A 96,571-nucleotide genomic window follows, 5' to 3' on the forward strand; every position below is an offset into this window, starting at 1 on the left:
TTCAGAAAAAATGTTACAATTTAATAACTAAAAAATAAAAAGTATGCCTTAAAATAATAAAGAAAGGGAAGAATTCCTTTTAAGGCATACTATTTTTATGAATAAGATAATTTTAAAGATTGGAGTGATTCATATTTATAAGAAAAAAGATATTATATTGACAGGATTTGCTTTATTTGCAATGTTATTTGGAGCAGGAAATCTAATATTTCCTCCTATGGTAGGATATGTAGTAGGAGATAAATGGATGTCAGCTATGGCAGGATTTTTTATAACTGGAATAGGATTTCCTCTTCTTGCTATATTGTCATCAGTGCTAGCTGGAAAAGAATTAGATGATTTTGCTGATAAAGTATCACCTCTATTTAGTAAAATATTTAATATTATTTTAATTTTAGCTATTGGGCCTTTTCTTGCTATACCTAGAACAGGGGCTACAGCTTTTGAATTAATGCTTCTTCCTCATATAAGCAATGAAAATCTATATAAGTATGGATTTTTAGCTTGTTATTTTATAATTGTATTTTTATTTTCTATAAAAGCTAATGCAGTAATAGAAAGAATTGGAAAAATTCTTACTCCAATATTATTAATAATATTGGCAGTTATAATTATAAAAGGAATATTTTTTCCAATAGGAGAACTATCAGTTAAAAATGTTAATAATACATTTAGATATGGATTTTATAATGGATATCAAACAATGGATACTCTTGCAGCTATAATATTTTCAAGTATAATTTTGAAAGCTATTAGAAATGGCAGAAATCTTACTGAAAAACAGGAGATGAAATTTTTAAGTAATTCAAGTATGATAGCCGTTTGTGGACTCTCAGTTGTATATGGAGGACTTTTGTATATAGGGGCTACCTCCTATGGAGTATTACATAGTAGAGGAACAACTCAGCTTCTTACAGATATAGTAAATAAATTATTAGGAAAGGGAGGGAATTTAGCTTTAGGAATATGTGTAGCAGGGGCTTGTTTGACAACAGCAATAGGGCTTACAGCTACAGTGGGAGATTACTTTAGTAACTCTTTAAAGATTTCATATGGGAAGATAGTTACTGCGACAGTCTTATTGAGCTATATTTTTGCTGGATTTGGAGTGGATACAATAGTGAAAATATCATCTCCGATACTTACATTTCTTTATCCAATAGCAATAGTTTTGATATTACTTAATTGCTTCAAAAAATATATTTCATCAAATGAAATTTATCTTGGTGCTGTAATAGGAGCAGGAATAGTAGGTTTTTTTGAAATGACTCAAACTCTTGGATTAAATCTTCAATTCTTGAATAAAGTATATGTAAAGTTACCATTACAAACTTTTGGACTTGCATGGATAATGCCAAGTTTAATATTTGCTGCTGTTTTTAGTATTATCTTTAAAAAGAAGTAATAAAGTTCATTTTTCGTACTGTTTTCAAGTAATTTTGTTTATAAAGGAAATTAAGTTGTATGTTTTCTAAATGTATTATAAGATATGGTATAAACCTTTTAAGTAAAAGGAGTGGAAGTATGGATTATAAAATTTTAGTATGTGGGATTTTGTTATTGATAAGCCTTCTTTCAATAAGAGTAACAAAAAAAGTACAGATTCCCTTACTTATAATGTTCCTTTTTATAGGAATGGCAGCAGGATCAGAAGGAATTGGAAAAATAGAGTTTGATGATGCAAGGCTGACTCAGAATATAGGGAATTTTGCATTATTATTTATACTTTTTGCAGGAGCTTTAGAAACAAAAAAATCAGATGCCATGATGGCACTTTACCCCAGTGGAATATTAGCAACAGCAGGAGTTTTTCTTACAGCAGTATTGGCAGCTTTTGCAGCATATATGATAACAGATTTTACTCTAAAAGAGGCTTTTCTTTTTGGAGCAATAGTATCATCAACAGATGCAGCAGCTGTTATATCTATGCTAGGAGGTTCTAATCTGAAAAAAAGGATAAGGACAGTTATAGAGATAGAATCAGGAAGTAATGACCCCATGGCATATGCTCTTATCCTTTTTGTTTTATCAATGTTTCAGGCTGGAGATTCAAATATTTTTATGAGTATTTTATTTCTTATTCAGCAGATAATAGTTGGAGCACTTATGGGAGTGTTATTTGGAAAAATAACTCTTCCTATGGGAAGAATACTTCGTATTGAAAGAGAAGAATTTCTTACTATACACATGATTGCTGTACTGTTTATATGTTTTTCAGCAACTAATCTTATTGGAGGAAATGGATTTCTTGCAATATATCTTATGGGAATAATAGTAGGAAATGAGAGATTTGATTTTAGAATGAATACTATCAGAAATATGAGAGTAGCTTCATGGCTGATGCAGATAACAATGTTTATTATTCTAGGACTTCTTGTATTTCCCAGCCAGTTAAAAATGGTTATGATAACAGGAAGTGTTCTTGCAATAATGATAACAATTGTAGCAAGAACAATAGTTGTATTTTCTTTGATGGCACCATTTAAATATAGTAAAAAAGAAAAATTCTTTATGTCATGGGCTGGACTAAAAGGTGCTGTACCAATTATATTTTCTACAACAGCTATTACAGCTGGAATAGATAATTCACAAGGAATATTCAATATGGTATTTTACTTAGTTGTATTCTCAGTATTAATACAGGGAATGACATTGAAACCTCTTGCAAAATATTTAGGACTTGTAGAAGAAACTGTAGATGACAAAGCCAATGAGATAGATTTGGAGGAATTGGAAGAACTTTCTATTAAAAAACTTTATCTTGATAAATATTCAGAATATGTGAATAAAAAAATAAAAGATCTTCAGCTGCCCAAAAATATGCATATTATTTCTATAAGACGTGGTGATGAAGATATAATTCCAAAAGGAGATGTAATATTAAAAGCTGGAGATAAGATATTATTTTCAACTAAATAATAAATAAAAAACTGACTGACAATTAAATTTATATGTTAAGTCAGTTTTTTTATATAAAATTATAAAAAAAGAAGAAATTTTAAAGTATTTTAGAATAATTATATAAGTAAGTATTTTATAAAAAGCAAAAGGAGGGGTAAAAATGGAATTTAAAAATAAATATATTTATACCCAGCAGATGTTTAGAGAATTCATAAAATATTATAAATATAGATATCTTCATATAGGCATAATATTTCTTATTATAAGTACTATATTTTGTTTATTTATAGCTAATAAATTTGGTTTAGTAAATATAAAATTTGTTTTTTCTATGATTGGAATGGTTGTTCTTCTTTTATTGGTAAATTTTCTTTATACTTTAGAAAGTGAGATTTTATATAAGAATTCATTAGAGGAAGAAGGTATTTTGGAAACAGAAGTGGAATTTACTAATAAAATAGTTGTAAAAATAGGTAAGAATAAAAAATATTTTGATTATGAAGATATAACTTCAATTTATAATTTAAAGGGTATATGTATCTTAACTATTGGAAAAACTAATGGTATCATTTTGAAAAAGAATGGATTTTATTTGGGTGATTATGCAGATTTTTTACATTTTATAAAATCAAAATGTAATAAAGTAAAAAAATTAGGATTAATCTTACAAGAATATTAAAAGAAGCGGTTTTAACCGCTTCTTTTAAATTTAAACTTTTAATAATTCATTTCTACGTTTAAAAGCTTTGTCAACTGCAGAATAAGGAAGTTTAAATTTTCCATCATGTGGTTTTAAACATTGTATATCAAGAACCCATGTATTATTTTTTAATAACTCTACTTCAAAATCCTCCAGATTATCAAAACTAGTATGTGAAGAAGTATCACTACCAATATTTTTTTCACTGCTGGTTATGGTTTCAATAATGCTTCCTTTTTCATTGTAAAAATGATAACCATATCCATATACCTTTCCCCAACTGTTCATTATTATAAAAGAAGCAATTAGAGGGATTTCAGAAAAATAATAAATTTTTTCTTTATCTTTTTTTAAAATAATAACGGCATTTTCATATATTTGCAGTATAGAGTTATTTTTTCCATTGTAAGATTTTTTTAAAAATCCTTTTTCTATCTTTTTTTCATTAGAAGAATTAAATAATATTTCTATTAAACTATCTTTTGGATAAGTCTTATTTTCAAAGATTTTAGACATAAATTTTGAAATTAAGAAAATAATTATTAATGTTATAATACCCAAAATTACCACTAAAAAATATGCTTTCTCCCTATTCATCTTTCCCCCTTGAAACTTACAATTTATTGATGTATATAATAAAATATATCATATACTTAATTTGATTACAAGAAATCTTTCTTTCCATTTTGTCATAGAATAGTTGCATTATGTTGAAGAAAAATAAAAAAGGCATAATCTATATTTGGATTATACCTTTAAATTTATTTAAATATTATAATAAAGGTTTTCTGTTGGGAATACTTGATCACAAGTAAGGTCAACACCTAGTTTTCTTAAAGTCTGTTCATCATTTCTACTAAGAATATTAGTGCTGTGAGCCTGAGTTCCTTTTAACATATGTATTTTATCCATGGCTACTTGAGCCATTGGATTAGTTGCTGCTGAAATACTTAAAGCTATTAGTATTTCTTCACAATCAAGAGCTATATTTTTGCTTTTAAATGTTTTAGATTTTAAATTGATAATAGGTTCAAGTATAACTGGAGATATAAGAAGTATTTCATCATTTATATTTGCAAAATGCTTAATGGCATTAAGAACAGCTGCAGAAGCAGCATCCATTAAAGCTGATTTTTTTCCAGTAACAATAGTTCCATCAGATAGTTCTAAAGCAATAGCAGAGCAAATACCATTTTTATCATTATGTTCAGTTTTTAACTTAGCTAATCTTTCTCTAGCCACTGATACTACTTTTCTATCTTCTTCTTTTAAGTTTAAAGATTCCATTATCATTTGTGTTCTCTGGAAAGTTTCTTTATCTACATAACCTTTCTTATATTCACAACCAGTTTTAAAATATCTTCTTATTATTTCTTGCTTAGAGGCTTCTTTTACAACATTATCATCTATTATTCCATAACCTACCCTGTTTACTCCCATATCAGTAGGAGATTTGTACATAGATTCCTTTCCTGTTATTTTTTCTATTATTCTTTTTAATAAAGGAAAAGCTTCAATATCACGATTATAGTTTATAGCAGTTTCTCCATAAGCCTCTAGATGGAAAGGATCAATCATATTTACATCTTTAAGATCTACAGTAGCTGCTTCATATGCAATATTCAATGGGTGCTTAAGAGGGACATTCCATACAGGAAAAGTTTCAAATTTTGAATATCCTGCAAAAGTTCCTCTTTTGTATTCATGATATAGTTGGCTTAAACAAGTGGCAAGTTTTCCACTTCCAGGACCAGGGGCAGTTATAACAACTATTGGTTTAGTTGTCTCTATATAAGGATTTTTTCCATAACCTTCATCACTGACAATTGTATCTATATCTGTAGGATAACCTTTAGTTGATCTATGCTTGTATACTTTGATGCCTCGACGCTCTAGTTTATTTATAAATAGAGTTGTAGCAGGCTGATCATCATATCTTGTTATAACGACACTATTTACTGCTAACTGATATTCTCTAAGATCATCTATCAATCTGAATACATCCATATCATAAGTGATTCCAAAGTCTCCTCTGATCTTATTTCTTTCTATATCTCCAGAATATACACAGATAACAATTTCTACTTTTTCTTTTAATTTGTGTAGCAGCTTTATTTTAGCATTTTCATCGAAACCAGGAAGAACTCTTTTGGCATGAAGGTCAAATAAGAGTTTTCCACCAAATTCAAGGTATAATTTATCGAAATTATTTACTCTTTCAAGAATGTATTTTGATTGTTCTTCAAGATATTTATTATGATCAAATCCTATCTTCATTCATCTCTCCTTTAAAATTATAAAAAATAAAAAATTAATTATTTTAATTTAAACGACTTTATATTTTAACACATTTATTAAAGAATTACTAGAGATTATTTGAGTATAAAATCAATATATTTATTTAATGATTCCCTTGTATTACCATCTCTGCCCACTGTTTTGGTACTATGAAGGAGAGAACTGAGAATAGATTCTTCCACAGTTTCTATAATTGCGCGGAAAATTATATCTATCTTATTTTCATTGATTATTTTTATACTTATAATATCTTTTTCTTCATAATGATTAATTTTGTTTGCAGTAGTAAAAGCAATAACAACATCTCCACTTCCATTACCAATATGTGAACCAGTTCTGGCAAGAGAAACAGGAACTCTTTTAGAAATTCTTTTTAATTGTCTTTCATTCATAGGGATATCAGTAGCAAGAATAATTATAATAGAACCTTTTTCTAATTGTTCTTCATTTTCCAAGGCAATAATCTTATCTCCTAATTTTTTTCCATTTACTATAAGATCCTTTTTTAATCCAAAATTTGAAAGTACCATAGCTCCAACTGTATATTCTTTTTCATCTAATCTAATTATTCTTGAAGCTGAGCCAATTCCTCCCTTTAGCTGATAACAGCTCATTCCTGTACCAGCTCCTATATTTCCTTCTTGAAATTTTATATCTGCACTTTCTATAGCTTGAAAAATATGTTCCTCTTTTACATGAAATCCTCTTATATCATTTAAATAACCATCATTACATTCACAAACTACTGGATTTATAGTCCCAGCAGTTACTTTAATATCTTTATTATTTTTAAACATATATTTAATAAGAGCAGTAGAAGCAGTTCCTACACTTAGGGTGTTTGTGAGAATAATAGGAGTTTCAAGTGTTCCAAGTTCATTGATTTGCATTAAACCACAGCTTTTTCCAAAACCATTTATTACATAAGAAGAACACATAAATTTATCTTTAAATATATTTCCAGAATGGGGAAGTAAAGCAGTAACTCCAGTTTTTATTTTTCCATCATTTAAAGTAGTATGACCAACTTTTATTCCCTTAATATCACTTATAAGATTATTTTTTCCAGAAGGAAACTCTCCTATTTTTATATTTAAATTTTCTATTCCCATAGCTACCTCCATTTTACAATTATTATAATTATAACTCAAATATTAAAGTATTTGAAGTATAAATTAAAATTAGAAATTATTTAAAAAGTGTAGAAACATTAATACTGTATATTTTATTCAGAGTAAGGCAAATATATCTCATATCTATAGATATGAGAATATTATAGTTATCTATGATTCTTGAATGATAATGGTTGACAAAAGGAAATAAAAGTGGTATTATAAATTGAAAATTAATACTTTGGGAATGAGGTTCTCCCTTTGTGATAACACAAAAACCGCTTATAAGCTGATGACTTCTGCATTTTTGTAATGCAGATCATCAGTTTTTTTTATTAGTTAAAGGAGGAAAAAATGTTAACAAGTTTGGCACTTATATTTTTAGTAGGATTGATATTAGGAGCACTGTTTACAAAATTAAAACTTCCAGCTCTTTTGGGAATGATAATAACAGGAATAATATTAGGTCCATTTGCTTTGAATCTTTTAGACGATTCTATACTTTCAATATCTCCAAGTCTTAGGCAGCTAGCCTTAGTTATAATTCTTACAAGAGCAGGATTGGCAATGGATATAGAAGATTTAAAAAAAGCAGGAAGATCAGCTTTTCTTATGTGCTTTTTACCAGCATTGTTTGAAATAATAGGAACTGTACTTATAGCTCCAAAACTTTTAGGAATAACAGTACTGGAAGCAGCCATAATAGGAAGTGTAATAGCTGCAGTGTCTCCAGCAGTTGTAGTTCCAAGAATGTTGAAATTAATAGAGGAAAAAAGAGGAACAGGAAAAAGTATTCCCCAGTTGATAATGGCAGGAGCTTCAGTAGATGATGTGTTTGTTATTGTACTTTTTACTTCTTTTTTAGGGTTTGAAAAAGGAGGAGGGTTATCAGTTATAAAGTTGGTATATGTACCTATTTCAATAGCAGTTGGGATAATAACAGGAATAGTAATTGGATATATACTAGTAAAGTTCTTTAAAAAGTTTCATATGACAGATTCTGTAAAAGTAGTTATTTTATTAAGTATATCATTTTTATTATTAGAACTTGAAAAAAAAATGGGAGAAAAGATTCCATTCTCTTCTCTTATAGCAGTGATGAGTATTGGAATAGGAATTTTAAAAAATTATGATATTCTTGCAAAAAGACTTTCAGCAAAGTTTTCAAAATTATGGGTAGCTGCTGAAATTCTTCTTTTTGTATTGGTAGGAGCAACAGTAGATATAAAATATGCTATTGCAGCAGGATTTTTAGCAATAATATTGATATTAGGAGCGTTAGTATTTAGAATGGCAGGAGTTTATTTTTGTTTGTTAGGGAGCAGGCTTAATACAAAAGAAAGAGCCTTTACAATGATGGCTTATACTCCTAAAGCAACTGTACAGGCAGCTATTGGAGGCATACCTCTAGCTATGGGACTTGCATGTGGAGAATTGACATTGACAGTGGCAGTTCTTTCTATATTAGTAACTGCACCATTAGGAGCTTTTGCAATTGATTATAGTTATAAAAAACTTCTGAAACAAGGATAATAAAAAAGAGAGTTGTTCTAATACGAACAGCTCTCTTTTTTATCTATATATAAAACATCTTGGGGAAAGATTTATTTATGTTTAAAATATACCATTGTTTTATGGCAGTTCTGTTACAGATAAAAGAAATAATAATTTTTATAAAACATATTTTTTTATAGCTTTTATTACTCCATTATTATTATTACTTTCAGCTATAAAGTTAGAATGAGTTTTTAAAAGAGGATGAGCATTTTCCATGGCGAAACTGTATTTTCCTGTAGACATCATTTCAAGATCATTTAAATAGTCTCCAAAAACCATTGTTTCATCATATGATATATCAAGTTTTTTCTGAATCATCTCAACAGCTTTTCCTTTATTAGCATCAGACATCATTATATCCAGCCATATTTTTCCTGAAACAACTACTTTATATCTGTTTTCAAATTTTTTAAAATGAGTATAGCTATTTTTTTCAGAGCCTCTGAAATCACAAACAGCTAATTTTAAAATATCATCTTCTACTTTAGTAATATCATCAACTATTTGCAATTCAGTATAGTATTTTCTAAATTCTTCCATAAATTTTTCATTTCCAGGTTCTACATATGCAGATTTCTTTCCACAAAGAACTACGCAAGTTTCTTCTATTCCTCGAGAAGCTTCAATAAGTTCAATAGTTTCTTCTTTTGGAATTGTATTAATATATAATTCTTTATTTTTGTACATAACATAAGTACCATTTTCAGCTATAAAAAGTATATCATCTTTTATAGAAGCGAATCTATGGAGAAGATTATAGTATTGTCTTCCACTTGCAGCAGCAAAGATGATACCCTTTTCATTAATTTTTCTTTCAATTTTCCAAAATTCCTCATTTATATGATTGTTATCATCAAGGAGAGTTCCATCCATATCTGTAATAATCAATTTTATCATTTATATCTACCTTTCCATATAATTTTTCTCTATTTTATCATATTTAAAGAAAAAAGTTGGAAAAATTTTGATATAGAAAAAAATTTGATTTTTCATGAATGTTTTGAGAACTAAAAGTTTATATTTTGAGTAGAATGTGTATAGAAAATAATTAAACTCTGACAATCTCATATTTATATATATATTTCCTGATAAAATAAAAAGATGAAACAAGAGTAGCCAGTTCAGCAGCAGGAACAGACCACCATATACCTGTTGTACCAAATACTTTAGGAAGAACTATAAGGAATATTCCTATAAGAATAATACCTCTTAAAATAGTTATTGTAGTAGAAATTTTAACTTTTTTTACAGCAGTAAAATATCCAGCAGTAACTATATTTAATCCATTAATTATATAAGCAAAACTATAAACAGTAAGAGCATATTTTGTCATTTTAAATGTTTCTATATCATTTAAGAAAATTGATATTATTTTTTCAGAGAAAATATTAATACTTCCATAAAAAACTATTCCTGCAGCTATTATCATTAATAAGCTTATTTTTAAAGTTTTTATTACATCTGTATATTTCTTTGCTCCTAGATTAAAACTGACAATAGGTTGTATTCCTTGGCTGAATCCAATCATGGTCATAACAACAAAAGAAGAAATGTAGCCAATTATACCAAAAGCAGAAACTCCTTTTTCTCCCAGTTCTTTTATTATGACAATATTAAAAATAAATATAGCAATACCAGTAGAAACTTCTGCTAGAAATTCAGCAAAACCTATTTTAGAAATTTTTAATAAATCTTTAAAAGAATATTTTAATTTTATGAATTTTATCTTCTTAGTTTTAAATAATATATAAAAAAGAAGCATAGACATAGATGTAAGTTGTGACATTCCAGTAGCGAAAGCAGCTCCTTTTATTCCATAAGGATATACAACTACAAAAAGATAGTCTAAAAATACATTTATAATCCCTCCAGACATAACGCAAATAGCTGGATAAACGGGATTACCATCCACTTTTATATATATTTCAAGAGCATAACCAACCATATAGCAAGTACAGAATAAAATAACAACACTCATATAATCTTTTACATAAGGGAATAATACACCGCCACCACCTAAAAAATGAATAACAGGGTCTATAAATATTGTTATAAATATAGAGAGAATTATTCCAAAGGCGGCTAAAGATAGAGTTGCTGTAGTAAATATTTTATTCCCAGCTGTTCAGTCACCTTCACCAAAATGTATAGCTATCATTGTTGAACTTCCAACAGCTATCATTATTCCAACAGCAAATGTGAAGTTGATAAGAGGCATAGTAATATTTACTCCTGCAAGACCCAAAGGACCAACATATTTTCCAATGAAGATACCATCTACCATAGTATAAATAGTGAACATCCACATAGAGATTACAGAAGGTATACTATACCTCAATATGGTCCTTATTAACGATTTTTTTTCTTTCATATAAATCACTCCTTTTATTATTTGATTATATTATAAACTTTAGAACAATTCCAAGGTCAATAGAAATATGATATAATTTAGAAAGAAAAGTTTAATAACAAAGTTTTTTAGGGAGAGATTATGAAAAAATTATATAAAATTGGAGAAATAAGTAAACTTTATAATATAAGCAGTGATATATTAAGACATTATGAAAAAATAGGGTTGATCATTCCTGATGCAAGAGATGAAAATGGATATAGATATTATTCTCAAAAACAAATATGGAAATTAAATAATATAAGAAATTTAAGAAATTTAGGAGTGGGATTAAAAAAAATAACAGAATTTATGGAAGATAGAAATTTAATAAAAACTAAAGAAGTAATAGATTTTCAATTAATAAAAATAGAGGAAAAATTAAAAAAATTTTCTGAATTAAAAAAAGAACTTGAAGATAAGAGAAAAAATATAGAATATTTTGAAGAATTTAAAGAGTATGAAAAACCTGTGTTGAGGGAAATAGATAAAAGATATATTTTATATAAAAAAGGAAATTTCCATGAGGAATGGGAAATAGATTTTGAACTGAAAAAATTAAAAAAGAAACTTCCTGATGACAATGACTTTATTTTTACTGAAAGTGAAGTTGGAACCACTATTTTGAAAGAAAACTGGGAAAATGGTGAATATCTTAATTACAGCAGTACATTTGTAATAACTGCGGATAAAACAGAAAATATAATAAAAAAAGAGGTATACTTAACTTTTGTATTCAAAGGAAGCTATGAAAAAGTGAGAGAACATTATGCCTTTTTAAAAGAATACATAAAAACAAATAATCTTACTGTAACAGGGGATATAATTGAAATATATCATATAGAGATACATATTACAGATAATGAAAATGAATATGTTACTGAAATTCAAATACCTGTAAAAAAATAGTATTATTCTTTTGAAAATAATAAAAAATAGGTTATAATTGTATTAAGGGAGATGGGGTTTATTATTATTTTATGGAGGATGATGTGGAATGTGCTTAGAAGAAAATACTAAAATATTCATGGCTGATGGCTCACACAAACCTATTAAAGAAATAAGAATAGGGGATATGGTAATGAGCGACTCTGGAGAGTCTAAAATAGTAAGAAATGTGTGGCAGGGAAGAGAGGAACACATGATGTGTATAGAACTAAAAAATGGTTCAAAAGTTACACTTACAGAGAATCACCCTATAAAAACTGTATCTGGAATGAAAAAAGCAAAAGAAATAGATGAGAATGATGAAATATTAATAGTTTATGGAGATAAATTTAAAATAGCTTCAATAAGCTGTATTGAATATAATGGAAGAGTATACAATTTAGATATTTCTGGAAATTTTATGATGGCTGAAGGTATAGCTGTTGGAGATTTTGAAGCACAAAATAAAATATAGCAATAAAAAAGACTGTAAATAAAGAATAAATTATCTACAGTCTTTTTTAATTAGATGATTATTTTAACTTTTCAACCCATGCAGCTATTCTTTCATCAGTCAGATTGCTTTGGTTATTTTCATCAATAACAAGTCCTAAGAACTCACCATCATCTGCACCTTTTGAATCTGAGAATGAATATCCATCAGTAGAAGTTTTTCCTACAAGAGTGATTCCTTTACCTTTTATTTCATCATAGATTATTCCTATTCCGTCAACAAAAGTATCTCCAAATCCTTCTTGATCTCCTACACCTATCAAGGCTATTTTTTTTCCAGTAAGATCCATTGTTTTTAATTTATCAAGAGGATCAAACCAGTCATCTTGAAGATCTCCCATACCCCATGTAGATGTAGCCAGTATAGCAAGATCATAGTCTTTTATTTTATCAATATCAGATGCTGGCATAACATCTGCATTTAATAATTTTCCTACTCTTTCAGAAATATCTTGAGTAACCCCAGTTGTACTTCCATAAAAAATTCCAGTTTTCATAATTATAACTCTCCTTTTTTCATTTTATTTTTTCTGCTAATAGAATTATAAAACATTTTATTTTGAAAATCAAGATATTTTTAAATAAAATAATTTTAAAGAAAAATAAAATTTAATTTTAAGAGATAATTAAAACTTAGTAAATAAAACTATAAAAACTAGAGAAAAGTTTTTAAAAAGATAGTAGAATATATTACATATAAAAAAAGGTATAAAGAAAGGGAAAAACTCTTAAAATTTAAAATAGTTTTCAATAAAAAATGTTATAATAAAAAAAATTAGATTTATAAGGACTGGTGAAAAATGAAAATAATAAAGATAGTAAAAAAGAATCATGTATTTGAGATATTGTTGATAATATTTTTTCTTTTTTTATCATTTATATGTTTAAATTTTATAGGAGATATACCTTTAAAAGAAAAATTTACAGATTATTCAAGAATATCAGATTTGATACAGCTTTTAAAAGTAGAGGTAGTAACTGAAAATATAAATATGTCTCTTATTTATGCTTATAAAAGATATATCATATTGTTTTTGGGAAGTGGATATTTAACATATTTGATACTTCTTACCATACTTTTTCATAAAACTTGTAAAGAGAGCATACTATACATTGGTTCTCTTTATTTTTCTTTTGCAATAGGAACAGAAATTTTAAGTTATGTACTTCCTTTTGATAATTGTAAGGTATTCCTTACTATTTTAAGTTGGATCTTTGTATTTTGTGGGTATATAAGATTTATAAAATATTTTTGGGAATTACTTTTTAATAAAAAATCAAAAGTTATAGACATAATCAATCTTGTTCTTATTATTGCAACAGTTTTTCCTCTTTCACTTGCTATTAAAGAATTTCAGACTATATATTTTACAGAAAATTTTATGAGTTCTACTTTAGGATTACAAATATTTTTTGATTACTTTAAAAATGGATTCATTGTTATAATAATGATATTCAGTTTTATTTCAATTTTTTATAATAAGAATAAAAATAAGAAAAAAGAATCTCTTTATTATTTTATACTTTTTTCAATTCAGCTTTTATGCAGTATATATATTTACAATGAACTTAATTTATATGGAAATTTTGAATTTATGGCTCATTTTATGCTCAATATACTTTTTGTTCATGTACAACTTGAGGATATCAAGCTTACAACAGATAATCAGTTTTTTCGAACTATAAATTTTAATGTAATAAGGATATTGATAACTTTTATAACTATAAGTTATTTTATAAAGAAAAATATACTTACAGGATATGTTACTGGGATGCTTGCAATAATCATATCTGTAGAAATTATCTCTTTTGTTTTTTTATTTTTTTCAGAGCAGGAAGAGGTAAATTTTGATAATTTTTTAAATAAATTGAAAGGAATTGAATCTTTAAATGAATTTTATATTTTTCTTGAAGATGGATATACAAAAATATTTAGGCTTATAGAATTTAAAATGACAATATTTGATCTTGATTTTGATACTAGTGAATATGAAGATGAGCCACTAATAACTTTTTCTCCAATTTTTGAAGGGAAGAAATATGATGTGAGGATAAAAATACAAAATAGAAATAAACTTTTAGGTTTTATTTATATAAAAGACCCACGTATGCTGTTATATAGGAGAAAACTTAAAAATTTAAAAAAACTTACTTTAGAAACAGCTCCTGTAATCGAAAATCTTTTGCTTAAAAATCTTCAGATACATCATTATAAAAAAATAGAAAAAGAACTTAATAAAAAAATAGAGGTTTTGGAAAAGGACTTATTTTACATAAAAGAATTAGCTGGTCTTATGGAAAAAGTTGATGATAGGAAAAAAATTGAAATACTAGGTATTATAAGAGCAAAACTCACTGGAGACAGCGGAGGTGAAAAATAATGAAATTTCTATTTTATGGAGATGATTTGTTTTTTTACCTTTTAAAAGAAACTTTTACTTTTGATATTGGAAGAGTAGAAAATTTTGAAAAAGGTTTTCCAGAAGAAACTGTACTTATAACTGATAATAATATTTTTAATATTGAAAATATATCTTTTGATAATTTAAAGAAAATATATATTTATTCAGACAGAGTAGAAACAAAATTTTTAAAAAGATATAGTGATTTTATAAACAAGATATCCTTTCATGGAAGAGATGAGTATATATTTTTTGAGAAATTCTTTATAGAAAAATTAGATAAAGTAAAGTTAGATAAGCGAAATAAAGTTATATTGTCTGATAGCTTTAAAGATGTAGTAATCCCTATGGAAGATATTGAATATTTTTCATATGACAGGAATCAGAAAAAATCTTTTGCTATTGTTGATGGAAATTCATATTTTCTGAAAAAATCTCTAACAGAAATTGAAAAATTTATGGAAGACTCAGATTTCATAAGAATTGAGAGGGGAATAATTCTTAATATAAAGAAGATAAAGGAGATAGATTACAAAGAGGAATATGTAATGACAAATAGCGGACAAAAAATATATCTAGGAAGAAGTATACTTAAAAAAATAAGTGAAAATTATTTTGAGGATTTTTATAGATTATAATAAAAATAAATTTTGAGGAAAAAAATAAAGTTTTTGGGAAATAAATGGTTGTTTTTGTTCTTTTTTAATATTATTAGGCTTGGATTGATATATAATTATCTCAAAGTTAAATAAAAATATCATGGGAGATGGTTATATGTCTGTAAAAGATATGGAATTAGAAACAAAATTAACTCATGGATGTCATACTCCAGATAGTGAAACAAGATCACTCACTTCACCTATATATCAGACAGCAACATATGGAGCTGTTACTCAAGAGCATTTTGAAGATATGTGTTATAACTGGGGACATGTATATACCAGAGAATCAAATCCTACAACTGACGAACTTGCAAGAACTCTTGCTTTAATAGAAGGATGTGAAACTGGAGTAGTAACTTCTTCAGGAATGGGAGCAGTAACTTCTATGTTTTTCAGTCAAGTAAAAAGTGGAGATCATATAATTTGTGCAAATGGAATGTTTTCTCATACAACACTTTTTGTAAAAGAATGTCTTATGAATTTTGGAGTAGAAGCAGATTTTGTAGATGCTAGAGATTATGAGAATGTAGAAAAATGTTTAAAATCAAATACAAAAATAGTATACATAGAATCACCTTTAAATCCTTCATTGAGACTAGTAGATATAGAAAAAATAGCCAAATTAAAAGAAAAACAAGATTTTATATTTGTAGTTGATTCTACATTTGCTCCAAATCCTATACAATATCCAACAAAATTAGGAGCAGATCTTGTTATTCATAGTCTTACAAAATTTCTCAATGGCCATGGAGATGCAATAGGAGGGGCAGTTCTTGGAAAAAGAGAACTTATTCATAAAATAAAATGGCCCTCTATGCCTTGCTTTACAGGAGCGTGCCTTGCCCCAATGACAGCATGGCTTATTCTTAGAGGAGTAAGAACACTTGATATGAGAGTAGAGAGACATTGTAAAAATGCTTTAGCAATAGCTGAATTTTTAGAAAATCATCCTCTTATTGAAAATGTGAATTATCCTGGATTAAAATCTAGTCCAGATTATGAATTATGTCAGAAACAGATGAATGGAATGGGTGGCGGAATGCTTTCATTCACTTTGAAAAAGGCTGGAACTAATGAAGAAAGAGTTGCTATGACAAAAAGATTTATAAATAAAGTAAAGCTAATTACAATAGCTACAAGTCTTGGAGAAGGACATACTCTTATATCTTTATATGATGGGGGACTTGTAAGAATAGCAGTGGGACTGGAAAAAGATACTGATCTTATAGCAGATTTAAGAGATGCATTGAATAAAATAAATGAGGGGGAGAGATAATTATGAACGATAGATTAAAAAAATTTATGATAGTATTTATGATTGGATTTGCAACTACAGCTATGTATAGTTTACCTTATATGAAATCAGTATTTTATGATCCAATGAGAGAAGCTTTAAGCCTAAATCATAAACAATTGGGGAATTTATTAAGTATATATGGAATAGTAGCAACAGTTTCTTACTTTCCAGGAGGATGGCTTGCAGACAAGTATTCAGCTAAAAAACTTGTTTCTTTTTCACTGATATCAACAGGAATTTTAGGTATGTGGATGGCAATGGCACCAAGTTATCCTATTCTTTGCATGATTTTTTTTCTATTTGGGATAACTACTATTCTTACATATTTTGCTGCAATAATCAAAGTAATAAGAATGCTTGGAGATAGTTCAGAACAGGGAAGATTATTTGGACTTTATGAAGGATTTGGAGGAGTGGCTGGAACTGTACTTTCATTTGGAGGATTATATTTCTTCTCTAAATTTGAAAATATAATAGAAGGATTTAAAGCTGCAACTATAATGTATTCAGTTTGTTCAATGGTATGTGGAGTAATTCTTTTTCTGATTATAAAGGAAAGAGAGGTAGAGAAAAAAGAACAGGTAAAATTTACAAGTTTAATACAAGCTGTAAAAATGCCTAAAGCATGGTTGATAAGTGCAATTATTTTCTCTGCATATATGGTATTTTCAAGCCTTACTTATCTTAATCCATATATGACAGAGATATTTAAGATGTCTATGGCATTGGTTTCATTTGTTGCTATCTGCAGAACATATGTTATTAAATTTATAGCTTCTCCTTTAGCAGGAGTAATAGCAGATAAAATAGGTTCATCAACAAAATGTCTTTTTGGAGGATTTATTTTAGTAACAATAACACAAGCAGTATTTTTAATAACTCCAGGAAACCCATCATTAGTTTATGTAGCACTTGTAAATATGCTTGTTCTTACGATATTGATGTTCGCTTTCAGAGGAATTTATTTTGCAACAGTAGATGAATCTAATATTCCTATCAATGTAACAGGAATAGTAGTAGGATTTGTATCAGTTATTGGATTCCTTCCAGATGCTTTTTATTATACATTAGTTGGAAGCTGGTTAGATAAATATGGAAATACAGCTTATAAATATGTTTTTTCACTTTCTTTAGCTTGCAGCATTTTAGGAATAATTGCATCTTATGCACTATTAAGAATAGTGAGCAGGGAGAAAAAAAAGGAATTATAAACCAGTAGTGGTACTATATTAAATAAGACAAAAGGAGGAGAGAAATTATGGAGTTTTTAGATTATATTTTAAAAATACATAGAGAAATCTTCTTCTTTTCCTGTGAACATATATTTCTGTCTTTTATATCTATTATAATGGCAGTAATTATAGGAATACCAACAGGGATAATTATAACTTATTATGAAAAAGCAAGAAAAATAATACTTGGAGCAATAAATGTTATACAGGCAGTGCCAAGTATGGCTCTTTTTGGTTTTTTAATTCCAATAATTGGAATAGGGAAACTTCCAGCAATAATAATTGTTGTCCTTTACTCACTTCTTCCAATAGTTAAAAATACATATATAGGATTAGATGGAATAAGTCCACTTACTATTGAAGTTGCAGAAGGAATAGGAATGACAAAATATCAAATACTGCAGAAAGTTCAGTTTCCATTAGCTCTTCCAGTAATAATGGGAGGAGTCAGAATAGCAGTAGTAACATCTGTAGGACTTATGACTATAGCTGCTTTTGTAGGAGCTGGGGGATTAGGTTATCTTGTATTTTCTGGAATAAGAACAATAAATAATTACCAAATATTAGCAGGAGCCATACCAGCATGTATATTAGCTTTGCTGATAGATTATCTTACTGGAGTTTTAGAAAAAGCCATTATTCCAACTGGAATACAGCTCAATAAGAAAAGGTCTATTTTTAATAATAGAAAAAAGAAAAGAATATTGGCAGTAGCAATGTTTGCTGGAATATTTTTTACAGTAATTTTTTCTGGAATGGTAACAATGTATAAACCTGCAAGTAAAAAAGTTATTGTTATGGGAAGTAAGGAGTTTACAGAGGGAGAGATACTGGCCAATATAATGGCTATAATGATAGAAGAAAAAACAGATATATCTATAGACAGAAGATTTGCTCTTGGAGGAACACAAATATGTTTTAATGCTTTAAAAAGTAATGAAATAGATATGTATGTTGATTATACAGGAACTGTATATGGAGATACATTAAAATATCCTCCTATTCAGGATATGGAAAAAGTATATGACACAGTAAAAAAAGATATGAAAGAAAAATATAATATAGAAGTTTTGCGACAGCTTGGGTTTAATAATACTTATGCTCTGGCTGTGAGAAAGGATACTGCTGAAAAATACAACTTAAAAACAATAAGTGATTTAGAAAAAATAGTAAGAAATCTTACTCTATCAGCAAGTCTTGAATTTCTTAATCGAGAAGATTGTTTTATAGGATTGAGCAAAAAATATAAACTGGATTTTAGAAAAGTAATAGGTATAGATGGAAGTTCTAAATATCTTGCTTTAACAAATAAAGAGAGTGATGTGATAGATGTATATACTACAGATGCTCTTCTTCAAAAACTTAATCTGGTGGTATTGGAAGATGACAGACATTTCTTTCCACCATACTATGCTGTTCCTCTTATAAGAGGAGAAATAATAGAAAAATATCCAGAAATAGTTTCAATAATAGAAGAATTGCAAAATGTATTGAATGATAAAATTGTATCTTCTCTTAACTATAAAGTAGAAAATCTTGGAAAGAAGCCAAATGAAGTAGCATTGGAATTTATAGAGGAATATAAACTTTTGAAATAGGAAGGGATATAAGATGATAGAATTTGTTGAGGTTAACAAAAATTTTGGAGAATATCATATAATAAAAAACCTTTCTTTAAAGATAGAAACAGGTAAAATTACTGTGATAATAGGTTCCAGTGGCTGTGGAAAGACTACAACTTTAAAAATGGTAAATAAGCTTATTCTTCCTACTTCTGGAAAAATATATATAGAAGGGGAAGATATTTCTCAAAAAGATACTATCAAACTAAGAAGAAATATAGGATATGTTATACAGCAGACTGGACTTTTCCCACACATGACTGTAAAAGAAAACATAGAAATTATTGCTAAAATAGAGAATATAGATAGAAATAAAATAAATTTGAGAACAAAAGAGCTTATGAAAATGATAAATCTTGATTATGCAACATTTTCTGAGAGATATCCTCTGGAACTCAGTGGAGGACAGCAGCAGAGAGTGGGAGTAGCAAGAGCTTTTGCCCTAGATCCAGAAATAATACTTATGGATGAACCTTTCAGTGCAGTGGATCCAATAAGCAGAAAGCAGCTGCAGGATGAATTGATAGATATTCAAAAAAATCTTGGAAAAACGATTATTTTTGTTACTCATGATATTCATGAGGCAGTAAAAATAGCTGATAAAATATGTCTTATGAATAATGGAGAAATAATGCAGTATGATACTCCTGAAAATATTATCAAAAATCCTAAAAATGATTTTATTAGAAAATTTATAAATAGTTAAATTTTAAAATACTGAAACTGATAATAAGCTCTTAATAAATAAATAAAAAGAGGTGGTCAGCAAACTCAAATAATAAAAAGGGACTATCTTAGACCACCTCTATCAACATATTTAAAGACAAGATTGAACAAATTTTTCTGAGAAAAGAGTTTTTTTAGCTACCTCTTCTATTGTCATTCCCTGTTCTAAAAATCTTTTACAAACTAATTTCATATTTTCTCCAACTTCAATAATATGATAATCAAGATCATAAAATCTAACAGCTCTCTGCCCCCAAAAATGCTCTATTACATCATGAACATATTTTATTTCAGGAAAAGATTTTAATTTTATTATAAAATTGTCAAAATCATCCTCTTCAAAATACATTTCTGCATCATTACCTTTATATTTTATATCTTTAGATTGTTTTCCAATAAATTCAATCCATGATTCCCTAGTTTGAAGAGCTAACCCTCCAGTAAAAGTTATATTTGCTCCAAAATCTGAAATTACTCTTAGACCCAAGACTTTTTTGTAAAATTCTCTTGAATTTTCTATATTATTTACTACAAGCATTGGACATTTAAACTTCATTTTATCAACTCCTTTTTTCTCAAACAAAACGTTTGCTTTCCCATTTTCTGCTTTTCCATCTAAGCAGCATAGCAATAGCTCTGCACCATTCATCAGCAGCATTAGCTATCCAAATTCCAACAAGTCCCCATCCTAGCTTTATTCCTAAAATATATGAAAAAAGAACAGCAACAATAAAAATAAATATTATTCCCATAAACATTGGAAATTTTATATCTCCAGCAGCATGAAGAGAGTTGATAATAACAATATTAAATACTCTACCTACTTCTAATAGTATCATTAATGGAAACACTTTTAAAGATATTTCTAATATCACAGGATCAGTAGTAAAAATTCCCATTATATTTCTTTTGAAGAGAACAACTATCGAAGTGACAATAAAAGCTAAAATTATTGATAATTTTAAACTTTTAAAGCATTTTTTATAAGCCTCATCAGGCTCATGGGCCCCTACTAATTGTCCTACTTGTATAGCAGTTCCCTGTCCTAATGAGATGGAAAATGTCATTACAAAAGTGGCGACAAGCATAAGATAAGTACGAGAGGCTATATAGCTTGTACCAAGAGCATTTACCATTGATAAAATCATAAGCTGTCCAATATTCCATGCAAGATTTTCTCCAGCTGTTGGTATTCCAATAGAGAGAAGATTTTTTATTACATTAAATGGAAATGGAGAAAGATACTTTTTTCTAAACCTAAATTTACAGTATCTCATCATAACTACCAGACCAACAAGACATCCTAGTCCTCTTGAAACGACAGTGGATATACCAACTCCTGTAGCTCCTAATATAGGCATTCCAAACCATCCGAATATAAACATACCATTACCAAGAATATTTAATAAATTAACTCCAATATTAACAAATAACATAGGTTTTGGGTTACCATGGCTTTTCATGATTGCCCCGCAAGTAAGTGTGATAGCCTGAAATACACAAAGTCCTCCAACTAGTTTAAAATAAGTTTTACCTATACCTATAAGCTCTGTTGGAAGTTTTATTTTTATAAGAATACCATTCCAAAATATAAAATAAATAAGTCCCATAAGAATACCTAATACAATATTAAATAAAACAGATACACTGATAACTTCTTTAATTTTTTTCTTATTTCTTGCACCTATATATTGAGCTATAAGAATGCTTGTAGCAAGAGATATAAATCCAAATATTACATTTTGAATATTTAAAACTTGACTGATACCTCCAACAGCACCAACAGCTTTATCACTATATTTTCCAAGCATGATAGTGTCAATATTTCCCACAACATTAACTAATAAAAGCTCTAAAAAAATTGGTACAGTCAAGGACATAAGCGACTTGATTTTAATTTTCTCCATTTAGAAATCTCCCTATCATTTTTTATAATATACTACATCATTGTATTTTATAGTATTTCTCTAAAATAATCTATAAATTTTTTAATTTCCGTATAAATCGAAGAAAAGATTATAAAATTTCGACTTTTTGTATTTGAAAAGAATAGATTAGGCTTATTGATAAGAAGAAAAAAAGTTAAAAATACTTAATACTGTATTTTTATAAAAATATGATAGAATATATAAATAGTTTAAAAAAATTATTATAATATTAACTGAAAAGTTTCCTTGATGTTATGAATAGAATGAAGAAGCTTTTTTATTTCTATTTTTTATCAGATATGCTATAATATTCAATAATATAAGAGTGAAGAGAGGAATAGAAGATGGAGATTATAAGCAAGAATAAACCAAAAGGATTAGCCTATTCAAAACATAAAAAATTAAAAAAAGCAAAAAGGCTTGAAGAAGAGAAAAAGTTCAAAAGATTGACTGAAAATAAAAGAAAAAATGCTGAAAATAGAAAAGAAAGAGCAATAGAAAAAGAAAATATAGATAAAATATCTCAAGTGATCATATTAGGTTATAATAAAGGAATGCTTTTTATTCACATTGAGGGAAAAGAAGAAAAGAGGGCTCTTTTATTTGATAAAAAAACAGTCACCAAAGAAAATCTTGGAAGAGAAATAAGAAATTTTGAAGTAAAGCTTTATGGTGAAAACTGGAAAATATCAATATTAAAAGGCTTTCAGGAAATGAAAGATGAGCTTGTTTGGAAGCTATCTGAGGAAATCTAAAGTCAAGTCCATACTGTGAATGCAGTATGGATTTTTAATACTATTGTTTGGAGGAATAAATTATGAAGGAATATATATTAAAAAATGGAAAAAAACTTATAATAAGACTTGCTGAGGAAAAAGATGCAGAAGGACTTTTAATACATATAAATGAAGCTGGGAGAGAAACTGATTTTCTTGGATTTGGAAAAGAGGGATATGATAAAGATATTGAGCATGAAAAGAAATATATAAAGTCATTTACTCCTAAAAATTTTATGCTTGTGGCTATAATAGATGAAGAAATAATAGCAAGTTGTGGTATAACAGCAAGGGAAGAGAGAATAAGGTTGAAACATATGGGAAATCTAGGAATATGTGTTCAAAAAAAGGCATGGGGAATTGGTGTAGGAAATTATCTAATGGAATATGTTTTAGAAAAAGCTAAAGAAGGTGGACTTACTAAAGTAAATCTTGATGTAAGAATAGACAATGAAAAAGCTATACACTTATATGAAAAATTTGGATTTGAAAAAGAGGGAACTATTAGAAAATGTCTACTTATAGACGGAGTGTATTATGATAATTATATAATGGGCAGAGAGGTATAGAATGATTTTTAGAGCAGATAAAAAATATTATAAAGAATTAGAAGAAATATGGGAAAAGTCTGTAAGAGCTACTCATGATTTTCTTACTGAAAAGAATATAGTAGATATAAAAAAAGAAATTCCTTTATATTTTGAGGCAGTAGAAATATACTGTACTAAAAATTGTGATGGGAAAGTAACTGGATTTATAGGAATAGCAGAGAAAAAAATAGAAATGCTTTTTGTAGACCCAGAATATTTTGGAAAATCTTTAGGAAAAACTCTTATTAGATATGCCTTAGAAAATAAAGAAATAGATGAAGTAGATGTAAATGAACAAAATGAAAAAGCTTTAAAATTTTATCAATATATGGGATTTGAAGCGATATCAAGAGATGAATTTGACAGTATGGGAAATCATTTTCCAATATTGCATATGAAAGCAAAAAAGATGGTATAAAAACCATCTTTTTTAGTTTAATTATTTTGATGATGGAAGAGTAACTTCTACACGATTTTCATAAGCATTTTTAATAGCTCCAAGAATGTCTCCATGAGAATCTTTTATACTCATAGTAGCTCCAGCTACAACATCAACAAGCTCTTTTTTTTCAGAATCAGATAATTTGCTAAATTTTTCTATATCTTTCCCATTCTTACTTTTTTCTTTTAAAGGTCTTCCATTTACATCAGAAGTTGATTTAGCAAACCAAGTTTCTATTTCAGCAACAGTTTTACCTTTAAAAAACTCTTGATAAAAATTCATTTGCTTATCCCATTCGTTTCTTGGATTCATTCCATAGTCTTTTCCACGTTCACGTTTAGTTTTCCAACTATCTACTTCAGCAGTAATATTTTCTACTGTATTTTCTGATATTCCAGTAACATTTCCAGATTCGTGATCAGTTACATTATATCCCGCTGTTCCAGGCCAACCAGAGAAATGCGGCATAGATGGACCATCATAGTTTGGAGTGCTTAACTCAAGTGCATCTACAACAATATTAATTATTCTTCCATTTTCATCAAATAATCCAGAAGCAGTTACATAGTTAAGACTGTATACATCTACTCCTTTACTGTCTTTACCTGGACCTACACGAAAATTAGCAGACTTTCCAAGACCTTGATATATTTTTGTTTCAGCTGAAAGATTAAAACTCATTCCTAAAAATAGACCCCCAGCTAAAAGTGTATAAATTGATTTTTTTAACATATATCCTCCTTGATTAAAATTAGAATAAATTACACTTAAATTATATAAAAAAAAATGTAATAAATCAATGAAAGTTATGTAAGATAGAAAATTTATATAATTATTAAAAGTATTTTAAAGATTATATAATATATAAAAGATTAAAAAAGCTAGAAATATAAATGCTTTATAAACTTAAAAAATGGAAATTAATATAAATAAAATATATTGATATTGTAATAAATATAAAATTATATTTATTTTTAAAAAAGAAAATATTTTTATCATTAACTTTTTTGATATAATTAAAAAAAAGATAATAGGAGAAAGAGATGATATTAAAGAGAGAATTTTATACAAGAGATGCAGTAACAGTAGCAAAAGAACTTTTAGGGAAAGTATTAGTTAAAAAAATTGGAAAAACTCTTTTTAAAGGTAGAATAACAGAGGTGGAAGCATATATGGGAGCAGAAGATAAGGCAAGCCATTCATATAATAATAGACGAACTGACAGAACAGAAGTTATGTATAAGGAAGGAGGATATTCCTATGTATTTTTGATATATGGTATGTATAATTGCTTTAATGTAACGGCCTCTGTAAAAGATAATCCTCAGGCAGTCCTCATCAGAGGAGTAGAACCACTTGACAATAAAGAATTAATGATGATAGAAAGAAAGGTAAAAAAGGAAAAAGATATAGCAAATGGACCAGGTAAATTAACGAAAGCATTAGGAATAACCAAAGAAGATAATGGAGATGATTTAACAAAAAAGAAAAATCTCTGGATAGAAGATGATGGATATATTCCTGAAAAGATAACTGAAACTACAAGAATAGGGATAGATTATGCAGAAGAAGATGCTTTAAAGCCTTGGCGATTTTATATAACCAATAGTATACATGTATCTAAAAAAATTGAAATAAACAAAAAAGAAGCTAAAAAATAACAGCTTCTTTTTAATAACAAGAGGAGAGTTTTGCTATCTTTATTATTCTGAAGGTAAGAAATAGATTTGTGATTTTCCTTTTCTTTTTGCTTCATAAAGGGCTAAATCGCTCTGTTTAATAAGTTCATCTAGGTTGATAACTTTATTATAAGCTGTAGTTATACCTATACTTGAACTTAAATGAATAAAATTAGTTTTATTTATATAAGCTTCTTTCAAGTCTTTTATTAAGAGAGAAGCTTTATTCATTATTTCTTTCATACTCAAATCTCTCAATGAAATTATGAGAAATTCATCTCCTCCAATGCGGGATATTAAATCTCTAGAAAAATTTTTTTTAAGAATAGATGAAGTAAGTACTAATATTTCATCTCCCATTTGATGTCCATAGATATCATTTATAGATTTAAAATTATCAAGATCTATATATAAAATAGTAATTTGATTAACTTTTGTGAAGTGTTTCATATATTCATACAAGTAACGGCGATTGTATAGCCCTGTAAGATAATCAGTATTAGAAGTGTGAATAAGTTTCTTTTCTAATTCTCTTTCTTTGGTTACATCACGGAAAATACATAGTTTTCCCATTTCCTTCTGGAATGTGTCCAGAATTATTTTTTCATGACATTTTAATACTTGTAGTTTTAAATTTTTTAGATTGCTGCATTCAAAACATCCACTTTCATCTATTGGGGTAAATAAGGATAAATTTTCTTTCAGCCAGCTTCTATAGTTATATTTTACAATAACATCTTTTTCAATATTGAAATACTCAACAAACTTATTATTAACATTTATTATATCGTCATTCTTGTTAGAAATCAATATTGCAAACTGCATAGCATTGATGATAAGCTGCAGCTCTATATCAATATTTTCTAAATCTGTGATGTCATGTGCTATTCCTACAGTTCCCATCATTTCACCATCTTCATCATATAGAGGTGATTTATATGTATTCAAACGACGAAATCCATTTCTATTTTTTACTTTTTCATACAATAAAATAGTTTTTCCAGCTTTACGAACATCTTCTTCACTCTCCATGCAAATGTATCCTCCTTTTTCATATTCAGGTTTTGGAATATCCCAAATATCAAAGTGATCTTTTCCTTCAATATTTTCTCTTGTCTTACCTATAATATTGCAAAAAGCATCATTTACTTTTAGATGTATTCCATTATTATCTTTAAACCAAACCATATCAGGAATACTGTTTATTAATGTATTTAAATAATTTTCTGCTAGTAATTTTTCTTTTTTCAATTTTATTTCATCAATTATTTTTTCCATTCTGAATAAAATTTCTTGTTCAGATACAGGAGAAAACCACATATCATTTGCAAAATTAAAAAGAGAATAATTATTAGATAGAATATTTTGTTCTAAAATAAAAATTAGAATGGTACTAGAACTCACTGATTTTTTTAATTTTTCAAGGTCATATTCAGTAGGATAAAAAACTATAAGTATACTGCTTTCTTGAATATCTTCAGTAACCAAATTATTATATTTTATTAAATTGTAAGTAAAGTGTTCTCTCTCTTTTAAGTTATTCATAGCTGTATTAATTAGAGAGTTATTTGGGTACAAAATTTTTAAAGTTGCATTGTACATAACTACTCCTTATATTTTAAATTTCTATTTTCATGGGAAATATATATACTAAATTGTTCATATATTAATATAAGTATAGCTCTAAAATATAATATTGTCAAACTTAAAAATACGATTTTAAGGTTTTATTTGAATGAAAAAAGACCATTTGTTATAAACAGTCTTTTAAAATTTAATTATTATAAAGTATGGACCTTGTCATAATATACTTTTCCATTTTGATCAGTAATTACTAATTTTGCTTTTTTGCCCTTTAAGTTAGGTTCTAACTGAAGAGAAAGGCTCAAATCCTTTTTACCTTCTCTGGCTGATATTCCAAGTAATCCTTCTATTTCTGTATTAGAATTTAAAACTTTTAGATTACATGAAAATTTTAAAGATGTATTACCTTCTGATAGAGAAGAAGCAGTGATAACAGCTAAATTATTAGCAGAGCTGAATTTTATATCTGATAGTGTCCCTTTGTGTGTAAGCTCTCCTTTGTATCCATAAACTCCAATATTAATTTCTGTAATAAATTGTAGATTTGTTGATACTCCAGTATTTTGAGTATTATCAGCTACAGTTTTTATTTCTCCAGGAATTTCTGTAAAAGTAAGTAAACTTGCATATTCTCCATCTTTCATAGAAGAATCAGGCTTTACTCTGAATCTCACTGTTTGAGTAGAAGCTGGTTTTACAGATATTATTTTTGGAAATATAGTAAGATTAGAATTAAGATTATACTTTTCTCCAAAACCAGTATCAGAATTAAAATGTGCTTCCAATCTAAGAGAATCTGAAGTATTATTTGTAATATATATTTCATAAGTGGAAACTTTTTTTAAGTCAACAGCAAATCCTGTAGGAGCTACAGAGAAATTAAGTGAATATGATAATATTGAAATATTTAATAATAATATAATAAAAAACAGTTTTTTCATAAAAATCCTCCAGTTAGATAAGCTGAAAAACAGTAGCATTATGCTACTGCTTTCTCAGTATTAATATTTTATTTTCCAGTACTATATTCATATGTAGCTGCTATTTTAACTGCTCCATTATATTTACCAGTTTCAGCATCACCAGCAACCTCTCCAATTGTTCCAGTAACCTTAAATGACTGGGCTTTATCATTATCTAGAATAACATTTTTAAAATCAGAAAGGTCAGTATTATTTATCTTTAAACTTGCAGCTAACCAATATGCTTTCTCATCTTTAGGTCCAGCTAGATGAACTAAGCTGTTCTTTACATCAAGACCTGAAATCATATCCTTAAAAGTTAAAAGGACTTTTCTACCTCCTTGCCCTTGTAATGTGATGCTTCCAGTTGTAGCTTCACCTATATTTTTTCCTCCCTGTGGAACAAGACCAAAATCAAGAGGACTTGTTGAAATACTTAAACCTCTGACTACCTCTGCTTTAATGTCTAATTGTCCATCAACTTTAGTAGCTACTGATGCTGAAAAAGCAATTCCTGATACTAATAATAAACCTGCTAATAATAATTTTTTCATTTTTATCCCTCCAAGATTATAAAATATTTAATGATAACTTATAAAATAAAAAAAGCAATTACTTTAAAATGAATGAAGAAATCATTTTTTTAAAAATAATTGCAGCTGGCTGCCATTTTACAGGCCCTATAGTTTTGCGTCATAATGTTTCCATTATTTTGCCGAATATTCAATTTATACTTCTTTGATATATTATAACTTAACATTTAATGTTTGTCAATAAAAAAATGTTTAAATTTACGATTTAAAGATATTATTTAAACTTGAATAAAAAAGAGTTCTATTGTGTGGAACCCCTCTTAAAATATATATTTATAAATTTTTAATTGTAATTATAAAGTATGGACTTTATCATAATATATTTTTCCATCTTGATCAGTTACAATAAATTTTATTTTTTTTCCTTTTAAATTCATTCCAGGGTCTATTGATATATTTATCATTTTTTTACCTTCTCTTGAAGACATTCCAAGCATTCCTTCTAATTCAGTATCAGAATTTAAAATTTTTAAACTGTAATAGAATTTTATAGAAGCATTTCCATCAGAAAAAGTTTCAGCAGTGGCAATTAATGAGTCTCCAATATAATTTAGCTTTAAATTATTTAAAGCTCCTTTTGATATCTGCTTTCCTCTTTGTCCAAAAACGCTGATACTAATTTCAGTAATCATTTGTAAATTAGTTGACATTGCAGTTTTATTGCTGCTATCTTCACCAGGAATACTTTTTATTTCTTGAGGAATTTCTTTAAAAGTAAGGTAACTTTTGTATTCACCATCTTTCATATCACTATTAGGTTTGGTTCTAAATCTAATAGTTTGTTTAGCACCAGGTTTTATAGCAATTATTTTAGGGAAAATTACAGAATTAGAATTAAGATTAAAATTTTCTCCAAAATTAGCATCACTCTGAAAATATGCTTCTAATCTAAGTGGTGCAGATGTATTATTGGTAATATAGACTTCTTGAGTAGAAACTTTATCTAAATCTACAACAAATCCTGTGGGCATAACGGAAAAATTAAGAGAATAAGAAACTATTGAAAGTATGAATAAAAAGATAATAAAAGATAGTTTTTTCATGAAAATCCTCCAAAGAATTTAGTTAAAAAACAGCAGCAAATAAATGCTGCTGTTTCAGTAAAATTTATTGTTGATTTTTAAAATTAGTTATTTAGCAGGAGTAACAGCAGGCCAAGAATCATATTTAGCAGTTACTTTTATAGCTCCTTTATAACTACCAGTATTTTGTTCAGGTCTAGTTGCAATATCTCCTGCAACTTTAAATTCTTTTGATTTTACTTCATGTAAATTTCCAGTAGCAGCAATATTGAAAGAAAGAGCACTATCATTTAATTGGTTACCATTATCAAATATTTTTATAACAGGAATTAAACGGTCATTATAAGCATCACCATTTGACCCACCTTCTCTTAATAACTTAGCTGTAATTTGACCATTTTTAAATTTATTATTTGCATCAATAGTATCTTCTATTGTCAAAGAAATATTTGTATTTGATGCTCCTTTAATAATAAATTTACCAGCTTCAGTCTGACTTGGATTTACAGTTTTATTATCATCTAACCCAAGAATACCAAAGTTTAATGGTTCAGTCTCAATGTTTAAATCAGTAAGAACCTGAGCAAAAATTTCAACTTTTCCACTTGCTTCTGTTTTAATCTCAGCAGCAAAAGCTGAGCTAGCTACAACCAATAATCCCACTAATAATAATAATTTTTTCATATCTATCCCTCCTAAATATTTTATATTTTATTTATCCCCTGTATATTAAAAATGCAATTATTATATAAAAATACGATTATAAAATCACATTTTTATATAATAATTGCAACTGGCTGCCATTTTACAGGCCCTATAGCTTTGCGTCATAATGTTTCCATTACTTTGCCAAGAAAATAATATATACTCATTTTATGTAACATAATTATACATTATTATTTATTGTGTGTCAATTAAATAGTTGTGAAAAAACATTATAAAAATACGGATAAAAGAAGTTTTACATCAGATGAACAAAAAACTGAATTAAAAAAGTCACAAATAAAAAACAGAACACTTAAAATAAAGAGAAGGAGGGAGATTTCCCCTTCCCTTTTATTTTAATATTATAAAGAATTTATTTTAGTATAAAGAATTTCATCATTTTGATTTTTTAATATAAGTTTTATTTTTTTACTATTTAATTCAGGAGTTTCTATAGTAATAGAAAGATTTTTTTCTCCAGTTCTTGCACTTGTTCCAAACCTTCCTTCAGCAATAATTTTTCCACTTTCATTTTCTAAGATATAGTTTATTTTCATAGCTGTATTACCTTTAGAAATTGTATCAGCTTCTATAGAAAGAATTTTTCCAGAATATGATATTTTTATATTTTCTATTGTACCATCAACTATAGTTTTTCCTATTATTCCAGAAACTCCTATGGCTACTTCTGTGATAAAACTAACTTCAGTTGATAGTCCTTTATTATCTTTGTCATTTATAACTATTGTTTTTATTTCCTGTGGAACTTCCTTGAATACCAATAAACTTTTATATTCTCCATCTTTCATTGCTGCTTCAGGTTTTACTCTGAATCTTATAGTTTGTTTGGAACCAGGTTTTATGGATATCATTTTTGGAAATACAGTTATATTGTTATTTAAGCTAAAATTGTCAAAAGATTCTGCAGCTTCCAGATATGTTTCTATTCTTAAAGGTGCAGGAGTATTATTGATAATATACACTTCCTGAGTTACAGGCTTTTTAAGTTCAACTTGGAAACTTGTAGGAGCTACAGAAAAATTAAGAGCATATATAGCTGTTCCAATGGTGAAAATCATTAAAAATGTAAATATTTTTTTCACTAAATCACCCCTAAATCAAAGTTCTGATAATAATTTATCATATTTTTCAAATTTTAGATTTCTATTGAATTTTTTAAATCTTTCTACAATAGCATCTTTAAAAGGCTTGTTTTTTTCAATTATATTGCCCTTACTATCAATCTCATCTCCATTTTTGAATAGAGATAAAAGAACTATTCCTCCACCTTTATCAAAAATAGTAACTTTTCCATCTTTTAATCCATTTTTATATGGAACAGTAGTTTTTATATCACCTGTTTTAAAGAAAAGTTTCCACATACCCTCTCTCTTATTATTTTTATAAGTTCCCTCTACAAGAGGGATATTGTCAGTAGAAAACATTTCTATTGAACCATTTAGTTTTCCATATGAGAAAACTGTTATAGTATCTAGTATACTTGGACTATGGAAGAAGACAGCTTCTCCATCCAATAGTCCACTTTTGTATGTTACTTGAGTTTTTACATTTCCTTTTGAATCATAACTTACAACTTTTCCTGAAAGTATGCCATCTTCAAAATTTTCATAACTTTCTATTTTATTTGTTTCATAGAAATATGCCCATTGACCATGAGGTTTATCATAGTTATATCTAAGAATAGCTCTATTGCTTCCATTAGGATATTTCACAATCCATTGTCCATGCTTGATTCCTTCTACATATCTGCCTTCATAGATGAAGGTTTTTCCTTCATCTGAAATAACGCCTTTAAAAAACCCATCTTTTATACCTGATTTATATTCTTCATTGATACCAGGACCTCTGAATTCACCAGTAAAAGGGGCAGATTCATTTTTGAAATAGACGATATTATTTTTTAGCTGCTTATTTTCAATCTTTTCTACTCGTTTAGTATCAGAGTATGAAAGTTTGATTATGCCGAAACATAAAATCATAATTATCAATAATAGATTCGATTTTTTCAAAATAACCCTTCTCCTTTGATTTTTTAGTAATTATTTAAGATGTTATCTATTTCATCTTCATCCATATCAGGTGTTCTTTCTTGAGTTGGTTCTTCATCAACTATTCTCATTAGCTGAGTATCATAACCCTCAAAGTACTCTCCAGTTTCTGTATCTGTAAGAGTAACATCAACATCTAACTCAGGGATGGTAAAGCCAAAATTTTCCTGACCAAGATATATAAACTTCATTTTATATTGTCCTGGTGGGATATCTTCAAAGAAGAACATTCCATCAAATTCAGGATCGACTTCATATTGTACTTGTCCATCTTTTTCAAGGACTATTGTAGTCATAGATACAGCTTGTATAAATTGTCTTTCTGTAAATTCAGATGTATTCCAGATATTTCCTGTAACCATTGAAACAACTTCAATAGGTACATCAACTTTAAGTCCAGAAGATTTTCTTGTTTTTATTTTTAAAGCACCTTTAGAATTTTTTAGCATAGGGTCAATAGTTTTTCTATTTATTGTAAGATCTATAATCTCATTAGTAACTACTCCTTCAGCTACATAGTTTCCATCTTCATCAGCTATAAAAGTTCTGTTATTTACCATAACTCCAGCTTCTGGAATAGGAATATCTCCTTGATCAAATATACCATTTCCATTTTTATCAAGGAATACTTTACCATATATCCAGGCACCAGTAATGGAAACATTACTCTTGATCTCTCTAAGAGGATTGCTAAGGTCAATGATTTTACTTGCATGAAGACTTGTGGTAGTTTTATGATTGTTATTTTCGTTTATAGCAATATCAGTTGGAAGTTCAAGATAAATGAAATCATCTAGTTCAATAGTGAAAGTGATACCATATCTAAACTTTTCTGTTTCATTGGAATATTTAGCTTCTACACCAAAATCAACATATAAAGAATCTTTTATTAACTCCATATTTCTTTTATTTACTCTAAAAGTATATTCTTGTTTATAATCATCATCATTTTTCTTTTTGCTTATTTCTCCATCTAACATCATATTCAAACTTTGAAATCCAGAATAAGCAAATGATGGATAGAAAGCTACTCCTTCCCTTCCTTTTGTTAATTCCTTTTCTGCTCTCAGAGAGAAAGAAACAGGATTAAGCATTGAGGAATACCATGTTCCATATACATTTTTACTTTCTACATCAGTATCATAGTAAATATACCTATTAAGACCAAATTCAAAAGAGTTTCTATTAAAACTTTTTCCAACAGATATTGAGTTATATTTTTTTAAATTTGTATCTTCATAGACATATGGAGAATATTTATTTTCAGTAAATCTTAAATTATATGAAAATAGCTTTTGTTCTATAGAAAGATTATAGCTATTTTCTTGTTTTTCTATTTCATAGAAATTCTTGTAATTAATTAAAGTTGGGAAATTATGAAGTCCTGTACTCCACAAGAAAGTATTTTCCAAGAATCTGTACTTTCTCCCAGAAGTGCTTATAAGATCACTTCCACTTACTCCAACAGTAAGATTGTCAGCCAATCCATAGAAGGCTCTTACAATACTTTGAGGTTCTCCATTATCAGCATTTTTACCACTCTGTGCTGAAAATCTGTATCTTCCCTTCTTTAATAATTCTGAATCTGAAAGAGAATAAACTATTCTTTCTTCTATTCCACCATTTTTGTAGTAAATTTTTAATGTATAGTCAGAACTAAGTATACCATCATCTACTCTAAATTCAAAATCTTTTGTTGGTGGAGTAATATAGTTTAAAAGCATACCATTTCTATATAACTCAATAACATCAGCATCAAAGGCTTCCCCTTTGATAACAGTGATGGCACCATCTTTTGTTACATATGTTTCTTCATTATTAAAGCTCACTCCCAGAATATTACTATCTATATTTAAAAATCCAGGGGTTATAAGGGAGAAGTTACCTAGTACAAGGTCATTATCTCCAATAATATCTGAATAAGTAAGATTTCCATAGTTAAGCTCTGAGTCAGGTCTTATTCCACCAGATAAATAAAGCTCTCCATAAAGAAATTGAGAAGCATATTCATATGAAAGACGATTCTCAGGACCTTTAATATCAGATTGAGAATAATCTAATTTTATTAGTCCAGGAGTTATGAGTTTTCTTGGAACTTCAATATCAATCTTTTTTTCTTCTTCCTCTTTTCTGCTATCCAGTCTTAATCTTTCTACTTTTCCTTTTTCTCTCTCTTCATAAGGTAATGTAAAATTTGGCTCTAAAGTCAACCTTAAAGATGAAAAGTCATACTTTATTGAAGTAAAATCCATTTTTTCTTCTAAAGCTTTTGAATTGACAAATAGTTCACCATCTAAGACATAGGCTTCATCATCTGAAAAAGAAACATTAAAATTTTTCCCCTCAAGTTTTCCAAATATAGATTTTCTTTCAGTATTTACTTCAAGTCCATAGAGTTCCATAAAATAAAATAAAGTGTTCATTCCTATGTAAACTTCTTCATTATCATAATCATATTTCACCATGAAAAAATCATCTTTGATTTTTTTGGCACTTATCTGTATATATGAATCTTCAAAATTTTCATAATCCTCTATTGAATAAAGAGATGTGGGAATAATTAATAGAAATATTAAGAAAGATAGAATCTTTCTCTTTATCATTAATCATATCCCACCCTTACTACAAAACTTCCAGTGTACTTTCCACGACTTTTTTTATCTGAGTCACACTGTCCATGAATTTCTATATCAGGTGTTTCTCCTAATTCTTGATTTCCTTTTCCATAAACCATATTTGTAAGTTGTGCATGGCTAACAAAAGTATTAGCATCATATGAACTTTCATTTGAAGCAAAATGTAAAAGCACATCTATTGAATCTCTAAGACTATTTTCTATTTTAACTTTTTTAGGGATAAATATTTTAATTTTTGCATTTTTTTGACCAATTACTTTTATAACAGCAGGATGACCAGTTGATTTAGTATTAAGTGGATTCCCAGCAATCCCTCTCCCAAGATCCATATCTTTTTTCACTACTACTTTTAAAGAATCAATAGGTTCTATATCCTTAAGATTGATAGAAACATAATTACTAATTTCTTTCTTTCCCTCATTTCCTCTGTAACCAATGGCTAAGTTAGGTGTTTTGCTATTATGACTCCAATCGAAAATAAGATTACCTCTTAAAGAAAATTTAATTTCATTAATGAGAGAACCTTCTCTATTTTTAAAGTAAATACGTTTTCCACTTTGAAATCCTTCAGTGACTCTTATTTCTAAATTTGTACCCTTAATAAAATTTGTATTTTCTATATTAGCAACTTCAAAATAAGTATCCTTATCCCCATCTTTTTTAGTTATTGTTACTTCAGTAATTTCAAATCCAGTAGTTGGAGTTGTATTTGTTATAATATTTTCCTTTGTGTAAATTCCTTTAACTGAAATACTTTCAAAACCACCATTACTTGAATAAGAAAAAGAAAATACAACAAACATAAGTCCCATTATAAATTTTAGTTTCTTATATATTTTAATCCCCTCCTTCTTATCTTTTTATATATTTATATTTTTCGGCTCCCACTACAAGAGTGTTTCCATGAGAAATAGAAATATATGGAAGCTCTTTATATATGAGCTGAACTATTTTATCAAATACCTGATCCCTTTTCTCCTTATCTTTTTCTTCTTTTATAATTTTAAGGAATGGCTGTAAAGCATTATACATTTCCATATCTCCTATATCATAAAGAAGAACCTTTCCTAAGTTGAATACAGTATAGTTTTTATTAAATGATATATCAAATACAGCAAGATCAAAATCTTTGTTTTGGAATTTAATATAGTATGAATCTACCTGATGAGGCAGAATATTTACTTTCATTCCAGAATTTTCAAGAGAGACTTTTATATTTTCAGCTCGCTCCATACTGCTGTTTGTATTAAGTACCATAATATTTACTTCTTTGTTTTTCAAACCTGCTTTATCTATATTTTTCTTAGCTTTTGAATTACTGTAATCAATATTTACTTTAGAAAGTCTAGGAGTAAACATTTTGCTAGGGAAGAAAGAATCTGCAGTCCTTTGCACAGCACTTTCAATAGCTCTTCTGCTTTCAATAGAATAATTTTTTTGTTTTCCAAATATGAGTACAGAACTTTCTGTTTCTTCACTTTTTTCAACAAAAACACTTTCCTCAATTATTCCATATTCTTTTGCACTTTTCAGTGCTTTTTCTGTTACATCTAAAGCAATATTGGCTTTATCATTAAATAAAGCGATAAGTCTTTGGGTTTCATTAACTTCTTCTCCAATAGTTATTCTTTTTATACTAGAAGGACCAGCAAAATAATCAGGGAAATTTACTAGTTTTAGTGTTTTTCCATTAAAGCTTTTTGTATAAAAAGGTCCAGTACCAATTATTCCTTTTTCAGTTCTTTTAGCAATAGAACTAATTTCATAAGTTAATGATGCTAAGAATAAGCTGTCTTTCTCAGCAATCTTTATTACCAATTCTTTGTTGCTTAAAACTTTTATATCTGTGATTTCAGAATAGAAGTTTTTTAATCTTCCGTTTTTTCTTAGATATTCTAATGAATCTCTAACATCTTTGGCAGTAAGAATACTTTTGTCATGAAATTTTATACCAGTTTTCAATTCTATAGAGAGTTCTTTTTCATTCAGCCATTTATAATTTTTAACAAGATAAGGATTTACCTCTCCATTATCATTAAAAGTAAAAAGAGTATTATACATTAAAGGAATAGACCTTTTAGAATAATTATCTTTTATCATGGCAGGATCAATGCTTGAAACTCTTATTCCTTGGAGAATATTCAAAGTTTCAGGAATCTCGCTAGTTTTTTCATTTTGATATCCATATTCATCAGCAAAAATATTTTCTACATCGTTTGTAGTACTGCTAAAGCTAAAGATCAAAGAAAAATTAAATATCAATAATAATAAATATTTTCTCAAAAAATTCACCTCGTGCAGTATTTATTTATTTTTTATAGCTGAGTAGATTTCATCAGCTAGGTATATAGATTTAGTATTTTCCTCATAAATCTTTTTAAATAGGTCACTATTTGCTAAGAAAATACTTACTAATTCAGGATCAAAACTGACACCACTTTCAGCAATTATAATTTTTATAGCTTTTTCATGAGAGAACCCAGGTCTGTAGGCTTTATCTTGTCTTAAAGTATCATAAGTATCTGCTAATGCAACAATTCTTCCTTCAACTGGAATTTCTTTTTCTTTTAATCCCATTGGATATCCCAAACCATTCCATTTTTCATGGTGGAACTTAACAAGATTTTCAGCTGCTTTTCCAAGACCTAATTTTTCAGCAAGTTTATGTCCTACAATAGCGTGTTCCTTTACTTTGTCAAATTCTTCTGTAGTTAATTTTCCAGGTTTATTAAGTATTTCATTTGGAACAATAACTTTACCTAAATCATGCAGAATAGCAAATTTTTTGATTTCAGATACAAGTTTTTTATCCAAGTTAGATTTTTCAGCAAGAAGTTCAGAATATAGAGATAATCTTTTAGCATGATCTCCAGCTTCTTCTTGATCCAGTTGATTTATCATTTCCAGTGTTTCTACCAGAACATTACTTAATACTTCTGCTCTTTTTCTATTTTTTTCAGATTTGATAAGAACAACTATTAAGATAATAATAAACATTACTGTAGGAACAGCCACTTTCATCATTAATTTGTAGTTCTTTTCTACAAGTATATTTTTATTAGCTTCTGGGTCAGTAAGAGTTTTGTCTAAAGCAAAACTTTTCATTACAGTATTTATAAGCTGGCTTAATTCCTCTTCGTTTTTCTTTACTCCAAGACTTATAGACATATCTTCGTTTATAGTTCCAGCTATTTTAACTTCATCATCAAGGAATTCATTAGTTATAGCTCCTCTGATGACACTTGAAAATCCTACAAAATAATCTCCATTTCCTGCAGCCAATTTTTTAAGTCCTTCTTGAACAGACTTAACAGGAACTATAGTAATATCTTTAGTTACTTGAGGAAGATATTCAGAAAAATAACTATTCTCAACAACAAGGACTTTTTTATTGTCTAAATCACTTATACTTGCTCTATATGAATCAAGTTTTTTATTTGCTATACCTATGTCACTTGAATAATACGGAGTACTGAATATATATTTATCCATTTTTTTCTGATTTTTTATAATGTAAGCATTTATATCTCCGTTATCTTTAGTTATTTTAAATGGAACTCCAATAATAGTTTCCAAATCTTTTAACATCTCAGGAAGAAGTCCTTTATATCTTCCATCTTTTTCATAAAAAAGTGGAAGAATATATTTTGAATTAGGAAGCTGAACTTTTATTTCTTTAAATTTATTTTTTATAATATACTGATTAGGGGTATCTTTTAAAAGGTAAGTATAATAGTTTATTCTGTTTGTTTTTATAATATCTGTAAAGTTAGAAGGAGGTAGAGAAGTTATGTAAGTTTTTACAGCATTATATATTTCAGTTTTATCTTCTCTTACGGCTATTTGTTCTCTGTATTGAAGAGATTCTATCATTCTGATATGACTTTCAACAGAGTTGCTTTCAGCCCAATCTACAGCAATAAAGGCATCAGCTTCTCCATTTTCCAGATATTCCAGCCCTTTATCTTCATTTGGAGCACTAACTTTTTCAAATACTACATTTGAAAATCTTTCTTCAAATTCTGCAAGACCACGAGAATTAGGAATATAAGCAATTTTTAATCCATTTAAATCACTTACTTTTCTAATATTGCTGTTATTTTTTACTAGAACAGCTACTCTGTATGTAATAGGTGTAGGGATATAATTATAATTTTCATCTTGATAAGAATCAACAACTCTTATCATTACTTCAGGATTTTCATTTTCCAGTTTATAATCCAGATCATATTTAGAGTTTAATTTTTCAGTGTTAATTTTTTCAAATACTTCTGCATAAACACCTTCATACTTTCCAGTTTCTAAATTTTTATACAGATACATATCTGTAAGATTGAGAGGTATCTTTATAGTTAAAGAATCTTTTGCAAAGACAAAAGAACTAAAAAGTATAAAGAAGATTGTAATTAGTTTTTTCATTAGCACCACCATTTTTTATATTATTTATTAAAGAAAATTGTAGTTGATTAAAGAACTGTAATTATAACTTTAAAAAATTGAATATATTAATATTTTACAGATGAATCATCATATTCAATTCTAAAAATAATAGATCCAGTGTATGATCCAGAAGGAGTATTTGATGTAATATCCAGAAGTTTTCCATGAACAAAAAGATTGTGTGGTTTATTTTCTGTCAAGTTAAAACTAGAATCATTTTTTATCTTTGGATTAGCTCCAACATTAAAAGCTGCTTTTAATTTATCATTATCTTTATTAGTAAGAGAAACAATAAGAGGATCTGAACTCACATGAAATGGAGAACTTTTATTGGATGAATCCATCCATTTTAATATCACGTTTCCACTCCCAGTAACAGTTAGTTTACCATCAGTTATTGTTTCAGGTTCATTACCTTTATTATAATTTTGTGCTATAACAGTTCCAAAATCAGCATGTTTTACCACTTCAAGGTTAAGAGGTGCTAAAAATTCAGCAGTAATATTTACTGTAGCCTCATCATTGTTGTTATCACTTCCAAAAAGAATAACAGAAGAAATGAATATTCCTAAAAGAATTAATATTTTTTTCATAAATTTTCCTCCAAAGTTTGTAAATAACTTAATTTTAAACCTAGATAAAAAAGTGCAATCACAAAAAGACAGAGAGCCTCTGTATTTTTCAGAATTGCAACTGGCTACCATTTTAATAGGCCCTATAGCTTTGCGTCATAACGTTTCCATTATTTTGCTATAAAATATCTTTGAACCGTTTTTTTAAAGTATATATATTTAGTTTAAGAATACTATACTTCATTAAAAAAGTCAATATTTTTTGGAAATATAAAAAAATAAAAAGTATCTATAAAATTGAAAATTGAATAATATAGAGACTGTACATAAAATAGTTTAAAAAAATCTGAATTTATGTTATACTACTTCTATTAATTTATGACTTTTAAGGGGGAAATTTTAAAGATGGATTTTTTAGAGAAGCAGTTTAAGCTGAAAGAACATGGAACAGATGTAAAAACTGAAATATTAGCTGGAGTAACAACTTTTGCTACAATGGCATATGTACTTGCAACTGTACCATCTATGATGGGAGCTGCAGGATTTAGCAAAGCAGCAGTTCTTACTATGGTTATAATTTTATGTGCTGTGACATCTACTGCAATGGGACTTGTTACTAATAGACCTTTTGTACTTGGACCTGGACTTGGAAGTGTAGGGGTATATGCTATTACAATGATAGTTGGAGAAGAAATGTCTCCAGCAGTTGCTTCAGGAGTTATTTTCTGGGAGGGAATACTTTTTGTTATTATTTCTTTTGTAGGACTTAGAGATATCATTGTAAAACTTATTCCATTAAGTATAAAAATATCTATCAGTGCAGGGATAGGATTATTTATATCTTTGCTTGGATTTAAAAATGCTGGAATAATAGTTGCAAATGCAAAGAAAAATGTACTTGGATTTGGAGATCTTACAAGTCCAGCAGCAATTCTTGCAGTAATAGGTCTTATTATACTTTTAGTTCTTGAAATAAGAAAAATAAATGGAGGAGTAATTCTTGCTATTATACTTACTACTATTATAGGAATTCCTTTAGGAGTTACAAAAATACCAACTACTATTTTTGCAGCACCAGGAAGTATTTCAGAAATGGCATTTAATATTGATATAATAGGAGCACTAAATATAAAATATATTCCATTTCTATTTGCTCTTTTTATACCTGATTTTTTCTCTACTTTTGGGACTGTTATAGGTGTAGGAGCAAAAGCAGGGCTTTTAGATAAAAATGGAAATTTACCTGGGATTGAAAAATGTTTTTATGTAGACTCAATATCTACCGTATTGGGAAGCTTTTTCTGTATGCCTTGTATGACTACGTATTTAGAGTCAGCAAGTGGAGTAGAAGCAGGAGGAAAAACTGGACTGACTTCTTTATCTACATCAGCAGTATTTTTACTTATGTTCCTTATTACACCTTTGGCACTTATGATACCAGCAGCAGCTACAGCTCCTACATTGATGCTTATTGGAGTAAAAATGCTGAGTGGAATGAGAAATATAAATTATGATGATGCTACAGAATGTATTCCAGCGTTTTTATCAGTAGCTTTAACAATATTTACATTTAATGTTGCAAATGGAATATCAGCAGCAATAATAGTTTATGTGATATTAAAAGTAGCAAGTGGAAGAAGCAAAGAAGTGCCAACAACTATGTATCCATTTGCAGCAGTTCTTTGTTACTACTTCTATACATTGACAATATAGAAAATAAATTAGGAGAAAAGAATGAAAATAGATTTATTAATCAAAGATGTAAAAATCTACAATTCATATTTAAAAAAATTTAGAGAAGCTAATGTAGCTATTTTAAATAAAAAAATACTTCATATAGATATAAAAAAAGAGATAGAATTTGATGCTGAGGAAATTATAGATGGAAAAAATCAGTATATGATACCTGGATTAATAGATATACATATGCATATAGAAAGTTCTATGATGACACCAGCACCATTTTGTCATCAGCTCGCAAAAAATGGAGTTACAACTATTGTAGCAGAACCTCATGAGATAGCTAATGTTTTTGGAGCTAGAGGAATATATGCTATGATAGAAGCAGAAAGTAATATAGATACAAGTATATTTTATGGAATTCCAAGCAGTGTTCCATCAACTTCAGAAGAATTGGAAACAACAGGAGCAATTATAGATTGTGAAGGAATGAAAAAAATTGCTGAAAATCCAAAGGTCATCTGTATAGGAGAAGTAATGAACTATAGAAAAGTTATAGTTGATGACACTTTAGAAATATGTAAATTTATAGAGTATGTAAAAAAAGAGAAACCAACATATGCTATAGAGGGTCATTGTCCAAAACTTCTTGATCTTGAACTTTCAAAATTTTTATATCTTGGAATAAATGGGGATCATACAGAACATACAATGGAGGAATTTAAACAGAGATTTGAAAATGGTATGTTTGTTGAAATACAAGCAAAGTCCATTGAAAAAGAACTCATAGATTATATTAAGGAAAATAATCTTTATGAGCATTTTTCCTTTGTAACTGATGATGTTATGGCAGATACTTTTCTCAATGAAGGTCATCTTAATGCTGTTATGAAAAAAGCTGTCAGAGAAGGACTTAAAATAGAAGATGCTATATATTCAGCAACTTTTACTCCTGCTAGAAGAATGCATCTTTTGGATAGAGGAGTTCTAGCTCCTGGAAAAAAAGCAGACTTTTTATTTATAGAAGATTTAGAAAAATTTGAGATAAAAAATACTTTTATTGATGGTAAAGAAGTTTATAATTATTTAGAAGAAAAAAAATATATTCCAACTTCTTACAAATTTCCAGAAGATTTTTATAAAAGTGTTCATGTAAAAAATATTAAAAATGAAGATTTAAAGATTTCAGTACAAAGCAAAGAGAAAGAAGTTATGTGCAGAATTATAGAAGTAAATGATGGAAGTACAAGAACTAAAGAACTTATCAGAGCTGTTCCTGTGAAAGATGGGTTTCTTGATTGGGAAAATAGTGAATATTGCTTAATAGCTGTTTTTGAAAGATATGGTAAAAATGGAAATATAGGTTTTGGTTTGGTAACAGGAGATTCTATAAAAGAAGGAGCAACAGCTACTACTTATGCTCATGATCATCATAACTTGATGATAATAGGAAAAACTGTCAAAGATATGGTGACAGCTGCTAACAGAATAATTGAAATTCAGGGCGGAATTTGTACTGTGAAAGATGGAAATATTTTAAATGAAGTGAAATTACCAGTAGCTGGAATATTATCTGAAAAAAGTGTAGAAGAATTAGGAAAAGAAGTAGAAGAACTAAGAAATGCCATGAAGAATCTTGGCTATAAGCATTATAATCCTATAATGTCTCTTTGTACTTTATCTCTTCCAGTGTCACCAGAATTAAAGATAACTGATAAAGGACTTATTGATGTAACAGAGTCAAAAGTTGTAGATATTATAGTATAAAATAAAAATGGAGATTATCATCATGATTTTCTCCATTTTTTAATGTAATTAAAAAATACAAAAGTTCACTATTTCATGAAATTAAAAAAAATGCTGTATAACTATTGACAAATTACTTCTAAAAGGGTAATAAATTAGATAGAAAAACATTCAGAATGGAGGAACATATAATGGATAACATTATTATGACTGTTGGGACCAGTCTCGTAGAAAATTATATAGCCAACAATCCCAAAAAAGAAAATATAACTAAAGAGGATATACTTGAGTATTACGAAAAAGAAAATATAGAAGATTTTAGAGATAGAAGATACGGAGCTGAGATAATAGCACTTGAAAATCTTACAGAGAAAAAAATATTTTCTGGAAAAAGAATATTTTTAATAATTCATGATACTGTAAATGGAAAGTTGGCTGGAGAAGTTCTTGAAGAATTTATACTTAAAAAAAATATAGCAAAAGTTGTAGAGAAAAGAATTATTCATAACTTAAACAAAAGAAATCATAAGGAATTTAAAACTATTGGACTTAAAGGACTTACAGAAGAGATAAGCAATATAGTTAATAAGATAGGAAACAGCTTAAATATATGTGTGTGTACAGTAGGAGGATATAAAGCTGAGATATTTCTTGTAGGACTCATGGCACAGCTTTTACACTTAAAGTCATATTTTATGTTTGATGAATTCAATGAAGTAACAGAAATATCACCTTTACCAATGAAGATAGATTACGATTTTTATTTAGAAAATAAAGAATTCTTTAAATTGTTAGACAAGAAACAAAAAGTTAAGGAATCTGAAATAAAAGAGATTCTCAATGGAAATCCTCATTTAAAAAATTTTATAGAATTTGATGAAGAAAATGGAGAGAAATATGCTGAATTTTCTGCAATGGGAGAATTCTATATGAAAAGAATGACATCAACAAGTAATCTTCCTTTAAGTACAAGCAAATATTCGCCAGCAGATAAAGAAATGGAAGGAAGTATACAAATAACAGAGGAATTAGAAAATATAGCTAATTCATTAAAATCTTCTCCATATGTAGAAAAACTAAAAGTTGTATACTATAACCCTGATAGAAATATAGCATTTTCTAAATTTTCACTAGCTCAAAATTACCATGAACAGATGATAGTGAGTTTAGAGTATAAGTGTAAAAAAGGAGTTGCAGGAATAGATTTGTATACAGTAAGTGGAACAGAAAAAGTTATGAAATCATTACTTGCTTATTTTAATGAAAATTTTTTAGATTAATAATATTAATATATTGATTATATAGGGGCTGATATAGATCAGCCTTTTTATAATTTATAAAATATAGTATAATAATATAGAAGGACATTTTGAAAATAATTAATATTCAATTAAATTCAAAAGAAAAATATGGTATTATTTACATAGAAATTTAAAAGAGGTGGACATAATGATTGTTGGTCTGACAGGTGGAATAGCAAGTGGAAAGTCTACAGTAAGTAATTTTTTTAAGGAATTAGGATTGGAAGTGTTAGACGCTGATGAAATAGTAAAGGAAGTCAGCCAAAAAAAAGACACTATAAATAAAATAGTGAGAGTTTTTGGAAAAGATATTCTTGATAATAAAGGGAAAATAATAAGAGAAAAATTAAGAGTAAAAGCTTTTGAAAATAAAGAGTTATTAAATAAATTAAATGGGATAATCCATCCACAAGTAATAGAAATATTTGTAAAAAAGAAAAAAGAAATTTCTGAAAGTTCCATTGTTATTTTTGATATTCCACTTTTATATGAAGCTGAAATGGAAAATTTATGTGATAAAATAGTTGTAGTATATATTAAAAAAGAATTACAGATAGAAAGAGTAATAGAAAGAGATAAAAACATCAGAGAATTAGCAGAAAAAATAATAAATGCTCAGATGTCATTGGAGGAAAAAGCAAAGAGAGCAGATATTGTGATAAATAATAATGGTACATTAGAAGATTTAAAAAATCAGGTAGATGTGGTATACTGTAATCTGCAAAAATAAAAAATGTGAGGTAAATTATGAAAATAGTAGCTCCAGCAGGAAATATGGAGAGATTTTATGCTGCTGTAAAAGCAGGAGCCCAAGAAATATATATGGGACTAAAAGGATTTGGAGCAAGAAGAAATGCTGAAAATTTTACACTGGCGGAATACAAAGAAGCTCTTGATTATGCTCATAAAAGAGGAGTGAAAATATTTCTTACACTTAATACAATAATGATGGAAAAAGAAATGGATTTTCTTTATGAAAATTTGAAAGTTCTTTATGAACATGGACTTGATGCAGTTATTGTTCAAGATTTAGGATATTTTAGATATATGAAAGAAAATTTTCCAGATATGGAATATCATGGAAGCACTCAGATGACAGTGGGGAATCATATAGAAGCTGAGTATCTAAGAAAAATAGGATTTAAAAGGGTAGTTCTTCCTAGAGAAATGACATTTGAAGAGATAAAAAAAATTAGAGAAAATACGAGTATAGAATTGGAAATATTTGTATCAGGAGCATTATGTATATGTTATTCTGGAAACTGTTATATGAGTAGTTTTATAGGAAGCAGAAGTGGGAACAGAGGTATGTGTGCACAGCCTTGCAGAAAAGAATATACTGATAGTAAGGGAAATAAAGGATATTTTTTAAGCCCCAAAGATCAATTATTGGGATATGATGAGATTCAAAAGTTAAAAAAAATAGGAATAGAAAGTATAAAAATAGAAGGAAGGATGAAAGATCCTAATTATGTATTTGAAACTGTTGAATATTACTACCAAATGATAACTGAGAAAAAAATAGAAGAAAGAGTATCTAAGATATTTAATAGAGGTTACAGTAAAGGATATTTTCATGGTGCTGACTCATCTCTTATCAATAAAAATTATTCATATAATTTAGGTAGAGAAATAGGATCGATATTTGGAAAAGAATTAAAACTTAAAGATAGGGTTGTTCTAGGAGATGGAATAATATATCTGTCTAAAGATTTTGAAAAACTTGGTGGTGGATATTTGAATAAAATAGAAGTAAAAGGTTCAAAAGAAGTGAGAAAAACAGCTGAATTTGGAGAAACTATTTTTTTAAAAGATGCACCAAGAGGAAGTAAATATGTATTCAGAAGTTTTGCTAAAGAAGTAAATGATGATATTGAAAGTAAACTGAAAAAATATGACCAAAAGCTTAATATAACAGGAAAATTTTTAGGAGATTTTGGAAAAAAACCTCTCTTAATACTGGAAGCTATAAATAATCATGGAAAAAAGATAAAAGTTGAAAAATTTGGAGAAAATGAAATTGAGGCAGCAGCTAAAAGAGCTGTAACAGCGGAAGAAATAATAGAAAAATTAAAAGAAACTGGTGATACTTCATTTAATATAACTAATATTGATTGTCGTATATCAGAGGGAATATTTCTTCCTGTATCTGTAATAAAATCTTTAAGGAGATCTGCATCAATGGAGTTAGAAGAACTTATCATAGAGAGCTATAGAAGAAAAGCAGAAAATAAATATCAACTTCCTTATGAAGAAGATATGGAAAGAGAAGTTATTTTATCTGCAATAGTATCAAATACTGCACAAGAAAAAGCAGTAAAAGAATATGGAATAGAAAAAATATATAAAAGAGGATATGATATTGCTAGAGAAGAAATGTTAAATGAGCAGGATATAGGTAGCAAACTTGCTGCTAATCTTTATCAGCTTATAGAGAATAAAAATAATGATGTAACTATAAATTGGAATTTGAATATATCCAATAGATATACCATTGAAGAATTGGCGAAATTAAGAAAGGCTGAAACTGTAATACTTTCCCCAGAAATAAGTTTTGAAAAAATAAAGGAAATAGGGAAGACAAGCTTAAAAAAAGCTATATTAGGATATTCAAAATTAAAAGGAATGTATGTTGAAATTTCACTTTTTAATAAAAATAAAGAAATAATAGAAAATAGTGAAGGAGATAGATTTACTGTTGTACAGAATATTATGGGAAATAGTGAAATATTTTTTGAAAGACCTTTAAATATTCTGAATGATATGAGTAAAATGAAGAAACTGCATATAGATGAAATCGTTATAGAGTTTACTATTGAAACACCAGAAGAGGTTGGAGAAGTTCTTAATAACATGAGATTAAGAACAGGAATATATAGAGCATTTAACTATGAAAGAGGGGTGTATTAATTTTATGAATAAAAATAAGAAATGGGTAAGGGATTTAGGAACATGGTTTGGACTTGGAGATATACCTAAAGCACCTGGAACATTTGGAACATTAGGTGGAGTACCAGTATTTATGCTTCTTTCTTATATAAGAAAGTTTTTTCCAAATAATATGGTATATAATTCTTTTTATTTTATGTTCTTAATAACTTTTTTTGCAGTAGCAGTTTATATCAGCGACATATGTGAAAGGGAAATATTTAAAAAGAAAGATCCTCAAAATGTAGTTATAGATGAAGTGCTGGGATATTTAACTACTCTTTTTCTTATAAATCCAGTAGGAGTATCTCAAAATATAAAAGCTATGGTTATTGGGTTTGTTATATTTAGGTTTTTTGATATAACAAAATTAGGTCCTATTGATAAATCACAGCATTTTGGAAGAGGTATAGGTGTGGTACTTGATGATTTTTTGGCTGGTATAATTGGAAATTTTTTAATGGTATGTATCTGGAGTATATTTTTTTAAAAACAGGGGGCATTGTAAATGAAAGCAGGATTGATTCTTGTAGGTACTGAACTTTTAAATGGGGGAATGCTGGATACTAACAGTCTCTATATAGCAGAAGAATTGAATAAATATGGAATAGAAATAGAATTTAAAGTAACAATCAGAGATTTTATGGATGAAATAATAAAAACTGTAGATTATGGGAAGAGGAATGTGGATCTTATTATAATGTCAGGAGGTCTTGGTCCCACAATAGATGATATAACAAAGGAAGCTATAGCAAAATATCTGAACAGACCACTTATAGTTGAAGAAAATGAATTGAATGAATTAAAGGAGAAGTTTGAAAGAGCCAAGATAAATTTTGTAGATGTAAATGTAAAAGAAGTTGAAAAACCAAAAGGAGCTATAAGCTTTAGAAATGATGCAGGTATGGCTCCAGCAATATATATAGATGGAATTGCAGCGTTTCCAGGAGTTCCTAAGGAACTCTACAATATGCTTCCCAAATTTTTAAAATGGTATAGTAAAGAAAAAAATATTAATGCTGATGGAATTTATATAAGAGATATACTTACTTTTGGACTAGCAGAATCTCTTTTAAATCAGGAAATAAGAGATTTTTTTATAGAAGATGGAATATACTATGAATTTCTTGTAAAGAATTATGGAACAATAGTGAGACTTCAAAGTAAGGAGAGTAATAAAAATAAAGTAGAAAAAATAGTGGAAAAGATATATAATAAAATAGGTAATTATGTATTTGGTGAAAATGCAGACAGATTAGAGAAGAAAGTAGTGGAACTTGTAAAAAAACTTGGAATGAATATTTCAACAGCAGAATCATGTACAGGTGGTATGATTGCCAGTCGTTTAATAGATGTACCAGGAGTCTCTGAAGTATTCAAAGAAGGAATAGTTTCATATAGTAATAATGCTAAGACGAAAAGACTTGGAGTAAAAAAAGAAACATTGGAAAAATATGGAGCAGTAAGTGAAGAAACTGCTAGGGAGATGGTCATGGGACTTGATTCTGATATAGCTATTGCTACTACAGGAATAGCAGGCCCAGATGGTGGAACACCTGAAAAACCTGTTGGACTTGTCTATATAGGAATAAGAGTTAAAGATGATATCTATATAGAAAAAAGATTTTTCAATGGAGATAGAATGAAAATCAGAGAAAGAGCAGTTTCTCAAAGTCTTTTTAGTCTGATAAAAATATTAGATAAAGGAGAGTATGATGAGTAGTATAGGAGAAAGAATAAAGAAAAGTAGAAACGAGAGAGGACTTTCTTTAAGAGAGTTAGCTTCCAAAGTGGACTTATCTGCTAGCTTTTTATCTCAAATAGAGCAGGGAAAAGCTTCTCCTTCCATTGAAAATTTAAAAAAAATAGCTAATTCATTAGATGTAAAAGTAAGCTATCTTATTGAAGATGAAGAAGAAGCTAGAAATATGGAAGTTGTTAAAAAAGATGAGAGAAAATATATAGAAAGTATAGATTCAAACACTAAAATGGCTCTTCTTACAACATCAAATATTGATAAGACAATGGAACCTATTCTTTATGAAATAGGTCCAAATGGAGAAAGTGGAAGAAGTTTCTATACTCATAATGGAGAAGAGTTCATCTTTATTATTGAAGGAAAACTGGATGTATATATAGATGAGACTGTATATAGTTTAAATGAGGGAGATAGCCTGTATTTTAAATCTAGTCAGAAGCACAGATTTAAAAATACCACTGACAAACTTACAAAGGCTATATGGGTTGTAAATCCTCCAACATTTTAATAGAAAATAAAAAGAAGATTTCGGAGGTAAATTACATATGAAAATAGAGGTAAAAGTACTTAACTCTATAAGATTGACTAAACTTTTGATAGCTGCCAGCAGATGGCTTTCAAAATATGCAGATGTTTTAAATGATTTGAATGTTTATCCAGTGCCGGATGGTGATACTGGAACAAATATGTCTATGACACTTCAGGCAGTGGAAAATGAATTGATAAAAATGAACCATGAACCAAGTATGAAAGAACTTGCTGATAGAGTCTCAGAAGCAGTATTACTGGGAGCAAGAGGAAATTCAGGAACTATTCTGTCTCAAATCATACAAGGATTTTTGAATGGAGTAAGAAATAAAGAGGAAATTACAGTAGATGATACCATCAATGCTTTTGTTTTAGCAAAAGAAAAAGCATATCAAGCTGTTTCCGAACCTGTAGAAGGAACAATGCTGACTGTAATTAGAAGGGTAGCAGAAGAAGCAGTAGCTTATAAAGGAGATAAAGATGACTTTATCCTGTTTCTTGTACACTTAAAAAATGTAGCATATGAAGCAGTAGAAGATACTCCTAATCAGCTTCCTAAATTAAAAGAAGCAGGTGTAGTAGACGCTGGAGGAAAGGGAATATTTTATGTTCTTGAAGGATTTGAAAAATCTGTAACTGATCCAGAAATGTTAAAAGATTTAGAAAGAATAGTACAATCAAGAGCAAAAAGAAAAGAAAGACTTGAAAATACAACTCAGGTATTGGAAGATATAAAATTTAAGTATTGTACAGAATTTATAATTGAATCTGGAAATTTTGATTTAGATGAATATAAAGCAAAAGTAAGCTCACTGGGAGATTCACTTGTATGTGCTCAAACTTCTAAAAAAACAAAAACACATATACATACAAATCATCCAGGACAAGTTTTGGAAATTGCTGGTGCACTTGGGAACCTTAATAATATAAAAATAGAAAATATGGAGATACAGCATCAAAATCTTCTTGTTTCTGAAAATACAAATTATCAGGTAGAATCAACAGAAAAAGTATTTATTAGAAGCGAAAATGCAGCACCAATTGCATACTATGCTATTGTAGATAATAAAGAGCTTGGAAATTTATTCCTTGATGATGGAGCTGCAGCTGTACTTATTGGAGGACAAACACAAAATCCCAGTGTTGCAGATATAGAAGATGGATTAAAAAGAATAAATGCTGAAAGAATAGTTATTCTTCCAAATAATAAAAATATTATATCAGCAGCTAAAATGGCAGCAGAAAGATCTAAAAAAGAAATTATGGTTTTCGAAACAAAATCAATGTTGGAAGGGCATTATATTATAAAGAATAAAGATGAAAAAATTGAAGATATTTTAAAACAAACAGCTAGGAATTATTCTATTGAAATAACAAAAGCTGTAAGAAATACAAAGGTTGATGATATTCAAATAGAAGAGGAAGATTATATTGCTCTTGTAAATGGGAAAATAAAAATAAAATCATTAGAATTGACTTCTTTGATAAAGGAAATTTATAATATTTATATAAATGAAAATACATTAAATATATTTAGTGTAATTGGAGATGGAGCAACTAAAGAAGCTGATGAAGTATTAAAAGAAACTAATGGTATAAGATATAATGAATTTAAGGCAAACCAAGGAAATTATCCATATTATATTTATATAGAAAATAGAGATCCGAATATGCCTGAAGTAGCAATAGTTACTGATTCTACATCAGACTTAACAAAAGAATTTATAGGAGATTTATCTATAAATATTATCCCACTTAAAATAAAATTAAATGATAATTATTACAGAGATGGAGTAGATATTTCTAAAAGAGAATTTTGGAAAAGACTGCTTACAGAAAATGTATCACCAAAAACTTCACAACCTTCACCAGCAGAATTTAAAGAATTATATGAGAGACTTTTTAATAAAGGATATAAAAAAATTATATCTATTCATATTTCAAGCAGATTAAGTGGTACACAGCAGGCTGCTAGAGTAGCAAAAGGTATGCTGAACAGAGCAGATGATATAACTATTGTAGATTCAAAGGCTGTTAGTCTTGTTTTAGGACATCAAGCTTTAGAAGCAGCAAGAATGGTACAAGCTGGGGCTACTTATGAAAAAATACTTGAAAGACTTGATGAAATGCAAGAAAAAATGAAGTTGTATTTTATAGTTAATGATCTTTCCTTTTTAGAAAAAGGTGGAAGAATAGGAAGAGCTTCTTCTGTTATTGGAAGCCTTTTAAAAGTAAAACCTATATTGAAATTAGAAAATGGTGAAGTGACTATTGAGACAAAAACTTTTGGAGATAGAGGCGCATTTTCATATATAGAAAAATTAATAAAAGCAGAAAGCAAGAAAAATAGCATAATCCTGTATACAGCCTGGGGAGGAACAAACAAAGAACTTTCAAAAGCTGATGCAATAAAAAATATGACTGATAATTTCAAAAAAGTAGAGTATAGAGGAAGATTTGAAATAGGTGCTACTATTGGTTCGCATTCAGGTCCTGTATTTGGTTTTGGAATGATGTCAAAAATAAGATAATTGAAAGCAGGGGATTCTTTATTAGGTTGGTATATCTATATAGAGAATCCTTGCTTCTTTTTATAAAATATTTCTATTATTGAAAATGGTAAAATAAACCATGTAAAAAGTTTTTAAAATTTTTTATATATAAGGAGGAGCATAAGGTGGTAAACATCAAACTTATTGCAGGTTTATTAATTTTTGTGGTATCTTTTTATTTTATTCTTTTTGGAAAGCAGCCAAAATCACTTACAGCTATTATTGGAGGAAGTTTAATGGTACTTGTAGGAGTAATGAATCAAGAAGAGGCTTTAGAATCCATAGGAAGAAATTTGGAGATTTTATTACTTTTAATGGGACTTATGATGGTAGTAGAAATAATGTCTGAAACTGGTATTTTTCAATGGGCAGCAATAAAAGTTGCTCAACAAGCAAAGGGAGATCCTATGAAGATATTGATGATGCTGTCAGTAGTAACAGCTGTCTGTTCAGCTTTTCTGGACAATGTTACAACTATTCTCTTAATAGTTCCAGTCACTATATTGTTAGCTAAAAAGCTGAAAATAGATCCATTTCCATTTATAATGGTACAGATATTTGCTTGTAATATAGGAGGAACAGCAACAATGATAGGAGATCCACCAAATCTTATCATAGCAAGCCTTGGGAATTTAGATTTTAATGATTTTTTGATAAATCTAACACCAATTGTAATAGTAAATATGATAGTACTTTTATTTACAGCAAAGTTACTTTTTGGAAAAAAGTTTACTGTATCAAGAGAGTTAAAGGCGAGTATAATGGATTTGGAACCTGATAGAAGTATAAAAAATAAAAAACTCTTGATGCAATCGTGTGCTCTATTTTCTATAATACTTATTGGATTTTTAACAAATATGGTAACAAATATAGGGCTTGCAGTTATATCTATAACAGGATCAGTTATTTTACTTACAATAAGCAAGAAGAGCCCAGAAGAGATATATAAAAAAGTAGAGTGGGAAACACTATTTTTCTTTGGAGGATTATTTGTTTTAGTTGAAGGAGTAGATAAACTTGGAGTGATTGCACAGATTGGGAAGATGATAGTTAAATTTACAGAAGGAAATCTAGAAAAAACTGGAACAGTAGTAGTATTAATTTCATCATTGCTATCTCCAATACTTGGCTCAGTGCCATATACTTTATCTTTTTCAAAAATTATAGCAAATATTGTACCAAATTTTACAGGGCATACAGATGTTTTATGGTGGGCATTATCTTTAGGAGCTTGTCTTGGTGGAAATATGACATTAGTAGGAGCTCCAGCTAATATAGTAGGAGTATCTATTGCAGAGAAGGCAGGAGTAAAGATAAGTTTTATGGATTTCTTCAAATTGGGGATATTGATTGTTATTCAATCAATGGTTTTAAGTGTTATTTATATTAATCTGAGATATTAAAGTTTTAGAGGAGGAATATATGAAGTTTTCAAGTTATTTAGACCCACAGTTTATTTTTACTGATTTAAAAGGAAAAACTCCTAAGGAAATTATCACAGAGATGATAGAAAGATTATCTTTGAAAGATAAAAAGATAAATGAGTTAAAAGATGCAATTGTAAAGTCAGTAATAAAAAGGGAGGAAGAGATATCAACAGGGATGGGAAATGGGATAGCCATACCTCATGCCAGAATAGAAAATTTCAATGATTTTATTGTTTCTATTGGTATATTGGAAGAACCTATTGAAGTTGAGATTGCAGCAACACGTAAGACTGATAAAGTAAAACTTGTATTTTTGATTATTTCAGATGTGCTGAAAAATAAAAATATACTAAAAGTAATGAGTGCTGTTTCAAAAATGGCTCTAAAAAGGAAAAACCTTTTAGAGAAAATCAAAGAAGAAAAAAATCCTGTTAAAATAATTGAATATATTCAAGAATCAAATATTGAAATAGACCATAGAATAATTGCAGAAGATGTATTGAGCCCAGATATAGAACCTGCCACTCCAGAAAATACTTTGGAAGAAATAGCAAAAAGACTTATACTTGAACAAACAAGCGGTCTTCCAGTAGTAGATAAAGATGGAATATTTTTAGGAGAAATAACTGAAAGAGAACTTATTGACTTTGGTATGCCTGATTATCTTTCTTTAATGGGTGATCTCAATTTTTTAACTGTTGGAGAACCTTTTGAGGAATATTTAGTGAATGAAACCACTACTACAATTGAAAAATTATATAGAGTAGATGAAAGAGTAAAAATAGATAGGAAAACTCCTATTATGGAGATATGTTTCATTATGGTTAACAAAGGACTCACAAGATTATATGTACTGGATGAAGGAAAATATTATGGAATGATAAGAAGATCAGATATAATCAAAAAAGTACTTCATATTTAAACTTTCAGTCTTAGGGGAAAGAATCAAAATGAGGAGGAAAATTATGATGTATATGCTGATAGGGTTAATTGTATTTTTTACAGTATTTTATTTGATGATAACAGAAAAAATACCAGGACCTTGGGCAACAATGATAGGTGGGCTTATAATGGCTCTTATTGGGATAATAAATGAAGAGGATGCTTTAACTGCTATTTCTGAAAGATTGGAAATATTATTTCTATTAATAGGAATGATGATAATTGTTTTGCTTGTATCTGAAACAGGTGTATTTCAGTGGTTTGCCATAAAGGTAGCCCAACTTGTAAGAGGAGAACCATTTAGATTGATAGTTTTACTAGCAATAGTAACAGCTCTATGTTCAGCATTTTTAGATAATGTTACTACGATCCTTTTAATGGCACCAGTATCAATATTATTAGCAAAGCAATTGAAATTAGATCCTTTCCCTTTTATAATAACAGAAGTTATGTCTGCTAATATAGGTGGACTTGCTACATTGATTGGTGACCCAACACAATTGATTATAGGAGCTGAAGGAAATCTTGGATTTAATGAGTTTCTTTTCAATACAGCACCAGTAGCAGTACTTTCTATGGTTCTGCTTATAGTAAATGTCTATTTTATATATGGAAGACATATGGTGGTATCAAATGAGCTAAAAGCTAGGATAATGGAATTGGATTCTTCAAGAAGTTTGAAAGATCCTAAGCTTTTAAAACAGGCAGCTGTAATTTTCTCTTTAGTACTAATTGGATTTGTTTTAAATAATTTTATTAATAAAGGTCTTGCAATTATTTCATTGTCAGGAGCAATATTTCTTGTAGTTATAGCAAAAAGAAAACCGAAAGAGATCTTTGAAAATGTAGAATGGGAAACTTTGTTCTTTTTTATAGGATTATTTATGATGATAAAAGGAATAGAAAACTTAAATATAATCAATATAATTGGAGATAAGCTTATAAAAATAACTTCTGGTAAATTTGATCTTGCTGTAATAGCTGTTACTTGGCTTTCTGCTGGATTTACTTCTATAATAGGAAATGTTGCCAATGCAGCAACTGTTTCTAAAATACTTGGAGTTATGGTTCCAACATTTGATAAGATAGGAGATCCTAAAGCTTTTTGGTGGGCTCTGTCGTTTGGATCATGTTTAGGAGGAAATATTACTATGTTGGGATCAGCTACAAATGTTGTTGCTGTAGGAGCTGCTGCTAAAGCTGGATGTAAAATAGATTTTTTAAAGTTTTTTAAATTTGGAGGGCTTATAGCTTTTCAAACATTATTATTGGCAACTGTTTATCTTTATGTAAGATATATGTAGAATAAAAGGGAGGAAATATGCGAATATTTCGATTTGAAAGCATAGATTCTACAAATGATTATCTTAAAAATAAAAAAGATATTCAAGAGTTTGATTTAGTAATAGCTGAAATTCAAACTAAAGGGAGAGGGAGAAGAGGAAATAACTGGTTTTCCAATAAAGGAATGGCTCTCTTCAGTTTTTCATTAAAAGTTGATAAGGACATTTCAGCAGAAGAGTATTTCAAGCTGCCTCTTGTTATAGGGATTTCTGTATTAAGAGGAATTAAAAGAATAGAAGAACTAGACTTAAAATTTAAATGGACAAATGATGTTTATTTAGATGATAAAAAACTTTCAGGGATACTTGTAGAAAAAATAGATAATTTTTTTATCATAGGCATAGGAATAAATGTAAATAATAAAGAAATGGGAATAGTCAATGAAGTAGCTATATCCTTAAAAAATAAAACAGGAAGAAATTATATAGTAGATGATATAATATTTGCTGTAATAGATGAATTTAAAAAATATTATAAGAAGTTTTGTGATGGAGAATGGAAATATATATTGGATGAAATAAATAATAAAAACTATCTTAAAAATAAAATAGTAAATATTGCAAGGACAAATGAAATTGTTACTGGAAAAGTTAATGAGATAGCTCAAGATGGGAGATTGGAAGTAGAGATATCAGGAGAGAAAAGATTTTTTGATATTGGGGAAGTGCATATAAAAAGGGTGAAAAATGAAATTGATTAATATAAAAGAAAAGTTATTTAGAATGCTCACTGAAGATCTAGATCTTGGCTATGTAGTAGATATTATAAAAAAAAATCTTGATTTCAAATCCAAGATGAAAATGATAATAGATATAGCTAAAAAAAGTGAAAATTATGATTTTATAATTTTTCTTATAAAAATGACAATAGCTATATCTGTTTTTCTTCCTATAATATCCCAGCTATGCAGTATGAAATCCATAAATATATTTAAATTAAACTTTCAGACTTTTAAACAAATTCCAGTACTTTTTGTGAATATATTTCCAATAATTGTTATAGGAAGAAAAAATCTTATTTTTAAAGATGGAGCATTAAAGGCAATAATACTAATACTTTACTATATTGTATGTATTCCTATAACTATAATTATTTTTGGACTTAATATAGAAAAAATAGGTAATGAATATGAGGATGTTTATTTTCTAGTTTTTTTTGTAAATATAATACTTCTTTTTACCAGTCACATTGTGCTTATAAAATATTGTGTGACTGATATGATTTTTAGAAAAAGAAAAGTTAAAAGTAGTGATGTAATAATTACCTTAATGACATACATTACATTGGGAATAAGTTTTGGAGCACTTTATTCTGTGATAAATATCTATTATAATGGACAGGCTTTTCGTGGAATGGATGGAGTTGATACCACTTTATATTTTTATTTTAAACATATATATTTTAGTTTTGTAACATTAACAACTTTAGGATATGGGGACATATATCCAATAAAATTTTTGGGACAATTTTTCGTTATTATAGAAGCATTGACAGGAATCTTTCTTTTAAATTTTTCTTTGGGAATAACTTTAAGTTCAGGGATATTAAATTTTCAAATAAATCAAAAAGATGATGAAGTTAAAATAAAAGGAACAGATGATTCAGGAGAAAAAAGTAATGAATAGAAAAAAAGTAATAATAGGAATGAGTGGAGGAGTTGATTCTTCTGTAGCAGCATATCTTTTGAAAAAAAAAGGCTATAGAGTTATAGGTGTAACATTAAACCATAAGAGAGAAGAAGCTCTTGAAGAAGAGATAAAAACTGCTCAAAGGATATGTCATTCTCTTGATATAGAACACAAAACTATAAATATAAAAGAATTATTTCAGAAAGAGGTTATAGATGACTTTTTAGAAGGATATTCTCAGGGAGTAACTCCTTCTCCATGTATTATTTGTGATGAAAGAGTAAAGATGAGAATTCTTTTTGAAATTGCAGATAAAGAGGGAGCAGATTTTGTAGCTACTGGACATTACAGCTCTGTAGAATACTCAAATGAATTCAAAACTACTCTTTTAAAAGTTTCCTGTGATCTAAGAAAAGATCAAAGCTATATGTTGTATAGATTAGATAATAACAAGATATCGAGGCTCTTGTTCCCACTTCATTCTTATGAAAAGAAACAGATAAGAGATATAGCAAAAAACATTGGTTTAGAAGTTCACGATAAAAAAGATAGCCAAGGAATATGTTTTGCTAAAAAAGGGTATATAGAATTTCTCAGAAAACATTTAGGAGACAGTATAAAAAAAGGAAAGTTTGTAGATAAAACTGGAAAGATTATTGGAGAACATGAAGGATACCAATTATATACAATTGGACAAAGAAGAGGGTTAGGATTGAAACTTCCAAGAGCATATTTTATAACAAAAATTGATAAAGAAAAAAATGAAATAACTATTGGAGAATATGAAGAACTATATAAAAAAAGAGTGGAATTAAAGAAATATAAATTATCTGTAAAAATAACTCATATTTTGGATAAGAATATTATTGGAAGACCTAGATTTTCGAGTTTTGGTACAAATGGAAAAATTTTATTTGAAAATGAAAAGCTTTTTTTTGAATTTGATGAAGAGAGTCCACAAACTGCTCCTGGACAACATTTAGTTTTATATTATAAAAATTTAGTATTAGGTGGTGGAATAATATCATAACTTGACAACTTTTATTAAAATCGTTATATTATAGGTGATGATTAATTAATAAGGGGGAGAATTATGGAATCGACCAAGTGGTTATATTGGATAATTGGAATAATTATAATAATCATAGCAACAGTAATTATCAGAAAATATAAACTAATCACTAAAGTAAAAAGAGTAAACTGTGTTGATTTAGATAAGCTTGAAGAAAAAAAATTTTCAGGAATGGGAAAACTATACATCAAAGCTTTAGGTGGGGAAAAAAATATAATAAGTGTAGATCCCTGTATGACAAGAATAAGAGTGATAATGAAGGATGGTTCTCTATTGGATGAAAAGAGAATAACTGTTTTAGGTGCTCATAAAGTTATAAAGTTAACTGATAAAAAAATTCATATTATAATTGGATTGAAGGCTGAAAAATTAGCTGAAGAAATAAATGATATAAGGGAGAAAAATAAATAAGGCGGAGCATCCGCCTTTTTTACTTGAAAAAATATAGTAAGCTATTAAAAAGAAAAATAAGTTTTTAGAGGTATAAAAATATAAGGAAAAAGTTTAAAGGAGGGATATTTTGAATTATTTTGACCATAGAGTTATAAAAACTGCATTTGGAACGTTTTTATCCATATATCTAGCACAAATTATGGGAATAAGATATGGAGTAACAGCTGGTGTAGTCACAATAATAAGTATACAGACAACAAAAAAAGAATCAGTAAAAATAGCTGTAGAAAGATTTATTGCGTCTCTTATAGGACTTTTTATAGCAGCAATATTTTTTTATTTTTGGGGATACACACCTTTTGTATTTGGGCTTTTCATTTTAATATTTATGCCAGTATGTTTAAGATTTAATTTATTTCAAGGTTTTTTAGTAACAGTGGTTCTTGCAACACATATTCTTACTGAAAAAAATCTGTCTTTAAAAATTTTATCAAATGAAATATTAATATTGGTTCTTGGAGCATTGATAGCCATAATTTTAAACTTATATATGCCTGATGTGACTAAAAAAATAAAATATACTCAAAAAAATGTAGATAATTTTATGAAAAAAATTCTCAGTTATATGAGTGATGAATTGATAACTGGAGCTATATTTGTTGATGAAGACAAAATATTTAAGGATTTGAGAAGAGAGTTAGATATAGGAAGGGATTTAGCATATAAAGATTATAACAATGCTTTATTTTATGGTTCAAGATATGAAATAGAAGTTTTTGAAATGAAGAGGGCTCAATATAAAATTTTAGTAAGAATGAGAAGACATTTTTATAATTTTTTCATAAGCAGTGAACATACATTTATAGTTTCAGAATTTACAAGAAAAGTAGGAAGTTCAGTTGGGGTAGACAAACTTTATATAGAAGCATTGAAAGAATTAGATATTTTAAGAGAGAAATTTAAAAATATGCCTCTTCCAAAAAGTAGGGTAGAATTTGAAAGTAGAGCAGTACTATTACAGTTTTTTGGTGACATAGAAGAGTTTCTTGAAGTCAAAAAAGATTTTATGAAAAAATATACATTAGATGGAGAAAAGAAAATATAAGAGTGGTTTGTGAACCACTCTTTGGTAAATTATTCTAAACTTTGACTTGCAGCCATAAGGAAGGGAACTATTTGTTTTTTTCTCGAAACTACACCTTCCAACCATGTGAGATTATTTTCCAGTTGAACATTAAAAGCTCTTTCTATAAGTTCAGGAAAATCTCCTGCTATCATAGCATATGAACCAGATTTTATTATATCTGTAATAATAAGAATAAACATTGAAAATCCAGAATTTTTATTTATTTCCTTCATAACTTTTTCTAGATCTGATTGTTTGTTTAAAAGTCCTGCTACATCAACAGTATTTATTTGAGCTATTCCCATATTTATTCCATTCATTGAAAATTCTTTTATATCGGTAGTTAATATTTCATATGGAGATCTATTAGCAAGAGAGGTTCCTGCTATAAGCATATTCATTCCATATTCTTCATAGTCAACTTCTTCACATATAAGAGCAAGTTCTTTAACTGTATCTATGTCTTTTTGAGTGCAAGTAGGAGATTTAAACATAAGGGTATCTGAAAGAATAGCACTCATCATAAGTCCAGCAGTTTCTTTAGAAGGAGTGATTCTTGCGTCTCTAAATAATTCATAGATTATAGTACAAGTACATCCTACTATTTCGGCATTTATTTTCACAGGCTCATCTGTAATGAAATTTCCAAATTTATGGTGATCAATAACTTGTAGTATTTTTGCATCTTGCAATCCTTCTACAGAATGAGCTCTTTCATTATGGTCAACTAAAATAACTTGTTTTCTTGTAAAATTAATAAGGTTTTTAGTTCTGATAGTTCCATATACAGTACCATCTTTTTCAGTAACAGGGAAATTAGTTTGTGTTGCCTCTTTCATTATATCTTTTATATCATGGAGAAAATCATCTTTTTTAAAGGAATAAAATTTTGTATTATTCATTATAGATGATAATGAAAGTGACTGACTTACAAGACTTATTGTTTTGAAAAGATTAGCATGAACTCTCATAATAGCGCAGTCAGAAGTTACTCTTGGACTAATAAAATCATCTTCGTCGCAGGCGACTATTATAACCTTTGCTCCAGCTTTGATAGATCTGTCAATTCCATCTGCCATAGATGTAGTGACAACTATATCTCCATAAGTAACATTTTCAAGTTCAGATACAGACTTTAAATTTCCTTTGATAACTCCACTTGGATAATTACCACTTACAATTATTCCGTCAAGAACATCCTTTAGATTTTCATATGTTGTTTTATATTTGCCAAAAAGATCTGAATGTTCAAGGTTAAGATAGGTATTAGCAATATCAGAGATATGTATCATACCTTTAAGCTGCTTCCTATCATCTACTACTGGTAAACTTGAGAAGTTTTCCACAGTCATTATATCCAAAGCTGACCTTAAAGAATCATCTATTGATAAAGTCTTTTTTTCTACTCTGGTTAAATCAGAAATTTGTGCACTTACTGTTTTTAAAAGCTTAGGAACTTTTACACCAAAATATTTTAAGACATATTCTGTTTCTTTATTTATATCACCAAGTCTGTAAGGAATAGCATTTATTCCCATCTCTTTTTTTAGTTCAGCTAAGGCAATTGAAGAACAGATAGAATCTGTATCTGGATGTCTATGTCCAAAAATTAAAATAGGCTCCATGTGAAAAAACCTCCTTATTTTTCTTAAATTGCTGTTTCAAATATATTAACATTTTTTTATTATATGAACAAATAATATTTTTAAAAAATCTTTGGAAAAATGATATAATGTCAATATAAAAATATGATAATTAAATCAAAAATTGGAGTAGAAATAATGAAAGAAATGAAATTAAATTTTTTTGAGGAGAATGACATGAAAACAGATAAAGAGAGAATAGAGAAACTGAGAGCAGATCTCTTAAAATACAACCAATATTACTATACAAATAATGAGAGCCTTATTTCTGATATAGAATATGATACATTGATGAATGAACTTAAAGATTTGGAAGAAAAATATCCAGAGTATAAAAGTGAAGCTTCACCTACAGTTATAGTGGGAGCTTCAAATCTTAGAGAGAACAAATTTCAGAAAGTAACTCATAAAAAGCCAATGTTAAGTCTTTCTAATACATATAATGAAGAGGAAATAGGAGATTTTATAGATAGAATTAAAAAGCTTCTCCCAGAAGAAGATAATATAAAATATGCTCTTGAATTAAAATTAGATGGTCTTTCCATAAGTATTCAATATGAAAAAGGAAAACTTGTGAGAGGAGTAACTAGAGGTGATGGAGCAATAGGAGAAGATGTTACAGAAAATATCATGGAAATTGAAACTATTCCTCATATATTGAAAGAACCATTGGATATGGAGATAAGAGGAGAGATAGTTCTTCCTATAAGTAAATTTGAAAGCTTGAATGAAAGAAGAATGGAAGCAGGAGAAGAAGTTTTTGCTAATCCTAGAAATGCTGCAAGTGGTACACTTAGGCAAATTGATGCCAGTATAATAAAGGAAAGAGGTTTGGATTCTTATTTTTATTTTATAGTGGATGCTAAAAATTATGGGATACAAACTCATAGTGAAAGTATAAAATACATGGAGTCTTTAGGGATAAAAACTACAGGAGTATGTGAAGTCTTAGACACAGCTCCTGCTTTGAAAAAAAGAATAGATTATTGGGAACAGGAAAAAGAAAAATTGGATTATGAAACAGATGGAATGGTAATAAAAGTGGATAATCTTGATTTCTGGGATGAACTTGGAAATACTACCAAAAGTCCAAGATGGGCTATAGCCTATAAATTTCCTGCCAAGCAAGTAACAACTACTTTATTGGGAATAACATGGCAGGTAGGAAGAACTGGAAAAGTTACTCCAGTTGCTGAACTTGAAGAAGTTTTGTTATCTGGAAGCAAAGTAAAAAGAGCTAGTCTTCATAATTTTCATGAAATAGAAAGAAAAGATATAAGGATAGGGGATAAAGTATTTATAGAAAAAGCTGCTGAAATAATCCCCCAGGTAGTAAAATCAATAAAAGAATTTAGAAATGGCAGTGAAGAATTGATAACTGAACCTGATAAATGTCCTGTATGCGGAAGTCCAGTTGCACGGGAAGAGGGACAAGTAGATATAAAATGTACTAATCCAAATTGCCCAGGAAAAATAAAAGGAAGAATAGAATATTTTGTATCAAGAGATGCTATGAATATAGGTGGATTTGGAAGTAAAATGGTAGAAAAAATGCTGGAGCTAGGATTTATAAAAAATGTTGGAGATATATATGATTTAAAAGATCACAAAGAAGATCTTGAAAATATAGAAAAAATGGGAAAAAGGAGTGTAGAGAATCTTTTAGATTCAATTGAAGCAAGTAAAAAAAGAGATTATTCAAAAGTGATTTATGCTTTGGGAATACCTTTTATTGGAAAATATTCTGGAAAACTTTTAGCAGAAGCAAGTAGAAATATAGATAATTTAATGAAAATGGAAATAGAAGAGTTGATGGAAATTGATGGAATTGGTGATAAAGGAGCAAAAGCTGTATATGATTTTTTTAGAGAAGAAGAAAATATTGAGCTTATAAATATATTAAGAAATCATGGGCTACAGTTTGCTATGGAAGAAAAAGATGAAGAAGAAAAAGCTAATAAAATATTTTCTGGAAAAACTTTTCTTTTTACAGGAACCCTTAAAAATTTTAAAAGAGAAGAAATAAAAGAGGAAATAGAAAAACTTGGTGGAAAGAATCTAGCAGCAGTGAGTAAAAATCTTGATTATCTTATTATTGGAGAAAAGGCTGGAAGCAAATTAAAAAAAGCTCAAGAATTAGGAACTGTAAAGATTCTTACAGAGGAAGAATTTATTGAAATATGTAAGAATAACAATAAAAATTAATATAAAAACAAGTACCTTTAATTGACTATCGAGAAGATTTATGGTAGCATATATCTTGATAAAGTGTCAGAATAATAATTTGAAGAGAGGAAAATTGTAAATGATAGGAGAATTGTTAAAAAAGATATTCGGTACTAAAAATGATAGAGAAATAAAGAGAATAAGAAAGATAGTAGATGTTATCAATCAGCTTGAACCTGATTTTGAAAAACTTACTGATGAGCAGTTAAGGGAAAAAACTGCATATTTTAAGGAAAGATTAGCTAAAGGAGAAACTTTAGATGATATTTTACCAGAAGCATTTGCAACTGTAAGAGAGACATCTAAGAGAGTGCTGGGGTTGAGACATTATGATGTACAGCTTATTGGAGGAATAGTACTTCATGAAGGGAAAATCACTGAAATGAAGACAGGAGAAGGAAAAACTCTTGTAGCAACATGTCCTGTATATTTAAATGCTCTTATTGGAAAAGGGGTACATATAATAACTGTAAATGATTATCTTGCTGCCAGAGATAGAGATATGATGGGAAGAGTTTATGATTTTCTTGGACTTTCTTCTGGAGTAATACTGAATGGTATATCAACAGACCAGAGAAAACAAGCATATAATAGTGATATTACATATGGAACAAATTCTGAATTTGGTTTTGATTATTTGAGAGATAATATGGTAGGAAGCATAGAAGAAAGAGTTCAAAGAGAACTTAACTACTGTATAGTGGATGAGGTTGACTCTATCTTGATTGATGAAGCAAGAACACCACTTATTATATCAGGTGCTGCTACTGAATCTATTAAATGGTACAAAATATTCTATCAAATAGTTTCAATGCTGAGTAGAAGTTATGAAACTGAAGGAATAAAAGATGTAAAAGCTAAAAAAGAAATGAATATTCCTGCTGAAAAATGGGGAGATTATGAAGTTGATGAAAAAGCTAAAAATATTGTTCTTACTGAAAAAGGGGTAACAAAAGTTGAAAAATTATTGAAAATAGATAACCTTTATTCACCAGAAAATGTAGAACTTACTCATTATTTGAATCAAGCTTTAAAAGCTAAGGAACTTTTCAAAAGGGATAGAGATTATCTAGTAAGAGAAGGACAAGTAATAATAATAGATGAATTCACTGGAAGAGCTATGGAAGGAAGAAGATATTCAGATGGACTCCATCAAGCTATTGAAGCGAAAGAAGGAGTAAATATAGCTGGAGAAAATCAAACTCTTGCATCAATAACACTTCAAAACTATTTCAGAATGTATAAAAAATTATCAGGAATGACTGGTACTGCTGAAACTGAAGCAGCAGAATTTGTACATACGTATGGATTGGAAGTCGTGGTTATTCCTACAAATAAACCAGTAATGAGAAATGATCATCCAGATTTAGTCTTTAAAACACATAAAGAAAAAATAGATGCAATAATAAATAGAATAGAAGAATTGCATAAAAAAGGACAACCAGTACTTGTAGGAACTATTTCAATAAAAAGTTCTGAAGATCTTTCTGAACTTCTTAAAGCAAGAAAGATACCTCATAATGTATTGAATGCTAAATTCCATGCCCAAGAGGCAGAAATAGTAGCACAGGCTGGAAGATTTGGAAGTGTAACTATTGCTACTAACATGGCTGGTAGAGGTACCGACATAATGCTTGGAGGAAATCCTGAATTCCTTGCTATAGAAGAAATAGGAAGCAGAGATGCTGAAAATTATAATGAAATATTAGAGAAATATAAAATACAATGTGAAGCTGAAAGAGAAAAAGTTATGGAACAAGGGGGATTATTTATTCTTGGAACTGAAAGACATGAATCTAGAAGGATAGATAATCAATTAAGAGGAAGATCAGGTAGACAGGGAGACCCTGGAGAATCAGAATTTTATTTATCTCTTGAAGATGATTTAATGAGGCTATTTGGTTCAGACAGAGTGAAAATGGTAATGGAGAAATTGGGACTTCCTGAAGGAGAGCCTATTACTCACTCAATGATTAATAAAGCAATAGCAAACGCACAAAATAAGATTGAATCTAGAAACTTTGGAATCAGAAAAAATCTTCTTGAGTTTGATGATGTTATGAATAAGCAAAGAACAGCTATTTATGCAAGCAGAAATGAAGCTATGGTAAAAGATGATCTTAAAGAAACAGTTTTACATATGCTTAAAGATACTATTCATTCACAAGTAATAACAAGATTTGTTGGAGAGTTTAAAGATGATTGGGATATTACAGGGCTTACAGAATTTCTACGTGAAAAATATGGATATGAAATAAAGGATTTAACTGAATATAAATCTATGAGTATAGAAAATTATGCTGAAAAATTGTATAATGGGATTGTAAGAGAGTATGATGAGAAAGAAAATAGAATAGGTTCTGATCTAATGAGAAGGCTTGAAAAATATATATTGTTTGAAGTAGTAGATTCAAGATGGAGAGAACATTTAAAATCATTGGATGGGTTAAGAGAAGGAATCTATTTAAGAGCATATGGGCAAAGGGATCCAATAGTAGAATATAAACTTCTTTCTGGAGAACTTTATGAGAAAATGCTGGAAACAATAAAAGAACAAACAACTTCATTTTTATTTAAAGTCATAATTAAAAGTCCAGAAGAAGAAGAGTTAAAAGTAAAAGAAGAACCACTGGACAAAGTAAATTATAATACAGAGGAAGAAGAAGAGGATAGTAATCAGCCAAGAACTTCTGATAAAATAGGAAGAAATGATTCTTGTCCTTGTGGAAGCGGAAAAAAATATAAAAACTGTTGTGGAAGAGTATAATCAAAAATTAGGAGGAACTAAATGAAAAAATTAATTTTAGGTTTATTAATTTCAATGCTTTTTATTTCTTGCAGCTCTATGGAAAAAGGGGGCTCTTTAGAACAAAAGTATAATATTACAAAAGCTTCAGCTAAAGAATGGGATAAGACTATAATTAATGTTATTGAGGGAGAAGCACTTATTGAAGATTGGTATGGAGATGAAAATCCTATTATATATCTGAGAAAAACTGGAAAAATGAGCGAAAAAGATTTTCAATTTTTACTATCTTTAGAGAAAAAGGATGCAACTGAGATAACAGATGATGAATATGATCAATTTTTAAGTTTGGTAACAAAATATAATAAAAAAATGCCTAGAAAGTTTTTCTTAGATAATGAAAATATCAAGGATCCGAAAGGATTAGTTGATAAAATGGTGAGGGAATCATTTGTTAGAATGCAAAATCCATCCAATCATATTAAAGATGTAGTTGCTACTGAAGATGAATGGAATAAAATAGTTGAATATTCAAAACAAATGGACCTTAATGAAAAAGATACTAAACAACTGAGAAAACTTCTTAATAAATTTATCAAAAGAGATGAATTTTTCTCTACAGAAGTATGGTATAATAGAGAAGTTTCTGAAAGAATGATAAAAATAGCTAATATAAATGCAAAGGTTAATAAGAGTGCTATAGAAAAAAATAATATAAATGCAAAAGCATTATATATTGCTTATCCTGAATATTTTTCAAAATTAGATAAATGGGATAACTAATTAGAAAAAGAATATAATATTAAGAAAAAAGGTGGGGCGTCTGTGGGAAATAGACGCCTTTCTTTGGTAAAAGATAAGGAGATGAAGGTTTATGGAAGTGGATATGCATATACATACTATAGCTTCTGACGGAACTTTCACACCAGAAGAAGTAGTAAAAAGAGCAAAGTTTCTTGGAATGAAAAGTATATCTATAACAGATCATGATACAATAGATGGATTGGAAGAAGGAAAAAAAACAGCTGCTGAAATTGGGATTGAGTTTATACAAGGAATAGAGATATCATGTAATGTTGATAATTTAGAAGTGCATATACTGGGATATTTTCTTAATCTTAATGATGAGAAATTTCTTGCTGAACTTGAAGAGTTAAAAAAAGCAAGAGAAGATAGAAATAAAAAAGTAGTGGAAAAACTAAAAAAATGTGGTATAGTGGTTGATATAGAAAAAGTTAAAAATATGGCTCCTGGAAATATTATCAGTAGAGTTCATATAGCAAATTATCTTGTAGAGATAGGAGCAGCTATTTCTAAAAATGATGCTTTTGAAAAATATCTTGGAAAAACAGGTACTGCATATGTGCCAAAAGAAAATTTTCCACCAGAAAGAGCAGTAAAAATGCTTCATGCAAATGGGGCTTTTATATCTATGGCACATCCTAAATTAATTACAGAAAATGATGGATTATTAGAAAATATGATACTGGAATTAAAAAAAATTGGACTAGGAGGATTAGAGGCAGTATATGGTACTTTTACTCCTTCAGAAAAAAGAAAATATAAAAAAATGGCAAAGAGGCATTCTCTTTTAGTGACTGGAGGCTCAGACTTTCATGGAGCTAATAGAGAAGGAATAGAAATAGGAGATACAGGATTAGAATATTCGCAATTCAGATTAATAAAAGAGAGAAACAGTAGGTAATTTTTAATATACAGGAGGAAATTATGATTATAGTGACTGGAGCAGCTGGAATGATAGGGAGTGCATTCGTTTGGAAATTAAACGAAATGGGAATCAATGATATCATAGTAGTTGATAAATTCAAAACAGAAGAAAAGTGGCTTAATTTAAGAAAAAGAGATTATGCTGACTGGGTAGACAGAGATGATCTTTTTGAATGGCTTTCAAATCCAGCAAATGCTGAAAAAATAACAGGAGTTTTACATATGGGAGCCTGCTCTGCAACTACAGAGAAAGATGCAGACTATCTTATGTCAAATAATTATGGATACAGCAAAAAACTATGGGAGTTTTGTGCAGCAAGACAGATAAACTATGTATATGCTTCATCAGCAGCAACATATGGAGCTGGTGAGCTTGGATATAATGATGATGTAGAGCCTGAGGAATTAAAAAAACTTATGCCATTGAATAAATATGGATATTCTAAAAAGATATTTGATGACTGGGCATTTAAACAAAAAATAGCTCCTAAACAATGGGCAGGAACTAAGTTTTTTAATGTGTATGGACCACAAGAATATCATAAAGGAAGAATGGCTTCAATGGTATTTCATACATTTAATCAGTATAAAGAAAATGGAGGAGTAAAGCTTTTTAAATCTCATAAAGAGGGATATAAAGATGGAGAACAATTAAGAGATTTTGTTTATTTAAAAGATGTAGTTGATATTCTTTATTTCCTATTGACAGAGAAAATAGAATCTGGAGTATATAATATAGGAACTGGAGAAGCCAGAAGTTTCTTGGATTTATCTATGGCAACAATGAGAGCAGTTTCTAATAATTCTGAACTTGTTCAAGAAGATGTAATTGAATTTATTCCTATGCCAGAAGATTTGAGAGGGAGATATCAATATTTCACTCAAGCAACTATGGAAAAAATAAAAAGAGCAGGATATACAAAAAAATTCTATTCATTAGAAGATGGAATAAAAGATTATGTACAAAATTATATGGCAAAAGAAGATCCATATTTATAGGAGGAAAAAATTAGATGAACCCATTTTTGATTGTCATAATTTTAGGAATAGTAGAGGGTATGACAGAATTTCTTCCTGTAAGTAGTACAGGACATATGATATTAGTTGAAAAATTTATAAACAGCAGTTTTTTTTCTAAAAATTTTATGGATAGTTTTTTAATAATAGTTCAATTAGGAGCAATACTTGCAGTAGTTATATATTTTTGGAAAGATATAAATCCTTTTGTGAGAGAAAGAGAAGTATTTGTCCAAAGATTTAGACTTTGGGCAAAAGTAGTTGTAGGAGTATTTCCAGCAGCTGTTATAGGACTTCTTTTAGATGACTATATTTCTGAATATTTTATGGGAAATGTAGTTGTAGTAGCTATGACATTAGTATTTTATGGAATTATTCTTATAGTTGTAGAAAAATGTTATAATGGTGTAGCACATATAGATTCATTTCAAAAATTAGGATATAAAACAGCTTTTACAGTTGGATTGTTTCAATGCCTTGCTATGATTCCAGGAACTTCAAGATCAGGAGCCACCATTATAGGGAGTTTACTTTTAGGACTTTCAAGAGGAGTAGCAACAGAATTTTCTTTTTTTCTTGCAATACCTACTATGTTTGGAGCTACATTATTAAAACTTATGAAAAATGGACTTAAATTTTCTCCTATTGAGTGGCAGTTACTAGGGGTAGGTTCAGTAGTCTCTTTTGTTGTGGCATATCTTGTTATTAGATGGTTTATGCAGTATATAAAAAAGAGAGACTTTGTTTCTTTCGGAATATACAGAATAATATTGGGAATAATAGTGTTATTCTTTGTATTTATGTGAGTGTGATTTAATGAAAAAAATAATTTCTGTCCTATCTTTTATTTTTATAGCAGCAGCTATGGTTAATTTTATAGGAGTATCCTACTTTAAACAGGCAAATATATCTTCATTTAAAAATTATTCTATATTTTATGGAAATAATATGAATAAATTTGATGACCTTTTAAATAATGGAAAGATATCAGAAGAAACTAAAAATAAAATAATAGAATTAACAAAAATATATAAAACTTTTGAAGCTAATGGAAAGAAAAATCCTAAGGAAATGATAGAGTTTCATATAGGAAGTATAAGGAAGGGAACACCTACTATTAAAACTTATTATCAACTCTATAAATTTGGAAAACACCTTGATGAACAAGTAAAGGTAGGAGAAAGTATACTTAAAAATAGAGAATAATATGAATTAAGGAAACTAGAAAAGTAGTTTCCTTTTTTATTTGAAAATAATATTATAAGGTTTGTAATATGTATATAAAAATGATAAAATTTAAATATAATGCTTGAAGACAATTTGGTATAATTTCTATTATATTTTAATTTTAACAGGAGGCAGTATGTATAAAAAAACTTTAATATTTTCATTTGCTTTTCTTTTAACTGGAACAGCTTATTCAATACCAACAGAGAGTAATATTTTAGAGAGGGAAAGATTACAATATGGAAAAGAATACATTGTAACTGGAAAAATAAATGATATTTCTGGGGCAGGGGAAATAATAGTAAAGCCAGATATAATAATAACTAATTTTGAACTTATGACAGAAGCAGATACTTTAGAAAAAGCATCAGAAGAAAATGCAAAATCTATGAATGAACTAAAAAAATATCTTCTTTCAATAGGAGTTAAAGAGAATGATATTGAGACTTCAAGATATTCTAAAGGAGAAAAAGTAGAAGAAAAATTTAAAGATGAAAAATCAAATATATATAAAACAACTTTTCAGGTAATTATTACTATGGAAAATGATAGGTTTTATTCTGTAACAGATGTATTAAATAAAGAGAATATTATAGAATTGAAAAATATAAATAGTGATTATAGGAAAAACTTTTATTTTGTAATAGAATCTTTTGATAAAAACAGAGAGGTTTCAAGAAAGCTAGCAAAAGAAAAATATGACAGAATAGAATCTTCATTGAAAAAATTAGGTGTTCAAGAAGTATCTATCTTTAACTACAATGTGCAGGAAACAAAAGAAACTGAAAAGAAAAAAACTTATACAATAACTCATGCTTTTAAAGTGAAGATGAAATCATCAGTAGATATGGGAAAATTATTAAAAAAGTGTGAAACTTTGAGAATAAAAAATCCAGGAAGTATGATTTATGATATCTCAGAAGAATTAAGAACAAAAGCTACAATGGAAGCTTATGAAAAAGCTATGAATAATTTATATGAAAAAGCAAGGGTTATAATAAAGAATAGAGGATATGAGCTTGGAGATGTAACTATTTGGGATAGGACACAAAATGGAAGAGATTATATGCCGCTTCCAGCTCCAGCAGTTATGATGAATCAAAGAAGTATAAATGCTTCATATTTTATGGAAGAAAAAGCAATGGAATCTACAGATATACCATTTTCAGCTGCACAAGAAATGAAAATAACAGCAAGGGTATCTGCTAGTTTTGATATAATAAATAAAATTAAATAAATATGTAAAAGAGATTGAATGTATCTTATAATTTAATCTCTTTCTTTTTTATACTTGCTAAGTTCAGAAAAATGCTTTAATATATAAATATAAATTATATAGTGGAGGGGAAAATATGAGTTTAAACAAAAGGGATATAAAACTTTTAGAAGAGATAAATAATAATATTTCCCCAATAAGTTATTTAGCTGAAAAGTATAGTGTCAGTGAAAGAAATATTAGATATAGTATAGATAATATTAATTTTTATTTAACAAAAATGAAATTGTCAGAAATAATAATAAAAAAAGGTAATCTTGAGTTTGCAGTAAATGATAAAGAGCTTGATAATTTTATTGAAACTTTAAACATGAATATGTATGTTTTTTCTCAAGAAGAAAGAGAGGAGTATATCCTTATAAATTATCTTTTTAGACAAAATGTAAAAATTTCAGAGATGGAAGAAAAATTAAAAGTAAGTAGAACTACAATAAAAAAAGATTTAAAATCTTTAGAAAAATATCTTACAGAATTTGAACTTTCTTTTTATCGTGATGATAACAGAATGTATATAACTGGAAAAGAAAAAAAATTAAGACATTTAAAGTTATTAAAAATGCTTGATTTCATAGAAATAAAAAATAAAAGTGTAGTTTATATAAAGAAAAAATATTTTAACGAAAAAGAAGAACAAAAGATAGTTGCTGAATATATAAAGGAATATGATATAAAAAAAATAATAGATGTAATTGATCAAATAGAAGAAAAGCTTAATGCTCATTTTACAGGAGAATTTAAGAATATAATGGGAATATACTTTATAGCTACATTTGAAAGGATAAAAAATGGTTATATAATTACTCAAAAAAACAATAGTGATTTTTTGAGAAAACTTGAAGAATATAGGAAAATAAAAAATATTTTGAAAAAAGTATTAGATGAAAATCAAGAATACGAAATACTTCATCTTACAGAATATTTTCTAAGTGGATACTATAATGATACTTTTTCTGAAAATATTCTTACATTAGAAAGATTTATTTCTAAAATATTGGAAAATATGGATATAGAAATGGGAACTTGTCTGTTAAAAGATAGAGAATTAGTAGAAAAGCTTATGAAATACCTCCTTCCAGCTATTTATAGAATAAAAAATAATTTTTATTTGGATAAAAATCTTGATTTTAGTGAAGTAAGTATAGAATTATTTAATAAAGTGAAAGAAATAATAAATAAGAATAATTATAATCTTAAAGAACCATTAAGAGATGAAGAGATATTTTATGTCTCAAAATATATTGAAGAGTATATGGAACAGAAAAAAAATAAAAAAATTTCTTTGAAAGAATTATTGAAATTAGTACAACAAAATGCGAAAGATGTAGATAGTGAATTTTTAGCTGAAGATATAAAAGAAAAATTTGGAATGTTTATAGATGATGACAGAGAGAAAGAAACTGATTATGGATTAATAAGATTATTAGGAAAAAACCGTATATTTATATCTGAGAAGAGAATAACTTTTGGAGATGCTTTAGAAGTTGGATTGAATATTCTTTTGAAAGAAAAATGTATAAAAGAAAAAAGTATATATAACTTAAAAGACATGGTAAAAAAATTTGGAAGATATCTTTTTATAGATAAAAGAATATTATTTTGTTATGACAAGGAAAAAGAAAACTGTATAAAACCTGGAATAGCTCTTGTTGTCTCAAAAGAAGGAATAACTGTAGAAGAGGAAGAAGATGCAGATATTTTGTTTCTTTTAGCCTCACGAAATAAAATAGAGCATTTAAAAGTTATATCTGAACTTATAAGATTAATAGAGAAGAAAAATTTTCTTAATGAAATAGTTAAATTGAAAAAATTTGAAGATATAATAAATAAAATAAAGAGCCTTTTAAAAGAATAAAATTTTTTTATTTTATTAGAAGAGATATATAACTATGAAATTATTACATTTACTCTGCAATAAATAATATAGAAAAATTAAGAAAATCAAACATTATGTATGAAATAATTTGTAAAATTTGAAAATGACAAAAAATATTGAGATTACTCCTCCAAATAAAAAAAATTTATAGAATATAGATTACAGTATTATATCTAACAAAAGACAGATAAAATAAATTGGAAAATTTATAGTGTCTGTTTTTTTATAGATTTTTTATACTAAAACTTTTTTTCAAAAAAATATGAAAAAGTATGGATATTAACTTTAATATTTTCTTGATATATAATAGCTTTAGAATAAAATAAAAATATTTTGGAGGAAAAAATGAATAAAAAAGTTAGTTTTTGGGAATTTTTTCAAGGATTAGGAAAAACATTTATGCTGCCAGTATCATTGTTAGCAGCTTGTGGTATTATGCTTGGAATAGGAAGTTCATTTGCAAGTTCAGTAACTGCAGAAATACTTCCATTTTTGAAGAATCCGGTTTTAAAAATATTCTTTGAATTCATGGCAACAATAGGGTCATTTGCATTTTCAAATCTACCAGTTATGTTTGCAATGGCTATACCTTTAGGACTTGCAAGACAAGATAAAGGAGTAGCAGCATTTTCTGGTTATGTTGGTTTTGCTATGTCAAGTCTGTCAGTTAATTTCTTTTTAAAGGCTACAGGAACTTTAGCTACACCTGAAAATATGAAAGCAGCAGGACAATCTATGGTTCTTGGTATTCAAAGTATTGATATTGGAGTTCTTGGTGGAGTTCTAATTGGTATAATTGTTTATAAAATACATGATAGATATTGTGAAATTAAGCTTCCTGATGCACTTGCATTCTTTGGTGGAGCAAGATTTGTTCCTATTGCAACAGCAATAATAGTAGGGATAATTAGTTTATTAATTCCGTTTATCTGGCCTTTCTTTAATAATATGATTATGGGTGTTGGAAAGATGATAGGTAAAGCTGGAGCATTTGGACCATTCTTATTTGGAGCTGGAGAAGGGTTGCTAAGACCATTTGGACTGCATCATATATTAGTTGCTATGATAAGATTTACACCTGCTGGAGGAGAAGCAATAGTAAATGGAGAAACGGTTTCAGGGGCTCTTACAATATTCTATAAACAGTTTGCTGATGGAATATTGGATCCTAATGTGACAAAATTTCTTTCTCAAGGAAAAATGCCATCATATATGTTTGGACTTCCGGCAATAGCACTAGCAATATATAATACTGCAAGACCTGAAAATAGAAAAAAAATAAAAGGGCTTCTTGTATCTGGGCTTGTAGCTTGTGTGATTGGTGGAATAACAGAACCATTAGAATTTATATTTCTTTTCCTATCACCAGTTTTATATATATTCCATTGTATCATGGTTGGACTTGGATTCATGATGATGGGAATATTAAAAGTAACTATTGGAAATACTGATGGGAATCTTATAGATTTTATAGTATTTGGAGTATTACAAGGGACAAGAACAAAATGGTATTTAGTTCTTTTAGTAGGAGCTGTTTGGTTTGCTGTTTATTATACAGTATTTAAGTATGCAATATTAAAATTTAATTTAAAAACTCCTGGAAGAGAAGTGATTACTGAAGGAGATAATGTAAAATTAGGTGGATATGATGAAGAAAGAATGTTACAGGCCTTAGGAGGAAAAGATAACATTGTTTCTCTAGATAACTGTATAACGAGACTTAGAATGGTTGTAAAAGATATGTCTGTTGTAGATTCAGATGAAATAAAAGCAACTGGAGCAATAGCAGTAGTGAAATTAGATGATACAAACCTTCAAGTTGTAATAGGTCCTCAAGTACATGTTGTAAAGAATAAATTAGAAAAATTGATGAAGAAATAATTGAAATGGTGAGAAAAATGAAATTTGATGAAATAAAGGATAGAAGAGGTACTTACTGTACTCAATGGGATTATGTAAAAGATAGGTTCGGAAAGGATAATCTTCTTCCTTTTACCATATCAGACATGGATCTGGAATCTCCAGAAGAAATAGTAGATGCTCTTATAAAAAGAATAAATCATAGAATATTTGGATATAGCAGATGGAATCATGATGATTTTAAAAATTCGATTGAAGGGTGGTATAATAGGAGATTTAATTTTCAAATAAATAAGGAATGGGTAGTATATAGTCCAAGTGTAATTTATGCAATATCTAAATTTATTGAAATGAAATCTCAAAAAGGTGAAGGAGTATTAATTAATACTCCAGGGTATGATGGATTTTTTAAAGTAATAATAGATAATGATAGAAAATTACTTACTTCTCCATTAAAAAAAGTTAAAGATAGCTATGAAATAGATTTTGATGATTTTGAATTAAAATGTAAAGAAGCAAAAATATTTCTTTTGTGCAGTCCTCATAATCCAACTGGAAAAGTATGGACTGAAGAAGAATTAAAAAAAATGATAGAAATATGTAAGAAGTATGATGTATTTATAATTTCAGATGAAATACATATGGATATAATCTACAAAGGAAAACATCATCCTATTTTATCACAAGCCTGTGATTATATGAAAAATATAGTCTTATGTACGTCTGCTTCAAAAACTTTTAATATTCCAGCATTGTGTGGATCATACCTTTTTATAACAAATCAAAAAGATAGGGATGAATTTTTAAGAATATTAAAAAATAGAGATGCACTTTCATCTCCTTCAATACTTGCTGTAATAGCTACAATAACAGCTTATAATAAATGTGAATATTGGGTAAATGAATTAGTAAAATATACAGAAAACAATATAAAATATGTAAAAGAATATCTAGAAAAAAATATTCCAGTTCTAAAGTGCGAAATTCCACAGGGATCATATTTTGCATGGATAGATTTTTCAAAATTAAGTATTTCAAATGATGAATTTCAAAGAAACCTTATTAATATTGGAGAAGTGGCAATAATGCCTGGACTGACTTATGGAGAGGAAGGAAGATATTATATTAGACTTAATGTTGGATGTTCTATTAAAAAAGTAGAAGAAGGATTAAAGAGAATAGAAAAAACAGTAAAGTATATAGAAAATAGGAACAATTAATTTTGGTATATTACTGAATTATAAAAAATATTTAATTGAAAAGGGATTTATTCTCTAAAAAAATGAGATATCATTCAGATATCCCATTTTTTATTTTTAATTACTTATTTCTTGGATAGAATTTTGGATTTGAAAAATAATTTTTAGTTTGTTCTGTAACCTTTGGAAATAAAATGATAAGAGCTATCATATTAGGGATAACAACTAATCCCATGGCTAAGTCTTGGATAGTCCAAACAAGGCTGATTTTAGTTATTGATCCAATTATACATAGGAAAGGAAATATATATCTACATTTTTCAGTTACTTTAGGTCCAAAAGCATAAGTAAAACTTTTAGCCGCATTGAACCATTGCCCCATCAAAGTAGTGAAACAGAATACTATTAATGAAAAAGTAGCAGCATGTTTCAATGGAGACCAGACAGTTCCAAATGCTTCAATAGCCATTACTGAACCAGGAGTATCTGTTTTATATAAACCAGTTACTCCAACAATAAGAGCAGTAATTGTGCAAACTATAATAGTGTCTAGAAAAACTTCTGTAACTCCAGCAATTCCTTCTCTACAAGGATGTTCAACGATTGCAGAACCATGAGCAAATGGAGCAGTTCCTTCCCCAGCTTCATTAGAGTACATACCACGAGTAATACCATATTGAAGAGCTCTTGACATAACATATCCACCAGTTCCTCCAGCAACAGCTTTTAAAGAAAATGCTTCTTTAAAGATAGTAGCAAATATAGCTGGAATCTGATGAACATTTAGTAAAATAACTAAAAATCCAGCACATATATAAAAAATTGACATTATAGGAACAAGAGCAGTTGCAATATTGGCAACTCTTTTAAGACCTCCAAGTGTAATAGCCATAAGAAGACATATTAAAATTATTCCAGTTGCATATGTTGGAATGTTATAATTAGAATTTAATATACCAGCAATAGTATTTGATTGAACAAGATTTGCACCCATCATTTTTGTACACATAAGAACTGCAATAACAACACCAAGCCAAGGCATTTTTAATCCATCTCTAATATAGTACATAGGTCCACTTAATATATTTCCTTCAGAATCCTTTCCACGATACAATTGAGAAAGAACTATTTCACCATATTTTAATGCCATTCCAAAAAATGCAGCTACCCACATCCAGAACACAGCACCCATACCCCCAGCAGTAATAGCTGTAGCTATTCCAACAACATTTCCTCCTCCTACATTTCCAGCAAGAGTTACCATCATTGCTTTAAAAGAAGGAATAGATCCTTCACCTTTTTCATCATTTCTAGATTTAAAAGATTCTATAAGTGTTTTTTTCATTATAAATCCAAAATATCTTACTTGTATAAAACCATTTGTAAAAGTATAAAGTATTCCAAGTCCTAATAAAATAAAAACAAGCCATCTTCCCCATATTATACCATTGATTTTTTCCAATAGAAATTCAAATTGGTCCATATTAACTCCTCCCAGTGTTATTATATAAAAATTTATTTATATTCCTTAATTATTTCTCCTGTCAAATCAGGAAAATTTCCAATGATGATATCCACCTTTTTTTCGATAAGATAACGAATATCACTTTCTTTATTTACTGTATATGTATTTATTTCTATTCCATATTTTTTTATTTCATCTATAACTTTAGGAATTAAATTATAGTGTACAGGATGGTAACATTGAATACCTAAATCATGGGTATATTTGCCAGCATTTATTAACCAAGTTTCAGATAGAAGTCCATATTTTAGATTAGGAGCTATATTTTTCATACGAAGTATACTATAATGATTAAAACTTGAAATTATTACCTTTTTTTCTACTTTATATTCTTGTATAAGATTCCATACTTTTTTTTCAATACCATGATATTCAAAAATTCCTGTTTTAAGTTCAATATTAGTTATGATGTTATTATCCTTAACAAATTCTAAATATTCTCTTAATGTAGGAATTTTATTAAATCCCATCTGACCATGATAAATAAATGAAGCATCAAATTCGCATAATTCTTCATAAGTATAATCAGATACTAATCCCTTACCATTAGTGGTACGATCTATTGTTTCATCATGAATGATAACTATTTCCCCATCTTTTGTGAGCTGAACATCAAGTTCTATTCCATCAGCACCATATTCTATGGCTTTTTTAAAAGCAAGTATGGTATTTTCAGGATATTTTCCACTGAATCCTCTATGAGCAAAGTTTTTTGTCATTTTTTCTTCCTCCAATTATTAAAAATCATCCTTAAAATAATAATATATTTTTTATACTTTTGCCACCTTTTTTACAATATTTTTATAAAAAAATAAACTAAAATAAATCTACGATTTTCATAGAGGTATTTTAGCTTTCACTTTTCTCTGCTAATATATAGAATTAATGTTTAATATTTGAAATTATATCAGAAATAACTTATTTTGTCAAATGTAAAAATTAGATTTATAGAATATTTTAAAATAGAAATTAAATTCTGATTTTAAATAAAAAATATAAAATTTTATAAAAAATAAAAAAATAAGAGGATAATAAGAAAAAATTTCAAATAATTAATATAAAATAAGTATAATAAAATATTTAATTTTTTAAAATCAATATATGGGTATATAGTTAAAGTTCTCTAAAATATATTGACTTTTATCATAAAATAGGCTATTATTATATAGGGGTATACCCTATAATGAAAAATGGAGGTATGATTTATGAAAAAAATAATAAAAATAGATGGTATGGGTTGTCAGAAATGTGTGACACATGTAAAAGAAGCTTTAGAAAGTTTAGATGAAGTAAAGTTATTAGATGTAAAAATTGGAGAGGCATCTGTTGATATTCCAGAAGGATATGATTTTAAAAAAATAACTGAAGCATTAGATGATGCAGGATATGAGGTTGAAGAATAATGAAAAAAACTTATCAGCTTGGTGGTATAAGCTGCCAAGTTTGTGTCAATAAAATAGAAAAAAAATTATCTAAATTAGAAGGGATAAAAGAAGCAGTTGTTAATCTTTCTACAGAAAAACTTTCAGTTGACTATGATGAAACAATTTTACAAAAAGAGACTATCATAGAAACTGTGAAAAAATTAGGATATGAAATAGAGGAAGAATCAGATTTAAAAGATGTAGAGTTAGATATTGATGGAATAAGCTGTCAGGTCTGTGTTAATAAAATAGAAAAGAAAGTCTCAAAACTTAATGGAGTAAAATCAGTAATAGTAAATTTAGCTAACAGCAGAGGAAAAATTGTTTATGATTCAGATGTTATTAAACTTTCAGAAATTCTTGAAGTAATGAAAAAAATGGGATATACTGGAACCAAACATGAAGAATCTTCTGAAAACCTAAAAGATAGAGAAAAAGAAGAACACTTGAAAAGAGAGTTTTTAGAATTTAAGATAGCAATTATTTTTTCTGCTATTGTTTTCTATATAGCTATGGGAACAATGGTAGGTCTTCCAGTTCCTCCTATTATTTCTCCAGATAATAATCCGCTGAATTTTGCAATAGTACAGTTTATTCTTGCTTTGCCAGTAGTTTATATAGGAAGAAGATTTTACATTGTAGGTATTAAACAGTTATTTATGAAAAGTCCAAGTATGGATTCTTTAATAGCAACTGGAACAGGTTCAGCCTTGATTTACAGTATATATGGAACTTTTAAAATAGCAGAGGGAGATTATCATTATGTTCATTCTCTATATTTTGAATCAGCAGTAGTTATTCTTGCACTTATACTTTTAGGAAAGTATCTTGAAGGTGTAAGTAAAGGGAAAACTTCAGAAGCTATAAAGAAACTTATGAGTTTGAAAAGCAAAAAAGCTAATCTTGTAAGAAATGGAGAAATAGTACAGGTAGATATAGAAGAAGTAGAGAAAGGTGAAGTTCTTTTAGTGAAACCTGGAGAAAGTATTCCAGTTGATGGAAAAGTAATAGATGGAAATAGTACTGTAGATGAATCTATGCTTACAGGAGAGAGTATTCCAATAGATAAGACATCAGGAGATATAGTTTATGGAGCTAGTATCAATAAAAATGGAAGTCTAAAAATAGAAGCAACAGCAGTTGGAAAAGATACTGTAATATCTAAAATTATAAAATTGGTAGAAAATGCTCAAGGTTCAAAAGCTCCTATTGCTAAAATAGCAGATAAAGTATCAGCTTATTTTGTTCCAATAGTAATGATTATAGCAACAGCAGCAGGGATTATTTGGTACTATTTAGGAAGTCAAGGTATTGTGGAAATAAATAATACTCCTTCTATTTTTGCTCTTACTATTTTTATTTCTGTAATGGTAATTGCATGTCCATGTTCATTAGGGCTTGCTACACCAACAGCTATAATGGTAGGAACAGGAAGAGGAGCAGAATTAGGAATATTAATAAAATCTGGGGAAGCTCTAGAAAAAGTCCATAAAGTAAATACTGTAGTTTTTGATAAAACAGGAACATTAACAGAAGGAAAACCTAAGGTAACAGACATATTGACTAAAGAAGGGTATAAAGAAAATGACACATTACAAATAGCTGGGGCTCTTGAACTTCATTCAGAACATCCATTGGGAGAAGCTATTGTGGAAGAAGCAAAAAATAGAGGACTTGTATTTCCACAGGTAAATGATTTTATTTCTATAACTGGACAGGGAGTATATGGTAAAATAGAAGAAAGTGAAGTTTTGATAGGAAATGCCAAATTAATGAAAACTAAAAATATAGAAATAACTATGAAAAAAGAGTTGGATGAATTGGCATCACAAGGAAAAACTCCAATGTACATGGCTATAGATGGAAAATTTTTAGGGATAATAGCAGTTGCTGATGTAGTGAAAAAAGAAGCTATAGATACTATAAAAGAGTTGAAACAAAGAGAATATAAAATAGGAATGATTACTGGAGATAACAGAATAACAGCTGAAGCAATAGGAAAACAAGTTGGAATAGATATGATATTTGCTGAAGTAACACCAGAAGATAAATATCTGAAAGTAAAAGAATTACAAGAAGAGGGATATAATGTAGCTATGGTAGGAGATGGAATAAATGATTCACCAGCACTTGTACAGGCTGATGTAGGGATAGCCATAGGTGGAGGAACAGATATTGCTATGGAAAGTGCAGATATAGTTTTGATGAAAAGAAATTTAAATGATGTACTGACAGCAATAGATTTGAGTAATGCTACTATGAGGAATATAAAACAAAATTTATTCTGGGCTTTTATATATAATACATTAGGAATACCAATAGCTGCTGGAGTACTTTATCCTTTTACAGGTCATCTTTTAAATCCTATGATAGCTGGAGGAGCAATGGCTATGAGTTCTGTTTCAGTAGTGACTAATGCATTGAGACTTAAAAAATTTAAAAAGCAGTAACAAGGGAGATTAAAGATGGAAAAATTAAAGAGAACTTGTATATCTGGTGAGTGTATGAGTAAAGAATGCCCAGCATTTAAAAGAAAGTTAGAGTCTAGAATAAACAGAATAGAAGGTCAAATAAGAGGAATAGGAAAAATGCTGGTAAATAAGATTGCCTGTGATGATGTCCTTAATCAGATATCATCTGTGAAATCTGCTTTGAATGGGGTATCAAAATTGATACTTGAGTCACATATAAGAAATTGTGTAGTTAATGATATAAAAGCAGGATCAGAAGATGAAATAATTTCTGAACTTGTACAGACACTAAATAAAATGATTGATAAAACAAACAAAAAAGTAAAAGAAAATTTACCTGAAATGATAAAAAAAATAGAAATACAGGTAGGGAAAATAAAAGAACTTGTAGAAGAAGAGCATTGCAATGAAGTTCTTAATGGAATATCCCTAGTAAAAGGAGAACTTGATGGAGTATCAAAGTTGGTGCTTGAATCACATATTAAAAATTGTATAGTAAGAGATATAAAATCAGGAAATGAAGACAAAGTCATTACAGAACTTTTATATACACTAAATAAGATGATAAAGTAAGGAAAAGATTTTATGGTTAGGGGGCTTTATGAAAAAAATACTTGTAGTAGATGATGAATGGAAAATAAGAAAACTCATAAAGGATTACCTTGTGAGAGAAGGATACAGTGTAGATGAAGCTGGAGATGGAGAAGAAGGATTGGAGCTATTTTTTCAAACTACATATGATATTGTTATTCTGGATATAATGATGCCAAAAATAGATGGTTGGAGTGTGTGCAGAAAAATAAGAGAAGAATCTCAAGTTCCTATTATTATGCTTACAGCTAGAGCAGATGAAAGTGATCAGTTATTTGGATTTGAACTTGAAACAGATGAATATATGATAAAGCCTTTTAATCCTAAATTATTAGTTGCAAAAGTAAAAGCTCTGTTAAGAAGAGATGGAAAAATAGTAGATAAAACATATCTTGAATTTGGAGATCTCATCATAGATACATCCAAAAGAGAAGTAAAATTAGGAGATGTAATACTCGAATTGACTCCTAAAGAATATGATCTTTTATATTTCTTTATAGAGAATAAGGGATTAGCTTTATCCAGAGAAAAGATTTTAAATTCAGTATGGGGTTGGGATTATTTTGGTGATTCCAGAACTGTGGATACACATATAAAAAGATTAAGAAAAAAAATAGGAGATAATTTTATCCAGACAGTAAGAGGATTTGGATATAAATTCGAAGGAGACAGATGAAGATAAGATGGAAAATATTTTTCCTGATGTTTAGTGTAGTAGTTATGATAATTTTAGGATTATTAGTAACAAATAGCATTTATCTGGAAAAATTCTATATAAAAAACAAGAAAGAAAAACTTGTAGAACTAGGAAAAATACTTGTCGATCCTAAATATGTTATAGATTTTCAAAATCTTGAAATGCATTCAAATGTCGCCATACTTATAAAGAAAAATCAAGAGTTGTATAAACTTGAAACAGAGTCAATACTTTCCAAAGGAGAAATAGATGATATAGCAGAAAAACTCAGAGAAAATGAATATGTTTTTGAGGAAATAACACTTCTTGATTACAGAGGAAAAGTTTTAATACTTTTCATGCCTTATAGAAGTGATAGATATATTGAAATAATAACTCCTCTTAGTTTTATTCAGGAAGGTTTAGAAATATCCACAAGATATCATCTTCTAATAATAATGCTGGCTCTGGTTATAGGTTCTTCTATGTCATTTATATTTTCTAAAAAAATGACTGATCCTATATTGGAAATAAAGGAGATAACTCAGAAAATTTCAGAACTTGATTTTAATAGAAAATTTGAAAAAGATAGTAAGGATGAAATAGGGGAATTGGGTTATGCTATTAATAGAATGGGAGATACATTAGAAAAAAGTATAGATGAATTAAATAAAGTCAATAAAAAACTTATGTTGGATATTGAAAATGAAAAAAGATTGGATAAATTGAGAAAAGAATTTATTGCAAGTGTCAGCCACGAGCTAAAAACACCTATATCAATAATACAGGGATATGCTCAAGGGCTAGTTGAAAATATTGCAAATGAAGAAGATAAAAACTTTTATTGTGAAGTTATTGTAGAAGAAAGTTTAAAAATGGATTCGTTGGTTAAGGAGCTTTTATTGATATCACAAATGGAATCAGGATATTTTAAAATGGATATAGAAGAGATAAATTTTTATCCAATAATAAAGGATATAAGAGATAAATATTCCTCTAAGTACAAAAGAATAATTTATAGCGGCAGTAAGGAGATTTTTGTTTTATGTGATGAAAAATATATTGAAAGGGTATTGGATAATCTGATAGTAAATGCTTTAAAGTATTCTTCTGGGGAAAGAGATATAATTATAACTGCAGAAGACCTTGGAAATAAAGAGAGAATAATTGTGAGTAATGAGACAGATAGATTAACTGAAGGAGATCTAGACAGTATCTGGACTCCCTTTTATAGACTGGATAAAGTTAGAGACAGAGATGGACATGGATTGGGTCTATCTATTGTAAGGGGAATATTAGAAAATCATAAAAGTAAATTTGGAGTATATTTTTCAGAAGAGAAGATTGTAAATTTCTGGTTTGAGCTAGCTAAAAGAACAGATGATATAAAAGATATCTATAATGATGAAGAATTAGAAGCTGAAGAAGTATAAAACAGAAATAAAGGTAATTTTAGTATAGTGAAGTATTTGTGTCATATATATGTTTAAATATATTGACTTTACATAGTGTTAAGTATATACTTAAATATAGAAAATTTGATTTTTCAATTTAAGGATTATGAGGGAGGAATGAAATGAATAATCAACAAACTAAACAAGGTGTATTTAAAAGATTCACCTCTTTCTGCGTTTTTTTAATGCAAAAATATTTGCCAGATCCATATATTTTCTGTGCAATGCTAACATTTATAGTGTTTATAGGAGCAGTTATTTTTACAAAACAGTCACCAATGAAAGTTATAGGACATTGGACAAATGGGTTTTGGTCATTATTATCATTTTCAATGCAGATGGCATTGGTACTTGTAACTGGACATACAATGGCTAGTTCAAGTGTATTTAAAAAAATATTATCAAGTATGGCATCTAAACTGTCTAGTCCTAAGCAAGCTATTGTTGTAGTAACATTGGTTTCAACTATAGCGTGTATACTAAACTGGGGATTTGGATTAGTTATAGGAGCTATTTTTGCTAAAGAAATAGCTAAAAAAGTAAAAGGTGTTGACTATAGACTTCTAATAGCTTCAGCATATACAGGATTTTTAGTGTGGCATGGAGGATTATCTGGATCTATTCCACTGCAAGTAGCTAGTGATAGTGTAGCTGCTCTTTCTAAACAAACTGCTGGAGCTGTAACTGAAAATATACCAACAAGTATGACTTTATTCTCACCAATGAATTTATTCATTGTTGGAGCACTTGTTATAATGCTTCCATTGATAAATAGAGCTATGTACCCAGCTGATAATGAAGTTGTTACTGTTGATCCAAAGTTATTGGAAGAACCTGAAGAAAAAGTTTTACTTCGTAAAAATATGACTCCAGCTGAAAAAATAGAAAACAGTAAAATTGTTTCTATTATTTTAGGAGTAATGGGATGGGCCTATATTCTTCAATATTTTATTACTAAAGGATTCAACCTTAATCTTAATCTAGTTAACTTTATATTTTTATTTACAGGAATACTTCTTCATGGTACACCTAGAAAATTCATAAATGCTTTTGGTGAAGCAACTAAAGGAGCAGCTGGAATATTGTTGCAGTTTCCATTCTATGCTGGAATTATGGGTATTATGACAGGAGCAAATGCTGATGGGTCATCACTAGCTATATTAATGTCTAATTTCTTCGTAAATATTTCTACAACAAAAACATTTCCATTGTTCTCATTCTTAAGTGCAGGAATAGTAAACTTTTTTGTACCTTCTGGAGGTGGGCAGTGGGCAGTTCAAGCACCAATTGTAATGCCAGCGGGAGTTGAAATAGGTGTTTCTACAGCTAAATCAGCTATGGCTATTGCTTGGGGAGATGCATGGACAAATATGATACAGCCATTCTGGGCTCTACCAGCGTTAGGTATTGCAGGATTAGGTGCTAAAGATATCATGGGATACTGTTTAATAGTACTACTTTGCTCAGGAGTAGTAATTTCAGCAGGATTTTTATTGTTCTAGGATGAAAATGAAAAAAAATGCATATTTTTATGAAATAAAAGAAATTTACGAAGAAAAAAAAGATGAAATAGAGAAAAGATTAAAAGAATTTAGTGATATATGGAAAAAAGGGAGTAATGAAGATATCCACACTGAGCTTTCTTTTTGTATCCTCACGCCTCAATCTAAAGCAGTAAATGCATGGAAAGCTATTACAACACTTAGAGATAATGAACTTTTATTCAATGGAACTAATGAAGAAATGGTAGAATATCTAAATATAGTAAGATTTAAAAATAATAAGGCAAAATATCTTGTTACCCTTAGAGAACAGATGAAAGATAAAGATGGAAAAATAATAACAAGGGATTTTTTCGATAGTATCTCTGATGTGAATGAAAAAAGAGAATGGATAGTAAAAAATATTAAAGGAATGGCTTATAAAGAAGCTAGTCATTTTCTAAGAAACGTCGGATTTGGAAAGAAAATTTCGATTTTAGATAGACATATCCTGAAAAATTTAGTAAAATTAGAAGTGTTGGAAGAAGTTCCAAAATCTCTGACTCCTAAATTGTATTTAGAGATCGAAGAAAAGATGAGAGCTTATTGTGATTATGTAGATATATCTATGGATAGTTTAGATTTACTTCTATGGTACAAGGAAGCCGGAGAAATATTTAAATAAAATAAGTGTTAGGAGGGCAAAATGAAAAACAAATTAGTTTCAATGGAAGAAGCTGTATCTCATGTAAAGGATGGAATGACAGTTTTTATTGGGGGATTTCTAGGAGTGGGAACACCTGAAAAAATAATAGATGCTTTAATAGCTAAAGGTGTAAAAGATCTTACTGTTATAGGTAATGATACAGGATTTCCAGACAGAGGAATTGGAAGACTTGTTGTTAATAATCAAGTCAAAAAAGTAATTGCTTCTCATATCGGAACAAACCCAGAAACTGGAAGAAAAATGCAGTCTGGTGAGATGGAAGTTGAACTAGCTCCTCAAGGAACATTGGCTGAAAGAGTGAGAGCTGGGGGAAATGGATTAGGTGGAATCTTAACACCAACTGGAATAGGAACTATTGTTGAAGAAGGGAAAGAAATTCTTACAGTAGATGGGAAAAAATATATTTTAGAAAAACCTCTAAGAGCTGATGTAGCACTTTTAAATGGTTCTGTGGTTGATGAATTAGGAAATGTTATTTATGCTAAAACAACTAAAAACTTTAACCCAATGATGGCAACAGCAGCAGATACAGTTATAGTTTTTGCAGAAAAATTAGTAAAAGTGGGAGAAATTGACCCAGATCATGTAATGACATCTAGAATATTCGTAGACTACATAGTTAAATAGGAGAGGTGAAGCAAGAAATGGAATTAGATAAAAAATTAGTAAGAGAATATATTGCAAAAAGAGTTGCAGAAGAATTTAAAGATGGGTATGTAGTAAACTTAGGAATAGGACTTCCTACACTAGTAGCTAACTTTGTACCAGAAGGAATAGATGTTGTATTCCAGTCAGAAAATGGAATTATTGGAGTAGGGCCAGCTCCAGAACCTGGAAAAGAAGATAAAGATATAGTAAATGCTGGAGCAGGATTTGTAACTGTTCTCCCAGGAGCACAATTCTTTGATTCTTGTACTTCATTTGGGATCATAAGAGGAGGACATGTGGATGTTACTGTTCTTGGAGCTCTTCAAGTAGATAAAGAAGGGAACTTAGCAAACTGGATGGTTCCTGGAAAAATGGTTCCTGGAATGGGTGGAGCTATGGATTTAGTAGTTGGAGCTAAAGAAGTAATAGTTGCTATGGAGCATACAGCTAAAGGAGCAATAAAAATCCTTGAGAAATGTGATCTTCCGCTAACAGCTGCTAATCAAGTAAACCTGATAATCACTGAAAAAGGTGTTATAAAAGTAACTCCAGAGGGATTACTTCTTACTGAAGTAAGTCCTTATTCTTCAATAGAAGATATAAAAGCGTCAACAGGAGCAGAATTAAAAGTTGCTGATAATGTAAAAATATTATCACTTTAATTAAAATAAATTAGTTAATATTAATCTCCCTTTTAGAAAAATTTAAAGGGAGATTTTTTCTTAAAACAAAATTTTTTGACACACTTAAGCCATAAAGAAATGTTAAAATTTAAAAGATTATTTTAAATATTCTTTTGTTTAGAAAAAAATTTGAGTAATTATTATAAAAAGATAATACTTTTTTTATTTTATTGTTTGTAAAACAGTAAAAAAATTGTTATAATAAAAAAATAGACATAAGCAGCAATAGTTTTAGGAGGAATAGAGTGAAAAAAGCATCGATTATAACATATGGATGTCAAATGAATGTAAATGAAAGTGCTAAAATAAAGAAAATTTTTCAAAATATAGGATATGAAATAACTGAAAATATAGATGAATCAGATGCAATTTTTCTTAATACATGTACAGTAAGAGAAGGAGCAGCAACACAAATATATGGAAAATTAGGAGAACTAAAGCATATAAAAGAAAAGAGAGGAAGTATTATAGGAATTACTGGATGTTTTGCACAAGAACAAGGAAAAGAACTCTTAAAAAAGTTTCCTCAAATAGACATAATAATGGGAAATCAGAATATAGGAAGAATCCCTCAGGCTATTGATGATATAGAGCATAAAACAAATAAACATATAATTTATACTGACTGTGAAGATGAATTGCCTCCAAGATTGGATGCTGATTTTGATTCGAAAAAAACTGCTTCAATTTCAATAACTTATGGATGTAATAATTTTTGTACATACTGTATTGTTCCATATGTAAGAGGAAGAGAGAGATCTGTACCTTTAAATGAAATAATACATGATGTAAAACAATATGTAGAAAAAGGATATAAAGAAATAATACTTTTAGGGCAGAATGTAAATTCTTATGGAAAAGACTTTGAAAATGGAGATAATTTTGCAAAGCTTTTAGAAGAAATATGTAAAGTAGAAGGAGATTTTTTAGTAAGATTTATTTCTCCTCATCCAAGAGATTTTTCAGATGAAGTGATAGATGTCATAGCTAAAAATGATAAAATAGCAAAATCATTGCATCTTCCATTACAATCAGGTTCTACAAGAATTTTAAAAATGATGAATAGAGGATACACAAAGGAACAATATATAGCTCTTGCAGAAAAAATAAAAGAAAAAATACCAGGAGTTGCTCTTACTGCTGATATAATAGTTGGGTTTCCAGGAGAGAGTGAAGAAGATTTTTTAGATACTTTAGATGTAGTAAAAAGAATACAGTTTGAAAATTCATTTATGTTTATGTATTCAATAAGACAAGGAACAAAAGCAGCTGATATGAAGGAGCAAATAGATTTAGAAATAAAAAAAGAGAGACTTCAAAGATTAATAGAAATTCAAAATAGTTGTTCGTTAGCTGAGAGTGAAACTTATAGAGGAAAAACAGTAAGAATATTAGTAGAAGGAGAGAGTAAGAAGAATAAAGATGTTCTCACTGGAAGAACTTCAACTAATAAAATAGTTCTTTTTAAAGGGGATAAAACTTTAGAGGGAACTTTTGCAAATGTAAAAATAAATGATTGTAAAACATGGACTTTATATGGTGAAATTGTAGATTAAGATTGATTGAGGTGGATATGGATAAGTTGGATAGATTTCTTTTAAAAGAACTTCAAGAGATAGCAAAGCAATTAGGATTGGAATGTAAAAATGGAATAAAAAAATCTGAATTAAAAGAGCTGATAGAAAAAGATATTGAAGAAAAAGAAGGACTAGATATTGCCTGGGGAAGTCTGGAAGTACTGCCTGATGGATATGGTTTTTTAAGAAATACAAGTGTAGAAAAGGATGTATATGTATCAGCTTCACAAGTAAGGAAATTTAAGTTAAGAACTGAAGATATAGTAGTTGGAGAAGTAAGAGAACCTTCAGATGATGAAAAAAATTATGCTTTAAGAAGAGTTTTATTAGTAAATAGTGGAACTTTAGAGGCTGCTGAATCAAGGGTACCATTTGAAGATCTTATACCATCTTATCCAACTGAGAGATTTATTCTGGAGACTGACAGAAAAAATGTTTCAGGAAGGATAATAGACCTTATAGCACCAATAGGAAAAGGGCAGAGAGCTTTAATAATAGCTCCGCCAAAAGCGGGTAAAACTATGCTTATAAGTAGTATAGCAAACTCTATGATAGAACAGAATAAAGAAACAGATGTATGGATACTTTTAATAGATGAAAGACCAGAAGAAGTTACTGATATAAAAGAATCAGTAATAGGAGCTCAGGTATTTGCTTCTACATTTGATGAAGATCCAAGAAATCATATAAAAGTCACAGAAATGATATTAGAAAGAGCAAAAAGGAAAGTTGAAAATGGGGAAAATATAGTTATACTTATGGATTCTCTTACAAGACTTGCAAGAGCATATAATATAGTTATTCCTTCAAGTGGGAAACTGATATCAGGAGGGATTGATCCTACAGCTTTGTATTATCCAAAAAACTTCTTTGGAACAGCTAGAAATATAAGAGAAGGAGGAAGCTTGACTATTATAGCTACAGTTCTTGTAGATACAGGAAGTAAAATGGATGATATAATATATGAAGAATTTAAATCCACTGGGAATTGTGATATACATTTAGATAGAAATCTAGCTGAATTGAGAATATTTCCAGCCATAGATATTCAACGTTCAGGAACTAGAAAAGAAGAACTTTTAATACCAAAAAGTGAATTAGAAAGTATTTGGAGTATAAGAAGATATTTAGCTCAGTATGATAGAGCTACAGCTTCAAGAAAACTTATAGATACTATATTTAATACAGAAAGTAATAAAAAGCTTTTGGAATTTTATGAAAAAGGGGAAGACTAAAATGAAATCTAAAATAAAAGTTTTTATAATATTAGCCGTTGTTTTTTATTTTGGAATAGAGCTTGCTAGTCCTTTCAAAGAAGAAGTGGTGGATCTAAAAAAATTTACAGATTACTATGATACTAATGAAGAAATTAATGGTGGAGTTACTTTACTTAATGACAGTTTTTATACTTTTGAAAAAGAATATAATTTTGCTAATGAATATAAACCAATAGGGTTTGATAAAAAAGATGATGAGAATACAGGGACAGATAGAGAAAAAATTAGAGAAGCTGCAATAAATCAAATTATTACACCTATAAAGAGTGAATATATAGTAAAACAAGGTGATACAATTTCTGAGATTGCTGAAGCAAACGGAATGACAATGAATATGCTCCTTGCTAATAATCCTAATGTTTCTGTAAAAAATTTAAAGATAGGCCAAAAATTGACTATTGTTTCTGAAAATGGAATATTTTATAAAGTTCAAAAAGGAGATTCTTTGTCTAAAATAGCTTCAAAGTTTAAAATGAAGCTTGATGATATAACAGCTTACAATAATGTAGATGCAAGAAATCTTAAAGTTGGACAAGATATATTTTTAAAAAATCCAGATATAAGAGTTCTTGCTAATTCAGGAAAAGGTGGAATAACAGTAGCTACAGCAGGTTTTAGATTTCCAGTTGAATATAAAGGAATAAATAGTCCATATGGGAGTAGATTTCACCCAGTTTTAAAAAGATATATATTTCATGCTGGAGTTGATTTGAAAGCTAGATATGTACCTTTACGTGCAGCCCAAGCAGGAAAAGTAAGTTATGCTGGATATATGAATGGATATGGAAAAATAATAATAATAAAACATTCTAGTGGCTATGAAACAAGATATGCTCATTTAGATAAAATTGGGGTAAAAGTTGGACAAAATGTTAATAAAGGTGAATTAATAGGAAAAACAGGAATGTCTGGAAGAGTAACAGGACCTCACCTTCATTTTGAAGTTAGAAAAAATGGAAAAACAGAAAATCCTATGAGTCATTTAACAAGAAAATAAAAATAAGAAAAGTCCTGTTAAAAACAGGACTTCTTTGTTTAGGAGATGGAAAATGAAAAAAACAAGAGAAGTAAAAGTAGGAAATATAATGATAGGTGGCAGCAATAATATTGTTATTCAATCTATGACTAATACTCTAACAAGTGATATAGAAGCTACTATAGCTCAAATAAAAAAATTAGAAGATGCAGGTTGCCAGCTTGTGAGAATGACTATAAATAATATGCAAGCAGCAGAAGCGATAAAAGAGATAAAAAAAAGAGTTTCAGTTCCTTTAGCAGCGGATATACATTTTGATTATAAACTTGCTTTAGCTGCTATGGAAAATGGGATAGATAAGCTTAGAATAAATCCTGGAAACATAGGTAATGATGAAAATGTAACTAGAGTAGTTCAAAAAGCCAAGAAGAAAAGTATCTCTATAAGAATAGGAGTTAATTCTGGTTCGTTAGAAAAAGAAATATTAAAAAAATATGGAAGTCCAACTGCAGATGCTATGGTAGAAAGTGCAATGTATCATATCGGTTTATTAGAAAAAAATGATTTTTATGATATAATAGTGTCTCTAAAGTCAAGTAATGTAAAAATGATGGTAGAAGCTTATAGAAAAATCAGCAAAAAAACAGATTATCCTCTTCATTTAGGAGTAACAGAGGCAGGAACAGCATTTCAAGGAACAGTGAAATCATCAATAGGAATAGGGTCACTCTTAATAGATGGAATTGGTAATACAATCAGAGTATCTTTAACAGAAGATCCAGTAGAAGAAATAAAAGTAGCAAAAGAGATTCTAAAAGTATTGGGATTAATAGAAACAGGAGTAGAGATCATTTCTTGTCCTACTTGTGGGAGAACTGAAATAAATTTAATAGGTCTTGCTAAAAAAGTAGAAAAGGAGTTTGGAAAAGAAAATCGTAAAATAAAGATAGCGGTCATGGGGTGTGTAGTAAATGGACCAGGAGAAGCTAGAGAAGCTGATTATGGTGTGGCTGGTGGAAAAGGTGAAGGAGTGCTCTTTAAAAAGGGACAAATTGTAAAAAAAGTAAAAGAATCTGAAATATTGATAGAATTAAAAAAATTGATAATGGAGGATGAAAAATAATGAAGATAAAATATTTAATTAGTTTATCATTTGTAATAGTTCTGACAGGATGTACTTCAATAAAAAGTAGCCATGAGATATCTCTTGATAAAATAGAAGGAAGAAAAATTCTTATTGTTAATTATGATAGAAATGAAATACAAAGTGTAGAAGTCAGAAAGATATTTTTAGATTCAGGAGTTCCCTATTATGTAGAACCTGGTGAATATAGACTTTCTTACACTGAAACTCCAATGATAAGAGGAATTATGGATTTTTCTTTTAGAAGAAGCAAGGGAGATAATGATAATGGTGGCGGAAGAAGTCATTTAAATAGAAATATCACTACTACAAAAATAATAAATGTTCAAGATGATACAACAGTAGATTTAGTGGGAAATAAATTTGAAATAAGTGTAGGTGGAAGAATAAACAGTAAAAAATCTTTTTAAAAACTAAACTTTTTTGCAACTTATATCGTCTAATTAATATAACAGTTTGTGAGGGATAAAAATATAATGAACTTTGATGAGATTTTTGAACAGTATTTTGATAGGATATATTACAAAATATTAGGTGTAGTAAAGAATCCTGAAGATGCCGAGGATATATCTCAGGAAGTCTTTATGAGTGTTTATAAAAATCTGAAAAAATTTAGAGCAGATAGTAATATCTATACTTGGATATATAAGATAGCTATAAATAAGATATATGATTTTTTCAGAAAGAGAAAAGTGGAGCTTGATATAAACGAAGAGATACTGGCTCTTGAATGTAATTCTGATATAGACACACCTCTTATATTAGAGGAACGGCTAAAAGAACTTTCTTTGCAAGAACGAGAGATAGTGGTTTTAAAAGACATATATGGTTATAAGCTTAAAGAAATAGCTGATATGAAAGAGATGAATATATCTACAGTAAAATCAATGTATTATAAGGCTATTAAAGATATGGGAGGAAATTAGTATGACACCTAAAGACAGAGTAAGAGCTAATATATATAAAACTCTTTTAGAAGAGGAAAAAAGGAAAAATAAGAGAAGAGGAGTATTTTCATTATCTTTATTTGTATTGGGAATTTTTACAAGTTCAACTTATCAGATGCTTTTTAAAGAAGTACCTATGACAGGAATAGATAAGTATGTAATTAATAGAAGTTTCACTGATAATAAAGCTTTAAAAGAAGATATCACTTTAGATCATATTTTTAATAATTCAATTTTTGATGACAAAAAAATAGATTTAAATACAGATGATTTATTTGGATTAGAAGTACAAATTTAGTGGAGGACAGAAATGAGAAAATTTTTAAGCAGCGTATTTATAGTTATCTTTTCTTCTCTAGTATTTGCAAATAATGATGGATTAGGAATTGTATCTGATGAAGATTTTAAAAAAGTTGGAGTCTCACAGGAAAATATAGAAAAAGCAAAAGGAATGGTAGGAAAAGTAAGCACAAATTATAAAATGTTACTATTAGAAAAAAAGCAACTTGAATTGGAAGTTAACAAATTTGTATTAGAAGGACCAGAAAGTAATCTTGAACAAATAGATAGACTTTTTGATAAAATGGGACAAATAGAAGCTTCTATATTAAAGGATAGAATAAGAAGTCAAATAGAAATGCAGAAATATATAACTCAAGAACAATATATGAGAGCTAGAGATATAGCTATTAGAAGAATAAATGATGAGCAAAGATTAATAAATAACAAGTAAGTAGAATTAATGAGGTGTGTTTCAGTGAGAAGAATTATATATATAATACTCATTACAGCTACATTTTTTATGAGCAGTATTATTTTTGGAAAGGAAGCATATAAAATTTCGTGGGATAAAGTTACAGGTGAATATTTTTCATACTATCAGAATGGAAAAATATATGAAAAAGGAACTTTTAAGAATAATAAAAAGTTAGGGGACTGGTTTATATTTTATAAAAATGGAAATATAAAAGAAAAAATTTCATATAAAGAAGATAAAAAAGATGGAGAATATTTCTATTTTTATGAAAATGGTCAGCTAAAATATAGAGTCATATATAAAAATGATAAAGAGGAAGGAAATTATATAATTTTCGATGAAAATTCTAAGCTGCAGGAATTAGGTCATTTTAATGAAGGAAAAAAGACTGGAGTAGGTTTTAAATTTTATGGGAATGGAAGAATAAAAGAAAGAATATTTTATAAAAATGATGGAAATATAGTAAGATTCCAATATGAAAATGATGAAGAGACAGCAAAGGATATTTTTCCAAATAATAATTTAGATAGAAACTAATGGACTGAAAGAAAATCAGTCCTTTTTTATTTCTTAGGAAATTATAATTTGATAAATTTGTTGAAAAAATAAAAAATATTAATTATTTTAGCTTCATATTAGATATATTTAATCGAATA

At 28.5% G+C, this 96,571-nt stretch carries 87 protein-coding genes and 4 riboswitches; of the genes, 62 read left to right on the forward strand and 25 right to left on the reverse strand.

The features are described 5' to 3' along the window. Positions 1-97: 97 nt before the first annotated feature. The 3 genes from brnQ (at position 98) to E6771_RS04565 (ending at position 3,580) form a co-directional block, all read left to right on the forward strand. The gene (gene brnQ, locus E6771_RS04555) at positions 98-1,405 is read left to right on the forward strand and encodes a branched-chain amino acid transport system II carrier protein (protein ID WP_316089946.1); all 1,308 of its coding nucleotides are present in this window, start codon (positions 98-100) and stop codon (positions 1,403-1,405) included. Between the two features lie 119 nt (positions 1,406-1,524). Beyond that, positions 1,525-2,919: a potassium/proton antiporter gene (locus tag E6771_RS04560; protein WP_316089947.1), complete on the forward strand. Its 1,395-nt coding sequence runs from the start codon at positions 1,525-1,527 to the stop codon at positions 2,917-2,919. A gap of 142 nt (positions 2,920-3,061) precedes the next feature. Continuing rightward, entirely contained in the window at positions 3,062-3,580 is a 519-nt protein-coding gene (locus E6771_RS04565) for a YcxB family protein (protein WP_316089948.1), read from the forward strand. 30 nt (positions 3,581-3,610) lie between these two features. Here E6771_RS04565 and E6771_RS04570 read toward each other — a convergent pair whose 3' ends face one another. From E6771_RS04570 to E6771_RS04580, 3 genes are all read right to left on the reverse strand, one after another. Then, the gene (locus E6771_RS04570; protein ID WP_316089949.1) at positions 3,611-4,198 is read right to left on the reverse strand and encodes a hypothetical protein; all 588 of its coding nucleotides are present in this window, start codon (positions 4,196-4,198) and stop codon (positions 3,611-3,613) included. A gap of 168 nt (positions 4,199-4,366) precedes the next feature. Beyond that, entirely contained in the window at positions 4,367-5,878 is a 1,512-nt protein-coding gene (locus E6771_RS04575; RefSeq protein WP_316089950.1) for a DUF1846 domain-containing protein, read from the reverse strand. A gap of 95 nt (positions 5,879-5,973) precedes the next feature. Then, the gene (locus E6771_RS04580; protein WP_316089951.1) at positions 5,974-7,011 is read right to left on the reverse strand and encodes a P1 family peptidase; all 1,038 of its coding nucleotides are present in this window, start codon (positions 7,009-7,011) and stop codon (positions 5,974-5,976) included. A 234-nt stretch (positions 7,012-7,245) separates the two neighbouring features. Further along, positions 7,246-7,320: riboswitch (Fluoride riboswitch) on the forward strand. Positions 7,321-7,365: 45 nt separating this feature from the next. On the opposite strand from E6771_RS04580, the gene E6771_RS04585 reads away from it, so the two are divergent. After that, positions 7,366-8,544 carry a cation:proton antiporter gene (locus E6771_RS04585; protein WP_316089953.1) on the forward strand — a complete coding sequence of 393 codons (1,179 nt, stop codon included), beginning with the start codon at positions 7,366-7,368 and terminating at the stop codon, positions 8,542-8,544. A 138-nt stretch (positions 8,545-8,682) separates the two neighbouring features. Here E6771_RS04585 and E6771_RS04590 read toward each other — a convergent pair whose 3' ends face one another. From E6771_RS04590 to E6771_RS04600, 3 genes are all read right to left on the reverse strand, one after another. Further along, positions 8,683-9,465: an HAD family hydrolase gene (locus tag E6771_RS04590; protein WP_316089954.1), complete on the reverse strand. Its 783-nt coding sequence runs from the start codon at positions 9,463-9,465 to the stop codon at positions 8,683-8,685. Positions 9,466-9,616: 151 nt separating this feature from the next. Next, a complete protein-coding gene (locus E6771_RS04595) occupies positions 9,617-10,546 on the reverse strand; it encodes an MATE family efflux transporter (RefSeq protein ID WP_316089955.1) in 930 nt (309 codons plus the stop codon). A gap of 147 nt (positions 10,547-10,693) precedes the next feature. After that, complete coding sequence (locus E6771_RS04600) at positions 10,694-10,939, reverse strand: MATE family efflux transporter (RefSeq protein ID WP_008696604.1); 246 nt, start codon at positions 10,937-10,939, stop codon at positions 10,694-10,696. A 120-nt stretch (positions 10,940-11,059) separates the two neighbouring features. Here E6771_RS04600 and E6771_RS04605 point away from each other — a divergent pair, with 120 nt between their 5' ends. Together E6771_RS04605 and E6771_RS04610 are read left to right on the forward strand one after the other, a co-directional pair. Continuing rightward, positions 11,060-11,866 carry a MerR family transcriptional regulator gene (locus E6771_RS04605; RefSeq protein WP_316089956.1) on the forward strand — a complete coding sequence of 269 codons (807 nt, stop codon included), beginning with the start codon at positions 11,060-11,062 and terminating at the stop codon, positions 11,864-11,866. Between the two features lie 88 nt (positions 11,867-11,954). After that, positions 11,955-12,359 carry a Hint domain-containing protein gene (locus tag E6771_RS04610; RefSeq protein ID WP_316089957.1) on the forward strand — a complete coding sequence of 135 codons (405 nt, stop codon included), beginning with the start codon at positions 11,955-11,957 and terminating at the stop codon, positions 12,357-12,359. A 58-nt stretch (positions 12,360-12,417) separates the two neighbouring features. On the opposite strand, the gene E6771_RS04615 is transcribed toward E6771_RS04610, so the two are convergent. Next, a complete protein-coding gene (locus E6771_RS04615; protein ID WP_316089959.1) occupies positions 12,418-12,894 on the reverse strand; it encodes a flavodoxin in 477 nt (158 codons plus the stop codon). Positions 12,895-13,197: 303 nt separating this feature from the next. Between E6771_RS04615 and E6771_RS04620 the strand changes: the two genes are divergently transcribed. The 6 genes from E6771_RS04620 (at position 13,198) to E6771_RS04645 (ending at position 20,318) form a co-directional block, all read left to right on the forward strand. Continuing rightward, on the forward strand, positions 13,198-14,778 hold the full coding sequence (locus E6771_RS04620; RefSeq protein ID WP_316089960.1) for a hypothetical protein: 1,581 nt from the start codon (positions 13,198-13,200) through the stop codon (positions 14,776-14,778). Further along, complete coding sequence (locus tag E6771_RS04625; RefSeq protein WP_316089961.1) at positions 14,778-15,437, forward strand: LytTR family DNA-binding domain-containing protein; 660 nt, start codon at positions 14,778-14,780, stop codon at positions 15,435-15,437. The genes E6771_RS04620 and E6771_RS04625 overlap by 1 nt, the downstream gene beginning before the upstream one ends. A 136-nt stretch (positions 15,438-15,573) precedes the next feature. Then, positions 15,574-16,737, forward strand: coding sequence for a PLP-dependent aspartate aminotransferase family protein (locus tag E6771_RS04630; RefSeq protein WP_316089962.1), 1,164 nt, complete (start codon positions 15,574-15,576; stop codon positions 16,735-16,737). Positions 16,738-16,739: 2 nt separating this feature from the next. Further along, positions 16,740-17,969 carry an MFS transporter gene (locus tag E6771_RS04635; RefSeq protein ID WP_316089963.1) on the forward strand — a complete coding sequence of 410 codons (1,230 nt, stop codon included), beginning with the start codon at positions 16,740-16,742 and terminating at the stop codon, positions 17,967-17,969. A 47-nt stretch (positions 17,970-18,016) separates the two neighbouring features. After that, positions 18,017-19,588 carry a glycine betaine ABC transporter substrate-binding protein gene (locus E6771_RS04640; protein ID WP_316089965.1) on the forward strand — a complete coding sequence of 524 codons (1,572 nt, stop codon included), beginning with the start codon at positions 18,017-18,019 and terminating at the stop codon, positions 19,586-19,588. A gap of 13 nt (positions 19,589-19,601) precedes the next feature. Continuing rightward, positions 19,602-20,318, forward strand: coding sequence for an ABC transporter ATP-binding protein (locus E6771_RS04645; RefSeq protein WP_316089966.1), 717 nt, complete (start codon positions 19,602-19,604; stop codon positions 20,316-20,318). Between the two features lie 111 nt (positions 20,319-20,429). On the opposite strand, the gene E6771_RS04650 is transcribed toward E6771_RS04645, so the two are convergent. Together E6771_RS04650 and E6771_RS04655 are read right to left on the reverse strand one after the other, a co-directional pair. Continuing rightward, entirely contained in the window at positions 20,430-20,987 is a 558-nt protein-coding gene (locus E6771_RS04650; RefSeq protein WP_316089967.1) for a VOC family protein, read from the reverse strand. Continuing rightward, on the reverse strand, positions 20,914-22,245 hold the full coding sequence (locus tag E6771_RS04655; protein ID WP_316089968.1) for an MATE family efflux transporter: 1,332 nt from the start codon (positions 22,243-22,245) through the stop codon (positions 20,914-20,916). The genes E6771_RS04650 and E6771_RS04655 overlap by 74 nt, the downstream gene beginning before the upstream one ends. A 365-nt stretch (positions 22,246-22,610) precedes the next feature. Here E6771_RS04655 and E6771_RS04660 point away from each other — a divergent pair, with 365 nt between their 5' ends. From E6771_RS04660 to E6771_RS04670, 3 genes are all read left to right on the forward strand, one after another. Further along, entirely contained in the window at positions 22,611-23,021 is a 411-nt protein-coding gene (locus E6771_RS04660) for a hypothetical protein (RefSeq protein ID WP_316089969.1), read from the forward strand. Between the two features lie 62 nt (positions 23,022-23,083). Next, the gene (locus E6771_RS04665; protein WP_316089970.1) at positions 23,084-23,611 is read left to right on the forward strand and encodes a GNAT family N-acetyltransferase; all 528 of its coding nucleotides are present in this window, start codon (positions 23,084-23,086) and stop codon (positions 23,609-23,611) included. Position 23,612: 1 nt separating this feature from the next. Then, on the forward strand, positions 23,613-24,050 hold the full coding sequence (locus E6771_RS04670) for a GNAT family N-acetyltransferase (protein WP_316089971.1): 438 nt from the start codon (positions 23,613-23,615) through the stop codon (positions 24,048-24,050). Between the two features lie 21 nt (positions 24,051-24,071). On the opposite strand, the gene E6771_RS04675 is transcribed toward E6771_RS04670, so the two are convergent. Beyond that, a complete protein-coding gene (locus tag E6771_RS04675) occupies positions 24,072-24,806 on the reverse strand; it encodes an FMN-binding protein (RefSeq protein ID WP_316089972.1) in 735 nt (244 codons plus the stop codon). A gap of 311 nt (positions 24,807-25,117) precedes the next feature. Here E6771_RS04675 and E6771_RS04680 point away from each other — a divergent pair, with 311 nt between their 5' ends. Beyond that, positions 25,118-25,735, forward strand: coding sequence for a DNA-3-methyladenine glycosylase (locus tag E6771_RS04680; protein WP_316089973.1), 618 nt, complete (start codon positions 25,118-25,120; stop codon positions 25,733-25,735). Between the two features lie 42 nt (positions 25,736-25,777). Here the strand turns inward: E6771_RS04680 and E6771_RS04685 are convergent, their stop codons facing one another. The 12 genes from E6771_RS04685 to E6771_RS04740 all read right to left on the reverse strand — a co-directional run bounded on the left by E6771_RS04685 (position 25,778) and on the right by E6771_RS04740 (position 40,357). Continuing rightward, positions 25,778-27,355, reverse strand: a complete 1,578-nt coding sequence (locus E6771_RS04685) for a sensor domain-containing diguanylate cyclase (protein ID WP_316089974.1) — start codon at positions 27,353-27,355, stop codon at positions 25,778-25,780. A gap of 179 nt (positions 27,356-27,534) precedes the next feature. Beyond that, complete coding sequence (locus tag E6771_RS04690) at positions 27,535-28,278, reverse strand: fimbria/pilus periplasmic chaperone (protein WP_316089975.1); 744 nt, start codon at positions 28,276-28,278, stop codon at positions 27,535-27,537. 68 nt (positions 28,279-28,346) lie between these two features. Continuing rightward, entirely contained in the window at positions 28,347-28,853 is a 507-nt protein-coding gene (locus E6771_RS04695) for a hypothetical protein (RefSeq protein WP_316089977.1), read from the reverse strand. A 97-nt stretch (positions 28,854-28,950) separates the two neighbouring features. Further along, positions 28,951-29,026, reverse strand: a riboswitch (cyclic di-GMP riboswitch). 159 nt (positions 29,027-29,185) lie between these two features. Continuing rightward, positions 29,186-29,935 (reverse strand): molecular chaperone, encoded by a 750-nt coding sequence (locus E6771_RS04700; RefSeq protein ID WP_316089978.1) that lies wholly within the window; start codon positions 29,933-29,935, stop codon positions 29,186-29,188. Between the two features lie 87 nt (positions 29,936-30,022). After that, positions 30,023-30,598, reverse strand: coding sequence for a DUF4402 domain-containing protein (locus tag E6771_RS04705; protein WP_316089979.1), 576 nt, complete (start codon positions 30,596-30,598; stop codon positions 30,023-30,025). 101 nt (positions 30,599-30,699) lie between these two features. Further along, a riboswitch (cyclic di-GMP riboswitch) is annotated at positions 30,700-30,775 on the reverse strand. A 206-nt stretch (positions 30,776-30,981) separates the two neighbouring features. Further along, positions 30,982-31,722, reverse strand: coding sequence for a fimbria/pilus periplasmic chaperone (locus E6771_RS04710; RefSeq protein WP_316089980.1), 741 nt, complete (start codon positions 31,720-31,722; stop codon positions 30,982-30,984). A 15-nt stretch (positions 31,723-31,737) separates the two neighbouring features. Then, positions 31,738-32,649, reverse strand: coding sequence for a toxin-antitoxin system YwqK family antitoxin (locus E6771_RS04715; RefSeq protein WP_316089981.1), 912 nt, complete (start codon positions 32,647-32,649; stop codon positions 31,738-31,740). Positions 32,650-32,672: 23 nt separating this feature from the next. After that, entirely contained in the window at positions 32,673-35,291 is a 2,619-nt protein-coding gene (locus E6771_RS04720) for a hypothetical protein (protein ID WP_316089982.1), read from the reverse strand. After that, entirely contained in the window at positions 35,291-36,136 is an 846-nt protein-coding gene (locus E6771_RS04725) for a hypothetical protein (RefSeq protein ID WP_316089983.1), read from the reverse strand. Before E6771_RS04725 ends, E6771_RS04720 begins: the two co-directional genes overlap by 1 nt. Positions 36,137-36,176: 40 nt before the next feature. Next, positions 36,177-37,607 carry an ABC transporter substrate-binding protein gene (locus tag E6771_RS04730; RefSeq protein ID WP_316089984.1) on the reverse strand — a complete coding sequence of 477 codons (1,431 nt, stop codon included), beginning with the start codon at positions 37,605-37,607 and terminating at the stop codon, positions 36,177-36,179. Between the two features lie 21 nt (positions 37,608-37,628). Then, positions 37,629-39,743, reverse strand: a complete 2,115-nt coding sequence (locus tag E6771_RS04735) for an HD domain-containing phosphohydrolase (protein ID WP_316089985.1) — start codon at positions 39,741-39,743, stop codon at positions 37,629-37,631. Positions 39,744-39,829: 86 nt separating this feature from the next. Then, on the reverse strand, positions 39,830-40,357 hold the full coding sequence (locus E6771_RS04740) for a hypothetical protein (RefSeq protein ID WP_316089986.1): 528 nt from the start codon (positions 40,355-40,357) through the stop codon (positions 39,830-39,832). Positions 40,358-40,449: 92 nt separating this feature from the next. Continuing rightward, positions 40,450-40,526: riboswitch (cyclic di-GMP riboswitch) on the reverse strand. A 215-nt stretch (positions 40,527-40,741) separates the two neighbouring features. Between E6771_RS04740 and E6771_RS04745 the strand changes: the two genes are divergently transcribed. The 17 genes from E6771_RS04745 to E6771_RS04825 all read left to right on the forward strand — a co-directional run bounded on the left by E6771_RS04745 (position 40,742) and on the right by E6771_RS04825 (position 60,741). Next, positions 40,742-42,049, forward strand: a complete 1,308-nt coding sequence (locus E6771_RS04745) for an NCS2 family permease (RefSeq protein WP_316089987.1) — start codon at positions 40,742-40,744, stop codon at positions 42,047-42,049. A gap of 21 nt (positions 42,050-42,070) precedes the next feature. After that, positions 42,071-43,783: an adenine deaminase gene (locus E6771_RS04750; protein WP_316089988.1), complete on the forward strand. Its 1,713-nt coding sequence runs from the start codon at positions 42,071-42,073 to the stop codon at positions 43,781-43,783. Between the two features lie 170 nt (positions 43,784-43,953). Continuing rightward, positions 43,954-45,042, forward strand: coding sequence for an antitoxin (locus E6771_RS04755; protein ID WP_316089989.1), 1,089 nt, complete (start codon positions 43,954-43,956; stop codon positions 45,040-45,042). A gap of 169 nt (positions 45,043-45,211) precedes the next feature. Beyond that, positions 45,212-45,793: a dephospho-CoA kinase gene (coaE, locus tag E6771_RS04760; RefSeq protein WP_316089990.1), complete on the forward strand. Its 582-nt coding sequence runs from the start codon at positions 45,212-45,214 to the stop codon at positions 45,791-45,793. Positions 45,794-45,810: 17 nt separating this feature from the next. Further along, complete coding sequence (locus tag E6771_RS04765; protein ID WP_316089992.1) at positions 45,811-47,973, forward strand: U32 family peptidase; 2,163 nt, start codon at positions 45,811-45,813, stop codon at positions 47,971-47,973. A gap of 4 nt (positions 47,974-47,977) precedes the next feature. Then, complete coding sequence (locus tag E6771_RS04770; protein WP_316089994.1) at positions 47,978-48,481, forward strand: phosphatidylglycerophosphatase A; 504 nt, start codon at positions 47,978-47,980, stop codon at positions 48,479-48,481. Between the two features lie 18 nt (positions 48,482-48,499). Then, positions 48,500-49,714 (forward strand): CinA family nicotinamide mononucleotide deamidase-related protein, encoded by a 1,215-nt coding sequence (locus E6771_RS04775; protein WP_316089995.1) that lies wholly within the window; start codon positions 48,500-48,502, stop codon positions 49,712-49,714. Then, complete coding sequence (locus E6771_RS04780; protein WP_316089996.1) at positions 49,707-50,258, forward strand: helix-turn-helix domain-containing protein; 552 nt, start codon at positions 49,707-49,709, stop codon at positions 50,256-50,258. Before E6771_RS04775 ends, E6771_RS04780 begins: the two co-directional genes overlap by 8 nt. Before the next feature lie 37 nt (positions 50,259-50,295). Next, positions 50,296-52,809, forward strand: coding sequence for a DegV family EDD domain-containing protein (locus E6771_RS04785; RefSeq protein ID WP_316089997.1), 2,514 nt, complete (start codon positions 50,296-50,298; stop codon positions 52,807-52,809). Between the two features lie 146 nt (positions 52,810-52,955). Beyond that, the gene (locus E6771_RS04790; RefSeq protein WP_316089998.1) at positions 52,956-54,233 is read left to right on the forward strand and encodes an ArsB/NhaD family transporter; all 1,278 of its coding nucleotides are present in this window, start codon (positions 52,956-52,958) and stop codon (positions 54,231-54,233) included. A gap of 19 nt (positions 54,234-54,252) precedes the next feature. After that, complete coding sequence (locus tag E6771_RS04795; RefSeq protein WP_316089999.1) at positions 54,253-55,179, forward strand: PTS sugar transporter subunit IIA; 927 nt, start codon at positions 54,253-54,255, stop codon at positions 55,177-55,179. Continuing rightward, positions 55,172-56,503: an ArsB/NhaD family transporter gene (locus E6771_RS04800; RefSeq protein WP_316090038.1), complete on the forward strand. Its 1,332-nt coding sequence runs from the start codon at positions 55,172-55,174 to the stop codon at positions 56,501-56,503. The genes E6771_RS04795 and E6771_RS04800 overlap by 8 nt, the downstream gene beginning before the upstream one ends. A gap of 17 nt (positions 56,504-56,520) precedes the next feature. After that, positions 56,521-57,243 carry a biotin--[acetyl-CoA-carboxylase] ligase gene (locus E6771_RS04805; protein WP_316090000.1) on the forward strand — a complete coding sequence of 241 codons (723 nt, stop codon included), beginning with the start codon at positions 56,521-56,523 and terminating at the stop codon, positions 57,241-57,243. Then, positions 57,230-58,168, forward strand: coding sequence for a potassium channel family protein (locus E6771_RS04810; RefSeq protein WP_316090001.1), 939 nt, complete (start codon positions 57,230-57,232; stop codon positions 58,166-58,168). Before E6771_RS04805 ends, E6771_RS04810 begins: the two co-directional genes overlap by 14 nt. Then, positions 58,161-59,201, forward strand: a complete 1,041-nt coding sequence (gene mnmA, locus E6771_RS04815) for a tRNA 2-thiouridine(34) synthase MnmA (RefSeq protein WP_316090002.1) — start codon at positions 58,161-58,163, stop codon at positions 59,199-59,201. Before E6771_RS04810 ends, mnmA begins: the two co-directional genes overlap by 8 nt. Positions 59,202-59,264: 63 nt before the next feature. Further along, complete coding sequence (locus tag E6771_RS04820; protein WP_316090004.1) at positions 59,265-59,654, forward strand: PTS transporter subunit EIIB; 390 nt, start codon at positions 59,265-59,267, stop codon at positions 59,652-59,654. A 109-nt stretch (positions 59,655-59,763) separates the two neighbouring features. Then, positions 59,764-60,741, forward strand: coding sequence for an aromatic acid exporter family protein (locus E6771_RS04825; RefSeq protein ID WP_316090005.1), 978 nt, complete (start codon positions 59,764-59,766; stop codon positions 60,739-60,741). Positions 60,742-60,770: 29 nt separating this feature from the next. Here the strand turns inward: E6771_RS04825 and E6771_RS04830 are convergent, their stop codons facing one another. Next, positions 60,771-62,387, reverse strand: a complete 1,617-nt coding sequence (locus E6771_RS04830) for a putative manganese-dependent inorganic diphosphatase (protein ID WP_316090006.1) — start codon at positions 62,385-62,387, stop codon at positions 60,771-60,773. A gap of 123 nt (positions 62,388-62,510) precedes the next feature. On the opposite strand from E6771_RS04830, the gene ligA reads away from it, so the two are divergent. From ligA to E6771_RS04885, 11 genes are all read left to right on the forward strand, one after another. After that, entirely contained in the window at positions 62,511-64,610 is a 2,100-nt protein-coding gene (ligA, locus tag E6771_RS04835; RefSeq protein WP_410054665.1) for an NAD-dependent DNA ligase LigA, read from the forward strand. 100 nt (positions 64,611-64,710) lie between these two features. Beyond that, the gene (secA, locus tag E6771_RS04840; RefSeq protein ID WP_316090007.1) at positions 64,711-67,398 is read left to right on the forward strand and encodes a preprotein translocase subunit SecA; all 2,688 of its coding nucleotides are present in this window, start codon (positions 64,711-64,713) and stop codon (positions 67,396-67,398) included. A gap of 21 nt (positions 67,399-67,419) precedes the next feature. Continuing rightward, positions 67,420-68,160: a hypothetical protein gene (locus E6771_RS04845; protein ID WP_316090009.1), complete on the forward strand. Its 741-nt coding sequence runs from the start codon at positions 67,420-67,422 to the stop codon at positions 68,158-68,160. Positions 68,161-68,251: 91 nt separating this feature from the next. Beyond that, the gene (locus tag E6771_RS04850) at positions 68,252-69,082 is read left to right on the forward strand and encodes a PHP domain-containing protein (protein ID WP_316090010.1); all 831 of its coding nucleotides are present in this window, start codon (positions 68,252-68,254) and stop codon (positions 69,080-69,082) included. A gap of 23 nt (positions 69,083-69,105) precedes the next feature. After that, positions 69,106-70,104, forward strand: a complete 999-nt coding sequence (gene rfaD / locus E6771_RS04855; protein ID WP_316090011.1) for an ADP-glyceromanno-heptose 6-epimerase — start codon at positions 69,106-69,108, stop codon at positions 70,102-70,104. 14 nt (positions 70,105-70,118) lie between these two features. After that, the gene (locus tag E6771_RS04860; RefSeq protein WP_316090012.1) at positions 70,119-70,928 is read left to right on the forward strand and encodes an undecaprenyl-diphosphate phosphatase; all 810 of its coding nucleotides are present in this window, start codon (positions 70,119-70,121) and stop codon (positions 70,926-70,928) included. A 10-nt stretch (positions 70,929-70,938) separates the two neighbouring features. Further along, positions 70,939-71,328 (forward strand): hypothetical protein, encoded by a 390-nt coding sequence (locus E6771_RS04865; protein WP_316090013.1) that lies wholly within the window; start codon positions 70,939-70,941, stop codon positions 71,326-71,328. A 157-nt stretch (positions 71,329-71,485) separates the two neighbouring features. Next, complete coding sequence (locus E6771_RS04870; RefSeq protein ID WP_316090014.1) at positions 71,486-72,586, forward strand: SIMPL domain-containing protein; 1,101 nt, start codon at positions 71,486-71,488, stop codon at positions 72,584-72,586. 115 nt (positions 72,587-72,701) lie between these two features. Beyond that, the gene (locus tag E6771_RS04875; protein ID WP_316090015.1) at positions 72,702-74,477 is read left to right on the forward strand and encodes a BglG family transcription antiterminator; all 1,776 of its coding nucleotides are present in this window, start codon (positions 72,702-72,704) and stop codon (positions 74,475-74,477) included. A gap of 366 nt (positions 74,478-74,843) precedes the next feature. Next, complete coding sequence (gene malX / locus E6771_RS04880) at positions 74,844-76,379, forward strand: maltose/glucose-specific PTS transporter subunit IIBC (RefSeq protein ID WP_316090016.1); 1,536 nt, start codon at positions 74,844-74,846, stop codon at positions 76,377-76,379. A 17-nt stretch (positions 76,380-76,396) separates the two neighbouring features. Further along, the gene (locus E6771_RS04885; RefSeq protein WP_316090017.1) at positions 76,397-77,578 is read left to right on the forward strand and encodes a MalY/PatB family protein; all 1,182 of its coding nucleotides are present in this window, start codon (positions 76,397-76,399) and stop codon (positions 77,576-77,578) included. Between the two features lie 100 nt (positions 77,579-77,678). On the opposite strand, the gene E6771_RS04890 is transcribed toward E6771_RS04885, so the two are convergent. After that, the gene (locus tag E6771_RS04890) at positions 77,679-79,040 is read right to left on the reverse strand and encodes an amino acid carrier protein (protein ID WP_316090018.1); all 1,362 of its coding nucleotides are present in this window, start codon (positions 79,038-79,040) and stop codon (positions 77,679-77,681) included. 32 nt (positions 79,041-79,072) lie between these two features. After that, the gene (locus tag E6771_RS04895) at positions 79,073-79,801 is read right to left on the reverse strand and encodes a glycerophosphodiester phosphodiesterase (RefSeq protein WP_316090019.1); all 729 of its coding nucleotides are present in this window, start codon (positions 79,799-79,801) and stop codon (positions 79,073-79,075) included. A gap of 486 nt (positions 79,802-80,287) precedes the next feature. Here E6771_RS04895 and E6771_RS04900 point away from each other — a divergent pair, with 486 nt between their 5' ends. The 18 genes from E6771_RS04900 to E6771_RS04985 all read left to right on the forward strand — a co-directional run bounded on the left by E6771_RS04900 (position 80,288) and on the right by E6771_RS04985 (position 96,452). Then, positions 80,288-80,485: a heavy metal-associated domain-containing protein gene (locus E6771_RS04900; RefSeq protein WP_316090020.1), complete on the forward strand. Its 198-nt coding sequence runs from the start codon at positions 80,288-80,290 to the stop codon at positions 80,483-80,485. Continuing rightward, entirely contained in the window at positions 80,485-82,956 is a 2,472-nt protein-coding gene (locus E6771_RS04905) for a heavy metal translocating P-type ATPase (protein ID WP_316090021.1), read from the forward strand. The genes E6771_RS04900 and E6771_RS04905 overlap by 1 nt, the downstream gene beginning before the upstream one ends. Positions 82,957-82,971: 15 nt before the next feature. Continuing rightward, positions 82,972-83,550 carry a metal-sensing transcriptional repressor gene (locus E6771_RS04910; protein WP_316090022.1) on the forward strand — a complete coding sequence of 193 codons (579 nt, stop codon included), beginning with the start codon at positions 82,972-82,974 and terminating at the stop codon, positions 83,548-83,550. Positions 83,551-83,578: 28 nt separating this feature from the next. Next, positions 83,579-84,244 carry a response regulator transcription factor gene (locus E6771_RS04915; RefSeq protein ID WP_316090023.1) on the forward strand — a complete coding sequence of 222 codons (666 nt, stop codon included), beginning with the start codon at positions 83,579-83,581 and terminating at the stop codon, positions 84,242-84,244. Between the two features lie 26 nt (positions 84,245-84,270). Further along, positions 84,271-85,677, forward strand: a complete 1,407-nt coding sequence (locus tag E6771_RS04920) for a HAMP domain-containing sensor histidine kinase (RefSeq protein WP_316090024.1) — start codon at positions 84,271-84,273, stop codon at positions 85,675-85,677. A 143-nt stretch (positions 85,678-85,820) separates the two neighbouring features. After that, positions 85,821-87,200, forward strand: a complete 1,380-nt coding sequence (locus tag E6771_RS04925; RefSeq protein ID WP_316090025.1) for a short-chain fatty acid transporter — start codon at positions 85,821-85,823, stop codon at positions 87,198-87,200. 7 nt (positions 87,201-87,207) lie between these two features. After that, on the forward strand, positions 87,208-87,864 hold the full coding sequence (locus E6771_RS04930) for an N-glycosylase/DNA lyase (protein ID WP_316090040.1): 657 nt from the start codon (positions 87,208-87,210) through the stop codon (positions 87,862-87,864). Positions 87,865-87,885: 21 nt separating this feature from the next. Beyond that, positions 87,886-88,533: an acetate CoA-transferase subunit alpha gene (gene atoD / locus E6771_RS04935; protein ID WP_316090027.1), complete on the forward strand. Its 648-nt coding sequence runs from the start codon at positions 87,886-87,888 to the stop codon at positions 88,531-88,533. Positions 88,534-88,550: 17 nt separating this feature from the next. After that, complete coding sequence (locus E6771_RS04940) at positions 88,551-89,216, forward strand: 3-oxoacid CoA-transferase subunit B (RefSeq protein WP_316090028.1); 666 nt, start codon at positions 88,551-88,553, stop codon at positions 89,214-89,216. 266 nt (positions 89,217-89,482) lie between these two features. Beyond that, positions 89,483-90,793, forward strand: coding sequence for a tRNA (N6-isopentenyl adenosine(37)-C2)-methylthiotransferase MiaB (gene miaB, locus E6771_RS04945; protein ID WP_316090029.1), 1,311 nt, complete (start codon positions 89,483-89,485; stop codon positions 90,791-90,793). A 17-nt stretch (positions 90,794-90,810) separates the two neighbouring features. After that, positions 90,811-92,049 (forward strand): transcription termination factor Rho, encoded by a 1,239-nt coding sequence (gene rho / locus E6771_RS04950; protein WP_316090030.1) that lies wholly within the window; start codon positions 90,811-90,813, stop codon positions 92,047-92,049. Between the two features lies 1 nt (position 92,050). Next, positions 92,051-93,088, forward strand: coding sequence for a M23 family metallopeptidase (locus E6771_RS04955; protein WP_316090031.1), 1,038 nt, complete (start codon positions 92,051-92,053; stop codon positions 93,086-93,088). A 52-nt stretch (positions 93,089-93,140) separates the two neighbouring features. Then, the gene (ispG, locus tag E6771_RS04960; RefSeq protein ID WP_316090032.1) at positions 93,141-94,190 is read left to right on the forward strand and encodes a flavodoxin-dependent (E)-4-hydroxy-3-methylbut-2-enyl-diphosphate synthase; all 1,050 of its coding nucleotides are present in this window, start codon (positions 93,141-93,143) and stop codon (positions 94,188-94,190) included. After that, positions 94,190-94,621: a hypothetical protein gene (locus E6771_RS04965; RefSeq protein ID WP_316090033.1), complete on the forward strand. Its 432-nt coding sequence runs from the start codon at positions 94,190-94,192 to the stop codon at positions 94,619-94,621. Before ispG ends, E6771_RS04965 begins: the two co-directional genes overlap by 1 nt. Before the next feature lie 66 nt (positions 94,622-94,687). Further along, the gene (locus tag E6771_RS04970) at positions 94,688-95,137 is read left to right on the forward strand and encodes an RNA polymerase sigma factor (protein ID WP_316090034.1); all 450 of its coding nucleotides are present in this window, start codon (positions 94,688-94,690) and stop codon (positions 95,135-95,137) included. 1 nt (position 95,138) lies between these two features. Beyond that, positions 95,139-95,456, forward strand: coding sequence for a hypothetical protein (locus tag E6771_RS04975; RefSeq protein WP_096401761.1), 318 nt, complete (start codon positions 95,139-95,141; stop codon positions 95,454-95,456). A gap of 12 nt (positions 95,457-95,468) precedes the next feature. Continuing rightward, positions 95,469-95,891, forward strand: a complete 423-nt coding sequence (locus E6771_RS04980) for a hypothetical protein (protein ID WP_316090036.1) — start codon at positions 95,469-95,471, stop codon at positions 95,889-95,891. Positions 95,892-95,915: 24 nt separating this feature from the next. Then, positions 95,916-96,452: a toxin-antitoxin system YwqK family antitoxin gene (locus tag E6771_RS04985; RefSeq protein WP_316090037.1), complete on the forward strand. Its 537-nt coding sequence runs from the start codon at positions 95,916-95,918 to the stop codon at positions 96,450-96,452. Positions 96,453-96,571 lie beyond the last annotated feature (119 nt).

The organism is Fusobacterium sp., assembly GCF_032477075.1.
Lineage (GTDB): Bacteria > Fusobacteriota > Fusobacteriia > Fusobacteriales > Fusobacteriaceae > Fusobacterium_A.

Excerpts from the sequence above, each read along its gene's own strand:
- brnQ (WP_316089946.1), top strand. The coding sequence starts at position 98 with ATGAATAAGATAATTTTAAAGATTGGAGTGATTCATATTTATAAGAAA.
- E6771_RS04560 (WP_316089947.1), top strand. The coding sequence starts at position 1,525 with ATGGATTATAAAATTTTAGTATGTGGGATTTTGTTATTGATAAGCCTT.
- E6771_RS04565 (WP_316089948.1), top strand. The coding sequence starts at position 3,062 with ATGGAATTTAAAAATAAATATATTTATACCCAGCAGATGTTTAGAGAA.
- E6771_RS04570 (WP_316089949.1), bottom strand. The coding sequence starts at position 4,198 with ATGAATAGGGAGAAAGCATATTTTTTAGTGGTAATTTTGGGTATTATA.
- E6771_RS04575 (WP_316089950.1), bottom strand. The coding sequence starts at position 5,878 with ATGAAGATAGGATTTGATCATAATAAATATCTTGAAGAACAATCAAAA.
- E6771_RS04580 (WP_316089951.1), bottom strand. The coding sequence starts at position 7,011 with ATGGGAATAGAAAATTTAAATATAAAAATAGGAGAGTTTCCTTCTGGA.
- E6771_RS04585 (WP_316089953.1), top strand. The coding sequence starts at position 7,366 with ATGTTAACAAGTTTGGCACTTATATTTTTAGTAGGATTGATATTAGGA.
- E6771_RS04590 (WP_316089954.1), bottom strand. The coding sequence starts at position 9,465 with ATGATAAAATTGATTATTACAGATATGGATGGAACTCTCCTTGATGAT.
- E6771_RS04595 (WP_316089955.1), bottom strand. The coding sequence starts at position 10,546 with ATGAGTGTTGTTATTTTATTCTGTACTTGCTATATGGTTGGTTATGCT.
- E6771_RS04600 (WP_008696604.1), bottom strand. The coding sequence starts at position 10,939 with ATGAAAGAAAAAAAATCGTTAATAAGGACCATATTGAGGTATAGTATA.
- E6771_RS04605 (WP_316089956.1), top strand. The coding sequence starts at position 11,060 with ATGAAAAAATTATATAAAATTGGAGAAATAAGTAAACTTTATAATATA.
- E6771_RS04610 (WP_316089957.1), top strand. The coding sequence starts at position 11,955 with ATGTGCTTAGAAGAAAATACTAAAATATTCATGGCTGATGGCTCACAC.
- E6771_RS04615 (WP_316089959.1), bottom strand. The coding sequence starts at position 12,894 with ATGAAAACTGGAATTTTTTATGGAAGTACAACTGGGGTTACTCAAGAT.
- E6771_RS04620 (WP_316089960.1), top strand. The coding sequence starts at position 13,198 with ATGAAAATAATAAAGATAGTAAAAAAGAATCATGTATTTGAGATATTG.
- E6771_RS04625 (WP_316089961.1), top strand. The coding sequence starts at position 14,778 with ATGAAATTTCTATTTTATGGAGATGATTTGTTTTTTTACCTTTTAAAA.
- E6771_RS04630 (WP_316089962.1), top strand. The coding sequence starts at position 15,574 with ATGTCTGTAAAAGATATGGAATTAGAAACAAAATTAACTCATGGATGT.
- E6771_RS04635 (WP_316089963.1), top strand. The coding sequence starts at position 16,740 with ATGAACGATAGATTAAAAAAATTTATGATAGTATTTATGATTGGATTT.
- E6771_RS04640 (WP_316089965.1), top strand. The coding sequence starts at position 18,017 with ATGGAGTTTTTAGATTATATTTTAAAAATACATAGAGAAATCTTCTTC.
- E6771_RS04645 (WP_316089966.1), top strand. The coding sequence starts at position 19,602 with ATGATAGAATTTGTTGAGGTTAACAAAAATTTTGGAGAATATCATATA.
- E6771_RS04650 (WP_316089967.1), bottom strand. The coding sequence starts at position 20,987 with ATGAATGGTGCAGAGCTATTGCTATGCTGCTTAGATGGAAAAGCAGAA.
- E6771_RS04655 (WP_316089968.1), bottom strand. The coding sequence starts at position 22,245 with ATGGAGAAAATTAAAATCAAGTCGCTTATGTCCTTGACTGTACCAATT.
- E6771_RS04660 (WP_316089969.1), top strand. The coding sequence starts at position 22,611 with ATGGAGATTATAAGCAAGAATAAACCAAAAGGATTAGCCTATTCAAAA.
- E6771_RS04665 (WP_316089970.1), top strand. The coding sequence starts at position 23,084 with ATGAAGGAATATATATTAAAAAATGGAAAAAAACTTATAATAAGACTT.
- E6771_RS04670 (WP_316089971.1), top strand. The coding sequence starts at position 23,613 with ATGATTTTTAGAGCAGATAAAAAATATTATAAAGAATTAGAAGAAATA.
- E6771_RS04675 (WP_316089972.1), bottom strand. The coding sequence starts at position 24,806 with ATGTTAAAAAAATCAATTTATACACTTTTAGCTGGGGGTCTATTTTTA.
- E6771_RS04680 (WP_316089973.1), top strand. The coding sequence starts at position 25,118 with ATGATATTAAAGAGAGAATTTTATACAAGAGATGCAGTAACAGTAGCA.
- E6771_RS04685 (WP_316089974.1), bottom strand. The coding sequence starts at position 27,355 with ATGTACAATGCAACTTTAAAAATTTTGTACCCAAATAACTCTCTAATT.
- E6771_RS04690 (WP_316089975.1), bottom strand. The coding sequence starts at position 28,278 with ATGAAAAAACTGTTTTTTATTATATTATTATTAAATATTTCAATATTA.
- E6771_RS04695 (WP_316089977.1), bottom strand. The coding sequence starts at position 28,853 with ATGAAAAAATTATTATTAGCAGGTTTATTATTAGTATCAGGAATTGCT.
- E6771_RS04700 (WP_316089978.1), bottom strand. The coding sequence starts at position 29,935 with ATGAAAAAACTATCTTTTATTATCTTTTTATTCATACTTTCAATAGTT.
- E6771_RS04705 (WP_316089979.1), bottom strand. The coding sequence starts at position 30,598 with ATGAAAAAATTATTATTATTAGTGGGATTATTGGTTGTAGCTAGCTCA.
- E6771_RS04720 (WP_316089982.1), bottom strand. The coding sequence starts at position 35,291 with ATGATAAAGAGAAAGATTCTATCTTTCTTAATATTTCTATTAATTATT.
- E6771_RS04725 (WP_316089983.1), bottom strand. The coding sequence starts at position 36,136 with ATGGGACTTATGTTTGTTGTATTTTCTTTTTCTTATTCAAGTAATGGT.
- E6771_RS04735 (WP_316089985.1), bottom strand. The coding sequence starts at position 39,743 with ATGAAAAAACTAATTACAATCTTCTTTATACTTTTTAGTTCTTTTGTC.
- E6771_RS04740 (WP_316089986.1), bottom strand. The coding sequence starts at position 40,357 with ATGAAAAAAATATTAATTCTTTTAGGAATATTCATTTCTTCTGTTATT.
- E6771_RS04745 (WP_316089987.1), top strand. The coding sequence starts at position 40,742 with ATGGATTTTTTAGAGAAGCAGTTTAAGCTGAAAGAACATGGAACAGAT.
- E6771_RS04750 (WP_316089988.1), top strand. The coding sequence starts at position 42,071 with ATGAAAATAGATTTATTAATCAAAGATGTAAAAATCTACAATTCATAT.
- E6771_RS04755 (WP_316089989.1), top strand. The coding sequence starts at position 43,954 with ATGGATAACATTATTATGACTGTTGGGACCAGTCTCGTAGAAAATTAT.
- coaE (WP_316089990.1), top strand. The coding sequence starts at position 45,212 with ATGATTGTTGGTCTGACAGGTGGAATAGCAAGTGGAAAGTCTACAGTA.
- E6771_RS04765 (WP_316089992.1), top strand. The coding sequence starts at position 45,811 with ATGAAAATAGTAGCTCCAGCAGGAAATATGGAGAGATTTTATGCTGCT.
- E6771_RS04770 (WP_316089994.1), top strand. The coding sequence starts at position 47,978 with ATGAATAAAAATAAGAAATGGGTAAGGGATTTAGGAACATGGTTTGGA.
- E6771_RS04775 (WP_316089995.1), top strand. The coding sequence starts at position 48,500 with ATGAAAGCAGGATTGATTCTTGTAGGTACTGAACTTTTAAATGGGGGA.
- E6771_RS04780 (WP_316089996.1), top strand. The coding sequence starts at position 49,707 with ATGAGTAGTATAGGAGAAAGAATAAAGAAAAGTAGAAACGAGAGAGGA.
- E6771_RS04785 (WP_316089997.1), top strand. The coding sequence starts at position 50,296 with ATGAAAATAGAGGTAAAAGTACTTAACTCTATAAGATTGACTAAACTT.
- E6771_RS04795 (WP_316089999.1), top strand. The coding sequence starts at position 54,253 with ATGAAGTTTTCAAGTTATTTAGACCCACAGTTTATTTTTACTGATTTA.
- E6771_RS04805 (WP_316090000.1), top strand. The coding sequence starts at position 56,521 with ATGCGAATATTTCGATTTGAAAGCATAGATTCTACAAATGATTATCTT.
- E6771_RS04810 (WP_316090001.1), top strand. The coding sequence starts at position 57,230 with ATGAAATTGATTAATATAAAAGAAAAGTTATTTAGAATGCTCACTGAA.
- mnmA (WP_316090002.1), top strand. The coding sequence starts at position 58,161 with ATGAATAGAAAAAAAGTAATAATAGGAATGAGTGGAGGAGTTGATTCT.
- E6771_RS04820 (WP_316090004.1), top strand. The coding sequence starts at position 59,265 with ATGGAATCGACCAAGTGGTTATATTGGATAATTGGAATAATTATAATA.
- E6771_RS04830 (WP_316090006.1), bottom strand. The coding sequence starts at position 62,387 with ATGGAGCCTATTTTAATTTTTGGACATAGACATCCAGATACAGATTCT.
- ligA (WP_410054665.1), top strand. The coding sequence starts at position 62,511 with ATGATAATTAAATCAAAAATTGGAGTAGAAATAATGAAAGAAATGAAA.
- secA (WP_316090007.1), top strand. The coding sequence starts at position 64,711 with ATGATAGGAGAATTGTTAAAAAAGATATTCGGTACTAAAAATGATAGA.
- E6771_RS04845 (WP_316090009.1), top strand. The coding sequence starts at position 67,420 with ATGAAAAAATTAATTTTAGGTTTATTAATTTCAATGCTTTTTATTTCT.
- E6771_RS04850 (WP_316090010.1), top strand. The coding sequence starts at position 68,252 with ATGGAAGTGGATATGCATATACATACTATAGCTTCTGACGGAACTTTC.
- rfaD (WP_316090011.1), top strand. The coding sequence starts at position 69,106 with ATGATTATAGTGACTGGAGCAGCTGGAATGATAGGGAGTGCATTCGTT.
- E6771_RS04860 (WP_316090012.1), top strand. The coding sequence starts at position 70,119 with ATGAACCCATTTTTGATTGTCATAATTTTAGGAATAGTAGAGGGTATG.
- E6771_RS04865 (WP_316090013.1), top strand. The coding sequence starts at position 70,939 with ATGAAAAAAATAATTTCTGTCCTATCTTTTATTTTTATAGCAGCAGCT.
- E6771_RS04870 (WP_316090014.1), top strand. The coding sequence starts at position 71,486 with ATGTATAAAAAAACTTTAATATTTTCATTTGCTTTTCTTTTAACTGGA.
- E6771_RS04875 (WP_316090015.1), top strand. The coding sequence starts at position 72,702 with ATGAGTTTAAACAAAAGGGATATAAAACTTTTAGAAGAGATAAATAAT.
- malX (WP_316090016.1), top strand. The coding sequence starts at position 74,844 with ATGAATAAAAAAGTTAGTTTTTGGGAATTTTTTCAAGGATTAGGAAAA.
- E6771_RS04885 (WP_316090017.1), top strand. The coding sequence starts at position 76,397 with ATGAAATTTGATGAAATAAAGGATAGAAGAGGTACTTACTGTACTCAA.
- E6771_RS04890 (WP_316090018.1), bottom strand. The coding sequence starts at position 79,040 with ATGGACCAATTTGAATTTCTATTGGAAAAAATCAATGGTATAATATGG.
- E6771_RS04895 (WP_316090019.1), bottom strand. The coding sequence starts at position 79,801 with ATGACAAAAAACTTTGCTCATAGAGGATTCAGTGGAAAATATCCTGAA.
- E6771_RS04900 (WP_316090020.1), top strand. The coding sequence starts at position 80,288 with ATGAAAAAAATAATAAAAATAGATGGTATGGGTTGTCAGAAATGTGTG.
- E6771_RS04905 (WP_316090021.1), top strand. The coding sequence starts at position 80,485 with ATGAAAAAAACTTATCAGCTTGGTGGTATAAGCTGCCAAGTTTGTGTC.
- E6771_RS04910 (WP_316090022.1), top strand. The coding sequence starts at position 82,972 with ATGGAAAAATTAAAGAGAACTTGTATATCTGGTGAGTGTATGAGTAAA.
- E6771_RS04915 (WP_316090023.1), top strand. The coding sequence starts at position 83,579 with ATGAAAAAAATACTTGTAGTAGATGATGAATGGAAAATAAGAAAACTC.
- E6771_RS04920 (WP_316090024.1), top strand. The coding sequence starts at position 84,271 with ATGTTTAGTGTAGTAGTTATGATAATTTTAGGATTATTAGTAACAAAT.
- E6771_RS04925 (WP_316090025.1), top strand. The coding sequence starts at position 85,821 with ATGAATAATCAACAAACTAAACAAGGTGTATTTAAAAGATTCACCTCT.
- E6771_RS04930 (WP_316090040.1), top strand. The coding sequence starts at position 87,208 with ATGAAAAAAAATGCATATTTTTATGAAATAAAAGAAATTTACGAAGAA.
- atoD (WP_316090027.1), top strand. The coding sequence starts at position 87,886 with ATGAAAAACAAATTAGTTTCAATGGAAGAAGCTGTATCTCATGTAAAG.
- E6771_RS04940 (WP_316090028.1), top strand. The coding sequence starts at position 88,551 with ATGGAATTAGATAAAAAATTAGTAAGAGAATATATTGCAAAAAGAGTT.
- rho (WP_316090030.1), top strand. The coding sequence starts at position 90,811 with ATGGATAAGTTGGATAGATTTCTTTTAAAAGAACTTCAAGAGATAGCA.
- E6771_RS04955 (WP_316090031.1), top strand. The coding sequence starts at position 92,051 with ATGAAATCTAAAATAAAAGTTTTTATAATATTAGCCGTTGTTTTTTAT.
- ispG (WP_316090032.1), top strand. The coding sequence starts at position 93,141 with ATGAAAAAAACAAGAGAAGTAAAAGTAGGAAATATAATGATAGGTGGC.
- E6771_RS04965 (WP_316090033.1), top strand. The coding sequence starts at position 94,190 with ATGAAGATAAAATATTTAATTAGTTTATCATTTGTAATAGTTCTGACA.
- E6771_RS04970 (WP_316090034.1), top strand. The coding sequence starts at position 94,688 with ATGAACTTTGATGAGATTTTTGAACAGTATTTTGATAGGATATATTAC.
- E6771_RS04975 (WP_096401761.1), top strand. The coding sequence starts at position 95,139 with ATGACACCTAAAGACAGAGTAAGAGCTAATATATATAAAACTCTTTTA.
- E6771_RS04980 (WP_316090036.1), top strand. The coding sequence starts at position 95,469 with ATGAGAAAATTTTTAAGCAGCGTATTTATAGTTATCTTTTCTTCTCTA.